Origin of the sequence: Streptomyces sp. 11-1-2 (assembly GCF_003595545.1) — a bacterium.
In the GTDB taxonomy this organism is placed as follows: domain Bacteria; phylum Actinomycetota; class Actinomycetes; order Streptomycetales; family Streptomycetaceae; genus Streptomyces; species Streptomyces hygroscopicus_B.
Genome location: NZ_CP022545.1, coordinates 4420914 through 4536256, shown reverse-complemented (window position 1 = coordinate 4536256; position 115343 = coordinate 4420914). Strand labels below are relative to the sequence as shown.

General features: G+C 72.2%; 62 protein-coding genes and 3 pseudogenes (2 of these 65 cut by a window edge). 39 read left to right on the top strand and 26 right to left on the bottom strand.

Annotated elements, in window-relative coordinates:
* Positions 1 to 152, top strand: the 3' portion of a protein-coding gene (locus CGL27_RS18770) for an EamA family transporter (RefSeq protein WP_119988662.1). 958 nt of this gene lie to the left of the window's left edge; the window shows 152 of its 1110 coding nt (coding positions 959–1110); its start codon lies off the left edge, out of view; the stop codon is at positions 150 to 152.
* Here the strand turns inward: CGL27_RS18770 and CGL27_RS18765 are convergent.
* From CGL27_RS18765 to CGL27_RS18755, 3 genes are all read right to left on the bottom strand, one after another.
* On the bottom strand, positions 126 to 923 hold the full coding sequence (locus CGL27_RS18765) for a sugar phosphate isomerase/epimerase family protein (RefSeq protein ID WP_078641548.1): 798 nt from the start codon (positions 921 to 923) through the stop codon (positions 126 to 128). The genes CGL27_RS18770 and CGL27_RS18765 overlap by 27 nt on opposite strands.
* 756 nt (positions 924 to 1679) lie before the next feature.
* Positions 1680 to 2825 (bottom strand): class I SAM-dependent methyltransferase, encoded by a 1146-nt coding sequence (locus CGL27_RS18760; RefSeq protein ID WP_119994451.1) that lies wholly within the window; start codon positions 2823 to 2825, stop codon positions 1680 to 1682.
* A 179-nt stretch (positions 2826 to 3004) separates the two neighbouring features.
* Entirely contained in the window at positions 3005 to 3568 is a 564-nt protein-coding gene (locus CGL27_RS18755; RefSeq protein ID WP_240450554.1) for an RNA polymerase sigma factor, read from the bottom strand.
* 235 nt (positions 3569 to 3803) lie between these two features.
* On the opposite strand from CGL27_RS18755, the gene CGL27_RS18750 reads away from it, so the two are divergent.
* Positions 3804 to 4673: a hypothetical protein gene (locus CGL27_RS18750; protein WP_162953024.1), complete on the top strand. Its 870-nt coding sequence runs from the start codon at positions 3804 to 3806 to the stop codon at positions 4671 to 4673.
* A 95-nt stretch (positions 4674 to 4768) separates the two neighbouring features.
* Here the strand turns inward: CGL27_RS18750 and CGL27_RS18745 are convergent, their stop codons facing one another.
* Entirely contained in the window at positions 4769 to 5710 is a 942-nt protein-coding gene (locus CGL27_RS18745; RefSeq protein WP_240450553.1) for a helix-turn-helix domain-containing GNAT family N-acetyltransferase, read from the bottom strand.
* A gap of 171 nt (positions 5711 to 5881) precedes the next feature.
* Here CGL27_RS18745 and CGL27_RS18740 point away from each other — a divergent pair, with 171 nt between their 5' ends.
* From CGL27_RS18740 to CGL27_RS51010, 3 genes are all read left to right on the top strand, one after another.
* Positions 5882 to 7198: a helix-turn-helix transcriptional regulator gene (locus CGL27_RS18740; protein WP_162953023.1), complete on the top strand. Its 1317-nt coding sequence runs from the start codon at positions 5882 to 5884 to the stop codon at positions 7196 to 7198.
* 167 nt (positions 7199 to 7365) lie between these two features.
* Positions 7366 to 7959 carry a hypothetical protein gene (locus CGL27_RS18735; protein ID WP_119988656.1) on the top strand — a complete coding sequence of 198 codons (594 nt, stop codon included), beginning with the start codon at positions 7366 to 7368 and terminating at the stop codon, positions 7957 to 7959.
* Positions 7956 to 8246 carry a hypothetical protein gene (locus CGL27_RS51010; protein ID WP_205587715.1) on the top strand — a complete coding sequence of 97 codons (291 nt, stop codon included), beginning with the start codon at positions 7956 to 7958 and terminating at the stop codon, positions 8244 to 8246. The genes CGL27_RS18735 and CGL27_RS51010 overlap by 4 nt, the downstream gene beginning before the upstream one ends.
* A gap of 158 nt (positions 8247 to 8404) precedes the next feature.
* Here CGL27_RS51010 and CGL27_RS18725 read toward each other — a convergent pair whose 3' ends face one another.
* Positions 8405 to 9463, bottom strand: coding sequence for a LacI family DNA-binding transcriptional regulator (locus tag CGL27_RS18725; protein ID WP_119988654.1), 1059 nt, complete (start codon positions 9461 to 9463; stop codon positions 8405 to 8407).
* 183 nt (positions 9464 to 9646) lie between these two features.
* Here CGL27_RS18725 and CGL27_RS18720 point away from each other — a divergent pair, with 183 nt between their 5' ends.
* From CGL27_RS18720 to CGL27_RS18670, 11 genes are all read left to right on the top strand, one after another.
* Positions 9647 to 10804 (top strand): Gfo/Idh/MocA family oxidoreductase, encoded by a 1158-nt coding sequence (locus CGL27_RS18720; protein WP_119988652.1) that lies wholly within the window; start codon positions 9647 to 9649, stop codon positions 10802 to 10804.
* A 7-nt stretch (positions 10805 to 10811) separates the two neighbouring features.
* Positions 10812 to 11768: a PmoA family protein gene (locus CGL27_RS18715; RefSeq protein WP_119988649.1), complete on the top strand. Its 957-nt coding sequence runs from the start codon at positions 10812 to 10814 to the stop codon at positions 11766 to 11768.
* Positions 11769 to 11773: 5 nt separating this feature from the next.
* Positions 11774 to 12532, top strand: a complete 759-nt coding sequence (locus CGL27_RS18710) for a cupin (RefSeq protein ID WP_119994449.1) — start codon at positions 11774 to 11776, stop codon at positions 12530 to 12532.
* Positions 12533 to 12601: 69 nt separating this feature from the next.
* Positions 12602 to 13891: an ABC transporter substrate-binding protein gene (locus CGL27_RS18705; protein WP_119988647.1), complete on the top strand. Its 1290-nt coding sequence runs from the start codon at positions 12602 to 12604 to the stop codon at positions 13889 to 13891.
* A complete protein-coding gene (locus CGL27_RS18700) occupies positions 13888 to 14850 on the top strand; it encodes a sugar ABC transporter permease (RefSeq protein WP_078641540.1) in 963 nt (320 codons plus the stop codon). The genes CGL27_RS18705 and CGL27_RS18700 overlap by 4 nt, the downstream gene beginning before the upstream one ends.
* Positions 14847 to 15728: a carbohydrate ABC transporter permease gene (locus CGL27_RS18695; RefSeq protein WP_078641539.1), complete on the top strand. Its 882-nt coding sequence runs from the start codon at positions 14847 to 14849 to the stop codon at positions 15726 to 15728. The genes CGL27_RS18700 and CGL27_RS18695 overlap by 4 nt, the downstream gene beginning before the upstream one ends.
* A gap of 6 nt (positions 15729 to 15734) precedes the next feature.
* Positions 15735 to 16319 (top strand): hypothetical protein, encoded by a 585-nt coding sequence (locus tag CGL27_RS18690; protein ID WP_119988644.1) that lies wholly within the window; start codon positions 15735 to 15737, stop codon positions 16317 to 16319.
* Positions 16320 to 16338: 19 nt separating this feature from the next.
* The gene (locus tag CGL27_RS18685; protein WP_119988641.1) at positions 16339 to 18135 is read left to right on the top strand and encodes a hypothetical protein; all 1797 of its coding nucleotides are present in this window, start codon (positions 16339 to 16341) and stop codon (positions 18133 to 18135) included.
* 117 nt (positions 18136 to 18252) lie between these two features.
* A complete protein-coding gene (locus CGL27_RS18680) occupies positions 18253 to 19413 on the top strand; it encodes a Gfo/Idh/MocA family oxidoreductase (protein WP_078641536.1) in 1161 nt (386 codons plus the stop codon).
* Complete coding sequence (locus CGL27_RS18675) at positions 19410 to 20579, top strand: dihydrodipicolinate synthase family protein (RefSeq protein ID WP_119988638.1); 1170 nt, start codon at positions 19410 to 19412, stop codon at positions 20577 to 20579. Before CGL27_RS18680 ends, CGL27_RS18675 begins: the two co-directional genes overlap by 4 nt.
* Positions 20576 to 21406, top strand: a complete 831-nt coding sequence (locus tag CGL27_RS18670) for a sugar phosphate isomerase/epimerase family protein (protein ID WP_119988635.1) — start codon at positions 20576 to 20578, stop codon at positions 21404 to 21406. The genes CGL27_RS18675 and CGL27_RS18670 overlap by 4 nt, the downstream gene beginning before the upstream one ends.
* 185 nt (positions 21407 to 21591) lie before the next feature.
* Here the strand turns inward: CGL27_RS18670 and CGL27_RS18665 are convergent, their stop codons facing one another.
* A complete protein-coding gene (locus CGL27_RS18665; protein WP_162953022.1) occupies positions 21592 to 22737 on the bottom strand; it encodes a methyltransferase domain-containing protein in 1146 nt (381 codons plus the stop codon).
* Positions 22734 to 23066: a hypothetical protein gene (locus CGL27_RS50110; protein ID WP_162953021.1), complete on the bottom strand. Its 333-nt coding sequence runs from the start codon at positions 23064 to 23066 to the stop codon at positions 22734 to 22736. The genes CGL27_RS18665 and CGL27_RS50110 overlap by 4 nt, the downstream gene beginning before the upstream one ends.
* 51 nt (positions 23067 to 23117) lie before the next feature.
* On the opposite strand from CGL27_RS50110, the gene CGL27_RS18660 reads away from it, so the two are divergent.
* Both CGL27_RS18660 and CGL27_RS18655 read left to right on the top strand, forming a co-directional pair.
* On the top strand, positions 23118 to 23846 hold the full coding sequence (locus tag CGL27_RS18660; protein ID WP_240450552.1) for a DNA-binding protein: 729 nt from the start codon (positions 23118 to 23120) through the stop codon (positions 23844 to 23846).
* A gap of 18 nt (positions 23847 to 23864) precedes the next feature.
* A complete protein-coding gene (locus CGL27_RS18655; protein ID WP_119988629.1) occupies positions 23865 to 24338 on the top strand; it encodes a hypothetical protein in 474 nt (157 codons plus the stop codon).
* A 199-nt stretch (positions 24339 to 24537) separates the two neighbouring features.
* On the opposite strand, the gene CGL27_RS18650 is transcribed toward CGL27_RS18655, so the two are convergent.
* The 8 genes from CGL27_RS18650 to CGL27_RS18615 form a co-directional block, all read right to left on the bottom strand.
* Positions 24538 to 24897 (bottom strand): hypothetical protein, encoded by a 360-nt coding sequence (locus CGL27_RS18650; protein WP_119988626.1) that lies wholly within the window; start codon positions 24895 to 24897, stop codon positions 24538 to 24540.
* A complete protein-coding gene (locus CGL27_RS18645) occupies positions 24894 to 25526 on the bottom strand; it encodes a SigE family RNA polymerase sigma factor (protein ID WP_119988623.1) in 633 nt (210 codons plus the stop codon). Before CGL27_RS18645 ends, CGL27_RS18650 begins: the two co-directional genes overlap by 4 nt.
* 70 nt (positions 25527 to 25596) lie before the next feature.
* Complete coding sequence (locus CGL27_RS18640) at positions 25597 to 26025, bottom strand: hypothetical protein (protein ID WP_119988620.1); 429 nt, start codon at positions 26023 to 26025, stop codon at positions 25597 to 25599.
* Between the two features lie 420 nt (positions 26026 to 26445).
* The gene (gene rbsD / locus CGL27_RS18635; RefSeq protein WP_119988617.1) at positions 26446 to 26841 is read right to left on the bottom strand and encodes a D-ribose pyranase; all 396 of its coding nucleotides are present in this window, start codon (positions 26839 to 26841) and stop codon (positions 26446 to 26448) included.
* Complete coding sequence (rbsK, locus tag CGL27_RS18630) at positions 26838 to 27764, bottom strand: ribokinase (protein ID WP_119988614.1); 927 nt, start codon at positions 27762 to 27764, stop codon at positions 26838 to 26840. Before rbsK ends, rbsD begins: the two co-directional genes overlap by 4 nt.
* Before the next feature lie 19 nt (positions 27765 to 27783).
* Complete coding sequence (locus CGL27_RS18625) at positions 27784 to 29727, bottom strand: substrate-binding domain-containing protein (RefSeq protein WP_119988611.1); 1944 nt, start codon at positions 29725 to 29727, stop codon at positions 27784 to 27786.
* The gene (locus tag CGL27_RS18620) at positions 29717 to 31285 is read right to left on the bottom strand and encodes a sugar ABC transporter ATP-binding protein (RefSeq protein WP_119988608.1); all 1569 of its coding nucleotides are present in this window, start codon (positions 31283 to 31285) and stop codon (positions 29717 to 29719) included. The genes CGL27_RS18625 and CGL27_RS18620 overlap by 11 nt, the downstream gene beginning before the upstream one ends.
* Positions 31282 to 32298: a LacI family DNA-binding transcriptional regulator gene (locus tag CGL27_RS18615; protein ID WP_119988605.1), complete on the bottom strand. Its 1017-nt coding sequence runs from the start codon at positions 32296 to 32298 to the stop codon at positions 31282 to 31284. The genes CGL27_RS18620 and CGL27_RS18615 overlap by 4 nt, the downstream gene beginning before the upstream one ends.
* Before the next feature lie 197 nt (positions 32299 to 32495).
* Between CGL27_RS18615 and CGL27_RS18610 the strand changes: the two genes are divergently transcribed.
* Complete coding sequence (locus tag CGL27_RS18610; RefSeq protein ID WP_119988602.1) at positions 32496 to 34739, top strand: ATP-dependent RecD-like DNA helicase; 2244 nt, start codon at positions 32496 to 32498, stop codon at positions 34737 to 34739.
* Positions 34740 to 34890: 151 nt separating this feature from the next.
* Positions 34891 to 36180 (top strand): citrate synthase, encoded by a 1290-nt coding sequence (locus CGL27_RS18605; protein ID WP_078641523.1) that lies wholly within the window; start codon positions 34891 to 34893, stop codon positions 36178 to 36180.
* Between the two features lie 632 nt (positions 36181 to 36812).
* On the opposite strand, the gene CGL27_RS18600 is transcribed toward CGL27_RS18605, so the two are convergent.
* The 3 genes from CGL27_RS18600 to CGL27_RS18590 form a co-directional block, all read right to left on the bottom strand.
* Positions 36813 to 39113, bottom strand: a complete 2301-nt coding sequence (locus CGL27_RS18600; RefSeq protein WP_119988599.1) for a heavy metal translocating P-type ATPase — start codon at positions 39111 to 39113, stop codon at positions 36813 to 36815.
* Positions 39114 to 39201: 88 nt separating this feature from the next.
* The gene (locus CGL27_RS18595; RefSeq protein WP_119988596.1) at positions 39202 to 39429 is read right to left on the bottom strand and encodes a heavy-metal-associated domain-containing protein; all 228 of its coding nucleotides are present in this window, start codon (positions 39427 to 39429) and stop codon (positions 39202 to 39204) included.
* Between the two features lie 211 nt (positions 39430 to 39640).
* Positions 39641 to 40300 (bottom strand): TetR/AcrR family transcriptional regulator, encoded by a 660-nt coding sequence (locus tag CGL27_RS18590; RefSeq protein WP_119988593.1) that lies wholly within the window; start codon positions 40298 to 40300, stop codon positions 39641 to 39643.
* Between the two features lie 168 nt (positions 40301 to 40468).
* Here CGL27_RS18590 and CGL27_RS18585 point away from each other — a divergent pair, with 168 nt between their 5' ends.
* A complete protein-coding gene (locus tag CGL27_RS18585; protein ID WP_119988590.1) occupies positions 40469 to 42877 on the top strand; it encodes an MMPL family transporter in 2409 nt (802 codons plus the stop codon).
* A gap of 37 nt (positions 42878 to 42914) precedes the next feature.
* Here the strand turns inward: CGL27_RS18585 and CGL27_RS18580 are convergent, their stop codons facing one another.
* The 6 genes from CGL27_RS18580 to CGL27_RS18555 form a co-directional block, all read right to left on the bottom strand.
* The gene (locus tag CGL27_RS18580) at positions 42915 to 43124 is read right to left on the bottom strand and encodes a MerR family transcriptional regulator (RefSeq protein ID WP_078641518.1); all 210 of its coding nucleotides are present in this window, start codon (positions 43122 to 43124) and stop codon (positions 42915 to 42917) included.
* Between the two features lie 273 nt (positions 43125 to 43397).
* The gene (locus CGL27_RS18575) at positions 43398 to 44417 is read right to left on the bottom strand and encodes a Gfo/Idh/MocA family oxidoreductase (RefSeq protein ID WP_078641517.1); all 1020 of its coding nucleotides are present in this window, start codon (positions 44415 to 44417) and stop codon (positions 43398 to 43400) included.
* Positions 44418 to 44482: 65 nt separating this feature from the next.
* Positions 44483 to 45403, bottom strand: coding sequence for a sugar phosphate isomerase/epimerase (locus CGL27_RS18570; RefSeq protein ID WP_119988587.1), 921 nt, complete (start codon positions 45401 to 45403; stop codon positions 44483 to 44485).
* Positions 45404 to 45566: 163 nt separating this feature from the next.
* Positions 45567 to 46451 (bottom strand): ATP-binding cassette domain-containing protein, encoded by an 885-nt coding sequence (locus CGL27_RS18565; protein WP_119988585.1) that lies wholly within the window; start codon positions 46449 to 46451, stop codon positions 45567 to 45569.
* Between the two features lie 5 nt (positions 46452 to 46456).
* On the bottom strand, positions 46457 to 47527 hold the full coding sequence (locus CGL27_RS18560; protein WP_119988582.1) for an ABC transporter permease: 1071 nt from the start codon (positions 47525 to 47527) through the stop codon (positions 46457 to 46459).
* 7 nt (positions 47528 to 47534) lie between these two features.
* Complete coding sequence (locus CGL27_RS18555; RefSeq protein WP_119994447.1) at positions 47535 to 48545, bottom strand: sugar ABC transporter substrate-binding protein; 1011 nt, start codon at positions 48543 to 48545, stop codon at positions 47535 to 47537.
* Between the two features lie 281 nt (positions 48546 to 48826).
* Here CGL27_RS18555 and iolC point away from each other — a divergent pair, with 281 nt between their 5' ends.
* The 10 genes from iolC (at position 48827) to CGL27_RS18505 (ending at position 64665) form a co-directional block, all read left to right on the top strand.
* Positions 48827 to 49774 (top strand): 5-dehydro-2-deoxygluconokinase, encoded by a 948-nt coding sequence (gene iolC / locus CGL27_RS18550; RefSeq protein WP_119988579.1) that lies wholly within the window; start codon positions 48827 to 48829, stop codon positions 49772 to 49774.
* Positions 49775 to 49861: 87 nt separating this feature from the next.
* Positions 49862 to 50749: a deoxyribose-phosphate aldolase gene (locus CGL27_RS18545; protein WP_078641512.1), complete on the top strand. Its 888-nt coding sequence runs from the start codon at positions 49862 to 49864 to the stop codon at positions 50747 to 50749.
* 85 nt (positions 50750 to 50834) lie between these two features.
* Positions 50835 to 51752 carry a 5-deoxy-glucuronate isomerase gene (iolB, locus tag CGL27_RS18540; RefSeq protein WP_078641511.1) on the top strand — a complete coding sequence of 306 codons (918 nt, stop codon included), beginning with the start codon at positions 50835 to 50837 and terminating at the stop codon, positions 51750 to 51752.
* On the top strand, positions 51749 to 53635 hold the full coding sequence (iolD, locus tag CGL27_RS18535) for a 3D-(3,5/4)-trihydroxycyclohexane-1,2-dione acylhydrolase (decyclizing) (RefSeq protein WP_119988576.1): 1887 nt from the start codon (positions 51749 to 51751) through the stop codon (positions 53633 to 53635). The genes iolB and iolD overlap by 4 nt, the downstream gene beginning before the upstream one ends.
* A gap of 36 nt (positions 53636 to 53671) precedes the next feature.
* Entirely contained in the window at positions 53672 to 55177 is a 1506-nt protein-coding gene (locus CGL27_RS18530; RefSeq protein WP_119988573.1) for a CoA-acylating methylmalonate-semialdehyde dehydrogenase, read from the top strand.
* Between the two features lie 184 nt (positions 55178 to 55361).
* A complete protein-coding gene (locus CGL27_RS18525) occupies positions 55362 to 58094 on the top strand; it encodes a hypothetical protein (protein ID WP_119988571.1) in 2733 nt (910 codons plus the stop codon).
* A gap of 93 nt (positions 58095 to 58187) precedes the next feature.
* On the top strand, positions 58188 to 58652 hold the full coding sequence (locus CGL27_RS18520; RefSeq protein ID WP_203348446.1) for a hypothetical protein: 465 nt from the start codon (positions 58188 to 58190) through the stop codon (positions 58650 to 58652).
* 83 nt (positions 58653 to 58735) lie between these two features.
* Positions 58736 to 60850 (top strand): FUSC family protein, encoded by a 2115-nt coding sequence (locus tag CGL27_RS18515; RefSeq protein ID WP_119988567.1) that lies wholly within the window; start codon positions 58736 to 58738, stop codon positions 60848 to 60850.
* 139 nt (positions 60851 to 60989) lie between these two features.
* Complete coding sequence (locus CGL27_RS18510) at positions 60990 to 61751, top strand: alpha/beta fold hydrolase (protein WP_078641504.1); 762 nt, start codon at positions 60990 to 60992, stop codon at positions 61749 to 61751.
* A 103-nt stretch (positions 61752 to 61854) separates the two neighbouring features.
* Positions 61855 to 64665 carry a LuxR family transcriptional regulator gene (locus CGL27_RS18505; protein ID WP_119988564.1) on the top strand — a complete coding sequence of 937 codons (2811 nt, stop codon included), beginning with the start codon at positions 61855 to 61857 and terminating at the stop codon, positions 64663 to 64665.
* Between the two features lie 99 nt (positions 64666 to 64764).
* Here the strand turns inward: CGL27_RS18505 and CGL27_RS18500 are convergent, their stop codons facing one another.
* Positions 64765 to 65403: a response regulator transcription factor gene (locus CGL27_RS18500; RefSeq protein ID WP_078641502.1), complete on the bottom strand. Its 639-nt coding sequence runs from the start codon at positions 65401 to 65403 to the stop codon at positions 64765 to 64767.
* A gap of 4 nt (positions 65404 to 65407) precedes the next feature.
* Entirely contained in the window at positions 65408 to 66652 is a 1245-nt protein-coding gene (locus CGL27_RS18495) for a sensor histidine kinase (protein WP_119988561.1), read from the bottom strand.
* Between the two features lie 191 nt (positions 66653 to 66843).
* Between CGL27_RS18495 and CGL27_RS18490 the strand changes: the two genes are divergently transcribed.
* From CGL27_RS18490 to CGL27_RS18465, 8 genes and pseudogenes are all read left to right on the top strand, one after another.
* A complete protein-coding gene (locus CGL27_RS18490) occupies positions 66844 to 67389 on the top strand; it encodes a hypothetical protein (protein ID WP_240450551.1) in 546 nt (181 codons plus the stop codon).
* A 76-nt stretch (positions 67390 to 67465) separates the two neighbouring features.
* A pseudogene (locus CGL27_RS18485) lies at positions 67466 to 67965 on the top strand (PH domain-containing protein).
* Entirely contained in the window at positions 67962 to 69509 is a 1548-nt protein-coding gene (locus CGL27_RS18480) for a PH domain-containing protein (protein WP_119988555.1), read from the top strand. Before CGL27_RS18485 ends, CGL27_RS18480 begins: the two are co-directional and overlap by 4 nt.
* 324 nt (positions 69510 to 69833) lie before the next feature.
* Positions 69834 to 74807 (top strand): annotated as a pseudogene (locus CGL27_RS53545) (type I polyketide synthase); the annotation flags it as partial.
* Positions 74805 to 80087, top strand: a pseudogene (locus CGL27_RS53540) (type I polyketide synthase); the annotation flags it as partial. The pseudogenes CGL27_RS53545 and CGL27_RS53540, both read left to right, overlap by 3 nt.
* Entirely contained in the window at positions 80084 to 94498 is a 14415-nt protein-coding gene (locus CGL27_RS50980) for a type I polyketide synthase (RefSeq protein WP_240450550.1), read from the top strand. The pseudogene CGL27_RS53540 and the gene CGL27_RS50980, both read left to right, overlap by 4 nt.
* A 47-nt stretch (positions 94499 to 94545) precedes the next feature.
* Positions 94546 to 104850, top strand: coding sequence for a type I polyketide synthase (locus tag CGL27_RS18470; RefSeq protein WP_119988552.1), 10305 nt, complete (start codon positions 94546 to 94548; stop codon positions 104848 to 104850).
* 25 nt (positions 104851 to 104875) lie between these two features.
* Positions 104876 to 115343, top strand: the 5' portion of a protein-coding gene (locus CGL27_RS18465; RefSeq protein ID WP_240450549.1) for a type I polyketide synthase. The gene runs 6782 nt beyond the window's last position; the window shows 10468 of its 17250 coding nt (coding positions 1–10468); it begins with the start codon at positions 104876 to 104878; its stop codon lies beyond the right edge, outside the window.

The window sequence follows — 115343 nt, the reverse complement described above, 5'->3', positions numbered from 1 at the left end:
GCCCCGAGCCGCTTCTGCCGGAGCCGGGCGGCCCCGAGCTGGGCGGCCCCGAGCCGGACGGCCCGGAGTTGGGCGGGCCGGAGTTGGGCGGGCCGGAGTCGGGGTCTGCCGGAGCCCCGGCGTGGTCAGGCCGCGTCGGTCAGCAGACGTAGGAGGTGCTCCCGGCCCGGGGCCAGCAGCTCCGGGAACTCCCGGGCCTGCGGATACCACCGCTTCTCGTACTCCCAGCACAGCCAGCCGTCCCAGCCCTCACGGCTGAGCAGCTCCACGCACTCGGTCAGCGGCAGCACCCCCTCGCCCAGCGGCAGCGGGGTGGTGTCGTCGGCCGAGGCGATGTCCTTGACCTGGACGTAGCCCAGATGCGGGAAGAGCGCCGGATAGCTGGTGGCCGGGTCCTCACCGCCCAGCCAGGTGTGCATCACATCCCAGAGCGCCCCGACACTGCCATGGCCGACGAGCCCGAGGACCCGGGCCGCGTCCGCGCCAGTGCGATGCGAGTCGTGGGTCTCCAGCAGCAGCCGTACGCCGAGGTCGGCGGCGCGGGGCGCGGCAGCGGCGAGCCGCCGGGCGGCCGTGGCGTCGGCCTCCTCCGGGCTCTGCTCCCCACCGCCGGGGAAGACCCGGACATGGCGGGCGCCCAGGTCGTGGGCGAGCTCCAGCAGCTCCCGCAGCCCGGCCAGCACCGGCTCGTCCGGCCCGGCCTGGGCGGCGCGCACATACCCGGCGACGGTGAGGATCTCGATCCCGGCGTCCCGGAACTCCGCCACCACCCGGGCACGTTCGTCCGCCCCGATCCCCGGGTGCACCGGCTCCTCGGGGTGGGCGCGCAGCTCCACGCCGTGGTACCCGGCCCCGGCGGCGAGCCGGGCGACGTCGGACATGGGCATACCGGGGACGCCGAGAGTGGAGAAGGCGAGCTTCATACGGGCTCCCTTGATGGGGGTCGTGCGGTTCGTGGGGATCTTCCTGCCCTTCATCCCGGACGCTAAGCAGGGCCACGAGTCGGGTCAATCCTGACCTCACGCCTACGGCGTGTCTTGGCGGGTAGCCAGGCCGTGGCCCCACCGCCCGGTTCTGCGGGCGCCCGGTCGGACTGTTGAACTGCGGCGGCCGACCCTCGGCGGGGCGGGGGCAGCGCGGACGGCCTCGGCAGTCGGTCAAGCCGTGGCGGCGCGTTGCGCCGTGGCCGACCGCCCGGTTCTGCGGGCGTCTGGTGCCACCGTGCGGGTGGCCGGGCCCGGCCGGGGCATGGTCGCTCAGCCCACAGCGTCAGGGAGACGCCTGCCTCGGGTGTCCGAGGAGCGTGCGGGGCTGCCTCGGTAGTTGGGGCCAGCCCGTGGCGGTCCGTTACGTCGTGGCCGACCGCCCGGTTCTGCGGGCGCCCGGCCGGGCTGTTGAACTGCGGCTGCCGACCCTCGGCGGGGCGGGGCAGCGCGGACGCCTCGGCAGCCCGGCCAAGCCGTGGCGGCGCGTTGCGCCGTGGCCGACCGCCCGGTTCTGCGGGCGTCTGGTGCCACCGTGCGGGTGGCCGGGCCCGGCCGGGGCGTGGAAGCGTGCGGCCGGGGCGTGGAAGCGTGGTCCCCCCGGCGGAGCCGTGGTCGCTCAGCTCGCGGCGTGTGCGGGCGCCCGGTGCCCCGGGCGAGCGGCCCGGGGCGTCGTGGGCTCGGTGCCGCGCTCGCTCAGTCCGCCTTCAGGCGCCACAGCGATGTGACCTCCGCCGCGCGGGCCGTGTGGAGGGGGTCGGTGGGGTCGACGGCGCGGGGGTGGGTGGGGCGGATGTCCAGGCGGGCCGTGACCGTCAGGCCCGCCGTGGCGAAGGCGGTCAGGAGTTCGGCGCGTGGCCGCAGGCCGAGGTGTTCGGCGAGGTCGGAGAGGATCAGCCAGCCCTCGCCGCCGGGGGTCAGATGCCCGGCCAGCCCGTTCAGGAAGCCGCGCAGCATACGGCTGGACGGGTCGTAGACCGCGTATTCGAGCGGTGAGGAGGGCCGGGCCGGGACCCAGGGCGGGTTGCAGACGACCAGCGGGGCGCGGCCCGGCGGGTAGAGGTCGGCCTCGACCACCTCGACCCGGTCGGTCAGGCCCAGGCGGGCCGCGTTCTCGCGGGCGCATCCCAGCGCCCGCGCGTCCTGGTCGGTGGCCACCACGCGCTGGATGCCGCGCCGGGCGAGGACGGCGGCCAGGACGCCGGTTCCGGTGCCGATGTCGAAGGCCAGCTCATGCGTGGGCAGCGGGGCCTCGGCCACCAGGTCGACGTACTCGCCGCGCACCGGCGAGAAGACCCCGTAGTGCGGATGGACGCGGTCCCCGCCCAGCGCCGGCACCTTGACGCCCTTACGGCGCCACTGATGCGCGCCGATCAGCCCGAGTAGCTCCGGCAGCGAGGTCACCGACGGGCGCTCGCTCGCCGGGCCGTACGCCTCGGCGCACGCCTGCCGTACGTCCGGCGCCCGGCGCAGCGGAATGCCGAAGTCCGGGTCCAGTGGCACCAGCAGCATCCCCAGCAGCCGGGCCCGGCGGGACTGGGCCTGGCGGTGCCGGTGAAACGCTTCGGCCGGTGACGCGGCCGGGGCCCGCCGCTCCTTGGCCCGGCGCGGTCCGCGGTCGATCCGGCGCGCCAGCGCCGTCAGTAGCTGGCGGGCGCCCTGGTAGTCGCCGCGCCACAGCAGCGCGGTGCCCTCACAGGCGAGGCGGTGGGCGGTACCGGCGCGCATCCGGTCGTCCGCCACCTCGATCCGCCGGGGCGGCGGCGTGCCGTTCTCGGAGCGCCAGTGGGCGGTCCGGGTCCGGCCGTCCTCGGTCCACTCGATGACCTGCTGGGTACTCAGGGGGTACACCCTTTGCTCTTGTGCCGTTCCGACGCACTGTACGGGTGCGTCGTGTGGACGTTCCCCGTGCCGTGTCCGCGTGCTGTACGGGCCTGCGTATGCGCCGATCCTTCCCGTACGGGGCCCGTCCGCGCGAGCGGATTTCCGGTCGAGGTGACGCCTCGTCACCTGTGCGACCGTTAAGGGCGCCTGCCGGGCGGACGCCCTTCAGCGGCTTGACGGGCGGCCAGGATCTTTCTCGCACGCGAGAGCCGGGCCCGTACGGTGCCGGTGGCCACGCCCAGGGCCTCGGCCACCGTGGCGGCGTCCAGGCCCTCCCACACACGGAGCGTGAACACCTCGCGCTCCCCACGGCGCATCGTGCGCAACGCCTTCTGCGCGGCGGCCGGCTCCTCGGTGTCGGCCAGGCGCCGGGTCACCTCGTCGGCGAAGTCCGGAACGCGGTCCGGCGGTGGGAGTTCGGCGAGCGCGGCCTGGTGTCTTCGCGCCGCCCGCGTGGTGTTGCGCGTGACGTTCGTCGCGATCCCCAGCAGCCACGGGCGGAGGCCGCCGTCCCCCGGAAGCAGCCGCTCGCGCAGCCGCCATGCCTCCAGGAAGGTGAGCGACACGATGTCGTCGGCCACGCCCCAGTCGCCGGTCAGCCGGACGGCGTGCCGGTAGACCACCGAGGCGCACTCGTCGAAGAGCTGCCCGAAGGCATCCGGATCTCCGGCTCGCACGCGGGTGCGCAGTGAAGTCTCCACACTCCCCCCTGTCCACCGCGCGGACCGCGCGGCAGTGATCCATCTCACACCATGGCTCGGTCAATCGTGTGCCGGTTACGTACCGTAATCACCCTATCGGCCCCTTCGGGCTGCCGCCGGGTGCCGGAGAGGGGAGAGTGGGGCCGTGGCGCGGCCCGCCGAGCGCACAGGCGCCGGCCCTATCCCTGCGGTCATCGGGTCCTTCCCCCGGTCAGCGCAGGTCAGGAGACCGCTCATGGCGGCAGGAGTGAGTAACACCACCGCGAATGACGACTGGGGCAAAGCGAACTTCAACGACATCTACGACTGTCCCGACCCACGCCCGTACTTCGCGACCCTGGGACCCCTCGAGTACCAGATACCCCACCATGGCCAGGCCGTCTTCCGGGCGCTGGCCCATGCCCTGCGCTGCCTGCACCCCGACCGGACGCCATTGAACGTGGTGGATCTGTGCTGTTCCTACGGGATCAACACAGCTCTCCTCAACTACCGTGTCACTCTGGCGGACCTGTCCACCCGCTACACCTCCCACCGCCTCTCCGCCCTGCCGACCCGGCACCTAGCGGCCGAGGACCGGACCTTCTTCGCGGCGCGCCGCCGCCCGGAAGCCGCGACGGCGACAGGCATCGACTCGGCAGCCCGGGCCGTCGGATACGCCCGCGCCGTCGGCCTGCTCGACCACGCCTTCGCGGAGAACCTCGAAGTCACCGAACCGAGCCCCGCCCTGCGCCGCACACTGGCGGGCACGGACCTCATCACCGTCACAGGCGGCGTCGGCTACGTCTTCACCCGGACCTTCACCAGGCTTCTCGACTCCATGCCGACCCCGCCGTGGGTCGCGGCGTTCGTGCTGCGCACCGTGCCCTACCGGCCGATCGCCGATCTGCTCGCCCGCTCGGGCCTGGTGACGGAGAAGCTGCCCACCCGTACCTTCCGGCAGCGCCGCTTCGCCGACAGCGCCGAACGGTACGCGGCGTTCGACGCCCTGGCTGTGAACGGACTGCACGCGGCGGGCAAGGAAGCGGACGGCTTCTACCACACCGACCTGTATGTCTCCCGGCCCGCTCCCGACATCGCGGCGCTGCCTCTCGCACGCCTGCTGTAACCCGAGGCGCGACCCCTCGCTGCGGCGTGCGCGTGTGGCGGCGGCGAGGGACAGATCTGTGGGGACGCCGCGGTGCGGACAGCGGCCCCGGCTTGTCAGGGGCCCTGGAGCGTGAGCCGCCAGTCCTGCCCGACCAGGGGCGAGCCATAGCCGCGGTGCGGCTTCTCGGCGATCAGCTCGAACCCGGCCCCCTCGTAGATCCGGCGGGCGGAGGTCAGGACGTCATTGGTCCACAGCACGAGATCGCGGTAGCCCGCCTCGCGTGCGAAGTCGATACACGTGCCGACCAGCCGCTCGCCGAGCCGCCGCCCCCGCGCCTCCGGTTCGACGAGCAGCAGTCGCAGCCGGGCCGTATCGGGCCGCTCGTCCCGGACGCACATCACCGACCCGACGGGGCGGCCGTCGAGTTCCGCGATCCACGCCCGCTCGCGGGCCGGGTCGTGGCCCGCGCCGAACTCCCCGACGATCCGGGCCACCAGGGCCTCGAACTCGGCGTTCCACCCGAACTCCCGGGCGTACACGGCGCCGTGGCGCTGCACGATCCAGCCCAGGTCGCCCGGTTCCAGCCCGCGCAGCCGCAACTCGGGGTCGGCCGGACCGGTGAGCGTGTGCCGCGCGGTCGCCAGCGCCTCCCGCAGCCGCCCCAGCTCGTTCCAGGGGACCTTGGCCAGCAGCCCGGTCACCGCCTCCCGCGACCGCCGGTCCAGATCCTCCGCCGCCGCCCGGCCCTCGGCGGTGAGCAGCACCTCCTGGAAGCGGGCGTCGCGGTAGTGGCGCTCGCGCGTCACCAGCCCCCGCTCCTCGAACCGGCTCAGCGTCCGGCTCAGATGCGCGGCGGTGACGCCGAGGTGCTCCCGGAGGGCCGAGACGTGGGTGCGCTCCCGCCGCGCCAGCTCGTAGAGGATGCGGGCCTCGCCCAGCGAGTACGGGGTGTTGAGCTGCCCGGGGTAGTCGAGGACGCCGATCAGGCGGGTGTACATCCGGTTGAAGTCGCGGACTTCGTCCACGGCCAGATCGAGATTGTCGCGCGGGCCCATCCGGCACCCCTCCATACGCCTGTGTCGATTTTGCTTGACCTTATAGTTGCGCCAGATCAAGTATTTGGGAAGAGGGGGTCCCGTCCCGGGGGGAGATGTCGGCGGTGGCGACCGCAACGCCAGGGCGCTTCGAGCTTGCCCAGCCTGCGGGCCGGGGGAGGGGGCTCTTTCGTGTGCCCGACGCCTGCTGGGCTCCCACGGCTCCCCTCTCCGGGCGTACCGTGGCCCAAAGACCTTCTGGCGGTGGTGTATCAGATGACTGATCTGTCCGTTGGTAAACGGCTGGCCCGACTTCGCGACATCCGCGACCTCACGCAAGAGCAACTCGCCGACCGCGCGGGCGTGTCCGTCGACACCATCCGCAGGTTGGAGCAGGGCACCCAACGGGGAGCAAGAATCGCCACGTATCAGAAGCTCGCGGGCGCACTCGATATCGAGCTCGCCCGCCTGCTGGGCCAGCCCACCATGACGCAATCCCTCGCGCCCGACGGCGGAGTCATCGCGTTGCGGGCCGCCATCCAGGCCCCGAGCGATCTGCCAGGGCTGGACGTGTGCGGCGCGGACAGTGACGCGCCCGGCCCGGACGATCTCCGCCCGGTCATGGAGCAGGCCCAGAGGCACTATCGGCTCGGCCAGTTCACCGACCTGGTCGGCATGCTGCCCGGGCTCGTCACCGATCTGAAGGCGGCCACCCGTGAGGCCGAGGGCGGTCCCGACCACGACACGGTGTGGTCGATGTCCGCTGCTGCGTACATCATCGTCGCCGACGTGGCCGCGCAGTTGGGGCAGACCGATCTGGCATACACCGCGGTGGAGCGAGCCATGTATGCCACCGCGCGCGCCGGCGACGAGCTGCGGCACGCTCTCGCCGTCTCGACGCTTTCGCTTGTGCTCCTGCGGCAAGGCCGATGGAGCGATGCCCAGCAGGTCGCGACCCGTAGGGCGGCTGAGATCGAGCCCCGGCTCTCCGACCGCAATCCCGAGAAGTTCGCGATGTTCGGGATCCTGCTGCTGTCCGGTGCTGTCTCGGCAGCACGGGCGAACCGCGATGAGTCCGACAGCACAAAGGATGACGCGCTCACCTTCCTCAGGCAGGCGGAGGCGGCGGCCGCGCTGTCCGGAGCGGTACGGGTGCGAGGCACCGCCTTCGGCCCGGCGAGCGTGGGCATGCAGGCCACCACCGTTCAGGTGTCGCTTGGCCATCCGGACAAGGCTTTGGCCACAGCCAGTGGCGTCAATCTGGATGAGCTGCCATGGAAGATCTCGCGCGCCAGGCACCGGCTGGATCTGGCATTCGCCCGCTACCAGACGCATGACGACGAGGGAGCCCGCGATGTGCTGCTCACCCTCGACGAGGAGCATCCTGAGTGGCTGACCCATCAGATGCTCGCCGCCTCCACCGTGGGGGGACTGCTGGAGACTGAGCGGCGTCGCGACCGAGGCCTGCGAAAGCTCGCGGTGCGGCTGGGCGTGGACCCGGCGGCATGAACAAGTGCCGTAGTCCCGCCGAAAACTGAGGCCGGACTACGGCACTTCGTCGCTGGGATGTAATCGCACGCACACCTAGCGTGATCCGCATCGCGGCGGCGTCGACCCTCGCACCCGCCAGGAACCTGGTCGGCGCCGCCCCTCGCAGATCGGCAGGGGAGCCCGACGTGACGACCAGAGCCTTACCGTGGACACCGTCGCCCGCCACGGATGTCCAGGCGTTACCCGCGGGCAAGTGGTGGGATGCCGTAAGGGCCGCGTCGACCGTCGGGGAACGCGCCCTGACGCTCCTCGGCGACGAGAACGGCGCTGTCATCCAGGACAAGTACGGCACCCTGTACTGGCTCGTCGCGGTGGGCTCCGCCACGAGCTGGCATCTGCGGCAGGTGCGGGTCCTGAGCGAGCTGGCGGACGAGTGCAGCTACCTCGGTGTGCCGCCCAACTCCTGGACCACGCCGCCCGGCACCCACTGGCGCGTGCCGCTCTCGGCCGATCACTACCTGACCGACGCCTGGAAGCTGTGGGGAGCGCTGGCCGAGGCCGACCGCGTCGAACTCGGCCCCGTCCCGCAGGGACGCCAGACCTGCTACCGCTGCGAGCTGCCCACCGACGAGCCGGTCATCGTGGACGTCCAGCACGGCGGCAGCGGACCCGGCCGCACGGTGTACGCCTGCCCTCCCCACGCCCATGCCTACCGGCGCGACCCGGTCGCCGAGGCCGCCGCCATGCGCCGCGCCCGCGAACGGGGGCACACCCGGTGACGGAGGACGAGCGCACCGATCGGGAGCGGATAGCGGAACTGCGGACCCCGGGCAGGAAGTGGGTCTTCGGCCAGCTCCAGGGCTGGAACTGCGCCCTGTGCGCGGCACGCCTCTACGCGGACCGGCCGATCTGCACGGTGGAGGTGGACTACGGCAGCGTCACCGAGACGTACCAGCTATACGTCTGTGCCCCCTCGTGCGAGTCGGCCCGCGCCGCACAGCGCCCCGCCCCGCCGGACGGCGACCGCCCGGTGATCCGCGCGCCTCGCCAGCGGACTGGCTCATAGACGGGGTGGGCTACTGGGCTCCGGGCCCCCGCCGGAGTGACGGCGCCGGTGGCCCACCCTCCGTACGGAGCAGACCCGCCCCGCACGGAGGAGGCTCGCCGCACGGAGGAGGCTCGCCGCACGGAGGAGGCTCGCCCCGCACGGACTGCATGCATCGCTCAGCCGCGCGGCGGGGCCGTCGAGGCGCGAGCCATCAGTTCGGCGCGGACCATCGCCACCCCGCCCGGCGGCTGCGGCTCGCGGCCCAGGGCCAGGCGTCCGGCCCGCGCGCCCGCCTCGTACAGGGGCAGCCGCATCGTGGTGAGGGCGGGGACCGCGTCCGCGCTGAACGGAAGGTCGTCGAAGCCCGCGACCGAGACGTCCTCGGGGATCCGCAGGCCCTGGTCGCGCAGGGCGGCGCAGACGCCGAGCGCGATGGTGTCGTTGGCGGCGACTATGGCCGTCAACCCCCGGTCGCGGCGCAGCAGTTCGAGGGTCGCGTCATAGCCGGAGGCGCGGTCGTACAGGCCGTGCACGGTCAGCCGCTCCAGGTCGGCGTCGAGACTGTTCACTTCGGCGGCGCCGAGCGCCGCCCGGTGGCCCTCCAGCCGGTGGCGGGTCGTGGTGCGCTCGGCGGGGCCCGCCACATAGCCGATGCGGCGGTGGCCGAGGGTCAGCAGATGTTCGGTGAGGCGGCGGGCGCCGCCGCGGTTGTCGAAGGTGAGGGTGGTCGCGTCCGCGATCGGCGGGCGCCCGCACAGCACCACCCGGGTGCCGGACGCGGCCAGCCGGGACGCCTTGGTGGCCACGGCGGCGGCGTGGTCGGGGTGCTCGACCGCGCCGCCGGTGAGCACGACGGCGGCGGCGCGCTGCCGCTGCAGCAGGGTGAGGTAGTTCAGCTCGCGCTCGGGCGAACCACCGGTGTTGCAGATGACCGCGAGCTTCTCGCCGCCCCGGCCCGGTTCGCCCGCCGGTGCGCCCATCTCGGCCTGTACGGCGCCCGCGATGATGCCGAAGAAGGGGTCCGCGATGTCGTTGACGAGCACCCCGACCAGATCGGAGGTGGCGGCGGCGAGAGCGCTTGCCGGGCCGTTGACCACGTACTCCAGCTCATCGACGGCGCGCAGCACCCGTGTCCGGGTCGACTCCGCCACGGGGTAGTTGCCGCTCAGGACGCGCGACACGGTGGCCGCCGAGACCCGAGCACGTGCCGCCACATCGGCCAGGGTCACTGCCATGTTTCCTCCGTTGGATGGTCACCCGGTGGTCACCTTCTGGGACACCGCGCGCACTTGTCGGCGCCCCCATGCTCTCACTCCATGAGCGGCGCGATTCTGCCGTCCAGGGGCTTGTCCTGTCATCCGGACCATGCCTAGGGTCCTCTCCAGCAAGCGCTTACCCCCGGCGAGGAGCCTCAGCCCATGGCCGCAGCAGCCACCGCCCGTATCCGTGCCGCAGTGGTCGGCACCGGAGCCATCGTCACCGGCAGCCATTTGACCGCACTACGTGATCACGCCGACCGTGTGGACCTCGTCGCCGCGGTCGACGTGGCCGCCGACCGGCTCGACGCCTTCCGCGCCACGGCGGCCGAGGGCGGCACTTTCGCCGTCACCGGCTACCCCGATGTGGCGGCCATGCTGGAGGCCGAGCGCCCCGATCTGGTCCTCATCGGCACCCCGCCCTCCCTGCACCGCGAGCAGACCGTGGCCGCGCTGAAGGCCGGCGCCTGGGTGCTGTGCGAGAAGCCGCTGTGCCTCACGCTCGCCGAGTACGACGAGATAGCCGCGGCCGAGCGGGAGGCGGGCGGCCCGTACGCCTCGGTGGTCTTCCAGCACCGCTACGGCTCGGGCGCCGTCCACGCCCGCGAGCTGCTGGCCGAGGGCGCCCTGGGGCAGCCGCTGGTGGCCCACTGCCAGACCACCTGGCACCGCGACACCGCCTACTACGCGGTGCCGTGGCGCGGCCGCTGGGAGACCGAGGGCGGCGGCCCCTCGATGGGCCACGGCATCCATCAGATGGATCTGCTGCTCCATCTCCTCGGCGACTGGACCGAGATCCGCGGCATGGCCGGACGGCTGATCCACGAGGTGGAGAGCGAGGACGTGTCCACCGCGCTGGTGCGATTCGCGAACGGAGCCATGGCCACCGTCGTCAACAGCGTGCTCTCGCCCGACGAGGTCAGCCGGATCCGTATCGACTGCGCGGACGCCACCGTCGAGCTGACCCATCTCTACGGCCACCGCAACGACGACTGGGTCTACACCCCCGCCCCGCACGTCCGCGACGAGCCCGCCCGGCAGCAGCGCTGGCGCACCCCGGCCGCCGATCTGCCCAGCTCGCACGGGGCCCAGCTCACCGGGCTGCTGGACGCGATGCGCGACGGCGTACGGCCGCCCGGCAGCGGCCAGGACGCCCGCCGCACCCTCGAGTTCATCGCCGCGCTCTACAAGGCGGCCTTCACCGGACAGCCCGTGCGCGCGGGCGAGATCGTGCCCGGTGACCCGTACTACGACGCCATGCACGGCAACCACCCCGAATGGGCGCCGAAGGCGGCGACCGCCACCACCAAGGAGAGCTGAGGCCGCCATGACCCAGCGCATCACCGTCACCCACACCCACGGCGAACAGATCTCGGTCGCCTCCGGCGGCGTCGAGCTGATGGCCTACGTCTACCGGCCCGACCCGGAAGCCTTCGAGGCCCGTAAGCCCTACGCGCACCCGCTGCGCACCCTCGCCGGGAACCCGGTCTCCGGCTACCGGCCCAGCGACCACCGCTGGCACAAGGGCCTGCAGATGACCTCCAGCCATCTGTCCGGCCAGAACTTCTGGGGCGGCAACTCCTACCTCGGCCCCGAGCAGGGCTATCAGCACGTCGAGGAGCGCGTCGGCTCGATGCGCCACGACGGCTTCGAGGAGTTCGCGGTCGCGGATGACCGGCTGCGCTTCGTGGAGACCCTCACGTGGGTCGAGAACGGTGGCCAGGAGTGGGCGCGTGAGGTGCGCACCATCGAACTCCACTCGGTGGAACCGGAGGAGGGCACCTGGGCCCTGGACTGGTCCATCCGTCTCACCAACATCCGCGGCGAGGCCCTGCACTTCGGCTCCCCGACCACCGCCGGCCGGGAGATGGCCGGGTACACCGGGCTCAACTGGCGCGGCCCGCGCGACTTCACCGGCGGCGACGTGATCGGCCCGGACGGGCGCGGCGGCGAGGGCGAGAAGGGCGCCTCCGACCTGATGGGCACCCCGGCCGCCGAGGCCCCCTGGGTCGCGTTCACCGGTGAGCACGACGGCGTGGACGGGCACTCCACGCTGCTGTTCGCCCACGCGCCGGAAAACCTCGACAACACCGCATCCATCCACGCCTCCCACTGGTTCGTGCGCTCCGAGCCGATCCCCTCGGTCGCCCCCTCCTGGGCGTTCTTCGAGGAGTTCGAGCTTCCGCCGGGGGAGTCCTTCGGCTACCGCTATCGGGTGGTGGTCGCGGACGGCGCCTGGGACCGGGCCCGCGCCGAGGGCTACCTCAAGAACCACGGGTGGTGAGCCGCATGGCCGCGTCGTCCGAGATGTTCGCCCCGCTGCCGGGTGGTGTGGGGATGTCCCACATCAGCGCGTACGAGTGGGAGGCCGCCGACGGGGTGTGCGGCGGCAGCCCCCATCTCCATCTGGCCTGCACCGAGGCATATGTGGTCACCGCGGGACGCGGCGCCGTGCAGACCCTGACCGTCGGGGACGGCTTCACCGAGACCCCGCTGGAGCCGGGCGCGGTGGTGTGGTTCACCCCCGGCACGGTGCACCGGATGGTGCAGGGCGGCGGTCTCAAGGTGACCGTGCTGATGCAGAACAGCGGGCTGCCGGAGGCCGGGGACGCCGTCTTCACCTTCCCGCCCGAGGTGCTGGCCGACCCCGAGCGGTACGCGGCGGCCGCCGCGCTGCCCGCCAAGGAGGGCCCGGAGGCCGATGCGGCGGCCCGGCGCCGCCGGGACCTGGCGATCGAGGGCTATCTGACGCTGCGGGCCGCCGCCGAGAAGGGCGACGAGGGGCCGCTGCGCGCCTTCCACGAGGCGGCGGTGCGGATCGTCGCGCCCAAGGTGAAGGAGTGGGAGCCGCGCTGGCGGGACGGGGCGCTGGCCGCCGCGCGGCGCACCGGTGAGCAGCTCACCGCGCTCGCCGCGGGCGACCCCGCGCATCTGGCGCAGGCGCGGGTCACCGCGACCGGGCCCAGCCGCCGGGGCGGCTACGGCATGTGCGGCCGCCGGGACGAGTACGAACTGCCCGGTGTCACGCTCCCGTACTACGGCGAATAGTCGCCGTAGAACACCACCACGCACGCTCATACGCTCAACGGACAATTCAGGAGGGAGGTCGGCTCCGGTATGCGCAGAAACAGGACAAAGGCGTCCTGCGCCCTGGCTCTCGTGCTCACGCTCGGAGGGACCCTCACGGGCTGCGGCGGCGATGGCGGCGGCGGCTCGGGCGGCAAGGTCAGCCTGCGGTTCACCTGGTGGGGCAACCCCGACCGGGCCGCCCGCACCGACGAGGCCGTCAAGCTCTTCGAGAAGCGCCACCCCGACATCGACATCAGCACGTCCTTCGCGGGCTTCGACACCTACAAGGCGAAGCTGGCCACGCAGGCGGCGGGCGGCGACGCCCCCGATGTGATGCAGCTCGACTACCGGCAGATCAACCAGTACGCCACCTCCGGCATCCTGCTGGACCTCGGGAAACATCCCGAGCTGCGCACGTCGGAGATCGACAAGGGGCTGCTGGCCACCGGAGTGGTGGACGGCGAGCAGTACGCGCTGCCGGTGGCCCGCGGCACCGAGACGGTGGCGTACGACGCCGCGCTGTGGCGCAAGGCGGGCGTCCCCGAACCCACCCTGACCTGGACCTGGGACGACTGGGCCGACGCCATGCGCAAACTCTCGGCGTCCAAGGCGATGCAGGGGCGGGTGGGCTCCACCGACCCGGGCCAGAGCGAGGACGTCTTCGAGATCTGGCTGCGCGGCCAGGGCAAGGCCCTCTACACCAAGGACGAGAAGCTCGGCTTCACCGCCGACGATCTGACCCGGTACTGGGAGTGGTGCACCAAGCTCCGCAAGGAGGGCGCGGTCGTGCCCGCCGAGCAGACCACCCAGATGGACGGGACGGTGGAGAACACTCCGCTGGGCCGGCTCAAGTCCGTCTCCGACTTCAACTGGGACGCGCCCACCAGCGGCTACGCGGCCATCGTCGGCGAGGGGCTGAAGCTGGCACCGTTCCCGGTCGGCGAGGACGGCACCCCCGGGCAGTACTTCAAACCGTCGATGTTCTTCGGCGCCTCGGCCAAGACCGCACACCCCAAGCAGGCGGCCCAGTTCATCGACTTCCTGCTCAACGACAAGAAGGCGGGCGCCATCCTCGGCGCCACCCGCGGCATCCCGGCCAACGACGCCATCCGGCAGGACGTGCTGCCGAAGCTGGAGGGCTTCGACCAGGTCATCTCCACCTATCAGAAGCAGTTCGAGGGCAAGCTCAAGGACCCGCCGCCCGCGCCGCCCAAGGGCGACGCCTCCCTGCAGTCCACCTTCTCGCGCGACTACGACCAGGTCAGCTACGAGCGCATGTCGCCGCGCGAGGCGGCGGAGAACTACATCACCGAGGCGAAGGCGGAGCTGAGGCAATGACCGCGACCGCGACCCGCCCCCAGGACGCCGCGCCACCCGCCACCGGCGGCAAGCGGGCGCCGAAGCGCGAGCGGCAGGGGGCCGCCTGGGTGTTCCTGTCCCCATGGGTGCTCGGCGCCGCCGTGCTGACGCTGCTGCCCATGGCCGTGTCCCTGTATCTGTCGTTCACCGACTACGACATGTTCGACGCGCCCCAGTGGATCGGCTTCCGCAACTACACACAGATGTTCACCGAGGACCCCCGCTACTGGCGGTCGGTCATCACGACCCTGACGTATGTCGTGATCGCGGTGCCGCTGCAGCTCGCCATGGCGCTCGCCGTCGCCATCGCGCTGAAGTCGGTCAAGCGCGGCAAGGGCTTCTACCGCTCGGCGTTCTACGCGCCCTCGCTGCTCGGCGCGTCGATGTCCATCGCCCTGGTCTGGCGGGCGATCTTCAACGACGGCGGCTCGGTGGACAACCTGCTCTCCGGTATGGGCATCGACATCGGCGGCTGGATCAACAGGCCGGGCTGGGCCATCCTGTCGGTCGCGCTGCTGACCATCTGGCAGTTCGGCGCCCCCATGGTGATCTTCCTGGCCGGGCTCCAGCAGATACCCGTCGAGCTGTACGAGGCCGCCGCGGTCGACGGGGCCTCCTGGTGGCGGCAGTTCCGCTCCATCACCATCCCGATGCTCTCCCCGGTGCTCTTCTTCAACCTGGTGCTCCAGATGATCCAGGCGTTCCAGGTCTTCACCCCCGCCTTCGCGGTCAGCGCGGGCAAGGGCGGACCCGCCGACTCCACGCTCGTCTACACGCTCTACCTCTACGACCGCGGCTTCACCGCCTCCCATATGGGCTACGCCTCCGCCATGGCCTGGGCGCTGCTGCTGGCCATCGGGGCCGTCACCGCGGTCCTCTTCCGGACCTCCCGGGCCTGGGTCTTCTACGCCAACGACAACAACGAGGGGGGCCGATGACCACCGCCCCGATCTCCACCGCCCCGGCCACTCCGGCGGCGCGGCGGCGGCCCGTCGGCCGGATCGTGCTGCACGCCTGCCTGATCGCCGTGCTGCTGGTGATGCTCTATCCGCTGGCCTGGCTGCTGGCGACCTCGTTCAAGCCCGCCGACGAGGTCGTCGCCAGCCTCAAGCTGCTGCCCAGCCACTTCGAATGGAGCAACTACTCCACCGCCCTGGACGGGGTGAACGAGGTCAGCGTCGGACGGCTGCTGTGGAACTCGCTGCTCATCGCGTGCGGTGCGGTGCTCGGCAACGTCATCAGCTGCTCGCTCGCCGCGTACGCCTTCGCGCGGCTGCGGTTCAAGATGCGCGGTCCGCTCTTCGCGTTCATGATCGCGACGATCATGCTGCCGCACCACGCCATCCTCATTCCGCAGTACATCATCTTCAACCAGCTCGGCATGGTGAACACCTACTGGCCGATGATCCTGCCGAAGTTCCTGGCCACCGACGCCTTCTTCGTCTTCCTCATCGTGCAGTTCATGCGCGGACTGCCGCGTGAGCTGGAGGAGGCGGCGCGGATCGACGGCTGCGGGCCCTTCCGCTCGTTCTTCAGCGTCATCCTGCCGCTGACCCGGCCCGCGCTGATCACCACCGCGATCTTCACCTTCATCTGGACCTGGAACGACTTCTTCACCCAGCTCATCTACCTCTTCGAGCCGGAGAAGTTCACCCTGACCCTGGCCCTGCGGTCCTTCGTGGACGCCTCCAGCCAGTCGGCCTTCGGCCCGATGTTCGCGATGTCGGTGTTCGCGCTGCTGCCCATCGTGCTCTTCTTCCTCGCGTTCCAGCGGTTCCTGGTCGAGGGCATGGCCAGCTCCGGACTGAAGGGGTGACCGGCCATGGACACCGCCACCAAACGTGAACCCGGCGAGCTGTTCGGCCCGCGCTTCGCGCTCTTCGCCGACGTCCTGGCGGTGGGCCTGGCCACGGCCGCCGCCTCGCTGCCGCTGATCACCGCCCCGGCCGCCATGTCCACGGCCTGCGCCGTCCTGGACCGGCGGGTGCGCCAGGACGCGCCCACCACGGCGGGCGGCTACCTCCGCGCGCTGCGGCAACGGCTGCGCACCGGCGATCTGCTGGCCGGGGCGGGGGCGCTGGCCGGCGGCGTCCTGCTGCTGTTCAACGCGCTCGCGGCGGGCGCGGGGCTGCCGGGCGCGGTGGTCTTCCGGCCCGCGCTGCTCGCCGTGGCCGGACTGCTCGCCGTCGTCTGTCTGCGGGCCTGCGCCCGCCCCGAGTCGGCGACGAGCTGGCGTACCGCGCTGCGCTCGGCGGCGTACGACAGCGTGCGCAAGCCTCGCGCGAGCGGCGTGCTGCTGCTGGCCGTCGCCACCGCCGCCGTCTGCGCCTGGGCCTATCCGCCGCTGCTCTTCCTCGTCCCCGGCCCCCTCGCGATCGCCGCCAGAGCCACGGAGCACCACCTATGAGAGCCACGGAGCACCACCAATGACACCCCTGCCCCGCCGTCACTTCCTCGCCGGGACCGCCGTCGCGGGCGGACTGCTGGCCGTCGGCGCCCCGGGTGCGGCCTCGGCCGCGGGCCGGGTAGACAAGCCGTTCCTGGCCCTGCTCACCGAGGCGGCCGACGCCCGGGTGGCCGAGGTCGTGGACGGGCTCGACGCGGCCCTCGACCAGTTGAACAACCTCGGCCAGGCCCGCCCCGCCGCCCGCAGCCTGCGGCTGCTCACCTCCGTCCACGTGTGGGGCGACGCCGCCCACCACCACGACGGCGCGCTGATCGCGCCGATGACCCGGCTCGTGGACGCCCTGGCCGCCGCCCAGTTCGACGACGGCCTCTACGACCAGGGCGCGGTCCACTCGCCCCCGGACACCGCCTTCTCGATCGTCGATCTGGGCCTGGTGTACGGCCTGCTGGACGCGGACGGCCACAGCGGCACCCGCGCGATCCGCGCCACCTTGAAGACGATCCTGCTCAAGGCGGGCAAGGGTCTGTCCACCGGCGGAGTGCACACCCCCAACCACCGCTGGAAGGTGTGCGCCGCGCTGGCCCGGATCAACTCCTTCTGGCCCGACGCCCGCTACACCCGCCGTATCGACGCCTGGCTGGCCGAGGGCATCGACCAGTACGACAGCGGCCAGTACAGCGAGCGCAGCGCCACCTACGCGCCCATCGTCACCAACCCCTCGCTGCTGACCCTCGCCCGGCTCACCGAGCGTCCGCGGTTCTACGACCACGTGCGCCGCAACCTGGACGCCACCCTTCATCTCCTGGAGCCCAATGGCGAGGTGGAGACGGTGCATTCGCGCCGCCAGGACCAGAAGTCCCTCAAGCATCTGTCCGAGTACTGGCTGCAGTTCCGGGCGCTGGCGCTGCGGGAGCGGGACGGGCGGTTCGCGGCCGTCGCCGCCACCATCCAGCGGCGCGGGGCGGACCAGACCTTCGACGAGACCCCGCTCGGGGACTTCCTGGCCGAGGTGCTGGACCATCCGGAGCTGGCCGCGCCGCTGCCCAAGGCCACCGGGGCGCCGGAGGAGTTCACCTTCCACGACCGGGACTGCGGGCTGGTACGGATCGCGAAGGGGGACACACGGACCACCGTCTTCGGCGGCACCGACTTCCCCGACGTGCACGCGATCTCCTCGGGCCTGTCCACCAACCCGACGTTCTTCAAATGGCGCAAGGGCGCGGCCATCCTGGACTCGCTCCGGCTGTCCCCGCAGTTCTTCTCGCTCGGCCACTTCCGGGCCGAGGACGTGGAGGCCACGGCGGACGGCTGGCGGCTGTGGGCCGAGGTGCGGGCCGGATTCCATCTGCCGCTGCCGCCCCAGCACCGCCGCCCCGACGGGCGGTATCCGCTGACGGACGACGGCCGGTTCTGGTCCGCGATGGACTTTCCGCACCGCCCCAAGGAGTGGCGCACCCTGCGCACCGAGATACGGATCGCGGCGGCCGACGGCGGCTGGAACCTGGACCTCCGGATCGGCGAGTCCGAGGTCCCGCTCGCCCTCGAACTGTGCTTCCGCGGCGGCGGAAAGCTGACCGGGGTCGACCCCGTGCCCGGCCAGAAGGACACGTATCAGCTCGTCAAGGGGTACGGGACGTATACGGCGGGCGACGACGTGATCACCTTCGGGCCCGGCAACGGCAGCGGCCCGCGCCAGCCCGCCGTCGTGGACTCCGGCGAGCGCTATAGCTGGATGGGCGGCGATCTGACCCCGGCGGGCCGGCGGGTCCTGATCACCGGGCGTTCGCCCCTGCGCTATCGGCTGACGCTGCGCTGAAGCGCTGACTGTCCCGCGTTCGCCCCTGTGTTCGCTCTGTACAGGGGCGGGGCGGGGCGGTTAGCGTTAATGCTTAGAAAGCGCTTACTGTTACTCGCGGTGAGGAGAAGAACCCACGTGACACGCAAGACAGTGCGGATCGCCATGAACGGTGTGACCGGCCGGATGGGCTACCGCCAGCACCTCGTCCGCTCTCTCCTCGCCATTCGCGAACAGGGCGGCATGGACCTCGGCGACGGCACCGTGCTGTGGCCCGAGCCGCTGCTCGTCGGCCGCCGGGAGCACGTGCTCAAGGAGATGGCCGAGCGCCATGGCCTCGACCCGGTCGCGGATGTCTCGACCGACCTGGACGCCGTACTCGCGGACGACCGCGTCGACATCTACTTCGACGCCCAGGTCACCGCCGCCCGCGAGGAGGCCATCAAGAAGGCCGTCGCGGCAGGCAAGCACATTTACACCGAGAAGCCCACCGCCACCGGTCTGGCGGGCGCCCTGGAGCTGGCCCGGCTCGCCGAGGCGGCGGGCGTCAAGCACGGGGTCGTCCAGGACAAGATCTTCCTGCCGGGGCTGCTGAAGCTCAAGCGCCTCATCGACAGCGGCTTCTTCGGCAGCATCCTCTCCGTGCGCGGGGAGTTCGGCTACTGGGTCTTCGAGGGCGACTGGCAGAGCGCCCAGCGGCCCTCCTGGAACTACCGGGCCGAGGACGGCGGCGGCATCGTCGTCGACATGTTCCCGCACTGGGAGTACGTGCTGCACGAGCTGTTCGGCGCCGTGCGCACCGTCCAGGCGCAGGCCACCACCCACATCCCGACCCGCTGGGACGAACAGGGCAAGCCGTACGAGGCCACCGCCGACGACGCGGCCTACGGCGTGTTCCAGCTCGAGGGCGGCGCCATCGCCCAGATCAACTCCTCCTGGGCGGTCCGGGTGAACCGCGACGAGCTGGTCGAGTTCCAGGTCGACGGCACCGAGGGCTCGGCCGTCGCGGGCCTGCGCAACTGCCGCGCCCAGCACCGCTCGGCCACCCCCAAGCCGGTCTGGAACCCCGACCTGCCCGCCACCGAGTCCTTCCGCGAGCAGTGGCAGGAGGTGCCGGACAACGAGGAGTTCGACAACGGCTTCAAGGCGCAGTGGGAGCTCTTCCTGCGCCATGTCGCGCTCGACGAGCCCTGGCGCTGGGACCTGCTGGCCGGCGCGCGCGGCGTCCAGCTCGCCGAGCTGGGCCTGAAGTCGTCGGCCGAGGGCCGCCGGCTGGACGTACCGGAGCTGAGCCTGTGACCGTCCACCTCCCCGCGCCGGGCGGTACGACCCGCCCCTACGAACCCCGCACCGAGCCGCTGTCGCTGACCCCCGGGGCCTCCTTCACCTCCCGCGTCGTCTTCTCGGCCGCCCATGTGGTGGCCGCCCCGTACGCCGATGTGACCCCCGACAGCCCGGCCGCCGTCGACTGGGACGCCACCCTGGCCTTCCGCCGCCACCTGTGGTCGCACGGGCTGGGCGTGGCCGAGGCCATGGACACCGCCCAGCGCGGCATGGGCCTGGACTGGGCGGGCGCCGCCGAGCTGATCCGCCGCTCGGCGGCCGAGGCGAAGGCGGTCGGCGGCCGGATCGCCTGCGGCGTCGGCACCGACCAGCTCTCCGCCACCGAGATCGGCTACCCCCACAGCGTGGCCGAGGTCCGGGCCGCCTACGAGGAACAGCTCGCCGTCTGCGAGGAGTCCGGCGCCCAGGCCATCCTGATGGCCTCGCGCGCCCTGTGCGCCGTGGCCAAGGGCCCCGAGGACTATCTCGAGGTCTACGGCCATCTGCTGCGCCAGTCCGCCGAGCCGGTGATCCTGCACTGGCTGGGCCCGATGTTCGACCCGGCCCTGGAGGGCTACTGGGGCAGCACCGACCTGGACGCCGCCACCCGCACCTTCCTCGACGTCATCGCCGCCCACCCCGACAAGGTCGACGGCATCAAGGTCTCCCTGCTGGACGCCCGGCGCGAGATCGACCTGCGGCGCAAACTGCCGGACGGAGTGCGCTGCTACACGGGCGACGACTTCCACTACCCCGAGCTGATCGAGGGCGACGACCGGGGCTTCAGCCACGCCCTGCTCGGCATCTTCGACCCGCTGGGCCCGCTGGCGGCCGAGGCCGTGCGCAGGCTGGACACCGGCGACGCCACCGCCTTCCGGGCCCTGCTGGACCCGACGGTGGAACTCTCCCGCCATCTCTTCCAGACCCCGACCCGCTACTACAAGACGGGCGTGGTGCTGCTGGCCTGGCTGGCGGGCCACCAGTCGCACTTCACGATGGTCGGCGGCCTCCAGTCGGCCCGTTCGCTGCCGCATCTGGCGCGGGCGTACGAACTGGCGGACGGTCTTGGCCTGTTCCCGGACCCGGCGCTGGCGGAATCCCGGATGAAAGACCTGCTGTCCGTGTACGGAGTCGATCGATGAGCGCCGTGTCCCGGCTGAGCCTCAACCAGGAAACGATCAAGCAGTGGTCGCTGCCCGAGCTGGCGGAGGGCTGCGTCAAGGCGGGCGTCACCGGCGTCGGCCTGTGGCGCGAGCCGGTCCAGAAGTACGGCGTGGAAGCCGCCGCCGAGCTGGTGCGGGGCGCGGGCCTGACCGTCACCAGCCTGTGCCGGGGCGGCTTCTTCACCGCGATCGAGCCCGAGGCACGGGCCGCGGCCCTTGCCGACAACCGTAAGGCCATCGACGAGGCCGCGATCCTGGGCACCGACACCCTTGTCCTGGTCTCCGGCGGCCTCCCGCCCGGCAGCCGCGACCTCTTCGCCGCCCGCGAGCGCATCGCCGACGCACTGGGGGAGCTGGCCCCGTACGCCGCGGACCACGGCGTCCGCCTGGCCATCGAGCCCCTGCACCCCATGTACGCCTCCGACCGCTGTGTGGTCTCCACCCTCGCCCAGGCCCTCGACCTGGCCGAGCGCTTCCCGGCTGACCAGGTGGGCGTGATCGTGGACACCTACCACCTGTGGTGGGACGACACCGTGGCCGCCCAGATCGCCCGCGCGGGCGCGGGCGGCCGTATCGCCGCCTTCCAGCTCGCCGACTGGATCACGCCCCTCCCGGAGGGCGTCCTCCTGGGCCGGGGCCAACTCGGCGACGGCTCGGTCGACTTCCGCTGGTTCCGCGAACAGGTCGACGCCACGGGCTACACCGGCCCGATCGAGGTGGAGATCTTCAACCCGGACCTGTGGGCCCGCGACGGCGCGGAGGTCCTGGCGGAGGTCGCCGACCGCTACCGGGCGCTGGTGCTGTAGCGACTGCTTCGGGGTGTGTTGGGCAGGCGTGCGTCCAGGCAGCCGAACGCACCCCGGCGCGGGGAGTCCTGAGACCCGCTGAACCATGTCCGACGCCGCGAGGCGGCGGTGTAGCCGACGGCCGGGAACACCGGGCCCCCTCCCGCCGGGAGGAGGCCCTTTCGTGCTCTGGCTACGCGCCTCACTCAAACAGTTAGCCGCCATGAGGGGCCCCGGGGCGTTTCGTACCAGAGGCGATGCTCTTCGCCCGAGACCGTCAGACCGAAGTGGTCCCATTTCGGCATGTCGTGAGCAGTGAACCACCCCCACCAGCTCTCGACGGTGTCCCAGATGCTGCGCTCGCCCGTCTCGCGGAACTGTGTCTGTTCGCCCGCGAAGATGGCCTCAGCCCACGCCCCGTCAGGCATCACCAGACGGCGCATGGTGCGCTCCTCGTCGTCAGTGCCGTACTGGAGCACTACCCCGGGCAGCGTGGACGCCAGCAGGAAGGTGAAGTGGTAGCTGTCGAAGGCCGTGACCGGTACGCGGGATTCCCCGTGTGTGTCCACCGGTCCCGATGCAAGCGGTAGGGGAGGGGCCGGCACCGCCGTGCGCGCCGCCATAAAGGACCCGCCGCCTGCTTGGAACCGTCCCTCCAGGCTCCCGTCCGGCATGCGGTCGAGGACGGCCAGACCCCCGCTCAGCGGCGGGAAGAGGTTCGCGACGAGTCGTCCCCCGGGAGCGACCGCGGACCTCAATGTCTCGGTGATCCTCGGGAGGGCACACGTAATGATCACCTTGTCGAACGACTCCGGCGGCCAAGCCCAGTCCCTCACGTCCACGGTGAGGATGTTCGGTGTGATGCCGATGCCCTCCAGATTGAGCAGGGCTTCGGATGTCAGGTCCGGATCGATGTCCGCCGTTACGAGCTGGTCAGCGCTCTCCAGGCGGTGAGCGATGAGGGCGGTTTGGTAGCCGGTGCCAGTGCCCCCGTCGAGGACCCGGTCTCCAGGCTGTACGTCAAGGGCCTCCAGCATCCGGGCCGTGAGGCTCGGCTGTGTGCTGGACGACGTGGGGACGCCGGTGAACAGCCCATCCGCGGACTTCGCCGTCTCCGGGTCGAGACGGGTGACGAGTGTGGCGTTGGTGTAGATGGGGTTGAACCAGTCTCCACCGTCCGCGGCGTCGAGCGGCTTCCATCGAGTTGGCGTGCCGCCCTGATTCTGGAAATAGCGCGGGACGAAGATGTGCCGGGGCACCTCTTCGAACGCCTGCTTCCAGTGAGGGGAGACCAGGTCGTCCGAGCCCTCCAGGATGCTTGCCAGATTCTCAGCGAGCGGTTTCCAGTTCACCGGCGACACCAGTTCTCCAGGGTTTGAGCGATCGAAGCGGCTAGGGGGATTTCCGCACTGTTGAGCCATGCCCACTGGCCCGAGGGGTTTGCCTCCAGGAACGTCCACTGACCGTTCGGCTGCACGATGAAGTCCGTGGCAGCGTAGGTGAGGGCCAGTCGAGCCAGGTACCCGCGCACTCCGTTGACGACATCGGCTGGCGTCTCGATCAGCTCGTACTCAAGCGCGTCGTAGTCGGACCGCCAATCCGTGCGAGCGGCCTCGCTGTGCGCCTTGATCCTTCCCGGCAGCTCTCCGAGCCAGTCCTGGCCCACCTGCGGCTCACCCAAGCCATCACCAGTGACGCCGAAACGACCGAGCAGCGAGCCCGCTTGGCCGCAGTGGGCAGTGAAGCCGCCTCCCTCGCCGGTTGGCTGGCCTGGGACATGAACGACATCGGATTGGCCCGCACCTGGTACGGCGCGGCCATCAAAGCCGCGCGTACCTCAGGCGACCGGCTGCTCCTCGCCTACCAACTCGGCAGCCTGGCCGGGTTCGAGGCAGACGCCGGGAACGCCCCCCAGGGTCTCGCCCTCGTCCGCAAAGCCCATCGTCAGCTGGGCGACGCAGCACCGGCCATCGCCACCGCGTGGCTCGGCACGATCGAGGCGCTCGCACACGCGGCCGCGGGGAATCGTCCCGCCGCGGGAAGCGCGCTCGACCAGGCCGCCCGCAGCACCGACGCCGTTCAGGACGAACAGCCGCCACCGTGGCCATGGGTGTTCACCTTCACCCACACCAAGGTCGCTGCGACCCGGCTCACCTGCGGCGCACGGCTCGGCCTCCCTGGATGGGTGGCCGCCTCCCAGGACGCAGCCGCAGCGGCCCTTACATCAAGCCACGAGAAGCAGCGTGCGCTGCTCATGCTCGACCTGGCCGCCGCGCAACTGGGGACGGGTCGACTAGATGGTGCGTTCGCGCTGGCCGGGCGGGCACTCGAGACGGGGGCACGGTATCGGTCAGGCCGGATCATCGAGCGCGCCCGTGCGCTCCGACGGTCCTACACTTCGGCGACTCCACCCAGGGTGGCCCGTGAGTTCGACGACCGACTGCACGGCATCTACCTGTGATCACGAAAGGAGCGGCCCATGCGCCTCGGCATCACCGGCCACCGCGGTCTTCCCCCAGAGACGGAGCGATTGGTCCGCCGGGCCCTTCAAGAGGAACTTACGCGCTACGGTCCTGACCTGATCGGGGTCTCGTGTATCGCCGACGGCCCGGACGCCTGGTTCGCTGAGCTGGTGCTGGGGGCTGGTGGGCGTCTTGAAGTGGTGGTCCCTGCGGAGAAGTACCGCGAGGGCCTGCCGGCGGAGCATCACCAGACCTATGACCGTCTCATCCAACAAGCCGCCGACATCCACCGCGCGGGCATGGTGGAGTCAGATTCCCGGGCGCACATGGCCGGAAGCGAGATTCTGGTGGGCTTGGTGGACGAGCTGGTTGCTGTTTGGGACGGGCAGCCGGCCCGCGGGTACGGCGGCACGGCCGATGTCGTGGCCTACGCCGAGCGCACCGGTGTCCCGTCTCGGGTGATCTGGCCGGAGGGTGCTACCCGGGACTGACCGAGAGCGCGGCTGATCATCCAGCGCGTGGACCCGACAGACTCATCACGCTCCAGCAGGCCGTCATGACCGAGCACGCCAAGGAAGCCGGGCTCAACCGGTTCGCAGTAGGGCCCTCGGGGCGCTGGGGTGCTCGGGGGGCAGGGGCGTCGGAGGGATGGTCCCGGGGCCAGTGGCGGGGGCGTGCGAGGCGACCGCGTCAGGGCTGGGTGGGGACGGAGGTCGAGGTCGGGGCGGCGGGCGGAGAGGTGGGGGAGGGCCGGGTCGGAGTCCCCGTACTGGACGAGGGGGCCGAGGTGGTCGGAGGGGAGGTGCGGGGGTCGCGGGCGGGCGGGGCCGGGCGGTTGTTCTCCGGGGAGCCGGACAGCAGCAGGAAGGCGACGGCCGCCGCCGCTGCCGCCGCCACGGCGACGGCGGATACGACCCGCCGGATCCGCCGGGTGCCCCAGGCCGGGCCGGTGGGCGGCCGGTACGGGGACAGCTCGTGGGCGTCGATGAGCCGCGCACGGGCGTCGAGCGCGGCGCGCAACCGGTCCTCGACGGGTGGGGGAGTGCTCATCGGGCCGCCTCCAGCAGCTTTTCCAGAGTGACGAGCGCACGGCTCGCGGTCGACTTCACGGTGCCTCGGGAGACGCCCAGCGTTTCGGCTATCTGGGCCTCGGTCAGCTCCGACCAGTAGCGCAGCACCAGCACCTCGCGCTGGCGCGCGGTGAGTTCGGCCAGCGCGTCGAGGACCTGCCGGTGTTCCTCGGCGAGCAGCAGCGGCTCGTCCACGGGCGCCCCCGGCCCCTGGTACGGCGGGGTGTAGGCGCGCGCCGTACGCCGTCGGCGCAGCACCGAGCGGGCGGCGTTGACCACGGCGGTGTGCAGATAGGCGTGCGCGTCCTGGAGGCTGTCCAGCCGCGAGCCGTGCCGGCGGCAGACGGCCGCGAAGGCGTCCTGGACGACGTCCTCGGCGGTGTGCAGGTCGTCCACCAGGAAGACCGCCAGCCGGATCATGTCCAGCCGCCGGGCCTGGTACAGATCGGCCAGCGTGAGGCCGGGCTCCCCGTCGCCCCGGCCGCCCACCGGCCTCAGCGCCCGCAGTCGCCGCCCGCCGCGCGCCGTCTCCACCGGCGGCGTCGAGGCGGTCGTCCGGGCGCGGCGGAGCAGCCGGGTCCACCAGGGCAGGACAAGAGTGAGCTGCATCGTCCTCGTTCACCTCATCGGTGGGGCGGGGCCGGCTCCGGAACCGGCCTCGCCCCATCCGTGGTTGCGGCTAGCGACCGGCCTTGGTGGGGGCGGGCTTGGTCGGCTCGGGCACGCTGGTGGGCGGCTCGGTGGGGGCGGGCTTGGTGGGCTCCGGCACGCTGGTGGGCGGCTCGGTGGGGGCGGGCTTGGTCGGCTCGGGCACGCTGGTGGGCGGCTTCGTGGGCGCGGGCTTGCTGGTCGGCGGCTTCGTGGGGGCGGGCTTGGTGGGCTCGGGGACGCTGGTGGGCGGCTTGGTCGGCTCGGGCTTGCTGGTCGGCGGCTTGGTGGGCGCCGGCTTCGAGGTCGCCGACGGGGCCGGCTTGGCCGGGCCGGAGTGGTCGCCGGTGGCCGCCTGGGCGGCGATGCCTCCGCCCACGATCAGGGCGACTCCGGCGGCCGACCCCACGATCCAGGGGCGCAGACGGCGGTTGGGCTTCTTGGCGCGGTCGTGCTGCATACGGAACGACTCCCGAAAGGATTGAGCGAACGCTGAAGGGTGAGGCGTGCGCCGAGGATCCGAGGACCCGTTCCGGAACCTGCCTTCATCCCACCAGACGTGCGGCCCCACCCGAGGTTGTCGCGCCCCGGAAAAATCTTTCGCCGATCGCTGTGCAACCGTTCCGGCCCTTGGCGGGTCGTACCTGGCATTGGGCTTCCTGGGGGGATTCCGGGGGGGATTCGAGAGGAAGCCCTGGGAGGGGAAAACGAGGGGCCCGGACCACGGCCGGGCCCCTCGAAATGTCACACCGCGCCCCCGGACGCCCGCGTCACCCACGCCCCCCCGGACGCCCGCGTCATCCCGCGCTCGGGGACTCCCGCGTCACACCGCGCCCCGGCGCGCGAGGCCGACCCCGGGGACGACCGCGCGTCGCAGGCCTCAGAACGGCACCCCGCACCGCAGCAGCACATTCGCGTACGGCCGCGCCTCCCCCGTACGCACCACCAGCCTCGCCCGTCCCGTCATCGTCTTGAGCTCCTCGTGCGGGACCAGATCCAGCGCGGGCGCCGGGAAGAGGCGGTCGAGCAGGGCGGTCGCCTCGGGGTTGTGGCCGCGTACCTCCCGCGCCGCCGTGGCCCCTTCGACCACCAGCTCGTCCAGCAGCCCGGTGAGCACCCGCTCGAACGACGGCACCCCGGCCGTGAAGGCGAGGTCCACCACGAACGGCCCGTCCGGTATCGGAAGGCCCGCGTCGCACACCATCACCGTGTCGGTGTGGCCCAACAGGGCGATGCCCGCGCTCAGATGGCGGTTGAGAATCCCGGATCGCTTCACAGCGCCGCCACCTCCTCGGCGTTCGGGAAGGACGCCTGCGCCCCGGCCCGTGTCACCGCGGCGGCGCCCACGCGCACCGCGAACCGCACTGCGGTCGGCAGGTCGTCGCCGACGCCGAGGCGCCAGGCGAGCGCGCCGGTGAAGGCGTCCCCGGCGCCCGTGGTGTCCACGGCCGTCACCGCGGGACTGGGCACCAGCACCGTACGGTCGCCGTCGGCGACCAGCGCGCCCTCGGCGCCCAGGGTCACCACGACCGAGCGCGGACCGCGCGACAGCAGGGCGTCGGCCCACTCCTCGGGGTCGTCGGAGGACCCCACCGGGGCGTCGCTCAGCAGGAACCGCGCCTCGTGCTCGTTCACCACCAGCGGATCGCAGGCGGCCAGCACATCGGCGGGCAGCGGCGCGGTCGGCGAGGGGTTGAGCACCACCCGCGGCCCGAGGCGGCCGCCGAAGCCCGCGCCCGCCGCGCGGACCACCTCGGCGACCGTCTCCAGGGGGATCTCCAACTGCAGCGAGACCACTCGCGCCGCGGCCAGCAGGCTCGCCGCGGCCCGGACGTCGCCGGGGGTCAGCCGGGCGTTGGCCCCCTGGGAGACCACGATGCTGTTGTCACCCGAGGGGTCCACCGTGATCAGCGCTACCCCGGTGGGCGCGCCGCCGACGAGGACGCCGACGGTGTCGACCCCGGCCGTCCGCTGCGAATCCAGCAGCAGCCGGCCGTAGCCGTCGTCGCCGACCCGGGCCAGCAGCGCCGTCCGGGCCCCCAGCCGGGCGGCGGCGACGGCCTGGTTGGCCCCCTTGCCGCCCGGGTGGACCGCGAGGTCGGACCCGAGGACGGTCTCGCCGGCCCCGGGGCGGCGGTCGACTCCGATCACCAGATCGGCGTTGGCCGACCCCACGACCAGCAGGTCGTAGTCGTGCATCCGCACGTCCTTTCGTTTGTCACTTCGCAGTGACGACCTTCACCGGCACCTTCACCGTGCCGTCGATCTTCTGCCCCTTGGCCGCCTTGACGGCATTCCGCACCACCATCCGGCCCAACTCCTTCGGCTGCTGGGCGACGGTCGCGGCGAGGCTGCCGTTCTCGACGGCCTTGAGCCCGTCCGGGGTGCCGTCGAAGCCGACGACGTCGACGGACTTGCCCGCCTTGGAGCCGAGCGCCTTGACCGCGCCGAGCGCCATCTCGTCGTTCTCGGCGAAGATCCCGTCGATACCGGGGTGGCCCTGGAGCAGATTGGTGGTCACATCCAGCCCCTTGGCCCGGTCGAAGTCGGCGGTCTGCTTGCCGACGACCTTGATGTCCGGGTACGCCTTGAGGCCCTCCGCGAAGCCCTTTCCGCGTTCACGCGAGGCGGAGGTGCCGGGGGTGCCCTGCAGCACCAGGATCGTGCCCTTCTTCCCGAGCCGCTCGGCGAGCGTCTTGGCAGCCAGCTTGCCGCCCGTGATGTTGTCCGAGGCCACCAGGGTCGCGATCTCGGCCTTGTTGACGCCACGGTCGGCGGCCAGCACCGGGATGCCCGCCTTGTCGGCGGCCCGGACGGACGGGCCCGCGGCATCGGAGTCGACCGGGTTGATGATGATCGACTTCATGTTCTGGCTGGTGAAATTCTGAATCTGATTGGCCTGCTGGGAGGCGTCGTTCTGGGCGTCGGTGACCGTAAGGCTGACCCCGGCGCGCTTGGCCTCTTCCTGGGCGCCCGCCTTCAACTGCACGAAGAAGGGGTTGTTGAGGGTGGAGACCGACAGCCCGACCTTGGTGGACGCGCCCCCGGAGGAGCCGGAGCGCCAGACGGCGGCGCCGACGGCGATGGCGGCGACGACCACGGCGGCGAGCGCGAACTTGCCCGCGTTGACGGCCTTCTTACGGCCGCCACCGGACGATCCGCCCGCCGCGGCCCCGGGCGCGCCCGGGCTTGCCCCGGCGCGTCGGCGCACCGTGTCCAGCAGCACCGCGAGCGCGATGACGACACCGATGACGACCTGCTGCCAGAAGGGGGAGACCTCCAGCAGGTTGAGCCCGTTGCGCAGCACCGCGAGGATCAGCGCGCCGATGAGCGTGCCGGACGCCTTACCGACGCCACCGGACAGACTCGCGCCGCCGATGACGACCGCGGCGATCGCGTCGAGTTCGTAGCCGACGGCCGCCTGCGGCTGCGCGGAGGACAGCCGGGAGGCGAGCACGATGCCCGCGACGGCCGCGAAGCCGCCGGAGAGCGCGTAGATGACCAGCTTCTGGCGCGTCACCCGGATCCCGGAGAGCCGGGCGGCCTCCTCGTTGCCGCCGATCGCGTACATCGCGCGGCCCGCGTACGTGCGGCCCAGCACACCCGCGGTGATCAGCCCCATGCCGATCATCACGAGCACCGGGATGGGCAGCCAGCCGCCGATGGTGTCGCCGAGGCCGGACATCGACTCGGGGATGGCTATCGGGCTGCCCTGGGAGATCACCAGGGCCAGGCCGCGGCCGATCGACAGCATCGCGAGCGTGGCGATGAACGGCGGCAGCTTCCCGAAGGAGACCAGCGCCCCGCTGACCAGACCGCAGGCGACACCGGTGGCGACGGCCAGGAGCGCCGCGAACCACACCGGCAGCCCCTGTGAGGTCGCCGACCAGGCGAGCACGGTGGCGGACAGCGCGGCCACCGAGCCGACCGACAGATCGATCCCCGCGGAGACGATGACGAAGGTGACGCCGAAGGCGAGGATCGCGGTGACCGCCGCCTGGACGCCGACGTTGAGGAGATTGCCGGTGGTGAGGAAGTCGCCGGACAGCAGCGACATGGCCGCCACCAGCAGCACCAGGGCGCTCAGGGCGCCGTTGTCGAGCAGCACGCGGCGCAGCACCGCCGAGCCCCCGGGGTCCTTCGTAAGCGTGTCAGTGGCCACGGGAGCCCTCCTTTTCGTTGCCGCCGACTCCTTCGTCGGCGCCCTTGACGTCCTTCACTGCCAGGGCCATCACGGCGTCCTGGGTCGCTTCCCGCGCGGTCAGCTCGCCCGAGATCCGGCCCTGGGCCATGACCAGGACCCGGTCGCTCATCCCCAGCACCTCGGGCAGATCGCTGGAGATCATCAAAACGGCGTGGCCGGACGCGGTGAGTTCGTTGATGAGCTGGTAGATCTCGACCTTGGCGCCCACGTCGATGCCGCGGGTCGGCTCGTCGAGGATCAGCACCTTGCTGTCGGCGAGCAGCCACTTGCCGATGACGACCTTCTGCTGGTTGCCGCCGGAGAGGGTGCGCACCCGCTGGTCGAGCCCGGCCATCCGGACGGCCAGCCGCTCGGCGACGCCGGCCGCCGCGCTCCGCTGAGCGGCCCGGTCGACGAGCCCCGCGCGGGTGGCGGCGCGCAGCGTGACCAGGCCCAGGTTCTCCTGCACGGTGCCGTCCAGGACCAGGCCCTGGCCCTTACGGTCCTCGGGGACGAGGCCGATCCCGGCCCGCATGGCGGCCACCACGTCATGGCGGGCCAGCGGGCGGCCGAGCACCTCGACGGAGCCGGAGTCGTACGGATCGGCGCCGAAGAGCGCCCGTACGACCTCCGTACGGCCCGCGCCGACCAGCCCGGCCAGGCCCACCACCTCCCCGGCGCGCACGTCGAAGCCGATGTCCTGGAAGCTGCCGTTCCGGGTGAGCCCCCGGACCTTCAGCAGGGGGTCACCGGCGTCCGTGCGCTCCCGTGGGTACTGCTGCTCGATGGAGCGGCCCACCATCAGCCGCACCAGCTCGTCCTGTTCGGTGGTGGCCGGGACCTGGGTGACGCTGCGGCCGTCGCGCAGCACGGTGACGCGGTCGCCCAGGGCGGCGATCTCCTCCAGGTGATGGGTGATGAAGACGACGCCCACCCCGTCCGCGCGCAGCGTGCGCACGATCCGGAAGAGCTTGTCGACCTCCTCGGTGGTGAGCACGGCGGTCGGCTCGTCCATGATCAGGACGCGGGCGTCCAGGCTCAGCGCCTTGGCGATCTCCACCATCTGCAGCCGGGCGATGCCGAGGTCCCGGACGCGGGTCCGGGGCGAGACGTCCACCCCGACGCGGGCCAGCAGCTCGGCGGCGCGCTCGTCCATGGCCTTGCGGTCGATCATGCCGAAGCGGCGCGGCTGGCGGCCCAGGAAGATGTTCTCGGCCACGGTGAGGTCCGGGACGAGGTTGAACTCCTGGTAGATAGTGGCGATTCCGAGCCGCTCGGCGTCCTGCGCGCCGTTGATGCGCACCGGGCCGCCGTCGACCAGGATCCGGCCCCCGTCGGGGCGGTGCGCGCCGGAGAGCATCTTGATCAGCGTGGACTTGCCCGCGCCGTTCTCGCCCAGGAGGACGTGCACTTCGCCCCGGCGCAGATCGAAGTCCACCCCGTCCAGGGCGATCACCCCGGGGAAGGTCTTACGGACGCCCTCCATGCGCAGCAGCTCCGCCCCGGCGGGGGAGGACCGCTCGGACTCGGCACTCATGGCTTGCTCCCTTCGGGCTCGCCGCACGAGCGGCGGGTGACCAGACGGGCGGACAGGGTCACCGATTCGGCGGGCCGCCCCTCGACGAGATCGATCAGCGCGCGTACGGAGGCATGGCCGAGCGCTCCGGTCGGCTGGGCGACGGCGGTGATCGGTGGATCGGTGTGGACGAACCAGGGGATGTCGTCGAACGCGGCGAGCGCCACATCATCCGGCACCCGCAAGCCCCGCGCGCGGATCTCATCCATCGCGCCGAGCGCCATCAGGTTGTCCGCGGCGAAGATCGCGTCCGGGGGGTGCGGCAGATCGAGGAAGCGGGCGGTCACCCGGCGGCCGCTGTCCGCCTGGAAGTCCCCCTGGCCGATGTGGTCCTCGGACAGCGCCAGACCGAACTCGCGCAGCGCGGAGCGGAAGGCGTCCACCCGTTCGCGGCCGGTCGTGGTGGCCGCCGGGCCCGCGATGATCGCGAGCCGGCGGTGCCCCAGGGCGCACAGATGGTCCACCAGATCGCGGATGGCTCCCCGCCCGTCGGTGCGGATCACCGGCACCGCATCCAGGCCCTCGCCCTCGATCCAGCGGTCGACGAAGACCATGGGGGTGCCGGCGCGGGCGGCGGCCAGCATCATCGGGGAGCCGCCGTCGGTGGGGCTGACCAGCAGTCCGTCTATGCGGCGGTCCATCAGGGTGCGCACATGGTGGTCCTGGAGCTCGGGCCGCTCATCGGCGTTACCGATGATCACGCTGTAGTCCAGCTCGCGGGCGGCGTCCTCGACCGAGCGGGCCAGCTCGGTGAAGAAGGGATTCAGCACATCGCTGATGACCAGCCCCAGGGTCCGGGTCTGATCGGTGCGCAGCGAGCGGGCCACCGCGTTGGGGCGATAGCCGAGGTCGGCGACCGCGGCGAGCACCCGTTCACGGGTGTCCATGCGAACGGAGGGGTGGTCATTGAGCACCCGTGAGACCGTCGCGACGGAGACCCCGGCACGCCGCGCCACGTCCTTGATGGCCGGCATCGTCCACCTCCTTGTGGAATCGATTACATGGATTGGAATCGATTACATGGAAGGAGGCAAGGGGTCGGCCGCCGGTGAAACCGGATCGTGATATTCCGCCGCGGGATCCACGGCCCCGTTCTTCCCCGCGGGCGTTGTTCACAGGCGTTGTCCACAGGCCCGAACCGCGTGTCGGCTCCCGGCGGTACGGTCGGGGCATGCTCAAACTCGCGGTGGTCGAAGGGGTCCTGGAGCGGATCACCTACGCCAATGAGGAGAACGGCTATACGGTCGCGCGGGTCGACACCGGCCGGGGCTCCGGCGATCTGCTGACCGTCGTCGGCTCGCTGCTGGGCGCCCAGCCGGGCGAGTCACTGCGGATGGAGGGCCGCTGGGGTTCCCATCCGCAATATGGCAAACAGTTCACCGTCGAGAACTACCAGACCGTCCTCCCCGCCACCGTCCAGGGCATCCGGCGCTATCTCGGCTCGGGGCTGATCAAGGGCATCGGCCCCCGGATCGCCGACCGGATCACCGAGCACTTCGGCGTCGACACCCTCGATGTCATCGAGGAGCGGCCCGAGCGGCTGGTCGAGGTCCCGGGCCTCGGCCCCAAGCGCACCAAGATGATCGCCGCGGCCTGGGAGGAGCAGAAGGCCATCAAGGAGGTGATGGTCTTCCTCCAGGGGGTGGGCGTCTCCACCTCCATCGCGGTGCGGATCTACAAGAAGTACGGCGACGCGTCGATTTCGGTCGTGAAGAACGAGCCGTACCGGCTGGCGGCCGACGTCTGGGGCATCGGCTTCCTCACCGCCGACAAGATCGCCCAGTCGGTGGGCATTCCGCATGACAGCCCCGACCGGGTGAAGGCCGGCCTGCAGTACGCGCTGTCCCAGTCCGCCGACCAGGGCCACTGCTATCTCCCCGAGGAGCAACTCATCGCGGACGCCGTGAAGTTGCTCCAGGTGGACACCGGTCTGGTCATCGACTGCCTGGGGGAGCTCGCGGCCGAGGACGAGGGCGTGGTGCGCGAGCCGGTCCCGGGCCCGGCGGACGGCGAGCCGGTATCCGCCGTCTATCTGGTGCCCTTCCACCGCGCCGAGATCTCCCTCGCCGGCCAGGTGCTGCGGCTGCTGCGCACCCAGGAGGACCGGCTGCCCGCCTTCGGGGACGTGGACTGGGACAAGGCGCTGGACTGGCTGGCGAGCCGCACCGGAGCCGATCTGGCGCCCGAGCAGAGCCAGGCGGTGCGGCTCGCGCTGACCGAGAAGGTCGCGGTGCTCACCGGCGGGCCGGGCTGCGGCAAGTCCTTCACCGTGCGGTCCGTGGTGGAGCTGGCCCGCGCCAAGAAGGCGAAGGTGGTGCTCGCGGCGCCCACCGGCCGGGCCGCCAAGCGGCTGTCCGAGCTGACCGGCGCCGAGGCGTCCACCGTCCACCGGCTGCTGGAGCTCAGGCCCGGCGGGGACGCGGCGTATGACAGGGACCGCCCGCTCGACGCGGATCTGGTGGTGGTCGACGAGGCGTCGATGCTCGATCTGCTGCTGGCCAACAAGCTGGTCAAGGCGGTCCCGCCCGGCGCCCATCTGCTCTTCGTCGGGGATGTGGACCAGCTGCCCAGCGTGGGCGCCGGGGAGGTGCTGCGCGATCTGCTGGCCCCCGGCAGCCCCGTCCCGGCGGTGCGGCTGACCCGGATCTTCCGCCAGGCCCAGCAGTCCGGTGTGGTCACCAACGCCCACCGGATCAACGAGGGGGTGCCGCCGGTCACCCAGGGCCTGTCGGATTTCTTTCTCTTCGTCGAGGACGACACGGAGGAGGCCGGGCGGCTCACGGTCGATGTCGCGGCCCGCCGCATCCCCGCCAAGTTCGGTCTCGACCCCCGCCGTGACGTGCAGGTTCTGGCCCCTATGCACCGCGGCCCGGCGGGCGCGGGCACGCTCAACGGACTGCTTCAGCAGGCCATCACCCCGGCCCGCCCGGACCTCCCGGAGCGCCGTCTCGGAGGCCGGGTCTTCCGGGTCGGCGACAAGGTGACCCAGATCCGTAACAATTATGAGAAAGGGGCCAACGGGGTCTTCAACGGCACGGTTGGCGTCGTCACCTCACTCGACACCGATGAGCAGCGGCTGACCGTGCGGACGGACGAGGACGAGGAGGTACCGTACGACTTCGACGAGCTGGACGAGCTGGCTCATGCCTATGCGGTGACCATCCACCGGTCACAGGGCAGTGAGTACCCGGCCGTCGTGATTCCGGTGACCACCGGGGCCTGGATGATGTTGCAGCGCAACCTCCTGTACACGGCGGTGACCCGTGCCAAGCGCCTTGTGGTGCTGGTCGGCTCGCGCCGCGCGCTGGGGCAGGCGGTGCGCACCGTCTCGGCGGGGAGGCGCTGTACCGCGCTGGATCACCGACTCGGCGGCGATGTGACAGTCGAGCGTGTCAAGAGGGTTTCCGAACGATGACGATCGGGGCAGGATGGCCGTGAAGGCGGCACTGAGTGCCGCCAAAAGGCTCTTCAGCCGACCCCGAGTGCACGTTCTCTACCCGAGTAGGGGAAGGTGGGGGGAGTCAGGGCACCTCGAAGAAGAGAACCAGACGTCGGTGAGGGATGACGTGAGCGACAACTCTGTAGTACTGCGGTACGGGGACGGCGAATACACCTACCCGGTGGTCGACAGCACTGTCGGCGACAAGGGCTTCGATATCGGCAAGCTGCGTGCCCAGACCGGTCTGGTGACCCTGGATTCCGGTTACGGCAACACCGCCGCGTACAAATCCGCGATCACCTATCTGGACGGTGAGCAGGGCATCCTGCGATACCGCGGCTACCCGATCGAGCAGCTGGCGGAGCGCGCCTCCTTCGTGGAGACCGCCTTCCTGCTGATCAACGGGGAGCTGCCGACCGTCGATGAACTGGCGGCCTTCCGTGGGGAGATCACCCGCCACACGCTCCTGCATGAAGACGTCAAGCGGTTCTACGACGGTTTCCCGCGGGACGCCCACCCGATGGCGATGCTGTCCTCCGTGGTCAGCGCGCTGTCGACCTTCTATCAGGACAGCCACAACCCCTTCGACGAGAAGCAGCGCAACCTCTCGACGATCCGGTTGCTGGCCAAGTTGCCGACCATTGCCGCATATGCGTACAAGAAGTCGGTCGGTCACCCCTTTGTGTACCCGCGCAATGACCTGGGCTACGTCGAGAACTTCCTCCGGATGACCTTCTCGGTCCCCGCGCAGGAGTACGACCTCGACCCGACCGTGGTCTCCGCGCTCGACAAGCTGCTGATTCTGCACGCCGACCACGAGCAGAACTGTTCGACCTCCACGGTCCGGCTGGTCGGCTCCTCGCAGGCCAATATGTTCGCCTCCATCTCGGCGGGCATCAACGCGCTGTGGGGCCCCCTGCACGGCGGCGCCAACCAGTCCGTGCTGGAGATGCTCGAGGGCATCCAGGCTTCGGGCGGCGACGTCGACACCTTCATCCGCAAGGTGAAGAACAAGGAAGACGGCGTGAAGCTCATGGGCTTCGGGCACCGCGTCTACAAGAACTTCGACCCCCGGGCGAAGATCATCAAGTCGGCGGCGCACGATGTCCTCTCCGCGCTCGGCAAGTCCGACGAGCTGCTCGACATCGCGCTCAAGCTGGAGGAGCACGCCCTCGCGGACGACTACTTCGTCGAGCGCAAGCTCTACCCGAACGTGGACTTCTACACCGGTCTGATCTACCGGGCGATGGGCTTCCCGACCGAGATGTTCACCGTGCTGTTCGCGCTCGGCCGGCTGCCTGGCTGGATCGCCCAGTGGCACGAGATGATCAAGGAGCCGGGTTCCCGTATCGGCCGCCCGCGCCAGATCTACACGGGCGTCGTCGAGCGCGACTTCGTCCCGGTCGAGGAGCGCTGACCTTCGCTTCTCCGGTGCCCCCGTCCTGATAGGTCGGGGGCACTTGTATTTGAGCCGGGCACCTTCGCGCATCCGCCCCATGGGGTCTTCCGGCAGGGGGCACCTCCCAGCGGTAGCTGGGGGCGAGCCGAAGGGGCGCGCCTGTGTCGAAAGGGAGACGCGCGCAGGGAGCGAGGAACGAGCGACCGAGCACGTCGACCGTCGACACAGGCTTTTGCGCCCCGGAGGCGAACCGAGCCTTAAAAGAAAGCCAGAAGCGCCCCGCTTCCGATCCCCCCACGGGTCGGAGCGGGGCGCTTCCCTTGCCCCGGAGCGGATTCCCCCCACGGGATCCGGCCGGGTGTCTACGGGCCCTTGCGGGCCGTATGGTGACGCGATCCGCCGGGACGCGTACCTACGGGAGGGCCGCTCAAAGCTCCCCGAGTACGTCGTCCCGGCTACGCGTAGCGGGATACGTCCCCCAAGACGAATCCCCACCGTCCCATTAGACTCGCGACCCCCCTCGATGGTTACGTTGGGTTGTATGTGATCTGCGTCTCTTGCCATATGGGCCATAGAAGGGCAAGAGCCTCGATTTGAAGATCGAGGCTCTGCTGTATGGGTGTTGTGCGGCTTATGGGGACTTGGTGAATCTATGTGGACGCTGTGAAGGCCCGCAGTCGCAGACTGTTCGTCACCACGAACACGGACGAGAACGCCATGGCCGCTCCCGCGATCATAGGGTTCAGCAGTCCCGCCGCCGCCAGCGGCAGCGCGGCGACGTTGTAGCCGAAGGCCCAGAAGAGGTTGCCCTTGATGGTGCCGAGCGTCCGGCGCGCCAGCCGGATCGCGTCCGCCGCCACCCGCAGGTCGCCCCGGACCAGTGTCAGATCCCCGGACTCGATGGCCGCGTCCGTGCCCGTGCCCATCGCGAGCCCGAGGTCGGCGGTGGCGAGGGCGGCCGCGTCGTTGACCCCGTCGCCCACCATGGCGACCGTACGGCCCTCGCCCTGCAGCCGCTTCACGACGTCCACCTTGTCCTGGGGCAGCACCTCGGCGATGACGTCGTCGATGCCGACCTCGCGGGCCACCGCCTCGGCGACGAGCCTGTTGTCGCCGGTCAGCAGCACCGGGGTGAGGCCGAGCGCCCGCAACTGGGCGACCGCCTCGGCGCTGGTCTCCTTGACGGCGTCGGCCACCAGGAGGACGCCGCGCGCCTTACCGTCCCAGGCCACCGCGACCGCCGTCTGCCCCTCCGACTCGGCCGCCGCCTTGGCGGTCGCCAGGTCCTCGGGCAGTTCGATGGCCCATGCGCCGAGCAGCTTCTCGCGGCCGACCAGGACCGCGTGACCGTCCACCGTGCCCTGGACGCCGAGGCCGGGCTCGGATCGGAAGTCCGCGGGCGTCGGGAGGTCGCCGATCCGCTCGGCCGCGCCGTCCGCGATGGCGCGCGCGATCGGGTGCTCCGATGCGTGCTCCAGGGCGCCCGCGAACCGCAGCAGCTCCTCCTCGTCCACGCCGGGCGCCGTGACGGCCCCGCGCAGCCGCATCTGTCCGGCCGTCACCGTGCCGGTCTTGTCCAGGACGACGGTGTCCACCCGGCGGGTCGACTCCAGCACCTCGGGCCCCTTGATCAGGATGCCCAGCTGGGCGCCGCGGCCGGTGCCGACCATGAGCGCGGTCGGGGTGGCCAGGCCCAGGGCGCAGGGGCAGGCGATGATCAGGACGGCCACGGCCGCGGTGAAGGCGGCGGCCGTCTCGCCCGTGGTGAGCAGCCAGCCCAGCAGGGTGCCGACGGCGATCAGCAGCACGATCGGGACGAAGATCCCCGAGACCCGGTCGGCGAGCCGCTGCACCTCGGCCTTGCCGTTCTGCGCGTCCTCGACCAGCTTGGCCATGCGCGAGAGCTGGGTGTCCGCGCCCACGCGGGTGGCCTCGACCACGATCCGGCCCGCCGTGTTGACGGTGGCGCCCGCCACCGTGTCGCCCGCCACCACGTCCACCGGCACCGATTCGCCGGTCAGCATCGAGACGTCCACGGCGGAGGAGCCCTCGACCACCGTGCCATCGGTGGCGATCTTCTCGCCGGGACGCACCACGAAGCGGTCGGCCACCGCCAGCTCGCCGACGGGGATCCGCTCCTCCTGTCCCCCGCGCAGTATGGCCACGTCCTTGGCGCCCATCTCCAGCAGCGCGCGCAGCGCGGCGCCCGCCCGCCGCTTGGACTTCGCCTCCAGGAAGCGGCCCAGCAGGATGAGGGTGGTCACCCCGGCGGCCGCCTCCAGATAGATCGCGGACGACCCGTCGGCCCGGGAGACGGTGAGATCGAAGCCGTGGCGCATTCCCGGCATGCCCGCGTGGCCGAAGAACAGTGCCCACAGGGACCAGCCGAGGGCCGCGAGGGTGCCGATGGAGACCAGGGTGTCCATGGTGGCCGCGCCGTGCCGGACGCCCGTCCAGGCGGCCTTGTGGAAGGGCGCGCCGCCCCAGACGACGACCGGCGCGGCGAGGGTGAGTGAGAGCCACTGCCAGTTGTCGAACTGCAGTGACGGCACCATCGCCAGCACCACGACGGGCAGGGACAGGGCGAGGGAGACGAGCATGCGGTGGCGCAGCGGATCCGGTCCGGCCTCGCCGCGCCGGTCGGTCTCCGGTGCGCCGGGGGTGCGGGGCTCGGGCAGGGCGGGGCGCGGTTCCTCGGCGGTGTACCCGGTTTTGACGACGGTGGCGATCAGGTCGGCGACCTCGATCCCCGCGCCGTAGGACACCTTGGCCTTCTCGGTCGCGAAGTTCACCGTGGCGGTGACGCCGTCGAGGCGGTTGAGCTTCTTCTCGATACGCGCGGCGCAGGACGCACAGGTCATGCCGCCGATGGCGAGCTGGACCTGTGAGGGCTCGCCGGCCGTCGCCGTGGTGTCGGTGGCGGCCCCGGCGGGGGGTGCCGTGCTGGTCATGTCTGGTCTCCTGGGAGGAGGGCCGGGCCGTACGGCGACTGTATGAGCAGGGCGGTACGGTCCCGGCGGAGGTTTGGTGGGGGCTCGCTCAGGCCGCCCGGCCGGTGAGCTCGTAGCCCGCCTCGTCCACGGCGGCGCGGACGGTCTCGTCGTCCAGCGGAGCGGCCGAGATCACGGTGACCTGGCCGGTGGACGCCACGGCCTTGACGGAGGTGACGCCGTCCAGGGAGCCGATCTCCGCGGAGACGGCGCCTTCGCAGTGGCCGCAGGTCATACCGGTCACCTGGTAGACGGTGGTGACAGCCTCGGAGCTCATGGGGTTTCTCCTGTGTGGGGTGAGCGTGACGGTCGGTGCGCAGGAGGCACCGGAATGCCTCAGCGCCTCCTGACGATCCCCACTTTATACCCCTAGGGGGTATCGATGGAAGCCGGTGGTGCGCCGGTCCGTGACGGGTGTGCCGCGCCCGCGCGCACTCCTCCCCGGTCCGGAGCGGACGAGGGGTGGGTGGAGAGGGTGCGGCGTGGGGTCAGGGGCGGGCGCTGACTCCCTCGGTGCCGAGCACCGGGGCGAGGTAGCCGTACAGGGCGGTCTTCAACTCCGCGACGTATGCCTCCCGTTCCGTGCCTTCATGGCCGAGGATCAGCGTCAGTCCGGCCTTGAACAGGGCGAACGCCATGGTGGTGGTGTGGGTGCGGCGCTCGGGGGAGAGGTCGGGGTTGCGGACGCCGATCAGCTCGCTGATGCGGTCCTGGATCGCGTCGTGCAGTTCGGCGTGTTCTTCGAGGAGTCGGCCCGGTGCGTCGGAGGACTGGATCAGGGCCAGGAAGGCCGGATTCGCGCAATTGAACTCGATCATCGGGTCGAGGATCGTGTCGAGCAGCTCGCCGAGGGGCAGTGCGACGTTCTCGGGCGTGAAGACCGTTCCGTGGGTCTCCACCATCCGGCGGTTGAGGTGCTCGCCGAGCTCGACGGCGATGGCCTCCTTGTTCGGGAAGAACTGGTACAGCGTGCCGGGGGAGACCCCGGCCTCGCGGGCGATGGCGTTGGTGCTCGCCGAGGTGTAGCCGGTGCGGCAGAAGACATGGGCGGCGGCGTCGAGGAGCTGCTGGATCCGGCGCTCACCGCGCGCCTGTCTGCGGCGCGGCTTCGCCGTTTCGTCGCGCTGATCCACCTTGCTCTCGCTCACCTGTTTTCCCCGGCTCTCCGTGTTCGATTGACAAACGCGAGCGCCCGCTCGCATTCTTGAGAAACGCGAGCGGTCGCTCGTGTTTACCGCCCATGGTAATCAGCGACCCATGCTGCCTACGGACGTGTGGGTGGCGGCATGGGGCACAGATGAAGGGGACACCGCACCATGACCGATGTCAACCGCCCACCCGGGGACCGGATCGGAGGGTGGACGCGCCTGGTCACCGCACGGCCGCGGCTGTCCCTCCTGATCGCTCTGGTCTTCACGGCGCTGGCCGTCGTGGCGGGGAGCGGGGTCGCCGACCGGCTGGGAAGCGGCGGCTGGGAGGACCCGGCGGCCGAGTCCTCGTATGCCACCAAGGCACTGGAGAAGCGCTTCCCCGCCTCCCAGCCCAATCTGATCCTGCTCGTCGACAGCGGCGCCAAGACCGTGGACGATCCGGCCGTCGCGGCCGAGGCCCGGGCCCTCGCCAAGAAGCTCTCGGATGAGCAGGCGATCACCGGTGTCACCTCGTACTGGGCCACCGGCGCGCCCTCGCTGCGGGCCCGTGACCGGGGCGAGGCGATCATCGCCGCGCGGATCGTGGGCGACGAGTCCGCCGCAGGCAAGACGCTGGAGCGCATAGCGCCCCACTACCGGGGCGCCCATGGCCCGGTCGAGGTGTCGGTCGGCGGGATGGTCGCGGTCCGCCATGAGCTGCAGACCACCATCCAGGAGGATCTGCTGCGGGCCGAGATGATCGCCCTGCCCATCACCCTGGTGCTGCTCGTCATGGTCTTCGGCAGCGCCGTGGCCGCCCTGCTTCCGCTCGGCGTCGGCATCATCGCCATCCTCGGCACCGACGCGGTGCTGCGCGGGCTCACCGAGTTCACCGATGTCTCGGTCTTCGCGCAGAATCTGACCACCGCGCTCGGCCTCGGACTCGCCATCGACTACGCCCTGTTCATCGTGCGCCGCTTCCGGGAGGAGCTGGCCCAGGGCGCGGAGAAGCTGCCCGCCGTCGCGACCACGCTGCGCACCGCCGGGCGCACCGTGCTCTTCTCGGCGCTGACCGTCGCCGCCTCGCTCTCCGCCATGCTCGTCTTCCCGCAGTACTTCCTGCGCTCCTTCGCCTATGCGGGGATCGCGGTGGTGCTGATCGCCGCCACCGCCGCCCTGGTGGTCCTGCCCGCGGCGCTCATCCTCCTGGGGGACCGGGTCAACGCACTGGACCTCACCCGGCTGCTGCGCCGTGGCCGCCCGGCCCGCGAGGGTGAGCCCGGAGCGGGCTGGGCGCGGCTCGCCCGGCTGGTGATGCGGCGCGCCCCGCTGTTCGCGCTGGCCACCGTCGCCGGTCTGGTCGCGCTGGGACTGCCGTTCCTGAGGGTGGAGTTCGGCACCGCGGACGACCGTCAGTTGCCGTCGAGCGCCGAGTCCCATGTGGTGCAGCAGCACATCCGGGAGGGGTTCCCCGGCGGTCCCGGGGGCGCGGTGGAGGTCCTCGCCGAGGGCGGGACCGGCACCAAGGCCCTCGCCGACTACAGCGCCAAGGTCTCCGCCCTCCCCCAGGTGCTGCGGGTGGACGGCCCGGCGGGCCGGTTCACGGACGGGCGGCGGGTGGCCGAGCCGGGGCCGGCGGAGGCCGCGCGTCTGGCCGGTGGCTCGGCCGACATCACGGTGCTGCCCAAGAGCGAGGCCGTGGACGCCGCCAGCCAGGACCTGGTGCGGACGATCCGCGCCCAGGAGCCGCCATTCACCACCTCGGTCACCGGCACCGCCGCCGTCCTGGTGGACACCAAGGACTCCATAGGCGACCGGCTGCCCTGGGCCGCCGCCATCATCGTCGCCGTCACCCTGCTGCTGGTCTTCCTGCTCACCGGAAGCGTGCTGATACCGATTCAGGCGGTGCTGCTCAACGCGCTCAGTCTGACCGCGATGTTCGGCGCGGTGGTGTGGGTCTTCCAGGACGGGCATCTGTCCGGTCCGCTCTCCTTCACCACCTCCGGCGATATCGAGACCACGCTGCCCGTCCTGATGTTCTGCGTCGCCTTCGGGCTCTCCATGGACTACGGGGTCTTTCTGCTCTCCCGGATCAAGGAGGAGTACGACCGCACCGGGGACCATCAGGCGGCGGTCGAGTTCGGACTGCGGCGCACCGGCGGCCTGATCACGGCGGCGGCGCTGATCCTCGCCGTGGTGATGGTGGGCATCGGCACCTCGCGGGTCACCAACACCAAGATGCTGGGGCTGGGTATCGCCCTGGCCGTGCTGATGGACGCGATGGTGGTGCGCGGTCTGCTGGTGCCGGCGGTGATGAAGCTGACCGGCCGGGCCACCTGGTGGGCCCCTGGCCCACTCCGTCGGCTGCACACCCGGTTCGGGCTGAGCGAGGGGGAGTCCGCGCCCGCCGGAAGCCGCACGGACGCCGGGGCCGGCACGGATGGCGCCAGTGGCAGCGACGCCGACGGCCGGTGCGGGGTCGAGGGCGGGCCTCGTGGCGAGAAGCGGTCTCACGGTGAGGACAGGTCTCACGGTGAGGACGGGCTGCCCGGAGAGGGGGAGACGGTGCGGGACCGTGTGAGTACGGGCCGCTAGCGGATCACGGGGGTACGGCACCACGGCGCCCGCGCCGCTAATCCCTGGCGTCCCGCCGGGCGCGGCGGTTGCCGGGTCTGCGGGCCACCCAGGAGCGGATCGTATCCGCGTACCAGTACGGCTTGCCGCCCTCCACCAGATCGGGGGGCGGCAGCAGGCCGTGCTTGCGGTAGGACCGCACGGTGTCGGTCTGCACACCGATATGTGCGGCGATCTCCTTGTAGGTCCACAGCCTCCGGTCGGTCATCTCTTATGCCCTTCCGCAGGTCGTCACGGCCACGGCCCAGTGGGGCCGTCGGGGGAGCCGCGGCGCGCCTGCTCACGCTCCATCAGCCTGTGCCCGGGTCAACGACGCTGAGTGACGGACGGCCAGGGGCTGTTGAGCACCTGTGACGTAGACGTGTGGAGATGTGACGGCTGTGACGCAAGAGTGACGCACCGGACGATGGCCCCCTGCCATGGCGACAGCGGACCGGCCGTGGGGAAACGGCCGGTCCGCTGTGGGTCGGTTGGTGGGGCGTCAGCTGTAGAACGCGGGGCGCTCGATCATCTCGACGGCCGTGCGCTCACCCGTGGCCTGGGCCCGGACCCCCGCCTCGCTGACGGCGGTCGCGGCATAGCCGTCCCAGACGCTGGGGCCCTCGACCTCCCCGCGCCGGGTGGCGTTGACCCACGCCTGCACCTCCCGGTCGTACGCCTCCTCGAACCGGGCCACGAAGTCGGGGGCGATCTCCCCGCCCCAGGTGCCGGGCCGGTTGACCAGCATGCCGTGGGCGTCGCCGACGCGGGCGGTGCCCCGTTCGCAGACCGCCTCCGCCTGGACCTGGTAGCCGAAGCCGCAGGTGGCGAAGATCTCCACATTGACGATCGCACCGCCGGTGGTCTCGAAGACCACAAGCTGGGGGTCGCTGAGCGGCTCGGGGGACAGCGAGCTGGGGGTCGGCTTGAGCACGGTGACCGCGGTGATCTCCTGCTCCAGCAGCCAGCGCGACTGGTCCATCTCATGCACCACCGAGTCGGTGATCATCATCTCGTTGGTGAAGTACGAGTGCACCGAGGCGTTGCGGTGGCGGCAGTGCAGCAGCAGCGGGCGGCCCAGCTCACCACCGGCCAGCAGCGCCTTGAGCTTCATGAACTCGGTGTCGTAGCGGCGCATGAAGCCCACCTGGACCCGGCGGTGGCCCAGCTTCTGCTCCGCCTCCAGCACCCGCAGCGCGGAGGCGGAGTCCGGGGTGAGCGGCTTCTCGCACAGCACCGGCAGATCGCGCTCGAACGCGCTGAGCAGCGCGGCCTCGTGCGCGGGTCCCGGCGAGGCGATCAGCACCGCGTCCACGCCGGGTGCGGCCATCGCGGCGGCCGGGTCGGTGAACGCCTGACAGCCGTCGGCGGTGTCGGCGACCGCCTTGGCCCGCGCCTCGTCGATGTCGACCACGGCGGCCACCCGGGCGCCGCTGATCACCTCGTTGATGCGGCGGACATGGTCGGCGCCCATCTTGCCGGTCCCGATGACGGCGACCCCGAGCGTTCCCTGCTGCGTCATAGGCTGATCTCTCTTCTCTCTCTGCTCTCTGGACGGTTCGACGGCCCGTGGGGGCGGAAGGGAGGTCAGGCGCCGCAGGAGCGCAGGAAGCGCCGGGTGCGCTCGGCGATGGGGAAGGGCTGGTCGGGCGGGCAGGGGTACATGTCCTGCTCGACGATGGCGAACAGGTCCACATCCAGCCTCTGGGCCGCGGTCAGGACCGGTCCCAGCTCCGGAACGCCGTTCGGCGGTTCGCACATGACGCCGCGCTGCACGGCGGGGCCGAACGGCACCCCGTTCTTGACCACATCGGCGAGGATCTCCGGGTCGACCTGCTTGAGGTGGAGATAGCCGATGCGCTCGCCGTAGGTCTCGATCAGCTTGACGCTGTCGCCGCCGCAGTAGGCGTAGTGGCCGGTGTCCAGGCAGAGGTTGACCAGGTCGGAGTCGGTGGCGTCCAGGAAGCGGGCCACGTTCTCCTCGGTGTCGATATGGGTGTCGGCATGCGGGTGGACGACGATGTCGAGCCCGAAGCGCTCCCGCACCTCACGGCCGAGCCGCTCCATCCCGGTGGACAGATGGCGCCACTGCTCGGCGGTGAGCGTCGAGGGCTCGATCAGCTCGGCGGTCTTGTCGTCCCGCCAGAAGGAGGGGATGACCACCAGGTGCTTGGCGTTCATCGCCCGGGTCAGCTCGGCCACCTGGGAGACGTGCTCCCAGGTGGCGTCCCAGACCTCGGGGCCCCGGTGCAGCGAGGTGAAGATGGTGCCCGCGGAGACGGTGAGGCCGCGCCGGTCGGTCTCCTCGGTGAGCCGGGCCGGGTCGGTCGGCAGATAGCCGTACGGACCCAGCTCGATCCACTGGTAGCCGGCCTGCGTGACCTCGTCGAGGAAGCGCTGCCAGGGGACCTGCTGGTCGTCGTCGGGGAACCAGACCCCCCAGGAGTCGGGGGCCGAGCCGACCCGGATGCGGTCCAGGGCGGGTGCGGGGGAGGCGTCGGCAGTCATGGCAGAGGGTCTCCTCGGTGTGCTGGGGTGCCCGCGTCGTACTGTTTTGGGCAGCTTCACCGGCCGGGCGGGCGGCCGTCAAGAGTTCGTCAGGACATTCGGACGTCTTGTCAGGAGAATGACATCCGGAGGATGGCGTCCTGTCAGGGGGGAAGGTGCTCGGTCAGGCGGAAGGGGCGGTCACCTCCCCGGGCAGCTCATCCACATCGACCCCGCGGACCTGGGACAGCTCATGCTTGAGGGCGGCCAGTTCGGCGCCCCCGGCCATGTGGTTGGTGAGCTCTTCGAGGCTGACGTCCTCACGTGCGGCGTTCAGCTCCAGGGCGCCGAGCCTCAGCACCGCGAAGTGATCGCCGACCATATAGGCGTGGTGCGGGTTGTGGGTGATGAAGATGACCCCGAGCCCGCGCTCGCGCGCCGCCGCGATGTACTTGAGCACGACACCGGACTGCTTGACGCCGAGCGCCGCCGTCGGCTCGTCCAGGATCAGCACCCGGGCGCCGAAGTGGACCGCCCGGGCGATGGCCACGGACTGCCGCTGGCCGCCGGAGAGGGTGCCGATGGGCTGTTCGAGGTTGTCGAGGTGGATGCCCATGGCGGACAGCTCCTCGTCGGTGATCTTCTTCATCCGCTGGATGTCCAGCCGGCGCACCGGCCAGGGGCCGCGGGTCAGCTCGGAGCCGAGGAAGAAGTTCCGCCAGACCGGCAGCAGGGGCACGGTGGCCAGGTCCTGGTAGACGGTGGCGATGCCCAGGTTGAGGGCGTCGCGCGGGTTGTTCAGCCGCACCGGCTCGCCGTCGACGAGGTACTCGCCCTCGTCGTGCTGGTGCAGCCCCGAGATGATTTTGATCAGGGTGGACTTACCGGCGCCGTTGTCGCCGAGTACGCAGGTCACCCGGCCCGGCCGGACGGCCAGGTCGATGCCCTCCAGGGCGCGCACGTTGCCGTAGAGCTTGCCCACACCCCGCAGCCGGACCACCGGCTCATCGGCCGGTGCGGCGGCCTGCGCTGCGCCGCCGGGGCTGTTCTTGGGTTCGTTCGTTGCCATTACGGTCACCTCCTGGCGGCCTGACGGCGCACCCACAGATTGACGAGGGTCGCGAGCAGCAGCATCACGCCGACGAAGAACTTGAACCAGTCGGGGTTCCAGTTGGCGTAGACGATGCCCTGGTTGACCATGCCGAAGATGAAGGCGCCGAGGACCGCGCCGATCGCCGAGCCATAGCCACCGGTGAGCAGGCAGCCGCCGATCACGGCCGCGATGATGTAGTAGAACTCGTTGCCGACGCCCTCGCCGGCCTGCACGGTGTTGTACTCGAAGAGCAGATGCATGCCGACGAACCAGGCCGCGAAGCCCACCGTCATAAAGAGGGCGATCTTGGTCAGATTCACCGGTACGCCCACGGCCCGTGCGCTCTCCTTCGAACCACCGGCCGCGAAGATCCAGTTGCCGAACTTGGTGCGCAGCAGCACCCAGGTGGCGATGGCGGCGAAGATCAGCCACCACAGCACGGTGATCTTCACGTCGACGCCCAAGATGTCGACCTCGGAGGCGAAGACCGACTTGGCCTGGTCGAAGCCGTCCATGTCGGTGATGGAGTCGGTGGCGACATTGTCGGTCAGCAGCTTGGTGATGGCCAGGTTGGCGCCCTGCAGCATCAGGAAGCTGGCGAGGGAGACCAGGAAGCTGGGCAGCCCGGTCTTGATCAGCAGCAGTCCGTTGATCAGCCCCACGGTGAGCGAGACCAGCAGGGCGACGATCACGCCCACCCACACATTGGTGGTGAGCTGGAAGCTGAACATGCTGGCGGTCAGCGCCGAGGAGGTGACCGCGACCCCGGCCGACAGGTCGAACTCACCGCCGATCATCAGCAGGGAGACGGCGAGCGCCATGATCCCCATGGTGGACGCCTGATACAGGACGGTGGCGAAGGAGTCGGCCTGGCGGAAGGTGGGGGCGGCGACGAAGAAGAAGAGATAGACGCCGATGGCCGCGACCAGCGCCCCGACCTCGGGGCGGGCCAGCGCCCGCCGGGCCAGCGAGCGCTCGACGGTGCGAGTCTTCGGCGGGGCCGCGGGGGAGGCGGGCGGTGTGGCGGCCGCCGGGGTGGCGGTATGGGTCATGGCCGGGTCACCGCGTTCCGTTCTTGGCGAACGTGGCGATGGTGTCCACGTTCTCCTTGGTGACGAACGCGGGCCCGGTGAGCACGGGCTTCTCCCCGCCGCCGCTGAAGTTGCCGTTGTTCTTGAAGAGCCACAGGGAGTCGATGGACAGATAGCCCTGGAGATAGGGCTGCTGGTCGACGGCGAACTGGACATCGCCGCTCTGGACGGCGGAGACGAGGTCCTTGTTGAGGTCGAAGGTGGCGACCTTGGCCTTGCCGCCCGCGTCCTTGGCGGACTGGACGGCGGTCAGGGCGAACGGGGCGCCCAGGGTGACGACATAGTCGATGCTCGAATCCTGCTTGAGCTTCGCGGCGATGGTCGACTTGACGGACGGCATGTCGGTGCCGTTGACGTAGAGGGTGTCCGTCTTGCCCTTGAAGGTCTTCTTCACGCCCGCGCAGCGGGCCTCGAGGGCGACATGGCCCTGTTCCTGGATCACACAGATGTTGTGCTTGGCGCCGATCTCGTTGAGATGCTTGCCGAGTGCCTGGCCCGCGATGCTCTCGTCCTGGCCGAAGTACTCCAGCAGACCCATGTCCTTCCACTGCTCGAGTCCGGCGTTGAAGGCGACGACCGGGATCCCGGCCTTCTTCGCCTTGGCTATCGCGCCCTTCATGGCGTCGGGCTTGGCGAGGGTGACGGCGATGCCGTCGACCTTCTGGTTGATCGCGTTCTGGATCAGGTTGGCCTGGTCGGCTCCGTTGGGGTTGCTGGAGTAGACGAGGTCGACGTTGTCCTTGGCCGCCGCGGACTTGGCGCCCTTGCGCACGGTGTCCCAGAAGGTGTCTCCCGGGGCCGCGTGAGTGATCATCGCGATCTTCAGCCGCGGGGTGTCGGCCTTGCCGGCCGCGATGCCGGAGTCGGCTTCCTGGGCCTTCTTGCCGCCCTGGCTGCTGCAGCCCGCTGCCAGCAGGACGGCGGCGGTGGCGAGTGCGGCGAGGCCCGCTCTGCGGTGTCGATTGAGTCTGAGGTCCATCCGTTCCAGCACCTCTCAAGGCAGGTCCGTCGAGTTGGCACGGCCGTGCAGAACGGGAGCCAACTCCCCGGCGCTGCCCGCTGTCAAGGGTTTGTCATGACAACATTTCATCTGGACGTAACGACGCGATAACATCCGCCAGGGGCTCGAATGGTTACGTCAGTATGTAATGACAAAGCCTTGACAGTGGCTGGGGGACACGTCTAGACCTGAAGGGCCGGGGCACCTCCCGGAGTTCTGTGCACCAGACCCTGAGCTGCGTCTTTCCCGAAGGGGCAGGCATGAGTGAGCCGTACGACCTGATCACGATGGGCCGCATTGGAGTGGACCTGTATCCGCTGCAGACCGGTGTGCCACTGCCGCAGGTCGAATCGTTCGGAAAGTTTCTCGGCGGCTCGGCGACCAATGTCGCGGTCTCCGCGGCCCGCTTCGGCCGCCGCTCCGCGGTGATCAGCCGCACCGGGGCGGATCCGTTCGGCGACTACATCCACCAGGAGCTGCGGGCCTTCGGGGTGGACGACCGCTTCGTCACCCCCGTCGAGCAGTACCCCACCCCGGTCACCTTCTGCGAGATCTTCCCGCCCGACGACTTCCCGCTGTACTTCTACCGCCGCCCCAAGGCACCCGATCTGGAGATCCACTCCGATGAGCTGGACTTCGACGCCATCCGCGCCACCCGGATCTTCTGGATGACCGGCACCGGGCTCAGCGAGGAGCCCAGCCGCACCAGCACCCTCGCCGCGCTCGCCGCCCGGGCCAAGAGCGGCACCACCGTCTTCGACCTCGACTGGCGGCCGATGTTCTGGGCCGACCCGGAGACCGCCCGGCCCTTCTACGCCGAGGCGCTGCGCCATGCGACCGTCGCCGTCGGCAACGTGGACGAATGCGAGATCGCCACCGGTGCGCGCGAGCCCAAGGCGTGCGCGCAGGCGCTGCTGGACGCGGGCGTGGAGCTCGCCGTCGTCAAACAGGGCCCCCGCGGGGTGCTCGCCGTGCACCGCGACGGCACCACCGCGGAGGTCCCGCCCGTCCCGGTCGAGGTGGTCAACGGACTCGGCGCGGGCGACGCGTTCGGCGGCGCCCTGTGCCACGGGCTGCTCTCCGGCCGGCCCCTGGAGCGCGTCATGCGGTACGCCAACGCGGCGGGCGCCATCGTCGCGTCCCGCCTCGCCTGCTCCTCCGCGATGCCCACGGAAGCGGAGGTCGAGGCCCTGCTGGCGGGGGCCTGACCCCGGGCGCCAGGCGCTTCCCTCGTCCGGTCACGCGGTCCCCGCGCTCCGTGTGCCCTTCATGAATCGCGAATGCGAGGAAGAATCTTGAGTATCAGCGTTTCCGACCTCGTGACGGTGCGGAGCCGCCACCCTGAGGCCATCGCCGAGGCGGCCGACCGCCGGGTCCGCCGCCCCCTCATGGGTGACAGTGGCCGTCTGATGATCGTGGCCGCCGATCACCCGGCACGCGGCGCCCTCGCCGTCGGTGGCCACAAGCTGGCCATGGCCAACCGGGTCGATCTGCTGGAGCGGCTGTGCGTGGCGCTGTCCCGTCCCGGCGTCGACGGGGTGCTCGCCACCGCCGACATCCTTGAGGACCTGCTGCTGCTCGGCGCCCTGGAGGGCAAGGTCGTCATGGGCTCGATGAACCGTGGCGGCCTCGCCGGGGCCTCGTTCGAGCTCGACGACCGGTTCACCGGACACCGCCCCCAGGACCTGACCCGGCTGCGCTTCGACGCCGGCAAGCTGCTGCTGCGCATCGACTACGACGACGCCGGTTCGCTGACCACCATGGTCACCACGGCCCGCGCCATCGACGAGATGGCCGAGCGGCGGCTGCCCGTCTTCGTCGAGCCGTTCATCTCCCGGCGCACCGGCGGAAAGGTCGTCAACGACCTGAGCGCCGAGGCCGTCACCAAGTCCATAGCCATCGCCTCCGGCCTCGCCGGAACCTCCGCCTACACCTGGCTGAAGGTGCCGGTCACCCACGACGCCGACGAGATGGCGGCGGTGATGGAGACGAGCACCCTGCCGGCGGTGTTGCTCGGCGGCGACGTGGGCAAGTCTCCGCAGGACCAGGAGGAGGCGTACGAGAAGTGGCGCAAGGCGCTGGGTCTGCCCACCGTGCAGGGGCTGGTCGTCGGGCGCTCCCTGCTCTATCCGGCGGAGGGCAGCGTCGAGACCGCCGTGGACACCGCCGTCGGCCTGTTGTGACGCTACGCAACGTGAGCTACGCAACGTGAGCTACGAGACGTGACGCTACGAGACGTGACGCTACGGAAGGCAGAGACTTCACGCCATGACCACCACTGATCCGTTCCCCGGCTTCCATGTGCAGGCCGGCAAGGCGGCCGACGGCCCCTACGCCGTGGACATCACCCCCGAGCGGGCCGGCTGGGGCTACTCCAGCCTGCGGGTTCTCGAGCTGCCGCCCGGCGGTTCGCACTCCCTGGCCACCGGTGACAGCGAGTGGATCGTGCTGCCGCTGAGCGGCGGCTGCACCGTGATCGCCGAGGGCGAGACCTTTGAACTGCACGGCCGGGAGAGCGTGTTCAGCGGGGTGAGCGACTTCGTCTATCTGCCGCGCGACTCCCACGCCCAGATCGCCAGCGGTGCGGGCGGCCGCTTCGCGCTCACCGGCGCCCGCTGCGAGCGGCGGCTTCCCGCGCGCTACGGACCGGCCTCCGCCGTCCCCGTCGAGCTGCGCGGCAGCGGCAACTGCTCGCGCCAGGTGAACAACTTCGGCGCCGCCGGCGTCTTCGAATGCGACAAGCTCATCGCCGTCGAGGTGCTCACCCCGGGCGGCAACTGGTCCTCGTACCCGCCGCACAAGCACGACCAGTGCCGCCCCGGCGAGGAGAGCGAGCTGGAGGAGATCTACTACTTCGAGATCGCCGAGGCCCACGGCAACGAGGGCATCGGCTATCAGCGGGTCTCCCCGTCGGGCCACGGCCGCGGCACCGACGTCCTCGCCGAGGTCCGCTCCGGGGACACCGTCCTGATCCCCGACGGCTGGCACGGCCCCTCCATCGCCGCCCCCGGCCATGACATGTACTACCTCAACGTCATGGCGGGCCCGGAGGAGGAGCGCGCCTGGCTCATCTGCGACCACCCCGACCACGGCTGGATCCGCTCCACCTGGCCGGACCAGCCCGTCGACCCCCGTCTGCCCCTCTATCAAGCACCCGATCAAGCATCCGCTGGAGACCCACGATGACCGCTTCGGCAGTGCGCCGCCTGACCGTCGCCCAGGCGCTGGTGGAGTTCCTCGCCCACCAGTACACCGAGCGGGACGGGCGCCGGCATCGCCTGATCAACGCCACCTGGGGCATCTTCGGCCACGGCAATGTGGCCGGGCTCGGCCAGGCGCTGCTGGAGTCCGGGCCGGACACCATGCCGTATCTCCAGGGCCGTAACGAACAGGCGATGGTGCACGCCGCGGTCGGCTACGCCCGCCAGCACAACCGGCTCGCCGCCCAGGCCGTCACCACCTCCATCGGCCCCGGCGCCACCAACCTCGTCACCGGCGCGGCGCTCGCCACCGTCAACCGGCTGCCGGTGCTGCTGCTGCCCGGCGACATCTTCGCCACCCGGCCCGCCGACCCGGTGCTGCAGCAGCTCGAAGTCCCGTACGCGGGCGACATCTCGGTGAACGACGCGCTGCGCCCGGTCTCCCGCTACTTCGACCGGGTGATGCGCCCCGAGGCGCTGATCCCGGCCGCGCTGCAGGCGATGCGGGTGCTGGCCGACCCGGCCGAGACCGGCGCCGTTACCCTGGCCCTTCCGCAGGACGTCCAGGCCGAGGCGTTCGACTGGCCCGAGGAGTTCTTCGCCGACCGGGTCTGGCATGTCCGCCGCCCCGCCCCCGAAGCGGCGGAGGTGGCCGCCGCCGCGCGGGCGGTCCGCGCCGCCCGCCGGCCGCTGATCGTCGCGGGCGGCGGGGTCCACCACAGCGAGGCCGAGGACGCGCTGCGCGCGCTCGTCGACGCGACCGGCATCCCGGTGGCCTCCACCCAGGCGGGCAAGGGCTCGCTGCGCTACGACCACCCCGCCGACATCGGCGGGATCGGCCACACCGGCACCGCCGTCGCCGACGACCTCGCCCGCACCGCCGACCTGGTCATCGGCGTGGGCACCCGCTACAGCGACTTCACCACCGCCTCCGCGACCCTGTTCGCGGACCCGGCCGTGCGCTTCCTCAACCTCAACATCACGCCGTTCGACGCCCACAAGCTGGGCGCCACCACCGTGGTCGCCGACGCCCGCGCCGCGCTCGAAGCGCTCACCGCCGAGCTGGCAGGCCATCGGGTCGACGAGACGTACGAGGCCGAGTACCGCACCGGCAAGGCCGCGTGGGAGCGCCGGGTGGACGCCGCGTACGCCGCGGAGGACGAGACCGCCCGCCCGTCCCAGACCCAGGTGCTGGGCGCGCTGGACGCGGTCGTCGGCGACGAGGACGTGGTGATCAACGCGGCGGGCTCGCTGCCGGGCGACCTCCACAAGCTGTGGCGGGCCCGCTCCCCGCGCCAGTACCACCTGGAGTACGGCTACTCCTGCATGGGCTACGAGATCCCCGGCGCCATCGGCGTACGGCTCGCGGCGCCCGCCACCCCGGTCTGGGCGCTGGTCGGCGACGGTACGTATCTGATGATGCCCACCGAGATCGTCACCGCGGTCCAGGAGGGCATCAACATCAACATCGTGCTGCTCCAGAACCACGGCTACGCCTCGATCGGCGGTCTTTCGGAGACCACCGGCGCCGAGCGCTTCGGCACCGCCTACCGCTACCGGGCGGCCGACGGGCAGTACACCGGCGATCCGCTCCCGGTCGATCTGGCCGCCAACGCCGCCTCGCTGGGCATGGACGTGCTGCGCGCGAAGAGCGTGGGCGAGCTGCGCGAGGCGCTGGCCGCGGCGCGCGCCTCGGACCGGCCCACATGTGTCTATGTGGAGACCGAAACGGCCGACACAGTGTCCGGCGCACCCGAGGCACAGGCGTGGTGGGATGTGCCTGTCGCCCAGACCGCGACCCGTCCGGCCGCCGTGAAGGCCCGCGAGGACTACGACCGGCAGGCCGCCGCACGCCGCCGCCACCTCTGACGTTCTGACGTTTTTCGAGAGAAAGGCTCCGCACCCATGAAGACCGTCAACCACTGGATCGGCGGAAAGACCGCCGAGGGCGCGACCGGCGCGTACGGACCGGTCTACAACCCCGCCACCGGCGCCCAGGACACCCAGGTCGCCCTGGCCTCCGTGGAAGAGGTCGACACGGCCGTTGCCGTGGCCAAGGAGGCGTTCCGCTCCTGGGGCACGGTGTCCCTGTCCAAGCGCACCGCGATCCTCTACAAGTACCGCGAGCTGCTGGACGCCCACCGTGACGAGATCGCCGAGCTGATCACCGCCGAGCACGGCAAGGTCCACTCGGACGCGCTCGGCGAGGTAGCCCGTGGTCTGGAGATCGTGGAGCTGGCCTGCGGGATCGCCGAGAAGCTGAAGGGCGAACTGTCCACCCAGGTCTCCACCGGGGTCGATGTGTCCTCGATCCGCCAGCCGCTCGGGGTGGTCGCGGGCATCACGCCGTTCAACTTCCCGGCGATGGTGCCGATGTGGATGTTCCCGGTGGCCATCGCCTGCGGTAACACCTTCGTCCTCAAGCCCAGCGAGAAGGACCCCTCGGCCTCCCGCCGGCTGGCCGAGCTGGCCACCGAGGCGGGGCTGCCGGACGGGGTGCTCAATGTCGTCAACGGCGACAAGGTGGCCGTCGACCGGCTGCTGGAGCACCCGGACATCGCGGCCGTCAGCTTCGTCGGCTCCACGCCGATCGCGAAGTACATCCAGTCCCGGGCCATCGAGCACGGCAAGCGGGTGCAGGCGCTCGGCGGCGCCAAGAACCACATGCTGGTGCTGCCCGACGCGGACCTGGACTTCGCCGCGGACAACGCCATCAACGCGGCCTACGGCTCAGCCGGTGAGCGCTGCATGGCGGTCTCCGTCGTCGTCGCGGTCGGCGACATCGGCGACGACCTGGTGAAGAAGATCGCCGACCGGGCCGCCCGCCTGCGCATCGGCCCCGGGAACGACCCGGCCTCCGAGATGGGCCCGCTCATCACCAAGGAGCACCGCGACAAGGTCGCCGGTTATGTGCACGGGGCCGCGGCCCAGGGCGCCGAGGTGGTCGTGGACGGCACGGGGTACAGCGTCGAGGACCACCCTGAATGTGCTGATGGCTTCTTCATCGGCGTCTCGCTGCTGGACAAGGTCCCGCCGACGGCCGACGCCTACCGTGACGAGATCTTCGGCCCGGTGCTGTGCGTGGTGCGCGCCGAGACCTACGACGAGGCCATCGAGCTGATCAACAGCTCCAACTGGGGCAACGGCACGGCCATCTTCACTCGCGACGGCGGCGCCGCCCGCCGCTTCCAGCTCGAGGTGGAGGCGGGCATGGTCGGCGTCAATGTGCCGATCCCGGTGCCGGTGGGCTACCACTCCTTCGGCGGCTGGAAGGACTCGCTCTTCGGCGACCACCACATCTACGGCAACGACGGGGTGCACTTCTACACCCGCGGCAAGGTCGTCACCACCCGCTGGCCGGAGCCGTCGGAGGAGGTCGGCATCAACCTCGGGTTCCCGAAGAACCACTGAGGCGTAGGCGACGAACCACAGAGGTGTAGGTGACGAACCTCTGAGGCGTATGTGACGTGTGATTCGCACGTTTGAGTGGTTTCCCCCGCCCCCTGCCGGACCCGGTCCGGCAGGGGGTTTCGCCGTCTCGGGGGCCGGGGATCCCAGGCCCACGGAGAAAACGGGGGAAAGCGGGGGTGGCGGCATGCCTGGGTTCACGGAGGGAGAAGGGGCCGAGGAGTTCATCGAGGCGCTCAAGGGCGCCGTGGTGCCCCGGGACCGGAAGGCCAAGGGGCGGGATCTGCTGCCGCCCGTGCTGCTGCTCGCCGACGGCGAGCGGGCGGCGGCCCACGCCCATCAGGCGATGCGGGGGCTGCGCCGGATGCTCTATCCCGACGGCGCCAAGCGGGTGCCGTACGCGGCGCTCGGCCCCGATGAGATCCGCGCCGCCGCCGGGCGCCGGCCCCTGACGCTCGACCTCGGCCGCGAGCTGTGCGTCGATGTGCCCCGCCGCACCGGCCGCCTGCGGCTCACCGACTTCTTCCTGACGCGGGACATCGTCGAGCAGGCGCTGGACCCGCGGGCTCCCGAGCCGGATGGCCGCGCACTGCGCGACCACTGCTACGCACAGCGGATCGCCCGAGGGCCGCTGCTGCGGGCGTTATGGACGCTCGGCGGCGACAGCGCTGAGGGCGGCACGGCGGGGCCGGGGTGGGTCGCGGAGCTGCGCCGGCTGCTGATGCGCCCCCTCTTCCAACTGCTGCCGCGCTGGTGGTGGGGGCGGCGCCGCACCCGCCTGCTGCTGCGCTCCACCCGGCGCGGCTGGTACGCGGACTGGCGGCGCATCAGCCATGGCCGCACCGCCGAGGACTTCTTCGAGAACGCCGCGCGGCTGCTGCGCGCCGAGCGCGGACGCGACCCGGAGGCGGCGGTCGGCCGGTGGGAGGAGCTGCTGCTGCACGCGCTGCTGGCGGATCTGCGGCGCGCGGCCCGGCCGGGCCGGATCTCGCCCTGGCGGCGCCGGCGGCGCACCCGGTGTGTCTTTCTGCTGGAGCTGCCGGAGGGCGCCGTCGGCGCGGCGGCCGGGGAGCGCTTCCTGGAGCGGTACGCGGAGGCCGCCAGGGACACCCGGTGCGCGGCGGTCGTGGTGGTGGCCGCGTCCCCGGCGGGCGCGGTGGGCGTATCCCGGGCGGACGGGGCGGCCTCGTCCCCGGCGGACGGGGCGACCGCGGGGGAGAGCGGCGGCCTGGGCCGCGCGGCCGCCAGGCTGCGCGGCGCGAGCGGGATGCCGTCGCGTGCGCCCCGGCCGCTGCGGGCCGCGCTGCCCGCACCCGTGCCGGAGTCGGAGGGGCTGGACCTCGACCCCGTCTCGCCGCGCACCTTCCGGCTCGGCCCGGCCGCCGAGCTGGCCCTGACCGGGGTGGTGGTGGCGGCTCTGCTGAGCGCCCCGGGTCTGTGGCTGCTGGACCGGGTCACGGACGAGCCGGACCGCGGCTGTCTGGGCGGCGCGTCCAGCGAGGTCGTCGCGGGCCGGCCCGAGTTGAGCGCGGACTCGCCCCGGAAGCAGTACGAGGACGCCCGGCGGCTGATCCGCGAGGAGAACGCACGGGTGGACCGCGAGGTCGGGGACGGCGACGGCACCGCCCGTACGGTGGTGCACATCGGCTCGGACGTGGCCGCCGACCAGGAGGGCCAGCGGTACAACGCGGCCGTGCCCGAGCTGCGCGGTATCGCACTGGCCCAGCGCGCGCTGAACGACGAGGCGCGCAACGACTCCCAGAAGGTGTGGCTGCGCATCGACAGCCGTAACGCGGGGGACGACTTCGCCAACGCGCCGCGTATCGCCCGCCAGGTCGCCGAGGACGCCCGGAAGAAGGGCTCGCGGATCATCGGGGTGGTGGGCTTCTCCAAGAGCCTGAAGCAGACCCAGGAGGCCGTGCGGATCCTGGGCGGTGCCCGGATCCCCGTAGTGGGCACCACGGCCACGGCGGATCTGATGCAGGTGGACGGGTACTACCGCAGGGTGGCGCCCACCGACAGCCGTGAGGCCGCGATCGAGGCCGACTTCGCCCGCCGGGGCAACATCATGGACGACGCCACCGGGAGCTGCTCCCCGGCCCGCGCCGCCGTGGTCGTCAAGGACCCCCGGGATCTGTACAGCGATGAGATAGGGACGCTGTTCGCCGAGCGGTTCGGCGCCCGGCCGTTCACCCTGGAGTACACCCCCGGCGGCCGGTCCGGCGGTATCGCCCAGGGGCCGGGGCAGGACGGTGTCGCCCGTAAGGACAGCATCGGCGAGCTGGCCGACGCGGTGTGCGAGCGCGTCATCGCCAACCCCCGTACGGTCGTCTACTGGGCCTCCCGCGCCCTCCAGTTCAGCGCGTTCCTCGACGACTTCGGGGACAACACCGCGTGCGAGGGCAGAAAGCTGACGGTGCTCGGCGGCAATGACCTCACCACCGCCGCCCTCGCCGGTGAGTACGCGGACCGGCCCTGGCTGCGGCTGTACCACACCGTCCATGTGCTGCCCGCGGGCCATCCGCGGCTGAGCGATATCGCCAAGAAGTTCAACGCCGACTACGCCAGGGACTTCGGATCCCATGACCTGTGGCGCGACGACGGGCGGGCCGCCCTGGCGTACGACGCGATGCAGTTGATGGCCGAGGCGGCCAACCGGGCCTTCCGCAGCACCGACAACGTGGAGCGCTCCAATGTGCAGATCGGCCTCGACAACGGCATCCGGAAACAGGGCGCCAGCGGCTATCTGGACGTCGGGCGGGGCCGCTCGGTGCCCCGGGACAAGCCGCTGGTGATCCTGCACCACACCGACCGGGGCTCGGAGCCGGTGCTCTACTGCGGCGCCTTCACCCAGAATCCGGCCGGGCGGGCGACGCACTGGGGGCCGCAGGGGAAGTTCTCATGTCCCAGGGACAGTTGAGGCAACCATTGGCGGGGCTGAAGGGTCTTCTTGTGTGCTCGCCCGAATAAGGGGCGAATCATCAAAGCAAGACCGTATACAGGGGGATTTGTCATGTCTGTTGTGATGCGCTCACTTCGCTCCCGTGCCGCGGTGGCCGGCGGCTGTGTGGCCGCGCTCGGCCTCGGATTCGCGCTGGCCGCCGGGTCGCCCGCCTCGGCCGCCGCGCAGACCGATCCGAACGGCCGCTACACCGCCGAGGAGATCCACCACTTCCTGGAGGGCTTCTACGGGAACCACGGCCCGCGCGCCTGGGAGCGGGAGAACCTGGTCTCGGATCAGCTCAAGGAGCAGGCCGCCCAGACGCCCGACTTCGACCTGCTGCTGTGCGCGCAGAACCAGCCGGAGGACATCGAGGTCGGCGAGGTGACCACGGCCCAGTCCGCGCGGGTCGGCTGGGCGACCATCACCACCCGCTGGGGCCAGGAGCCGGAGACCCGCACCTTCACCGCCTATGTGGACCTCGACGGCAGCCGGCCGCTCCAGCTCCTCAAGGTGGACTGCGAGCCCGGGGACTGATCCCCGCCAGGGGCCGGCCCCGGGGGAAAGCAGAGCGGAACGGTTGGTTCAGTTCTCCCGGGGTCACCCCGTAGTCTCGCCGCATGACCTGGTCGCACGCGTTGAAGGAGACCGCCCGGACCGGCCTTGCGATCGAGCGCACCAGGACGGAGCCGCTGGTCGCGCTCCGCGGTGCGTGCGGGGTCGCGCTCGTCATTGGGATGGCGTTGTGGCTCGGCTCGCCGACGCTCGCCGTCTCGGCGGCCTTCGGCGCCTTCTCCGCCGGGGTTGCCACCTTCCAGCGCAGTTGGCGCCCCCGCCCCTGGCTGGCGCTGGCCGCCGCGGCCGGTCTCGCGGTGAGCACCTTCCTCGGCTATCTGGCCGCCACCCACACCTTCACCTTCGTCATCATGCTCGCCGTATGGACGCTGATGACGGGCATGTCATGGGCGGTCGGCCCGGTCTCCGGGCTGGTCTCCACCCAGATGGTGGCCGTCATGCTGATCACGGTCACTCTCCCGACCTCGACCCTGGGCGCCCTGGGGCACGCCCTGCTGGTCGGGCTCGGCGGCGTGGTGCAGGCCGCGCTGATCGTGCTCTTTCCGGTACGCCCGTGGGGCGTGCAGCGCGACGCCCTCGCGGACGCGCTGGCCGCCGTCGCGGACTACGCCCGCAAGCTGCGCTACGAGCCGGTGGCGCACTTCGACCCCAAGCCGCTGATGGAGGCCCGCAGCGCCGCCGCCCTGACCCCGCGTCAGGCCCGGCGGCGGCCTAGGCAGCTGCGCGGCTACCGGCTGCTGGCCGAGCGGATCCGTCCGGTGCTCGCCTCGCTCGCCGACCCGGTGGTCGGCGCCCCCGAGGAGGGGCCCGAGCGCGACCGGGTGCGGGAACTGCTGGCAGCCACGGGCACCGTGCTGGACGCGGTGGCCCACGCCATCCGCCACGGCACACCGGTGCGGGTGCCCTCCGACGCCATGTCCGTCCTGCGGATGCCGGAGGACGGGCCGAAGCTGAGCGGGGCCGCCCGCCGGGCCGCGCTGCGGCTCTTCTCGCTGGTGGCGGACGTGGTGGAGGCGTCCGATGAGCCGGTGGAGGAGGTGTCCGCCGAAGGCCGGACGGTCCACCGCTTCCTGCCCCGCCCCGGTATCCCGGGCACCGTGACCATGGCGCTGCGCTCCATCCGCCGCGAGGCCCGCTGGTCCTCGCCGGTACTGCGCCACGCGGTGCGCCTGTGCGCGGTCGACGTCAGCGGCTATCTGCTGAGCGCGGCCCTGCCGCTGGGGCACTCCTACTGGGCGCCGCTGACCTCCACAATGGTGCTGCGGCCGGACTTCGCCCAGACGTACTCCCGCGGCGTCGCCCGCTTCCTGGGCACTCTGGTGGGTGTGCTGGTCGGCGGCGGGGTGGTGGCACTGGTCCACCCCGGCTCCTACCTGAGCGCCGGGCTGGCCCTGGTGTGCGTCCTGGCGATGTACCTGCTGCTGCGCACCGGTTTCATCGTGACCTCGGCGTGCGTGAGCGCGTATGTGGTCTTCCTGCTCAGCATCGCGGGCGAGGCATGGGGCCAGACCGTGCAGGCGCGGGTGGCGCTGACCCTGCTCGGCGGGGTGCTGGCGATGGTCGCGTACGCGGTCTTCCCCGCCTGGGAGACACCGCGGCTGCGGGACCGGCTCGCGGACTGGCTGACCGCCAACGGCTCCTTCGCCACCGCCGTCTTCGACGCCTACGCCCGCCCCGCCGACCGCCGCCCCCGCCAGGTGCGGGACGCCCTGCTGGACGCCCGCGCTGCGCGGGCGGCCTGGGAGCAGAGCGAGTCACAGGCACACCGGGAACCGGTGCGCCACCGCGGACTGTCGCGGCGGGCGGCGCGCGCGGCGCAGACGGCGCTGTCCACGATGGGACGAGTCGTCATGCTGCTGGAGGCGCATCTGCCGGAGCGCGACGCGGCGCCGTCCGAAGGGGCCGGGGACTTCGCCGCGGCACTGCGGCAGGCGATGCCGAAGGCGACCGAGGCGGTACGGCAGCGGCGGCCGCTGAACTGGCAGGCGGTGCACCAGTCGCTGGAGCGGTGGCGGCAGAAGGCGGGGGACCGTCCGGGGGTGGCGCTGCGCGACGCCGAGCAACTCGTGCACGCCCTGGACGATCTGGCGGAGGCGCTCAGCCGGAGTGCACGACAGTCGCACACGCCCCGGGGTCCCAGTCAAGGAGAATCCCCCTAGACTAGGGGTGCCCCCTACATCAATGGGCGTGTTAATCATGGAGGGGCAGTGCTGTGCCGAGGTGCCCTGGATGCGCGCCCGGTAGGCTCTGCCGTCTGTCCGCACGGATTGCCTGACGAGTGAAAGAACTTCCCTACGCATGGGTGCACAGCGAGAAGACAGCGTCTGGATACGACGATTCCATCCGGCGCCCGAGAGTCGCGCCCGTCTGATTTGTCTGCCGCACGCCGGTGGTTCGGCGTCGTTCTTCTTCCCGATGTCCCAAACGCTTTCGTCGTCCGCGGATGTCCTGTGCGTGCAGTATCCGGGGCGTCAGGACCGGCGGCAGGACCCGCTGATCGAGAACATCGATGAGTACGCGGACGCCATCGCCGCGGAGTTGAAGCCGTGGCTCGATCTCCCGGTCGTCTTCTTCGGCCACAGCATGGGCGCCGTTCTCGCGTTCGAGGTGACCCGGCGGCTGGAGGAGGCCGACGCGGAGTTCTCCGCGCTCGCCCTCTTCGCGTCGGGCCGCCGGGCGCCCTCCCGTTACCGCGATGAGAATGTGCACCGGCGCGATGACGATGGCGTGGTACGCGAGATGAAGCTGCTGAGCGGCACCGATTCCCGCGTCCTCGGAAATGAGGAGATTCTGCGCATGGCGATGCCGGCGATCCGCGGTGACTACAAGGCGATCGAGACCTACCGTTCCGCGCCCGGTGCCGCCCTCCGCTCGCCGATCACCGTGCTGACCGGCGACAACGACCCCAGGACCAGCCTCGAAGAGGCGGAGGCATGGCGGTCGCACACCACCGGCGCGTTCGACATCCAGGTGTTCCCCGGTGGTCACTTCTTCTTGGCCGGGCATCAAGAGCCGATTATGAGTCTCGTCGCGGAGCGGCTTTCGGGGTCGAGACCCTGACCCGGGCGCTTCAGGGACCTGGCCGACGTACTGGAAAACACCACTCGTCACGCATGTTGCCCCCGGCGGTCCGTTGGGGGTATCAGGTGGCGTTCATCGGGGGATGAATTCTTTGCCTGCGAACCTCTTCGAATGGGAGAACCACCTCTCCGCCCTGCGCGAAATGCTGCGCGGCGCGACCCAGGGCAGGGGTCGGCTGGCTCTGGTCAGCGGCGCGGTGGCCAGTGGGAAGACCACGCTGCTGAACACCTTTGCCGAACAGGCCATCGAAAGCGGCGCGTTGCTCCTGGAAGCGACCGGTTCGAGAGCCGAGAGGGATCTTCCGTTCGGGATTCTCCGGAAGATTTTCGACAACGGCGCGATGCCCTCCGAAGTGCGATCCGAAGTGATCGCACTGCTTGACGGAAACGGGCTGGAAACCACCGCCGCGGGACGCATGCACGTGATGTCCCAGATTTCCTCGGTACTGCTGCGGATGGTCGACGATCGCACTCTTGTCGTCCTCGTCGACGATGTGCACTGCGGCGACGATCAGTCCCTGCAATTCCTGCTCCACCTGGCCCGCCGGGTGCGTCAGGCGAAGGTTCTCATCGTCCTCACCGAATCCCCCCGGCTTCGTCAGGAACAGTTCACCTTCCACGCCGAACTGCTCCGCCAGCCCAACTGCGTCCGCATGCGGCTGCACATGCTCACCGAGTCGGGCGTCGCCGAGGCGCTGTCCGGCTCCCTGTCCGCCACCGTCGCCGCCCGCCTCGCCCCCGAGTGCCACCGCGTCTCCGGTGGCAACCCGATGCTGCTGCGCGCCCTGCTCGAGGACTGGCGGACCGTTGGTGAGCACGGCGAGGCCCAGCAACGCCCCGCGCCCGGCGAGGCGTTCGCCCACGCCGTCCTCGGCTGTCTGCACCGGGGCGAGCCCGAGGTGCTGGAGGTCGCCCGCGGGGTCGCCGTCCTCGGCGACGCCCGCTCCCCACGGCTGCTCGGCCAGCTCCTCGACCTGAGCGTCAGCACGGTCCAGCAGGGCGTCCAGGACCTGCACCAGTGCGCCGTCCTGGAGCACAACGCCTTCCGCGACGAGGTGGCCCGCACCGCGGTGCTCGACGCGACCCCCGCGACCGCCCGCGGCGCCCTGCACGCCCGCGCCGCCCGGCTGCTGCACGCCGACGGCGCCTCCGCCCTCGACGTCGCCCGCCAACTGGTCTCCGCCCGGCAGGACGGCGAGCGCTGGACCGTCCCCGTCCTGCGCGAGGCCGCCGAATTCGCCCTGGTCGAAGAGGAGTTGGAGTTCGCGCTCCGCTGCCTGGAGCACGCCCACCACGCCTGCGGGCCCGGCCCCGAGCGCACCGCGCTCAAGGCCCGGCTGGTCAGCATCGCCTGGCGGATCGGCCCGGCCGCCGCCGAGAGCCATCTGCCGGAGCTCATCGAGGACGCCGAGCGGGGCCGGCTCGCCCCGCGCGACGTCGCCCCGATCACCTCCTACCTCGTCTGGTCGGGACGGCTGGACGCGGCGGCCGACGCCGTCGCCGCGCTGGCCCGCTCGGCCGGTACCGGCGAGGACCCCGCGATGACCGCCGCCGTCTCCGCCTCCGCCCAGTGGCTGACGATGCTCAGCCCCCCGCTGCGCGACCGCCTCCCCACCGTCGGGACCGGCGTCACGGCGGCCACCGGCGCCCCCCGCGACATGGCCTACCTGGCCTACGCCCATGCCGCCGCCACCATGTCCGCCGCGCTCACCGAGGGCCAGTCCGACCGGGCCGTCATCGAGGCGGAGCGGGTCCTGCAGCGCCACCACCTGAGCGACAGCACCCTCCAGCCGCTGGTCATCGCGCTGCTGGCGCTGGTCCTGGCCGGCCGGCTCGACCTCGCCCTGTCCTGGTGCGAGCGGCTGCTGGGCGAATGCTCCGCCCGCCGCGTCCCCACCTGGCAGGCGCTGCTGTCCGCCGTACGGGCCGAGATCGCGCTGCGCCAGGGCGATCTGCAGGTCGCCGCGCACCAGGCGCGCACCGCGATGTCGCGGATCTCGGTCCAGGGCTGGGGCGTGGGCATCGGGCTGCTGCTGTCCACCCTGATCCAGGCCGAGACCGGGATGGGCCACTACGACGAGGCCATGGCGCTGCTCGAACAGCCCCTGCCCGACGAGCTCTTCCAGACCCTCCCCGGGCTGTTCTACCTGCGGGCGAGGGGCCGCTGCCATCTGGCCACCGGCCGCTACCACGCCGCGCTCGGCGACTTCACGGCCGCCGGGGAGCTGATGGACGCCTGGCGGATGGACATGCCCCTGCTGACCCCCTGGCGGGTGGACGCCGCCGAGACCTGGCTGGCCCTCGGTGACCCCAAGCGTGCCCGCGCGCTGGCCGAGGAGCAGTTGCGGCTGGGCCCGGAGGACGCCCGGCTGCGCGGCGCCCTGCTGGTCGTCCTGGCCCGCACCGACGAGCTCAAGCGCCGGGTGCCCCGGCTCAAGGAGGCCGTCGAGATCCTGGAGGGCGGCGACGACCGCATCCAGCTCGCCATCGCCCTCGGTGAACTCGGCCGCGCCTACCGCTCGCTGGGCGACTTCAACCGGGGCCGGGTGTTCGTCCGCAAGGCGTGGCATGTGGCCAAGACCTGCGGCGCCGATCCGTTGTGCCGTGAGCTGATGCCCCGGCACGCGGACGCCGGTGAGTTCGCGGCGGCCGCCGCCCAGCCGGGCCAGGGCGCCGAGCAGCAGCGCGATGTGGAGGCGCTGACCGAGGCGGAGGTGCGGATCGCGGTGCTGGCCGCGCACGGCAACACCAACCGGGAGATCGCGTCCAAGCTGTTCGTCACCGTCAGCACGGTGGAGCAGCACCTGACCCGCATCTACCGCAAGCTGAACGTCAAGCGGCGCCGTGACCTGCCCGCCAAGCTCTCGGACAGCAGCCTGACGGGGACGGTGTAGCGGGCTTCAGCCTGACGGGGACGGTGTGCGGGCTTCAGCCTGACGGGGACGGTGTGCGGGCTTCGGGCTACCCGCCGCCGTCACCCCGTCACGGCCGCGCTAGCTCAAGAACCCGCGCTCCATCGCCTTCATCACCGCGGCCGTGCGGTCGGAGACGCCGAGCTTCTTGAACGACCGGAGCAGATGCGTCTTGACCGTCGCCTCGCTGACGAACAGCTCGGCGCCGATCTCGGCGTTGGTCAGCCCCCGGCCGACCAGCCGCAGCACCTCGCGCTCACGGCCGGAGAGCGGGGACGGCTCGACCGTCCGGGAGCGGAAGAGCTTGCCCGCCAGCGACGGGGTGAGCACCGTTTCGCCACGCGCCGCGGTCTGCACCGCGTCGATCAGCTCCTGGCGTGAACTGCCCTTCAGCAGATAGCCCGCGGCGCCCGCCTCCACCGCGCGCAGGATGTCGGAGTCGTCCTCGTACGTGGTCACGATGACCACCTTGCAGCCCGGCACCTGCCGCAGGATCTGCCCGGTGGCCTCGACCCCGTCCATCCCGCCCATGCGCAGATCCAGCAGGGTGATGTCCGGCCGCAGCGCGACCGCCTGGACCACCGCCTCCTCACCGGAACCGGCCTGCCCGACCACCGTGATCCCCTCGGCGGACTCCAGCATGGCGCTCAGCCCCTCCCGCACCACGGGATGGTCATCGGCCAGCAGGACCCTGATGGGGCCACTCGGATTGCCCGGCATACCCTCAGCCACTCACTGCCTCCCCGCTCAGCGCCGTCACCGGCACGCTCACCTCCACGGTGGTGCCCCGTCCGGGGCTGCTGGTCACGGACGCCACCCCGTCGATTTCCTCCACCCGGGCCTGCATGCCGCGCAGCCCGTAGCCTTCCTGGGTGCCGTCCGGGGTGAAACCCTCGCCGTCGTCGCGGACCAGCAGCCGGACGCCGCCCTGGTCGAAGACCACGATCACATCCACCGTACGGGCCCGATGGGCGTGCTTGCGCACATTGGCGATGGCCTCCTGCACCGTGCGCAGCAGCACCACACTCACCGCCATCGGCAGCGACTTCTCCTCGCCCATCACCGAACACCGCACCTCCAGGCCGGTCTCGGCGATCAGCCCCTCCGCCTGCCGCCGCACCGCCTGGGAGAGCGAACCGCCGCGCAGCGCGGGCGGGGTGAGGGCGGCCACGAAGTCACGGGCCTCGGCGAGCGACTCCTTGGCCACCCGCCCGGCCAGCGACAGATGGTTCACCGCCTGGTCCGGGGCGTCGCGCACCTCCGACTCGGCCGCCTGCACCAGGCTGATGATGCTGGTCAGGCCCTGCGCCAGGGTGTCGTGGATCTCCCGGGCCAGCCGCTCGCGTTCGGCCGAGATGCCGGCCTCGTGGGAGAGCCGCGCCACCCGCTCCCGGCTGCGCTGCAACTCCTCGATGAGCTGCCCGCGCCCCTTGCTCTGCCGCACCACCCGCTTGATCCACAGCCCCAGCAGCATCGACAGCGCGATGCTCAGCAGCGAGATGGGCAGGACGCCCAGAACGCTCAGCCCCAGGTCCTCCCCGATGAACGCCACCACCAGCACGGGGCAGAGATTGGCCACCGTGGCCAGCGCCACCGCCGAGACCATCGGCAGGCTCATGATCAGCATCGGGATGACGGCGAACAGCGCGAACGCGCCGATGAGGTTGAACGCCGTGGTGACGCAGAACAGCGCCACCATGCCCGCCGCGAACACCAGGTTCCGCGGGCCGTAGGTGTCCTCGATCATCAGCGTCCGGCCCACCGCCGCGTACCACGGCACGCACAGCGTCAGCGCGGCGATCGGGATGGAGTGGCTTGCCTGGGAGCCGCTGGAGAGGAAGAGCAGGATCGCGGTGACGAGATAGGAGACGGCGAAGAAGCCGTCCCACAGGCCGAACCAGCGGGTGCCGGACTCGGGACCGTAGTACGCCCCGGTCTGCGAGCCCTCCCCCGGAGAGTGATTGCGCACGGGCTCAGTACTACCACGCGTGTCCACCGTGTCCACCGGACGGTTGACAGCCAGAACCCACCGTTCAGTCGTCTCGCGGCGGCCGGTCCGCTTCTAGCGTTGAGTCAGGTGGGACGGAGAGTCGTCACACCGCCTGCACATCACCCTTTTTGGCTTGGAGAACGTCCCGTATGCCACAGATGAGCCAGTTCATGTCCGCACTGATCGCCAGTGGCACGATCCTGATCATCATCCTGGCGACCGACATCGGCCGCCGCCGCATCACCACGATGCGGATGGTGCGCTCGGTCATCGCCGTGGCCGTCGTCATCGCGATCTTCGTCGATTCCTTCCCGACCAAGGGCAACGACCTCTCCCTGCAGCTCGTGGGCGTCGGTACCGGTGTCATCTGCGGTCTGATCGCCGGAGTGCTGCTGCCCGCCTACAAGGACGCCACGTCCGGTGACCTCTACACCATCGGTGGCATCGGCTACGCCCTGGTGTGGATCGTCCTCTCCAGCGGACGCATCCTCTTCGCCTACGGCGCCGAGCACTGGTTCACCATGGACCTGGTCAAGTTCTCCATCGACTACAAGATCAGCGGTCAGGACACCTACGCCAACGCCTTCGTCTTCATGTCGCTGGCCATGGTGCTGACCCGTACCGCCGTGCTGCTGGCCAAGATGCGCAAGCTGAAGGGCCAGGACGCCGCGAGCGGCCCGCTGCCGCAGCAGACCACCACCGGTGCGTCGGTCTGAACGGCCTGATTTCATAGTCCACCAACCCCGCCGGGCCCGCCCCGGCACCCGCCAGACGCAAGAGCAGGGTGAAGCAGTGGAACGCCATGACAACCTGAGGCTCCGACCGCCTCGGCACCGGGTCGACCGCCGTGCGATCGGCTGGTGGACCGTGCAGTCCGCGGTCTTCGCCCTGCCTCTGCCGCTCGTCTTCGGGATCCTGTGGGCCTCCATCCCCCCACGCGTGAGTTCTTCATGTGGGCCACGCTGATCTCGCTGGTCCCCGGGCTGCTCTACATGGCCGTCATGCCGGCCTGGCGCTACCGGGTCCACCGCTGGGAGGCCACCGGCGAGGCGGTCTACGCGGCCTCCGGCTGGCTCTGGCAGCAGTGGCGGGTCGTTCCGCTCTCCCGGGTCCAGACCGTGGACACCCTGCGCGGCCCGATCCAGCAGATGTTCGGGCTCTCCGGCGTCACCGTGACCACCGCCTCCGCCGCGGGCGCGGTGAAGATCAAGGGCATCGACCACAAGATGGCGGCGGACCTGGTCGAGTACCTGGCCAAGTCCACCCAGGCCGTCCCGGGAGACGCCACATGACGTCGGACACCACCGTGCGGCCGTCCTCTCACGAGGCCGGCCATGACTGGGGGCGGCTCAACAGCCGGCTGCTCCTGGTCAACCTGTCCATCCTCGCCGCACCGGTGGCCATGTTCCTGGTCAGCCTCGCGGTCACCGGCGGCGACACCAACCTCCAGGTCATCATCACCCTCGGCTCGCTGTTCGTGACCTTCCTGGTCATCAGCGGCATCGGGCTGATGCGGCTGTTCACCACCCGCTACCGGCTCACCGAGGACCGCTTCGAGCTCCACACCGGTCTGCTCTTCCGCAGCGAGCGCTCGGTCCCGATCGGCCGCATCCGCGGTGTCGACCTCACCGCCAACCCGGTCCACCGGATCTTCGGCCTCACCACGCTGCGGATCGACAGCGGGGACCAGAGCGACGCCGCCGCGCGCAGGCTCGCCCTCGACGGCATCACCAAGGCCGAGGCCCTGGAACTGCGCGGCCGGATCATCGCCCTGCGCGACGCCGGCCAGGCCCGGCCGGTGGCCGACAGCGACGGTGTGCTCAGCCGGCTGGACTGGTCCTGGCTGCGCTACGGCCCGCTGACCCTGTGGGGCGTGGGCGGTGTCTTCATCGCCGTGGCCAGTGCGTACCGCACCCTGAGCGAGCTCCAGGTCGACCCGCTCGACCTCGGCATCATCAAGGACCTCGAGAACCGCTTTGGCACCATTCCGCTCTGGTACGGAGCCCTGCTGGCCGCCGTCCTCATCGTCGTCCTCGGCATGATCGGCTCGACCGCCACCTTCATCGAGAACTGGGCCGGTTACGAGCTGCGCCGCGAGGACGGCGGGATCTTCCGCATCCGCCGCGGACTGCTGGCCACCCGCTCCGTGAGCATCGAGGAACGCCATCTGCGCGGCCTCGAACTCGTCGAGCCCATCCCGCTGCGCTGGGCCAAGGGCGCCAAGCTCAACGCCGTCGCCAGCGGCCTGGGCAACCAGGAGGACAACCGCAGGCGCCGCGCCCTGACCCCGCCCACCCCGCGCGGCGAGGCCCTGCGGGTCGCCGCCGAGGCGCTGCCGACCGGCCCCGGCCTGATCGAGCGCAAGGGTCTTCTCCCGCACCCCCGGGCGGCCCTGCGGCGCCGGATCAACCGCGCCCTCATCTGGTCGGTCCTGATCGCGGCCGTCCCGGTGGGCCTGGGCCTGTGGCTCGGCTCCTGGCTCGTCATCACCGGCGTGATCACCGGTGTGGTGCTGGTGCCGGTCCTGGTGGCGTTCGCCTTCAACGCCTACCACAGCCTCGGCCATCTCCTGCGCGGCCGCTTCCTGGTGATGTGCTCCGGGGCGTTCGCCCGCCGCACCGTCGCCCATCAGCGTGAGGCGATCATCGGCTGGAAGTTCTCCCGGACGCCGTTCCAGCGCCGGGTCGGGCTGATCACCCTCGGCGCCACCACCGCCGCCGGTGAAGGCGTCTACCACGTGCACGACCTGACCGAAGGCCAGGGAGTCGCCCTCGCAGAGACCGCGGTACCGGGGCTGCTCGCTCCGTTCATCGAGAGAGCCCCCGACCGCGGCTGACACCACCCGAGACCAACTGGCGATCCCCCGAGAGGTGGAGGGGCGGACCGAAAGGCCGCCCCTCCACCTCTGAACCTCCTCCGCCGCTGAAGCCCCTCCTCCTCTGAACCCCTCCTCCTCTGAAAAAAGTGAATACTGGGCGCATTATTTGCTCGAGATCCTTGTCGCCACCGGAATTCTCATGCACTCTGGTGAATTAAGCGTGGCCATTGCCCGATGCCCCCCGGATACGGGACTCCAAAGGGATGATAGGGGTCCATAGGGGGTTTGAAGGGGTTTCTAGCCGCCCTGCCCTGTGTAAAGCTGACGTACGGTCTTGGTGTTATGTCTGCGAGGGTAATGGGGCGCGCGATGGTGAGTGAGTCCGTGGATTTCACGCCCGAGCACACCGAAATGGGGGGCGCGAGCCCCGAGGAAGCGCCCCCGTGGCGGGACCGGCTCGCCCAGATCCCCGAGGCCGAGCGCGCCGAGGCCCTCACCGCCTGGGTCGGCGAGATCGTCGAGCAGGCCCTCAAGGACAAGGCGCCGGACCTCCTCGACCCCGAGCGCCCCTTCCTCGACCTGGGCTTCGACTCCCTCGCCGCGGTCGATCTGCACGCCCGGCTGACCGCCGCCACCGGACTGCGACTGCCGGTCACCCTCGCCTTCGACCACCCCACCCCCGCCGACCTCGCCCGCCATGTGCGCGCCGAACTGCTCGGTGAGAACGACGGTTCCGACGTGTCCTCGGCCGACGCCACAATGGGCCCGATCGCCGCCGACGAGCCCATCGCCATTGTCGGAATGAGCTGCCGATTCCCCGGTTCGGTCGGCTCTCCCGAAGAACTGTGGGAAATCGTCGCGGGCGGAAAAGACGTCATCTCCGAATTCCCGGTGACCCGGGGCTGGGATCTCGCCGGGCTTTACGACCCCGACCCGGACAAGGCAGGCAGCAGCTATACCCGCGAAGGCGGATTCCTGCACGACGCCGATGAGTTCGATCCGGCGTTCTTCGGCATTTCGCCGCGCGAGGCCCTCGCGATGGATCCGCAGCAGCGGCTGCTGATGGAGACCTCCTGGGAGGTCTTCGAACGCGCCGGTATCGACCCCGCGACCCTCCGGGGCGGCCGGGCCGGTGTGTTCGTCGGCGCCGAGACCCAGGACTACGGCCCCCGGCTGCACGAGGCCGAACAGGGCTTCGAGGGCTATCTGGTCACCGGCAACGCCGCCAGCGTCGCCTCCGGCCGGATCGCCTACACCTTCGGCTTCGAAGGCCCCACCGTCACCGTCGACACCGCGTGCTCCTCCTCCCTGGTCGCGCTCCACCTGGCCGTCCAGGCGCTGCGCGCGGGCGAGTGCACCATGGCGCTCGCAGGTGGCGCGGCCGTCATGGCCAACCCCGGCTCGTTCATCGCCTTCAGCCGCCAGCGCGGCCTCGCCGCCGACGGACGCTGCAAGCCGTTCGCCGCCGCCGCCGACGGCACCGCCTGGGGCGAGGGCGTCGGCATGCTGCTCGTCGAACGGCTCTCGGACGCCCAGAAGAACGGTCACCGGGTCCTCGCCGTCGTTCGCTCCACCGCCATCAACCAGGACGGCGCCAGCAACGGCCTCACCGCCCCCAGCGGCCCCGCCCAGCAGCGCGTCATCCGCCAGGCACTCGCCAACGCCGGGCTGTCGTCCGGTGAGGTCGACGCGGTGGAGGCCCACGGCACCGGTACGACGCTGGGCGACCCCATCGAGGCCCAGGCGCTGCTCGCCACCTACGGCCAGGAGCGCGCGGCGGACCGGCCGCTGTGGCTCGGCTCGCTCAAGTCCAACATCGGCCACACCCAGTCCGCGGCCGGTGTCGGCGGCATCATCAAGATGGTCATGGCGATGCGCCACGGCGTCCTGCCGCGCAGCCTGCACATCGACGAGCCGACCCCGCATGTCGACTGGACCGCGGGTGACATCGAGCTGCTGACCGAGGCGCGGCCCTGGCCGGAGAGCGACCGCCCGCGCCGCGCGGGCGTCTCCTCGTTCGGCATGAGCGGCACCAACGCCCACGCCATCATCGAACAGCCCCCGGCCGACGGCGAGGAGCGGAACGAAGCCGAGGACCCCGATGGCGATGGCTCCGCGGAACCCGCCGTCCTGCCCTGGACCCTGTCCGCGAAGACCACCGACGCGCTCCGCGGCCAGGCCGAACGGCTGCACACGCTGCTGGAGGCCGATCCCGGGCTCGCCCTCACCGACATCGGCCACTCCCTGGCCGCCACCCGCGCCACCTTCGAACAGCGCGCCGTGCTCCTCGCCGGCGACCGCGACGGCTTCCTCGCCGCCCTGCGCACCCTCGCCGAGGACGGCGACGCACCGACCGTCGTACGCGGCACCCCCGCCGCCGGAAAGCTCGCCCTGCTCTTCACCGGACAGGGGAGCCAGCGCCTCGACATGGGCCGCGAGCTCTACGACGCCTACCCCGCCTTCGCCGAAGCCCTCGACGATGCCTGCTGGTACCTCGAGGAACAGCTCGAACACCCCCTCCTCGACGTGCTCTTCGCCGAGGAGGGCAGTCCCGAAGCCGCCCTCCTCGACCGCACCGACTACACCCAGCCGGCCCTGTTCGCCGTCGAGGTCGCGCTCTACCGCCTCGTCGAGTCCTGGGGACTGCGCCCCGAACTGCTCGCCGGACACTCCATCGGCGAGTTCGCCGCCGCCCATGTGGCGGGTGTGCTGTCCCTGGAGGACGCCGCCGCGCTGGTGGCGGCCCGTGGCCGGTTGATGCAGGAGCTTCCGGCCGGTGGCGCGATGATCGCGGTGCAGGCGTCGGAGGACGAGGTACTGCCGCTGCTCGCCGGACGCGAGGACCGGATCGGCATCGCCGCCGTCAACGGCCCCCACTCCGTCGTCGTCTCGGGCGACGAGGACGTGGCGCTGGAGATCGCGGCGTCCTTCGAGGAGCGGGGCCGCAAGACCAAGCGGCTCACCGTCAGCCACGCGTTCCACTCCCCGCTCATGGACGGCATGCTCGCCGAATTCCGGCGCGTCGCCCAGGTGCTGGACTACGCACCGCCGCGCATCCCCGTGGTCTCCACCGTCACCGGGCGCGTCGCCACCGCCGAGGAGCTGTGCTCGCCCGAGTACTGGGTGCGCCATGTCCGGGAGGCCGTCCGCTTCCTGGACGGTGTGCGGACGCTGGCCGACAAGGGCGCCACCACCTTCCTGGAGCTCGGCCCCGACGCCGTGCTCACCGCCATGGCCCAGGACTGTCTGCCCGACGCCGCCGGCACCGCGTACGCCGCCACGCTGCGCGGCGGGCGCCCCGAGGCCGAAACCCTGACCGCGGCCGTGGCACTGGCGTACGTCCGGGGCAAGAAGGCCGACTGGGCCGCCCCGTACGCCACCACCGGCGCCCGCACGATCGACCTGCCCACCTACGCCTTCCAGCGCCAGCGGTACTGGCTCAACGCCCCGGCCCCGGCCCTGGCCGGATCGGCGGAGGCCGCCGCGCCGGGCTCGGTGGTCGATGGGCGGTTCTGGGATGTGGTGGAGCGCGGGGATGTGGCCGCGTTGGCTGCGGAGTTGGCGGTGGATCCGGGGGTTTCGCTGGGTGAGGTGTTGCCTGCGTTGTCGTCGTGGCGGCGGCAGGAGTCGGTGCGTTCGGCGGTGGATGGTTGGCGTTATCGGGTGTCGTGGAGGCCGGTGACGGAGCGGTCGGCGGCCGGGGTGCTGGGTGGCTGCTGGGTCGTGGTCGTCCCGGTGGAGGGGGCCGAGGGTGTGTGGGCCTCGGGTGTGGTGCGGTTGCTGGCCGGGCGTGGTGTGGATGTGCGCGTGGTCGAGTCGGCTGTGGTGGATCGCGCCGGGATGGCGGATGAGCTGCGTACGGCCGTCGTGGGCGGTTCGGTGGCGGGGGTGTTCTCCCTGCTGGCGGTGGGCGAGGGTGAGTCGGGTCTGCTGCGGACGGCTGCGTTGGTGCAGGCGTTGGGTGATGCGGGTGTGGGTGCGCCGTTGTGGGTGGCGACGCGGGGTGCGGTGGCGGTGGGGCGTTCGGATGGTGGGGTGAATCCGGATCAGGCTCTGGTGTGGGGTCTGGGCCGGGTGGCGGCGTTGGAGCTGCCGGAGCGGTGGGGCGGTCTGGTCGATCTGCCGGAGTCGGTGGATGAGCGTGCGCTCGGGCGGTTGGCGGATGTGCTGGCCGGGGCCGGTGGCGAGGATCAGGTCGCGGTACGTGGCTCGGGCGTCTTCGGGCGCCGGCTGGTGCGGGCGGCTGCGGCGGGGTCGACCTCCGAGGGCTCGTGGACACCGGGTGCCGGGTCGGTGCTGGTCACGGGTGGTACGGGCGCGTTGGGTGCGCATCTGGCTCGCTGGCTGGTGGAGAACGGTGCCGAGCATGTGGTGCTCACCAGCCGCCGGGGGCTGGACGCTCCGGGTGCGGTGGAGCTGCGGGATGAGCTGGCCGCGTCGGGTGCTCGGGTGACCGTTGCCGCGTGTGATGTGGCGGACCGGGGCGCGCTCGCGGAGCTGCTGGCCGGGCTTCCGGCGGAGCTTCCGCTGACCGCCGTCGTCCATGCGGCCGGTGTGCTCGACGACGGTGTATTGGACTCGCTCACGCCCGAGCGGTTCGCCTCGGTGCTCCGGGCGAAGGCCGACGCCGCGCGCCATCTGGACGAGCTGACGCGCGACCTGGACCTTACGGCGTTCGTCCTCTTCTCCTCGATCACCGGGTCGGTGGGCGCCGCCGGGCAGGGCAATTACGCTGCGGCCAACGCCTACTTGGACGCGCTGGCCGAGCGGCGGCGCGCCCAGGGCTTGCCCGCCACCTCGATCGCCTGGGGCCCGTGGGCCGACTCCGGCATGGCCGGTGACGACGCCATGGAACGGCGGATGCGCCGCGAGGGCATGCCGCCGATGGCGCCCGAATCCGCCGTTGCCGCCCTGCGGCAGGCGCTGGACCTCGATGACACCGCCGTGACGGTCGCGGACATCGACTGGGAGAACTTCGCCCGCACTTTGACCGCCGTACGGCCGAGCCCGCTGATCGCCGAGCTGGCGGCGGAGGCCGGGCCGCGCGCCGCGACCGGCGCGGACGCCGGACAGGTCGTCACCGACGCCGACTCCGCCACTCCGCTCGGCGAGCGCCTGCGCGGTGTTCCGAAGGCCGAACAGGACCGTGCGCTGCTGGAGTTGGTGCGTGCGCAGGTCGCGTCGGTGCTGGGGCACGGTGGGGCCGAGGCGGTCGAGGCCGGACGTGCCTTCAAGGAGCTGGGCTTCGACTCGCTGGCCGCGATCGAGCTGCGCAACCGGCTGAACGCGGCGACGGGCCTGCGGCTGGCCGCCATGCTCATCTACGACTACCCGACCGCCACCGCCCTCGCGGACCATCTGCGGACGGAGCTGCTGGGCGCGGACGCCGCGGTGAGTGGTGGCCTGGCCGCGCCTGCGGTCGCGGTGGCCGATGATCCGATTGCGATCGTGGCGATGAGCTGCCGTTTCCCGGGTGGGGTGCGGTCGCCGGAGGAGCTGTGGGAGCTGCTGACGGCGGGCGGGGATGCGATTGCGGAGTTCCCGGCCGATCGTGGCTGGGATCTGGCGGGGCTGTACGACCCGGACCCGGATCGTCAGGGGACGTCGTACGCGCGTGAGGGTGGATTCCTTTACGACGCCGGGGACTTCGACGCGTCGTTCTTCGGGATCTCGCCGCGTGAGGCCCTCGCGATGGACCCGCAGCAGCGGTTGCTGCTGGAGACGTCGTGGGAGGCGTTCGAGCGTGCGGGCATCGACCCGACCACGCTGCGCGGCAGCCGTACCGGTGTCTTCGCGGGCACCAACGGACAGGATTACGCCGACCTCGTCTCCACCGCGCCCGAGGGTCTGGAGGGCCATCTGGGCACGGGCAACGCGGCGAGCGTGGTGTCGGGGCGGGTGGCGTACTCCTTCGGTCTCGAGGGCCCGGCGGTGACGGTGGACACGGCGTGTTCGTCGTCGCTGGTGGCCCTGCACATGGCCGTTCAGGCGCTGCGCGGCGGCGAGTGCACGATGGCGCTCGCGGGTGGCGTCACGGTGATGTCCACGCCGGAGGCGTTCGTCGACTTCAGCCGTCAGCGCGGGCTGGCGGAGGATGGTCGGATCAAGGCGTTCGCGGCCGGTGCGGATGGCACCGGCTGGGGCGAGGGCGTCGGCATGCTGCTGGTCGAGCGGCTGTCGGACGCGGAGAAGAACGGGCACCCGGTGCTCGCGGTCGTGCGGGGCAGCGCGATCAATCAGGACGGTGCGTCGAACGGTCTGACGGCGCCCAACGGTCCGTCGCAGCAGCGTGTCATCCGGCAGGCGCTGGCCGGTGCGGGGCTGTCGGCCGGTGATGTGGATGTCGTTGAGGCGCACGGTACGGGTACGACGCTGGGTGACCCGATCGAGGCGCAGGCGCTGCTGGCCACGTACGGGCAGCAGCGGGATGGGGACCGGCCGCTGTGGCTGGGCTCCATCAAGTCCAACATCGGTCATACGCAGGCCGCCGCCGGTGTCGCGGGCATCATCAAGATGGTGCTGGCGATGCGGCATGGTGTGTTGCCGCAGACGTTGCATGTGGACGCGCCGTCGCCGCATGTGGACTGGTCGGCGGGCGCGGTCTCGCTGCTGACGGAGCAGGTGGAATGGCCGGAGACGGGCCGCCCGCGCCGCGCGGGCGTGTCGTCCTTCGGGCTCAGTGGCACCAACGCGCACACCATCATCGAGCAGGCCCCGGCCCTTCCGGCTGCGGTCGTGGAGCCCGCGCCGCGTGATCTGCCCGCGCTGCCGTGGCTGCTGTCGGCGAAGGACTGCCAGGCGCTGCACGCCCAGGCCGCACAACTGGCCACCCACCTCCGCACCCACCCCGAACTGAGCGCGACCGACCTCGCCTTCTCGCTCGCCACCAGCCGCACCGCGCTGGAACAGCGCGCGGCGCTCATCACCACTGACCGCGAGACATTCCTCGCGGGCCTGGACGCGGTGGCTCGGGGTGAGTCCGCTGCCTCGAGTGTGGTCGAGGGGGCGGTTGCTGAGGGCAAGGTGGCGTTCCTGTTCACGGGGCAGGGGAGCCAGCGGCTCGGCATGGGGCGTGAGTTGTATGACGCCTATCCGGTGTTCGCGGATGCGTTGGATGAGGTGTGTGCGCATCTGGATCTGTATCTGGAGCGGCCGCTGCGGGATGTGCTCTTCGGGGATGACGCGGAGGCGCTGGACCAGACCGGTTTCACTCAGCCTGCGTTGTTCGCGGTTGAGGTGGCGTTGTTCCGGCTGGTGGAGGGGTGGGGTCTGCGTGCGGACTTCCTGTCGGGTCATTCGATTGGTGAGTTGGCCGCCGCGCATGTGGCGGGTGTGTTGTCGCTGGCGGATGCGGCGAAGTTGGTGGCGGCGCGTGGGCGGTTGATGCAGGAGCTTCCGGCGGGTGGCGCGATGGTCGCGGTGCAGGCGTCGGAGGACGAGGTGCTGCCGCTGCTGACCGAGCGGGTCAGCATCGCCGCGCTCAACGGGCCGACGTCGGTCGTGATCGCCGGTGATGAGGACGCGGCGCTGGAGATTGCGGCCTCGTTCGAGGCGCAGGGTCGGAAGACCAAGCGGCTCACGGTCAGCCATGCGTTCCATTCGCCGCGTATGGACGGGATGCTGGAGGCGTTCCGCGAGGTTGCGGAGGGGCTGAAGTACGAGGCCCCGCGGATCCCGATCGTCTCCAATCTCACCGGTTCCGTCGTCACCGCCGAGGAGATCGCGACCGCCGACTTCTGGGTGCGCCATGTCCGCGAGGCCGTCCGCTTCCTCGATGGTGTGCGGACGTTGGAAGCCCAGGGCGTCACCAACTTGGTCGAGTTGGGCCCCGACGGCGTCCTCACCGCGATGGCGCAGGAGTGCGTGACCGGCGACGAGGCCGCGTTCGCCGCCACGCTGCGGAAGGGGCGTGCGGAGGCCGAGTCGGTGACCGCCGCCCTCGCCCTGCTGCATGTCCGGGGCCAGTCCCTGGACTGGGGCGGCTACTTCGAGGGCACCGGTGCCCGGCGGGTCGAGCTGCCGACGTACGCCTTCCAGCGCACGCGGTACTGGTGGGAGGAGGCCCCGGCGGCGGAGGCTGCCGCATCGGGCAGTGCCGTTGATGGGCGGTTCTGGGATGTGGTGGAGCGCGGGGATGTGGCCGCGTTGGCTGCGGAGTTGGCGGTGGATCCGGGGGTTTCGCTGGGTGAGGTGTTGCCTGCGTTGTCGTCGTGGCGGCGGCAGGAGTCGGTGCGTTCGGCGGTGGATGGTTGGCGTTATCGGGTGTCGTGGAGGCCGGTGACGGAGCGGTCGGCGGCCGGGGTGCTGGGTGGCTGCTGGGTCGTGGTCGTCCCGGTGGAGGGGGCCGAGGGTGTGTGGGCCTCGGGTGTGGTGCGGTTGCTGGCCGGGCGTGGTGTGGATGTGCGCGTGGTCGAGTCGGCTGTGGTGGATCGCGCCGGGATGGCGGATGAGCTGCGTACGGCCGTCGTGGGCGGTTCGGTGGCGGGGGTGTTCTCCCTGCTGGCGGTGGGCGAGGGTGAGTCGGGTCTGCTGCGGACGGCTGCGTTGGTGCAGGCGTTGGGTGATGCGGGTGTGGGTGCGCCGTTGTGGGTGGCGACGCGGGGTGCGGTGGCGGTGGGGCGTTCGGATGGTGGGGTGAGCCCGGATCAGGCTCTGGTGTGGGGTCTGGGCCGGGTGGCGGCGTTGGAGCTGCCGGAGCGGTGGGGCGGTCTGGTCGATCTGCCGGAGTCGGTGGATGAGCGTGCGCTCGGGCGGTTGGCGGATGTGCTGGCCGGGGCCGGTGGCGAGGATCAGGTCGCGGTACGTGGCTCGGGCGTCTTCGGACGTCGGCTGACCGAGGCTTCCGGGACCCGGACGTTGGACGACGAGGGCTGGCGGCCCTCGGGTTCGGTGCTGGTGACCGGCGGTACGGGCGCGCTGGGTGCGCATCTGGCCCGCTGGCTGGTGCAGAACGGTGCTGAACACGTGGTGCTCACCAGCCGCCGGGGGCTCGACGCCCCGGGCGCGGTGGAGCTGCGGGATGAGCTGGCCGCGTCGGGCGCTCGGGTGACCGTCGCCGCGTGTGATGTGGCGGACCGGGACGCGCTCGCGGAGCTGCTGGCGTCCATACCGGCCGAGTTCCCGCTGACCGCCGTCGTGCACGCGGCCGGTGTGCTGGACGACGGCCTTGTGGACACGCTGGACGCCGAGCGCCTGGAGCGTGTGGTGCGCGCCAAGGCCACCTCCGCGCAGAACCTCCATGAGCTGACGCGCGACCTGAACCTTTCGGCGTTCGTCCTCTTCTCCTCGTTCGCCGGGTCGGTGGGCGCCGCCGGGCAGGGCAATTACGCTGCGGCCAACGCCTACTTGGACGCGCTGGCGGAGCTGCGCCGCGCCCAGGGCTTGCCCGCCACCTCGATCGCCTGGGGCCCGTGGGCCGAGGGCGGCATGGCCGCCGACGAGGCGCTGGAGCGGCGGATGCGCCGCGATGGCGTGCCGCCCATGGCGCCCGAGTCGGCGCTCACCGCGCTGCGGCAGGCGCTGGACCTCGATGACACCGCCGTGACGGTCGCGGACATCGACTGGGACCGGTTCCTGGCCGAGTTCACCGCCGTACGGCCGAGCGCGCTGTTCGGCGAGGTACGGGCCGCGCGTCCGGCGCCGGCCGCCGAGGGCGCGCCGCGCGTGGCCGCCACCGCCGGGACCGGCACATTGGCGGAGCGGCTGTCCGGTCTGACGGACAACGAGCGCGCACAGACGCTGCTGGAGTTGGTGCGTACGCAGGTCGCGTCGGTGCTGGGGCACGGCGGTGCCGAGGCGGTCGAGGCCGGGCGTGCCTTCAAGGAGCTGGGCTTCGACTCGCTCACCGCCGTCGAACTCCGCAACCGGCTGAACGCGGCGACCGCCCTGCGGCTGCCCGCCACGCTCATCTACGACTACCCGAACGCCACCGCCCTCGCGGACCACCTGCGCACGGAGCTGCTGGGCGCGGACGCCGCGGTGACCGGTGGCGTGGCCGCGCCGACGGTCGCGGTGGCCGGCGATCCGATCGCGATCGTGGCGATGAGCTGCCGTTTCCCGGGTGGGGTGCGGTCGCCGGAAGAGCTGTGGAAGTTGCTGACGGCCGGTGGGGACGCGATTGCGGAGTTCCCGTCCGACCGTGGCTGGGACCTGGCGGGGCTGTACGACCCGGACCCGGACCGTCCGGGCACGTCGTACGCACGCGAGGGCGGTTTCCTCTACGACGCCGGGGACTTCGACGCGTCGTTCTTCGGGATCTCGCCGCGTGAAGCCCTCGCGATGGACCCGCAGCAGCGGCTGCTGCTGGAGACGTCGTGGGAGGCGTTCGAGCGTGCGGGCATCGACCCGACCACGCTGCGCGGTCAGCAGATCGGTGTCTTCGCCGGGACCAACGGCCAGGACTATCTGTCGCTGCTGATGCAGGCGCCCGAGGGCCTGGAGGGCCATCTGGGCACGGGCAACGCGGCGAGCGTGGTGTCCGGTCGGGTGGCGTACACCTTCGGCCTTGAGGGCCCGGCCGTCACGGTCGACACGGCCTGCTCGTCGTCGCTGGTGGCGCTGCATCTGGCGGTGCAGGCGCTGCGGCAGGGCGAGTGCACGATGGCGCTCGCGGGCGGCGTCACAGTGATGTCCACCCCGAGAACTTCATCGACTTCAGCCGTCAGCGCGGACTGGCCGCCGACGGCCGGATCAAGGCGTTCGCGGCCGGGGCCGATGGCACCGGCTGGGGCGAGGGCGCGGGCATGCTGCTCGTGGAGCGGCTGTCGGACGCGCGGCGTAACGGTCACCCGGTGCTGGCGGTGGTCCGGGGCTCCGCGATCAACCAGGACGGTGCGTCGAATGGTCTGACGGCGCCGAACGGTCCGTCGCAGCAGCGCGTCATCCGGCAGGCGCTGACCAGCGCCGGGCTGACGACCGGCGATGTGGACGTGGTCGAGGCGCACGGTACGGGTACGACGCTGGGTGACCCGATCGAGGCGCAGGCGCTGCTGGCCACGTACGGGCAGCAGCGGGACGCGGAGCGGCCGTTGTGGCTGGGCTCCATCAAGTCCAACATCGGTCATACGCAGGCCGCCGCCGGTGTCGCGGGCATCATCAAGATGCTGCTGGCGATGCGGCATGGTGTGTTGCCGCAGACGTTGCATGTGGACGCGCCGTCGCCGCATGTGGACTGGTCGGCGGGTGCGGTCTCGCTGCTGACGGAGCAGGTGGAGTGGCCGGAGGTCGGCCGTCCGCGCCGTGCCGGTATCTCCTCGTTCGGCATCAGTGGCACCAACGCGCACACCATCATCGAGCAGGCCCCGGCCCCGACCCTTCCGGCCGCCCCGGCCGAGGCGCCCGAGCGGAACGGTCTCGGCGGCCTCCTGCCGTTCGTCCTGTCCGCCAAGAACGCCGAAGCGCTGCGGGAGCAGGCCGCGCGGCTGCACACCCACCTCGCGTCGCGACCGGAGTCGGCGCCGCTCGACGTCGCCCACGCCCTGGCCGTCGGCCGGGCCGCCCTGGAGCGGCGTGCGGTGCTGACTGTTGGCGACCGGGACGAACTGCTGCGGTCGCTCGGTGCCCTGGGCCGGGGCGAGTCCGCCCCGTCCGTGGTCGAGGGGGCGGTCGCTGAGGGCAAGGTGGCGTTCCTGTTCACGGGGCAGGGGAGTCAGCGGCTGGGGATGGGGCGTGAGTTGTATGACGCCTATCCGGTGTTCGCGGATGCGTTGGATGAGGTGTGTGCGCATCTGGATCTGTATCTGGATCGGCCGCTGCGGGATGTGCTCTTCGGGGATGACGCGGCCGTACTGGATCGGACGGGGTTCACTCAGCCTGCGTTGTTCGCGGTTGAGGTGGCGTTGTTCCGGCTGGTCGAGGCGTGGGGTCTGACGCCGGACTTCCTCTCGGGTCACTCCATCGGTGAGCTGGCCGCCGCCCATGTGGCGGGTGTGTTGTCGCTTGCCGATGCGGCGCAGTTGGTGGCGGCGCGTGGTCGTCTGATGCAGGGGCTTCCGGCCGGTGGCGCGATGGTCGCGGTGCAGGCGTCGGAGGACGAGGTGCTGCCGCTGCTGACCGAGCGGGTCAGCATCGCCGCACTCAACGGGCCGACGTCGGTCGTGATCGCCGGTGATGAGGACGCGGCTCTGGAGATCGCGGCGGGCTTCGAGGCGCAGGGCCGTAAGACCAAGCGCCTCACGGTCAGCCATGCGTTCCACTCCCCGCGTATGGACGGCATGCTGGACGCCTTCCGCGAGGTGGCCGAGGGCCTGACCTACGAGGCCCCGCGCATCCCGATCGTCTCCAACCTCACCGGGAACGTCGTCTCCACCGAGGAGATCACCAGCCCCGGCTTCTGGGTGCGCCACGTCCGCGAGGCCGTCCGCTTCCTCGATGGTGTGCGGACGTTGGAAGCCCAAGGCGTCACCACCTTCGTGGAGTTGGGCCCCGATGGCGTTCTCTCCGCGATGGCGCAGGAGTGCGTGACCGGCGAGGACACCGCCTTCGCCGCCGCGCTGCGCAAGGACCGCCCGGAGGCCGAGGCGCTGCTCTCGGCCGTCGCGCGAGCGCACGTCCGTGGGGTGACGCCCGACTGGGCGGCCGTCTTCACCGGTGCGGGCGCCGCCCCGGTGGACCCGGCCGAGCTACCCACCTACGCCTTCCAGCGCCAGCGTTACTGGCCCAGCGCCGCCGCCCTCGCGGCGGGCGACCCCGAGTCGATCGGACTGGGCGACATCGACCATCCGCTCCTCGGCGCCGCCGTCGCGCTCGCGGACGCCGATGGGCTCCTGCTCACGGGTGTGCTCTCCATCCGCACGCACCCCTGGCTGGCCGACCACGCGGTCATGGACACCGTGCTGCTGCCCGGTACGGCCTTCGTCGAGCTGGCCGGCGCCGCAGGCGCCCAGGTCGGCTGCGAGCGGCTGGACGAACTGACCCTGGAAGCCCCGCTCGTGCTGCCCGAGCACACCGGGGTGCGGGTGCAGCTCGTCGTGGACGGGCCGGACGAGTCCGGCCGCCGTTCCTTCAGCCTGCATTCGCGTCGGCAGGACGCGCTCGGGACCGAGCCGTGGACGCGCCACGCCACCGGTGTGCTCGCGCCCGGCGCCCGGATCTCCGAGTCCGGCGAGCCCGATGAGCTCGCCGTATGGCCGCCGCGGGGCGCGACGCCGATCGCGGTCGAGGGGCTGTACGAGGAGCTGGCCGGGGCGGGTCTCGGCTACGGGCCGGTGTTCCAGGGGCTCAAGGGCGCCTGGCGGCTCGGCGAGAACCTCTACGCCGAGGTGGGCTTCCCCGAGGACGCGCCGCTGACGTCGGGCGCCGAGGCCGAGCGGTTCGGCCTGCACCCGGCCCTGCTCGACGCCGCGCTGCACGTCATCGGCCTCGACAGCGCCGACCGCGATACGGCGCTGGCCGAGGGCGCGCTGCTGCCGTTCGCGTGGAACGGCGTTCAGCTGCACGCGGCCGGGGCCGGTGCGCTCCGGGTGCGGCTGTCCGAGCGGCCGTCGAACGCGGTCTCGCTGCTGGTGGCCGACGGCACGGGCCGCCCGGTGGCCACGGTCGAGTCGGTGGCGCTGCGGGCGGCCTCCGCCGACCAGGTCCGCGCGGCGCGTGGCGGACTGCACGAGTCGCTGTTCCGGCTGGACTGGACGGCGGTTCCGGCGCCCGCGACGGGCGCGGCCACGGGCGACTGGGCGGTGCTCGGCGCGGATGCCGGTCAACTGGCCGTGCTGGAGGGCGCGTTCGGGTCCGGGATCCGGCTCGCCGCGTATCGCGATCTGTCGGTGCTGCGGACGGCCGTGGCGGCCGGGGCACCCGCGCCCGACACCGTCCTGCTGGCCGGTGCCGGTGCCGGTGCCGGTGTCGGTCTCAGTGACGGCAACGGCGACGGCACCGACGCGGCGACCGTGTACGAGGCCACGCAGACCACCCTCGCCCTGCTCCAGGAGTGGCTGGCCGATGAGCGGTTCGCCGCCTCGCGGCTGGTGCTGCTGACCCGGGGCGCGGTGGAGACCGAGCCGGGGGCGGGCGTGGCGGATCTGCCGTACGCCGCCGTGCGCGGTCTGTTCCGCTCCGCGCAGTCGGAGAACCCCGGCCGTCTGGTGCTGCTGGACGTGGACGGCGAGGAGGACTCGTACCGTACGGTGCCCGCCGCGCTCGGCGTGGACGAGGCGGAGCTGGCGCTGCGCGCGGGCGCGGCGCTCGCGCCCCGGCTGGCCCGGGTGCCGGTCACCGAGAACACCGCTGACACCGCTGACACCGACGCCACCGACGCCATCGACGCTCACGAGGCATCCGGCGCGGACGCCGACGCGGATACCGCCACCGCCCCGTCGTACGACCCCAACGGCACCGTACTGATCACCGGCGCCGGCGGAACCCTCGGCGGCCTCTTCGCCCGCCACCTCGTCTCCGCCCATGGCGTACGGCGACTGCTGCTGGTCAGCCGCCGTGGCGCCGACGCCGACGGCGCCGAGGAGCTGGGCGCCGACCTCACGGCGGCCGGTGCCACCGTGACCTGGGCGGCCTGCGACGTGGCCGACCGCGACGCGCTCGCCGTGACCCTGGCCGCCATCCCGGCCGAGCATCCGCTGACCGCCGTGGTGCACACGGCGGGTGTCCTGGACGACGGCATCCTCGGCTCGTTGACGCCCGAGCGGGTGGCGCGGGTGCTGCGTCCCAAGGTGGACGCGGCGCTCAACCTGCACGAGCTGACCCGCGGCCACGAGCTGTCCGCGTTTGTGCTGTTCTCCGGTGCCGCCGCCGTGTTCGGCGCGCCCGGACAGGCGAGCTACGCCGCCGCCAACTCCTTCCTGGAGGCGCTGGCCCAGCACCGCGTGGCCCAGGGGCTCCCGGCCACCGCGCTGGCCTGGGGCCTGTGGGGCGGTGCGGGCATGGGCAGCGGCCTTGACGAGGTCGATCTGCGGCGCATCGCGCGTGGCGGGGTCGCCCCGATCGCCGCCGACGAGGGGCTCGCGCTCTTCGACGCGGCCCGCGCCGACGGTGCCGCCGTGCTGTTCCCGATGCGGCTCGACTACGCGGGGCTGCGCACCGAGGCCACGGCGACCGGCACCGTCCCGGCGCTGTTCCGCGGCCTGGTGCGGACCCCGGTCCGGCGGGCCGCCGCCGCGGCCGGCACCGCCGACGGCTCCTCGCTCGCCCAGCGGCTGGCCGGGCTCGCCCGGCCCGAACAGGACCGTGAGCTGCTGGAGTTGGTGTGCGGCCGGGTCGCCGCGGTGCTCGGTTACGCGGGCCCGGAGGCGGTCGAGGCCGGGCGGGCGTTCAAGGAGCTGGGCTTCGACTCGCTCACCGCCGTCGAACTCCGCAACGACCTCAAGACCGTCACCGGGCTGCGGCTCCCGGCGACGCTCGTCTTCGACTACCCGACCCCCACCGCCCTGGCCGGTCATCTGCGCGAGGAGCTGCTGGGCGCCGAGGAGACCACGGCGCCGCTCGTCCCCGTACGGACGGGCGCGGCCCCGGCGGTCGACGACGACCCGATCGTCATCGTCGGCATGAGCTGCCGCTTCCCGGGCGGGGTGCGCACCCCCGAGGAGCTGTGGGAGCTCGTCGCCACCGGCGGCGACGGCATCTCCGGCTTCCCCGTGGACCGTGGCTGGGATCTCGACGGTCTGTACCACCCGGACCCCGACCACGCGGGCACCTCGTACACCCGCGAGGGCGGCTTCCTGCACGACGCCGCCGACTTCGACCCGGACTTCTTCGGGATCTCGCCGCGTGAGGCGCTCGCGATGGATCCGCAGCAGCGGCTGCTGCTGGAGACCTCGTGGGAGGCGTTCGAGCGCGCGGGCATCGACCCGGCGACCGTGCGCGGCAGCAGGACCGGCGTGTTCGCGGGCGTCATGTACCACGACTACGTGACCGGGCTCGACGGCATCCCCGACGGTGTCGAGGGCTACATCGGCACCGGCAACGCGGGCTCCATCGCGTCGGGCCGGGTGGCGTACACCTTCGGTCTTGAGGGCCCGGCGGTCACCGTCGACACGGCCTGCTCGTCCTCGCTGGTGGCGCTGCACTGGGCGATCCAGGCGCTGCGCGCCGGCGAGTGCACCATGGCGCTGGCCGGTGGTGTCGCGGTCATGGCCACCCCCGAGACGTTCATCGACTTCAGCCGTCAGCGCGGACTGGCCACGGACGGCCGGTGCAAGTCCTTCGCGGCGTCGGCGGACGGCACGGGCTGGGCCGAGGGCGCGGGCATGCTGCTCGTGGAGCGGCTGTCGGACGCGCGGCGTAACGGTCACCCGGTGCTTGCGGTCGTGCGGGGCTCCGCGATCAACCAGGACGGTGCGTCGAACGGTCTGACGGCGCCGAACGGTCCGTCGCAGCAGCGCGTCATCCGGCAGGCGCTGGCCGCCGCCGGGCTGTCGGCGGGCGATGTGGACGTGGTCGAGGCGCACGGTACGGGTACGACGCTGGGTGACCCGATCGAGGCGCAGGCGCTGCTGGCCACGTACGGGCAGCAGCGGGACGCGGAGCGGCCGTTGTGGCTGGGCTCCATCAAGTCCAACATCGGTCATACGCAGGCCGCCGCCGGTGTCGCGGGCATCATCAAGATGGTGTTGGCGATGCGGCACGGGGTGCTGCCGCAGACGCTGCACGTGGACGCGCCCTCGACCAACGTCGACTGGGAGGACGGCGCGGTCTCGCTGCTGACGGAGCGGATGGAGTGGCCGGAGACCGGCCGTCCGCGCCGCGCCGGTGTGTCGTCGTTCGGCATCAGCGGCACCAACGCGCACACCATCATCGAGCAGCCGCCGGCCGCCGAGGACCACGAGGACGGGACTGCGCGGCCCACCGCCGTACCGCCGGTGCTGCCGTGGCCGCTGTCGGCCGTGAGCCGGGACGCGCTGCGCGACCAGGCCCGCCACCTGCGCGACCGGCTGCGCGCCGATTCCGCTGACGAGGACGTGGACCTGGCCGCCATCGGCTACACCCTGGCCGCCGGGCGCACCACCTTCGAAGACCGCGCGGTGCTGGTGGCCGACGGCCGCGACGGGTTCCTGCGCGCTCTGGAGGCGCTGGCCTCCGGCGAACCGGCCACGGGCCTGGTGCAGGGCTCGCCGGTGGCCGGGAAGCTGGCCTTCCTGTTCACGGGGCAGGGGAGCCAGCGGCTGGGGATGGGGCGTGAGCTGTACGACGCCTATCCGGTGTTCGCGCAGGCGCTGGACGAGGTGTGTGCTCACCTGGACGCGCATCTCGAACGGCCCCTGCGGGAGGTGCTGTTCGGGGACGACGCCACGACTCTGGACCGGACCGGCTTCACCCAGCCCGCGCTGTTCGCGGTCGAGGTGGCGCTGTTCCGGCTGGTCGAGGCGTGGGGGCCGCGGCCGGACTTCCTCTCCGGGCATTCGATCGGTGAGCTGGCCGCCGCCCATGTGGCGGGTGTGCTGTCGCTGGCGGACGCGTCGAAGCTGGTGGCCGCGCGTGGCCGTCTGATGCAGGAACTGCCTGCCGGTGGCGCGATGATCGCCGTCCAGGCTTCGGAGGACGAGGTCACGCCGCTGCTCAGCGAGCGCGTCTCGATCGCCGCGCTCAACGGGCCCACTTCGGTCGTCATCGCGGGTGACGAGGATGCGGCTGTCTCGATCGCGGCGACCTTCGAGGCACAGGGACGCAAGACCAAGCGGCTCACCGTAAGCCACGCGTTCCATTCGCCTCGCATGGACGGCATGTTGGACGCGTTCCGCGAGGTGGCGCAAGGGCTGACCTACGAGGCCCCGCGCATCCCGATCGTCTCCAACCTCACCGGTTCCGTCGTCTCCGCCGAGGAGATCACGACAGCCGACTTCTGGGTGCGCCACGTCCGAGAGGCCGTCCGCTTCCTCGACGGCGTCCGGACGATGGAAGCCCACGGTGTCACCACCTACCTCGAACTCGGCCCCGACGGTGTGCTGTCCGCCATGGGCCAGGACTGCCTTGCCGAGGGCGACGCGGCGGTGGCCTTCGTCGCCGCCCTGCGCGGTGGCCGCCCCGAGGCCGAGACCGTCACCTCCGCCCTCGCCGCGCTGCAGGTCCGGGGCGTGGCCCTGGACTGGGAGGCGTTCTACGCCGGAACCGGCGCGCGGCGCGTGGAGTTGCCTACGTACGCGTTCCAGCGGCGGCGCTACTGGCTGGACGTGCGGACCGCCACCGCCACCCCCGAAGCCACGGCTCAGGACGCGGTCGACGCCCGCTTCTGGGAGGCCGTCGAGCGTGCGGACCTGGCCTCGCTCGCCGAGACCCTGAACCTCGGCACCGAGGACAACGGCGCGCTGGAGGCCCTGCTGCCCTCGCTGTCGTCGTGGCGGCGGCAGCAGTCGGAGCGTTCGACGGTGGACGGCTGGCGCTACCGGGTGTCGTGGAAGCCGGTCACCGACCGCTCCGCCACGTCCCTGGGCGGCCGTTGGCTCGTGGTGGTACCGGCCGGGGCGGCCGAGGACGCCTGGGTGGCGGGTGCCGTACGGCTGCTGAACGAGCGCGGTGCCGACGTACGCCGCGTCGAGCTGACCGCCGCCGACGACGACCGCGCCGCGGTGGCCGAGCGGCTGGCCGGGGTCGTCGGCGACGAGCCCGTGACCGGTGGCGTGCTGTCCCTGCTGGGCCTCGCGGACGGTCTGGTCCCCGCGAACGGTCCGGCACACGCGGACGGGTTGGCTTCCGCGGACGGCGACGCGCTGCTGCGGACGGCCGCGCTGACGCAGGCCCTGGGCGACGCGGGCATCGGCGCGCCGCTGTGGGTGGCCACGCGGGGCGCGGTGGCCGTGGGCCGTTCGGACGGAGCGGTCAGCCCGGAGGGGGCGCGGCTGTGGGGTCTGGGCCGGGTGGCGGCGCTGGAGCTGCCCGAGCGCTGGGGCGGTCTGGTCGACCTCCCGGCGACGGCCGATGAGCGTGCGCTGGGGCGGCTGGCCGAGGTGCTGGCCGGTGCCGGTGCCGGTGGCGAGGACCAGGTCGCGGTGCGGGCGTCGGGCGTGTTCGGACGTCGGCTCGTACGGGCCGCCGCGTCCTCCGGCGACACGTGGACGCCGGGCGCCGGTACGACCCTGGTCACCGGCGGTACGGGCGCGCTGGGCGCGCAGGTGGCCCGCTGGCTGGTCGCGGGCGGCGCCGAGCATGTGGTGCTCACCAGCCGCCGGGGCATCGACGCCCCTGGTGCCGTCGAGCTGCGTGACGAACTCGCCGCCTCCGGTGCCCGGGTGACCGTCGCCGCCTGCGACGTGTCCGACCGGGACGCGCTCGCGCGGCTCCTCGCCGGTCTTCCCGCCGAGCTGCCGCTGACCGCCGTGGTGCACACGGCGGGGGTGCTGGACGACGGCGTACTGGACTCGCTCACTCCCGAGCGCTTCACGTCCGTACTGCGCGCCAAGGCAGCCGCCGCGGCCCATCTCGACGAGCTGACGCGCGACCGGGAGCTGTCGGCCTTCGTGCTGTTCTCCTCGATCAGCGGCACGTTCGGCGCCGCGGGCCAGGGCAACTACGCCGCCGCCAACGCCTATCTGGACGCGCTGGCCGAGCGGCGCCGCGCCCAGGGCTTGCCCGCCACCTCGATCGCCTGGGGCCCGTGGGCCGAGGGTGGCATGGCCACGGACGGGGCGCTGGAGCAGCGGCTGCGCCGGGGCGGACTGCCGCCGATGGACGCCGAGTTGGCGATCGGCGCGCTCCAGCGGGCGCTCGACCTCGATGACACCGTGGTCACCGTCGCGGACATCGACTGGGACCGGTTCGCACCGGACTTCACCGCCGCCCGGCCCAGCCGCCTGCTCGCGGACCTCCCGGAGACCCGCGCGGCGGCGGAGAACACCGCCACCGAGACCGCGGCCGACGGCTCCTCGCTCGCCGCCCGGCTGGCCGGACTGGGCGAGGCGGAGCGGGACCGGCTGCTGCTGGACCTGGTCCGTACGCAGGTGGCCGCGGTGCTCGGACACGACGGCTCGGAGTCCATCGCCGCCGACCGGGCCTTCGGCGAGCTGGGCTTCGACTCGCTGACCGCCGTCGAGCTGCGCAACCGGCTCGGTGCCGCCAGCGGTGTCCAACTGCCCGCGACCCTGGTCTTCGACTACCCGACGGCCGCCGCCCTCGCGGGCTATCTGCGCGGCGAACTCATGGGGGCGGACACCGTCGCCGCCGGGGCCTCGCAGCCCGCGGCCGTGACGGCGGCGGTCGATGACGACCCCATCGCGATCGTCGCGATGAGCTGCCGCTTCCCGGGCGGGGTGCGTACGCCCGAGGAGCTGTGGCAACTGCTCACCGCGGGCGGGGACGCGATCGCCGAGTTCCCGGCCGACCGCGGCTGGGACCTGGACGCGCTCTACGACCCGGACCCCGACCGGCGGGGCACCTTCTACGCACGCGAGGGCGGTTTCCTCTACGACGCGGGCCACTTCGACGCCCCGTTCTTCGGGATCTCGCCGCGTGAGGCCCTCGCGATGGACCCGCAGCAGCGGCTGCTGCTGGAGACCTCCTGGGAGGCGTTCGAGCGCGCGGGCATCGACCCGGCCACGCTGCGCGGCACCTCCGCCGGGGTCTTCGTAGGCTCCAACGGACAGGACTACGACGCCTCGCTGCACACCGTCCCCGAGGAGGTCGAGGGCTACCTGGGCACGGGCAACGCGGCCAGCGTGGTCTCCGGCCGGCTCGCGTACACCTTCGGCCTTGAGGGCCCGGCGGTCACCGTCGACACGGCGTGCTCGTCGTCGCTGGTGGCGCTGCACTGGGCGATCCAGGCGCTGCGCCAGGGCGAGTGCTCGCTCGCGCTCGCGGGCGGTGTGACGGTCATGTCCAGCCCCGGCGCGTACATCGAGTTCAGCCGCCAGCGCGGACTGGCTCCGGACGGCCGCTGCAAGGCGTTCGCGGCGGGTGCGGACGGCACCGGCTGGGGCGAGGGCGTGGGCATGCTGCTCGTGGAGCGGCTGTCGGACGCCCGCCGCAACGGCCACCCGGTGCTGGCGATCGTCCGTGGCTCGGCCATCAACCAGGACGGCGCCTCCAACGGTCTGACCGCGCCCAACGGCCCCGCCCAGCAGCGCGTCATCCGCCAGGCGCTGGCCGGTGCGGGCCTGTCCGCCGCCGAGGTGGACGCGGTCGAGGCCCATGGCACCGGCACCCGGCTCGGCGACCCGATCGAGGCGCAGGCGCTGCTGGCCACCTACGGCCAGGAGCGGGACGCGGACCGGCCGCTGTGGCTGGGCGCCATCAAGTCCAACATCGGTCATACGCAGGCCGCCGCCGGTGTCGCGGGCATCATCAAGATGGTGCTGGCCATGCGCCACGGTGTGCTGCCGCGCACCCTGCACGTGGACGATCCGTCGCCGCATGTGGACTGGTCGGCGGGCGCGGTGTCGCTGCTCACCGAGCAGGTGGAGTGGCCGGAGACCGGCCGTCCGCGCCGCGCGGGCGTCTCCTCGTTCGGCTTCAGCGGCACCAACGCCCATACGGTCCTGGAGCAGGCCCCGGTCCACGACGAGCCGGTCGACAGCACACCGCAGAGCCCCCTCGTACGGCCCGATGTGGTGGCCTGGCCGCTGTCGGCCAAGGGCGAGGACGCGCTGCGGGCCCAGGCCGAGCGGCTGCGCGCCCACCTCGAGGCCGACACCGGGCTCGGCGCCGTGGACGTGGCGTACTCCCTGGCCACCACCAGGTCCGCCCTGGAGCACCGCGCGGTGGTCCTCGGCCCGGACCGGGACCGGCTGCTCGTGGGCCTCACCGCCCTCGCGCGCGGCGAGTCCGCCGCCCAGCTGGTCCGGGGCGTGCCCGCCGAGGGTCGTACGGCCGTGCTCTTCACCGGGCAGGGCAGCCAGCGGCTCGGCATGGGCCGTGAGCTGTACGAGGCCAGCCCCGTCTTCGCGGAGGCGCTGGACGCGGTCTGCGCCGAGCTGGACCGGCACCTCGAATGGCCGCTGTACGACGTGCTGTTCGGGGACGACAAGGAGTCGCTGGACCGGACCGGCTTCACCCAGCCCGCGCTGTTCGCGATCGAGGTGGCGCTGTTCCGGCTGGCCGAGGCCGCCGGGCTGCGGCCGGACGTCCTGGCCGGGCACTCCATCGGCGAGCTGGCCGCGGCGCATGTGTCCGGGGTGCTGTCGCTGGAGGACGCCGCCACGCTGGTGGCCGCCCGCGGCCGGCTGATGCAGCAACTGCCCGCCCGTGGCGCGATGGTCGCGCTGCAGGCGGCGGAGGACGAGGTCGAGCCGCTGCTCACCGAGCGCGTCGGCATCGCCGCGCTCAACGGGCCCACCTCGGTGGTCATCGCGGGCGACGAGGACGTGGCGCTGGAGATCGCGGCGTCGTTCGAGGCGCGGGGCCGCAAGACCAAGCGGCTCACCGTGAGCCACGCCTTCCACTCCCCGCTGATGGACGGCATGCTCGCCGACTTCCGCAAGGTCGCCGAGCGGCTGACGTATCGCGCGCCGCGCATCCCGATCGTCTCCACGGTCACCGGGCAGCCGGTCGCCGACGAGCTGGGCATGGCCGCCGACTACTGGGTGCGCCACGTCCGCCACGCCGTCCGCTTCCTCGACGCTGTCCGCGCCCTGGAGGCCCAAGGCGTCACCACCTACGTCGAACTCGGCCCGGACGGGGTGCTGTCCGCCATGGTGCAGGACTGCGTCACCGCCGGAGGCGACGGTGCCGAAGAGGTGGCCTTCGTGCCCGTACTGCGCGCCGGGCGCCCCGAGACGGAGACGCTGACCGGCGCCCTCGCCACGCTGCACGTGCGGGGCGCGGCCGTGGACTGGGAGGCGCTGTTCGCCGGGACCGGCGCCCACCGCGTCGAGCTGCCCACGTACGCCTTCCAGCGCCGGCGCTATTGGCTGGACGGCACCCCGCGCCACACGTCCGGCGAGGTGGCCACGGCCGTCGACGCGGCCGGTGCCCGGTTCTGGGAGGCCGTCGAGAGCGACGATCTCGCCTCGCTGTCGGACGCGGTGGGCATCGACGTGGACCAGCCGCTCAGCGCGCTGCTCCCGGCGCTGTCCGCGTGGCGGCGCCGCGAACGTGAGCAGTCCGCGCTCGACGCCTGGCGCTACCGCGTGACCTGGAAGCCGCTGGAGGAGCCGCGGCTCGCCGCCGCCCCCGGCGTCTGGCTGGTCGCCGAACCGGCCGCGGGCCACGCCGAGACCGTGCGGCGCGTCGTGGCCGCGCTGGCCGACCGGGGCGCCGACATCCGGCGCATCGGCATCACCCCGGCCGACGGCGGGGACCTCGACCGGGACGCCCTGGCCGACCGGATCCGCCGGGCGGCGGCCGAGGAGCCCGTGCACGGTGTGCTGTCGCTGCTCGCGCTGGACGAGCGCCCGCACCCCGACCACCCCGCCGTGCCCACCGGGCTGCTGCGCACCGGAGTGCTGGTGCAGGCGCTCGGGGACGTGGGCCTGGACGCGCCGCTGTGGTGCGCCACCACCGGCGCCGTCTCCACCGCCGCCTCGGAACCGACCGGCAGCGCCGCACAGGCGCAGCTCTGGGGCCTGGGCCGGGTGGTCGCGCTGGAGCACCCGGAGCGCTGGGGCGGTCTGATCGACCTGCCCGCGACGCTCGACGAACGGGCCGCCGACCGCCTGGCCGGTGTGCTCGGGGGACACGGCGACGACCACGAGGACCAGTTGGCGATCCGTACGGCCGGAATCCTGGCCCGCCGCCTCGCCCACGCCGAGTCCACCCCGGCCACCGGTGCGCCCTGGCGGCCGCGTGGCACGGTCCTGGTCACCGGCGGCACCGGCGCGCTGGGCGCCCACGTGGCCCGCTGGCTGGCGGAGAACGGCGCCGAGCATCTGGTGCTCACCAGCCGCCGGGGCCCCGGCGCCCCCGGCGCCGACGTACTCGCGGCCGAACTGATCGCGAGGGGCGCCCAGGTGACCGTCGCCGCCTGCGACGTCACCGACCGGGACGCGGTCGCCGGGCTGCTGGCCCGGATCCGCGACGAACAGCCAGGGCACCCGCTCACCGCCGTCGTGCACACGGCGGGCGCCGGGCAGTTCGCACCGCTCGCGGAGACCACCCCGGCCGAGGTGGCCGATGTGGTCGCCGCCAAGGTCGCGGGCGCGGCCCATCTGGACGCGCTGCTCGGCGACACCGAGCTGGACGCCTTCGTGCTCTTCTCCTCGATCGCCGCGGTGTGGGGCAGCGGTGGCCAAGGCGCCTACGCGGCCGGAAACGCCTTCCTCGACGCGCTGGCCGAACAGCGCCGGGCCCGTGGCCGGACCGCCACCTCCGTGGCCTGGGGCCCGTGGGCGGACGGCGGACTCGTCGCCGACGACGAGGCGGCCGAGCAACTGCGCCGCCGCGGCCTGCCGGTGATGGCCCCGCACTCCGCCATCGCCGCCCTTCAGCAGGCGCTGGACCGGAACGAGACCGTGGTGACGGTGGCCGACGTCGACTGGGACCGCTTCGCCCCCACCTTCACGGCGGCCCGCCCCCGCCCGCTCATCGCCGATCTGCCCGAGGTCCGCGCCGCCCTGGCACCGGACCCGGCGGAGGGAGCGGACGGCGGCACGGCCGAGGCATCGGCGGAGTCCCTGCGGCAGCGGCTCGCCGGGCTCACCGGGTCCGAGGCGGACAAGGTCCTGCTCGACCTCGTCCGTACGGAGGTCGCCGCCGTCCTCGGACACGACGACATCACGGCCGTCCAGGCGGGCCGGGCCTTCAAGGAGCTGGGCTTCGACTCCCTCACCGCCGTCGAACTCCGCAACCGGCTGAATGCGGCCACCGGGCTCCAGCTCACCGCCACCCTGGTCTTCGACCATCCGACGCCCGGCGCGCTGGCCGATGTGCTGCGCGCCGACCTCCTCGGCGAGGACACCACACCCGAACTCCCGGCCCTCGCCGAAATCGACAAGCTGGAATTCACCCTTTCCCACGTCTCCGACGACGCGACGGAACGCGAACGGGTCACGGCCCGCCTCGAAGCGCTGCTGCGGACATGGAACGAGACCGAGAGCGCGGCGGGCGCCGACGGCGGCGAGGACGATGAACTCGCCCTCGACGCCGCCTCCGCCGAAGACATCTTCGACATCATCAACAATGAATTCGGAAGGTCCTGACGTGATGACCGCCCTCAATTCAACTGACCTCAGGAGGTGACGTTTCCGTGGCTAGCGCGAACGAAGAGAAGCTTCTCGACAATCTGAAGTGGATGACCACTGAGCTGCGCCGGGCCCGTCGCCGCCTGACCGAGGTGGAGGCGGACGCGCAGGAACCGATCGCGATCACCGCGATGAGCTGCCGGTTCCCCGGTGGCGTCGGTTCGCCCGAGGATCTGTGGCAATTGGTCGCGGAGGGCGGTGACGCCATTTCCGGATTCCCCGCCGACCGCGGCTGGGACATCGAGGGGCTGGCCGATCCGGACCCCGACCGCAAGGGCACCTTCTACAACAGCGGCGGCGGATTCCTCGACGGCGCCGCCGAATTCGATCCCGGATTCTTCGGCATTTCGCCGCGCGAGGCCCTCGCTATGGACCCGCAGCAGCGGCTGCTGCTGGAAACCTCCTGGGAGGTTTTCGAGCGCGCGGGAATCGACCCGACCTCCGTCAAGGGCAGCCGCACCGGCGTTTATGTGGGCGCCTCGGCCATGGGCTATGGCTCGGATGTTTCGGGCGCGCCGGAGGAGCTGGAGGGCCTGCTGCTCACCGGCGGCGCCACCAGCGTGCTGTCCGGCCGTATCGCCTACACCTTCGGACTCGAAGGCCCGGCCGCCACCATCGACACGGCCTGCTCGTCGTCGCTGGTCGCCCTGCACTGGGCGGCCCAGGCGCTGCGGCAGCGCGAATGCTCGCTCGCCCTCGTCGGCGGCGTCACCGTGATGCCCAACCCGGACGTCTTCGTGGAGTTCAGCCGCCAGCGCGGCCTCGCCCCCGACGGCCGCTGCAAGTCCTTCGCCGCCTCGGCGGACGGCACCGGCTGGTCCGAGGGCGTCGGCGTGCTGCTCGTCGAGCGGCTGTCGGACGCCCGCAGGAACGGCCACCCGGTACTCGCCGTGGTGCGCGGCAGCGCGGTGAACCAGGACGGCGCGTCCAACGGCCTGACCGCGCCGAACGGCCCCTCGCAGCGGCGCGTCATCCGCCAGGCCCTGGAGAACGCCCGACTGTCTGCCGCCGAGATCGACGTCGTCGAGGCGCATGGCACGGGCACCACGCTGGGCGACCCGATCGAGGCGCAGGCGCTGCTGGCCACCTACGGCCAGGAGCGGCCCGAGGGCCGTCCGCTGTGGCTGGGCTCGCTCAAGTCCAACCTGGGCCACGCCCAGGCGGCGGCGGGTGTCGCGGGCATCATCAAGATGGTCATGGCGATACGCCACGGCATCCTGCCCAAGACCCTTCACGTCGACCAGCCGTCCCCGACCGTCGACTGGTCGGCGGGTGAGGTGTCCCTGCTGACCGAGGCCCGCCCCTGGGACGAGACCGGCAGGCCGCGCCGGGCCGGTGTCTCGGCCTTCGGCGTGAGCGGCACCAACGCCCACACCATCCTGGAGCAGGCCCCCGAGCCGGAGGCCGAGGAGCCGTCGGCCACGGACGAGGACGCCACGCCAGTCGCGGCGGTCACCGCCACCGTGCTGCCGTGGCCCCTGTCCGCCGGGAACGCGGCGGCGCTGCGCGACAACGCCCGCCGCCTCGCCTCCCACCTCGACCGCGAACCCGCCCTCGGCACCACCGATGTGGCCTACTCGCTGGCCACCGGCCGGGCGGCGCTGGAGCGCCGCGCGGTGGTCGTGGGCGAGGACCGCGCCGGGCTGGCGACGGGCCTGGAGGCGCTGGCGCGGGGGGAGTCCGCGCCGGGGCTGGTCGAGGGCGTGGTTGCCGAGGGTGAGCTGGCGTTCCTGTTCACGGGGCAGGGGAGCCAGCGGCTGGGGATGGGGCGTGAGCTGTATGACGCCTATCCGGTGTTCGCCGAGGCGCTGGACGCGGTGTGTGCGGAGCTGGACCGGCATCTTGAGCGGCCTTTGAAGCATGTGCTGTTCGGGGATGACGCTGAGGCGCTGGATCAGACCGGTTTCACCCAGCCCGCGTTGTTCGCGGTTGAGGTGGCGCTGTTCCGACTCGTTGAGGCGTGGGGTCTGCGGCCCGACTATCTGTCGGGGCATTCGATTGGTGAGCTGGCCGCTGCGCATGTGGCGGGTGTGTTGTCGCTGGCGGACGCGGCGAAGTTGGTGGCGGCTCGTGGCCGTTTGATGCAGGAGCTTCCGGCGGGTGGCGCGATGATCGCGGTGCAGGCGTCGGAGGACGAGGTGCTGCCGCTGTTGACCGAGCGGGTCAGTATCGCCGCGCTCAACGGGCCGACGTCGGTGGTCATCGCGGGTGATGAGGACGAGGTTGTCGCGATTGTGGCGGGCTTCGAGGCGCAGGGTCGGAAGACCAAGCGGCTCATGGTCAGCCACGCGTTCCACTCGCCGCGTATGGACGGCATGTTGGACGCGTTCCGGCAGGTGGCGCAGGGGCTGTCGTACGAGGCTCCGAAGATCCCGATCGTGTCGAATCTGACCGGTGGCGTGGTGTCCGCCGAGGAGATCACGGCGGCCGACTTCTGGGTGCGCCATGTCCGCGAGGCCGTCCGCTTCCTCGACGGGGTTCGGACCCTTGAGGCCAAGGGTGTCACCACGTTCGTCGAGCTGGGCCCGGACGGTGTGCTCACCGCGATGGCTCAGGAGTGTGTGACCGACTCCGCGTCGGACGCCGCGTTCATCTCCGCGCTGCGCAAGGACCGTCCCGAGGCCGAGGCGCTGACCAGGGCCGTCGCACGGGCGCATGTGCGCGGTGTGGCCGTGGACTGGGCCGGGTTCTTCGCCGGTAGGGGCGCGGATCAGGTGGATCTGCCGACGTACGCCTTCCAGCATGAGCGGTTCTGGCTGGAGCCGGGTGCCGGGTCCGTCGGTGATGTGGCCTCCGTCGGGCTGGAGTTGGCCGGGCATCCGCTGCTCGGCGCCGCGGTGCCGCTGGCGGAGACCGATGGGCTGGTCTTCACGGGACGGCTGGGTGTGGATACGCATCCGTGGCTGGCCGACCATGTGGTACGGGACACGGTGGTGCTGCCCGGCACCGCGTTCGTGGAGCTTGCCGTGCGCGCCGGTGACCAGGTCGGCTGTGACCTGCTCGACGAGCTGACCCTGCACGCCCCGCTGGTGCTGCCCGCCCGCGGTGGCATCCGGCTGCAGCTCACGGTCGGCGCGCCCGACGGCGCCGGACGGCGGTCCCTGACCGTGCTGTCCCGCGCGGAGGACGCCCCGGCCGAGGAGCCGTGGACGCGACACGCCGACGGTGTGCTCGCCTCGGGCGCGCCCCGGCCGTCGTTCGCGCTGACCGCGTGGCCGCCGCAGGGCGCCGAGGCGGCCCGTACCGAGGAGCTGTACGCGGCCCTCGCGGACGGCGGGCTGCGCTACGGCCCGGTGTTCCAGGGGCTAACGGCCGCCTGGCGGCGCGGGGACGAACTCTTCGCCGAGGTGCGGCTGGACGAGTCCGCCGCCTCCGACGCGCAGGCGTACGGACTGCACCCGGCGCTGCTCGACTCGGCGCTGCACGCGCTCGGCATGGACGGCCTGGGCGACGGCGAGAGCCAGGGCGGGCGGCTGCCGTTCGCCTGGAGCGGTGTGTCGCTGTACGCGAGCGGCGCCTCGGCGCTGCGGGTGCGGCTGGTGCTACGGGGCACGGACGGGGTCCGGCTGGAGATCGCGGACTCGGCCGGTGCGCCGGTCGCCGCCGTGGACTCGCTGGTCCTGCGCGCCGTGTCGGCGGAGCAGGTGCGGGCCGCGCGGGCGGCGTACCACGAGTCGCTGTTCCGCGTGGAGTGGACCGAACTCCCGGCCGGAGCGGGCGCCGGCGCGCCCGGCGGCAGCCGGTGGGCGGTGCTCGGCGCGGACACCCTCGGGCTCGTGGCCGCCGGGGCCGGTGCGTATGCGGACTTCACGGCGCTGGGCGAGGCCGTGGCGTCCGGGGCGGCCGTACCGGAGTACGTGTTCGTGACGCCGTCCACGCAGGGCGGCGACGAGGTGCCGGGCGGGGTGCCCGGCACGGTGCGCCGGGCCACGGCCGAGGCGCTGGGCCTGGCCCAGGCGTGGCTGGCCGATGAGCGGTTCGCCACCTCGCGGCTGGTGTTCCTGACCCTCGGCGAGGGCGAGCCGGTGCGTGATCCGGCGCAGTCCGCGGTGTGGGGTCTGCTGCGCACGGCACAGGCCGAGAACCCGGACCGCTTCCTCCTGCTGGACATCGACGGCCAGGAAGCGTCGCTCGCGGCGCTTCCGGCCGCGCTGGCGGCGGGCGAGGAGCAACTCGCCGTCCGTACGGGCGTCGCCCGTATCCCGCGCCTGGCCAGGGTGCCGGTCGCGGACGAGACGGCGGCCACCGAGGGTGCCTTCGACTCCGAGGGCACGGTGCTGGTCACCGGCGCCTCCGGTTCGCTGGGCGGGCTGGTGGCCCGGCATCTGGTGGCCGAGCGTGGCGTACGGCAGCTCCTGCTGGTGAGCCGTCGTGGGCAGCAGGCCCCGGGTGCGGCCGAACTCACCGCTGAGCTGGGCGAGTTGGGTGCGAGCGTGCGCTGGGCAGCGTGTGATGTGGCGGACCGGGACGCGCTCGCCGCGACCCTCGCCACCGTCCCCGCCGAGCATCCGCTCACGGCGGTCGTCCACACGGCCGGTGTGCTGGACGACGGTGTGATCGGCTCGCTCACCCCCGAGCGCGTCGAAAACGTCATGCGTCCGAAGGTGGACGCGGCATGGAATCTGCACGAGCTGACCCGCGACCTGGACCTGACGGCCTTCGTGCTGTTCTCCTCCGCCTCGGGCGTGTTCGGCACTCCCGGCCAGGGCAACTACGCGGCCGCCAACGCCTTCCTGGACGCCCTCGCCGCACACCGCCGCGCCGAGAGCCTCCCCGCCGTCTCGCTGGCCTGGGGCCCCTGGGCGGGCGCCGGTATGGCCGGTGGTCTGGACGAGGCCGACATCAGCCGGATGCGGCGCGCCGGACTGCCGCCGCTGTCCCCGGCGGAGGGCCTGACGCTCCTGGACGCCGCGCTCACCACGGACGAGGCGGTGCCGGTCCCGATGCGCGTGGACGCCGTGGCGCTGCGCGCCCAGGCCGCGGCGGGCGCGCTCGCGCCGCTGCTGCGCGGGCTGGTGCGGGTCCCGGTGCGCCGCGCGGTGGACACCGCCGCGGGCGGCGGCTCCGCGCTTGCGGAGCGGCTGGCCGGGCTGAGCGCGGCCGAGCAGGACCGGCTGCTGCTGGACCTGGTCCGTACGCAGGTGGCGGCCGTCCTCGGCTATGCGGGTCCGCAGGCCGTCGAGGAGGGCCGGGCCTTCAAGGACCTGGGCTTCGACTCCCTGACCGCCGTCGAACTGCGCAATCTGCTGCGCGAGGCGACCGGGCTGCGGCTGCCGCCCACGCTCGTCTTCGACTACCCCACCTCGACCAGCCTGGCGGGCCATCTGCGCGAGGAGATCGTCGGGGACGCGGCCGACGCGATCGTGCCCGACCGGGTGATCAGCGCGGTGGACCGCGACGACCCGATCGCGATCGTCGCGATGAGCTGCCGCTTCCCCGGCGGTGTGCGGTCGCCCGAGGAGCTGTGGCAACTGCTGGTCGCCGGTGACGACGCCATCACCCCGTTCCCCGCCGACCGCGGCTGGGACCTCGCCACCCTCTACAGCGAGGACCCCGACCTCGAGGGCACCAGCTACACCCGCGAGGGCGGCTTCCTGCACGACGTGGCCGACTTCGACGCGTCGTTCTTCGGTATCTCGCCGCGCGAGGCCCTTGCCATGGACCCGCAGCAGCGGCTGCTGCTGGAGACCACCTGGGAGGCGTTCGAGCGGGCCGGGGTCGACCCCGCGTCCCTGCGCGGCAGCCGTACGGGTGTCTACATCGGCTCCAACGACCAGGACTATCTGACGCTGTGGCTGAACGAGCCGCAGGGCCTCGAAGGCCACCTCGGCACCGGCAACTCCTCCAGCGTGGCCTCCGGCCGGCTCTCGTACGCCTTCGGGCTCGAAGGCCCGGCGGTCACCATCGACACGGCCTGCTCGTCGTCGGTGGTGGCGCTGCACCTGGCCGCGCAGGCGCTGCGCAACGGCGAATGCTCGCTCGCGCTGGCCGGAGCCGTCACGGTCATGTCGACCCCGGGCGCCTTCCTGGAGTTCAGCCGTCAGCGCGGACTGGCCGCCGACGGCCGGATCAAGGCGTTCTCCGGTGACGCGGACGGCACCAACTGGGCCGAAGGCGTGGGCCTCTTCCTGGTGGAGCGGCTCTCCGACGCGCGCAAGAACGGCCATCCGGTGCTCGCCGTCCTGCGCTCCACCGCCATCAACCAGGACGGCGCGTCGAACGGCCTGACCGCGCCCAACGGCCCGTCCCAGCAGCGCGTCATCCGGCAGGCCCTGGCCAACGCCGGTCTTTCGGCCACGGACATCGACGTCGTGGAGGCCCACGGCACCGGTACGACGCTGGGCGACCCGATCGAGGCGCAGGCGCTGCTCGCCACCTACGGCCAGGACCGGCCGGAGGACCGGCCGCTGTGGCTGGGCTCGGTGAAGTCCAACATCGGCCACACCCAGGCCGTGGCGGGCGCCGCCGGCATCATGAAGATGGTCATGGCGATGCGGCACGGTGTGCTGCCGCGGACCCTCCACGTCAGCGAGCCGACCCCGCACGTCGACTGGACAGCGGGCGACATCGAGCTGCTGACCGAGGCCCGGCCCTGGCCGGAGACCGGCCGTCCGCGCCGCGCGGGTGTGTCGTCGTTCGGCTTCAGCGGCACCAATTCGCACGCGATCATCGAGCAGGCGCCGGCCATGGACGCGGTCTCCGCGCCCGCTCCGGAGCGGGCCCTGCCCGTCCTCGCCTGGCCGGTTTCGGGCCGTACCGAGGACGCGCTACGGGCCCAGGCCGCGCGGCTGCGCCCCTCCGTGGACGCCTTCGCGGACGCCTCCGTGGACGGCGGCGCCGATGGGCCGCGCCCGCTCGACCTCGCCTACTCCCTGGCCACCTCCCGTGCCGCCCTGGAACACCGGGCCGTGGCGCTCGGCCGGGACGGCGGCCTCCTCGGCGAGCAGCTCGCGGCGCTGGCCGACGGGCGCGGTGCCACGGGGCTCGTCGAGGGCTCGGTGACCGGCGGCAAGCTGGCGTTCCTCTTCACCGGGCAGGGCAGCCAGCGGCTGGGGATGGGGCGTGAGCTGTACGACGCCTACCCGGCGTTCGCCGAAGCGCTGGACGCGATCTGCGCGGAGCTGGACGCCCATCTGGAACGGCCGCTGAAGGACGTCCTGTTCGGGGACGACACCGAGGCGCTCGACCGGACCGGACTCACCCAGCCCGCGCTGTTCGCGGTCGAGGTGGCGCTGTTCCGGCTGGTGGAGGCATGGGGTCTGAAGGCGGACTTCCTCTCCGGCCACTCGATCGGTGAGCTGGCCGCCGCGCATGCGGCCGGTGTGCTGTCCCTCGCGGACGCGTGCACGCTGGTGGCCGCGCGGGGCCGGCTGATGCAGGAGCTGCCCGCCGGTGGCGCGATGATCGCTATCGAGGCGTCGGAGGACGAGGTGACGCCGCTGCTCACCGAGCGCGTCTCGATCGCCGCGCTGAACGGCCCGACGTCGGTGGTCATCGCGGGTGATGAGGACGCGGCGGCGGAGATCGCCGGGTCGTTCGAGGCGCAGGGTCGGAAGACCAAGCGGCTCACCGTCAGCCACGCGTTCCACTCGCCCCGCATGGACGGGATGCTGGAGGCGTTCCGGCAGGTGGCCGAGGGGCTGACGTACGAGGCCCCGCGCATCCCGATCGTCTCCAACCTCACCGGCGCCATCGCCTCCGCCGAGGAGATCACGACGGCCGACTTCTGGGTGCGCCACGTCCGCGAGGCCGTCCGCTTCCTCGACGGCGTACGGGCGTTGGAAGCCCAAGGCGTCACCACCTTCGTGGAGCTGGGCCCCGACGGCGTCCTGACCGCCATGGCCCAGGAGTGCGTCACCGACGCCGACGTGGCGGGCTTCGCGGCCGGGCTGCGCAAGGACCGCCCCGAGGCCGAGACCCTCACCACCGCGCTCGCCCAGGCGTATGTCCGGGGCGCCGAGGTGGACTGGGCCGGGTACTTCGCCGGGACCGGCGCCCACCGCGTCGACCTGCCGACGTACGCGTTCCAGCGCCGCCGCTTCTGGCCCGAGTTCGCCCTGGAGACCGGGACCTCGGCCGAGGGCGCCGTGGACGCGGTGGACGCGCGGTTCTGGGAGACCGTGGAGCGCGAGGACTGGGAGTCGCTCGCCACCGAGCTGCGGGTCGAGGGCGACCAGCCGCTCAGCGCGGTGCTCCCCGCCCTGTCGACGTGGCGCCGCGCCCAGCGCGAGCGGTCCGCCGCCGACGGCCACCTCTACAACGTGGTGTGGAAGCCGCGTCCGCAGGGCCCGTCGGGCTCCCCGGCCCCGGCCGGCACCTGGCTGACCCTCGTTCCCGCGCACCACGCCGACGACCCGCGGATCACCGCCGTGGCCGACGACCTGACGCGGCGCGGGGTGCGGGTCGTCCGCGTCGAACTGGACGCCGCGGACACCGACCCCGCGGCCGTGGCCGACCGCCTCGCCCAGGCGACGGCCGACGGCCCGGTGGCCGGAGTGCTGTCCCTGCTGGCGCTGGACGAGCGGCCGCATCCGGCGCATCCGGCGGTGCCGGTCGGCCTCGCGCTGACCGGTGCGCTGGCCGAGGCGCTGGCGCGGCCCGAGGGGCTGGCCCTGCGGGGCGACGACGCCCCGGCGCGGCTGTGGTGTGCCACCCGGGGCGCGGTCGCGACCGGTGGCGCCGACCGGCTGGACAGCGCCACCCAGGCCCAGGTCTGGGGCTACGGCCGGGTCGTCGCCCTGGAGCAGCCCGAGCGCTGGGGCGGTCTGGTCGACCTGCCGGAGACCGTGGACGAGCGGGCGCTGGACCGGCTCGCGGCCGTGCTCGCCGGGGCCGACGACGAGGACCAGGTGGCGATCCGCGCCACCGGGGTCTTCGTACGCCGCCTCGTCCCGGCCCCGCGCGACGCGGCGACCGCCGCCGCCGAGCCCTGGACGCCGCGCGGCACCGTGCTGGTGACCGGTGGCACGGGCGCCCTGGGGCGGCATGTCGCCCGCTGGCTGGCCCACAACGGCGCGGAGCGGCTGGTGCTGCTCAGCCGCCGTGGCCCCGACGCGCCGGGCGCGGCCGAGATCGTGGCCGAACTGTCCGGCACCGAGACCGCCGTGACCGTCGAGGCATGCGATGTGGCCGACCGCGACGCGCTCGCGGCGCTCGTGGAGAAGCTGGCCGCCAACGGCACCCCGGTACGTGCCGTGGTGCACTCGGCCGGGATCTCGCAGGAGCCCGGCACCGGCACCGAACTCCCCGAGTTCGCCGGGATCGTGGCGGCCAAGACGACCGGGGCGGTCCACCTCGACGCCCTCTTCGGCGAGGACGCCGAGCTGGACGCCTTCGTGCTCTTCTCCTCGATCGCCGGGGTGTGGGGCAGTGGCGGCCAGGGGGCGTACGCGGCCGGAAACGCCTTCCTCGACGCGCTGGCCGAACAGCGCCGGGCCCGCGGTCTCACCGCCACCTCCGTGGCCTGGGGGCCGTGGGCGGAGGGCGGTATGGCCGCCGAGGGCGACGCGGAGGAGCAGTTGCGCCGCCGTGGACTGCCGCCGATGGCGCCGGAGCTGAACATGGTCGCCTTCCAGCGGGTGCTCTCCCGCCAGGAGACCGCCGTGACGGTGGCCGATGTCGACTGGGAGCGGTTCGCCCCGGCCTTCACCGCCGCCCGCCCCCGCCCGCTGATCGACGATCTGCCGCAGGTCGCCAAGGCCCTGCGGGGCGGCGGCGAGGGCGAATCGGCGGACACGGCGGCGGCCGACGGCGCCTCCGCGCTGCGCGAGCGGCTCGCCCAACTGGCCGTGGCCGACCGTAAGGACGCGGTGCTGGAGGTGGTCCGCACCCATGTGGCCAGCGCCCTCGGCCATGCCTCAGCCGACGAGGTCGAGGCCGGACGCGCCTTCAGCGAGCTGGGCTTCGACTCGCTCACCGCGGTCGAACTGCGCACCCGGCTCGGCGCGACCACCGGCCTCAAACTGCCCGCGAGCCTGGTCTACGACTACCCGACACCGGCCGCGCTCGCCGAGCATCTGCTGACCGAGCTGATCCCGGACGGACCGGGCCACGGCCCCGGCCACGCCCCCGCCCATGTGGACACCGATCCGCAGGACGCCGAGCTGCGCCGCACCCTGGCCACCATCCCGATGGGCCGGATCCGGGAGGCGGGGCTGCTGGACACGCTGCTCCGGCTGGCCGATCCACAAGCAGCCACTTCCGATCCCAGCCGCGTCGAGGACGAGGCGGAGTCCATCGACGAGATGGACGTCCAGCACCTCATCGACATGGCGCTCGACCTCGACAGCCTCGACGGCAACGATTCCTGACGCGGGCCCAAGCACGGAGTACACGATGACAACCCCCAACGAAAAGCTCGTTGACGCGCTGCGGGCCTCGCTGAAGGAAACCGAGCGGCTGCGGAAGCAGAACCAGCAGCTCACCGACGCGTCCCGGGAACCGATCGCGATCGTCGGCATGAGCTGCCGGTTCCCCGGCGGCGTCGGCAGCCCCGAGGAGCTGTGGCGGCTCGTCGTGGACGGCCAGGACGCCATCTCCGGCTTCCCCACCGACCGCGGCTGGGACATCGAGTCGCTGTACGACCCGGACCCGGAGCGCGAGGGCACGTTCTACGCCCGCGGGGGCGGCTTCCTGTACGACGCGAGCCGGTTCGACCCGGGCTTCTTCGGGATCTCGCCGCGTGAGGCGCTCGCGATGGACCCGCAGCAGCGGCTGCTGCTGGAGACGTCCTGGGAGGCGTTCGAGCGGGCCGGGATCGACCCGGACACGATGCGGGGCTCGCGCACCGGCGTGTTCGTCGGCGCGTCCACGCAGGCGTACGGGGCGGGGGAGTACGACCTCCCGGAGGGTGTCGAGGGCCATCTGCTCACCGGCACCGCCTCCAGCGTCGCGTCCGGGCGGCTCTCGTACGCCTTCGGCCTGGAGGGTCCGGCGGCCACCATCGACACCGCCTGCTCGTCCTCCTCGGTCGCGCTGCACCTGGCGGTCCAGGCGCTGCGGCAGAGCGAGTGCTCGCTCGCGCTGGCGGCGGGCGCGACCGTGCTGTCCTCCCCGGATGTGTTCGTGGAGTTCAGCCGTCAGCGCGGACTCTCCGCCGACGGCCGCTGCAAGTCCTTCGCCGCCTCGGCGGACGGCACCGGCTGGTCCGAGGGTGTCGCGGTGCTGCTGGTCGAGCGGCTGTCCGACGCGCGGCGCAACGGGCACCCGGTGCTCGCGGTGGTGCGCGGCAGCGCGGTGAACCAGGACGGCGCGTCCAACGGCCTGACCGCGCCGAACGGCCCCTCGCAGCGGCGCGTCATCCGGCAGGCCCTGGAGAACGCCCGCCTCACCCCCGCCGACGTGGACGCGGTGGAGGCCCATGGCACGGGCACCACGCTGGGCGACCCCATCGAGGCACAGGCCCTCCTGTCCACCTACGGCAAGGAACGGCCGGACGGGCGCCCGCTGTGGCTCGGCTCGCTGAAGTCGAACATCGGCCACACGCAGAACGTCGCCGGTATCGGCGGCGTCATGAAGATGGTCATGGCGATGCGGCACGGGGTGCTGCCGCAGACGCTGCACGTGGACGAGCCCACCCCGCACGTCGACTGGTCGGCGGGAGAGGTGTCCCTGCTGACCGAGGCGCGGCCGTGGCCCGAGACCGGCCGGCCGCGCCGGGCGGGCGTCTCGTCCTTCGGTGTGAGCGGGACCAACGTCCACACCATCATCGAGCAGGCGCCGGAGGCCGAAGCGGCGGAGGCTGCTTCGGCTCCCGTGGCGGCTCCGGCTGTGGTGCCGTGGGTGCTCTCGGGGCGGGGTGTGGCCGCGCTGCGGGACCAGGCCGAGCGGCTGGTCGCGCATGTGGAGGCGCGTGGCGAGCTGCGGCCGGTGGATGTGGGGTTCTCGCTGGCGACCGGGCGGTCCGCCTTTGAACACCGTGCGGTGGTGGTGGCCGAGGACCGGGACGGGCTGCTGGCTGGTCTGGGTGCGCTGGCCGAGGGCCGTGGCGCGCCGGGTGTGGTCGAGGGTTCGGTGGCCGGTGGCAAGGTGGCGTTCCTGTTCACGGGGCAGGGCAGCCAGCGGCTGGGGATGGGGCGTGAGCTGTATGACGCCTATCCGGTGTTCGCCGAGGCGCTGGATGCGGTATGTGCGGAGCTGGACGCGCATCTGGAGCGGCCGCTGCGGGATGTGTTGTTCGGGGATGACGCGGAGGCGCTGGATCGGACGGGGTTCACTCAGCCCGCTTTGTTCGCGGTTGAGGTGGCGCTGTTCCGTCTCGTTGAGGCGTGGGGTCTGAAGCCGGACTTCCTGTCGGGTCACTCGATCGGTGAACTGGCTGCCGCGCATGTGGCGGGTGTGCTGTCGCTGGCGGACGCGGCGAAGCTGGTGGCGGCGCGTGGCCGTCTGATGCAGGAGCTGCCTGCCGGTGGCGCGATGATCGCCGTCCAGGCGGCCGAGGACGAGGTCACGCCGCTGCTGACCGAGCGGGTGTCGATCGCCGCGCTCAACGGGCCCACCTCCGTCGTTATCGCGGGTGATGAGGATGCGGCTGTCGCGATTGCGGCGGGCTTTGAGGCGCAGGGTCGTAAGACCAAGCGGCTCACGGTCAGCCACGCCTTCCACTCGCCGCGTATGGACGGCATGTTGGACGCGTTCCGGCAGGTGGCGCAGGGGCTGACGTACGAGGCCCCGCGTATCCCGATCGTCTCCAACCTCACCGGTTCCGTCATCTCCGCCGAGGAGATCACGACCGCCGACTTCTGGGTGCGCCACGTCCGCGAGGCCGTCCGCTTCCTCGATGGCATACGGACGCTCGAGGCGCAGAACGTCTCCACCTTCGTCGAGCTGGGCCCCGACGGTGTCCTCACCGCCATGGCCCAGGACTGCGCGACCGGCGAGGACGCCGCGTTCATCTCCGCGCTGCGCAAGGACCGTCCCGAGGCCGAGGCGCTCACCACGGCCATCGCGCGGGCCCACGCCCGTGGCGTGGCGCCGGACTGGGCCGCGTACTTCGCCGGGACCGGCGCGGTTCGCGTCGACCTGCCGACGTACGCCTTCCAGCATGAGCGGTTCTGGCTGGAGCCGGGTGCGGCGTCCGTGGGTGATGTGGCCTCTGTCGGGCTGGAGTTGGCCGGACACCCACTGCTGGGTGCGGCGGTGCCGCTGGCGGAGTCCGATGGACTCGTCTTCACGGGACGACTTGGCCTCGACACCCATCCGTGGCTGGCCGATCACACGGTCCGGGATGCGGTGGTGGTCCCGGGCCCGGCGTTCGTGGAGCTTGCCGTCCGGGCCGGTGACCAGGTCGGTTGCGACCTGCTCGACGAGCTGACCCTGCACACCCCGCTGGTGCTGCCCGCCCGCGGTGGCGTCCGGCTGCAGGTCACCGCCGGTGCGCCGGACGACGCCGGGCGTCGCTCGTTCACCGTCTCCTCCCGTCCGGAGGACGCCGCCGCCGACACGGCGTGGGTGCGGAACGCGAGCGGTGTGCTCGCCTCCGGCGCCCCCAGCCCGTCGTTCGACCTGGCCGAGTGGCCGCCGACCGCCGCCGAGGCGATCGAGCCCGACGCGCTCTACGCCCGGCTGGCCGAGGCCGGGTTGCGGCACGGCCCGGGATTCCAGGGGCTCACAGCCGCCTGGCGGCGCGGGGACGAACTCTTCGCCGAGGTCCGGCTGGACGACGACGTCAAGCCCGGCGCCGGAGAGTTCGCCGTACACCCGGCGCTGCTGGACGCCGCCCTGCACGCCCTCCACGGCCGCGAGGGCGCCCAACTGACCGATGTCTGGCAGGGCGTCCGGCTGTACGCGGCGGGCGCGTCCGCGCTGCGCGTACGGATCGCGCCCGCCGGAGCCGACACCGTGACCCTGGCGCTCGCCGACGCCACGGGCGAGCCGGTCGCCGCCGTTGACGGTCTGCGCTGCCGTGCGCTCCCCGACGACCTCACCGGCGACGGGGACGTGGCGCGGCAGAGCCTGTTCCGGCTCGACTGGGTGGCCCCGCAGACCACCTCCGCCGGTCCGGATGCCGCCGCCCGCCGTATCGTCCTGGGCGAGGACCCGTTCGGGCTGGTCCCGGCCGGAGTGGCCGCCGCCTCCGCCCCCGATCTGGCCGCGCTGGGCGCGTCCGTCGAGGCGGGCGACACCGCCGCCCCGGAGCTGGTCCTCGCGTCCTTCGCGCCCGCACCCGGCGGCCCGGACGAGGACGTGGCCGAGGCCGCGCACCGGGAGGCGCGGCGCGCGCTGACCCTGGTGCAGGGCTGGCTGGCCGATGAGCGGTTCGCCGACGCGCGCCTGGTGGTCGTCACCCGGGGCGCGATGGCCGCCGACGCCGAGGAGGGCGTCACCGACCTGGTGCACGCGCCCCTGTGGGGTCTGGTGCGCTCCGCCGAGACCGAGAACCCCGGCCGCTTCGTCCTCGTAGACGTAGACGTAGACGAGGCTGCCGAGGCCGCCGGGAAGGCTGAAGCCGCCGGGACTGCCGAGGCCGCTGGGTCCGGCGGGGCCGCTGGGGCCGCTGGCGCCGCCGAGGTCGCCGACACCTTCGCCGACACGCTCTCCGACGCCCTGGCCACCGGCGAGCCTGAACTCGCCCTGCGCGCGGGCCGGGCCCTCGCGCCCCGACTGGCCCGCGCCACTGCCCCGGGCCTGGCCCCGGGCTCGGGTTCGAGTTCGGCCCTGGGCTCGACCTCGGGCTCGGGCTCGGGTTCGGCCCTGGCCCCGGCCTCGGCCCCGGACAGCGACTCCGACGCCACCCCGGCGTTCGATGCCGACGGCACCGTGCTCATCACCGGCGGCACCGGCGCCCTGGGCCGGCTGCTCGCCCGCCACCTGGTCGCCGAGCACGGCGTACGCCACCTCCTGCTGACCAGCCGCCGTGGCGCGGACGCCGACGGCGCCCCCGAGCTGGCCGCCGAACTCCGTGAGCGCGGCGCCGAGGTCACCCTCGCCGCCTGCGATGCCGCGGACCGCGACGCCCTCGCCGCGACCCTGGCCGCCGTCCCGGCCGAGCATCCGCTGACGGCCGTCGTGCACACCGCCGGTGTGCTGGACGACGGCACGGCCGCCGCCCTGACGCCCGAGCAGTTGGAGCGGGTGCTGCGTCCGAAGGTGGACGCGGCCTGGAACCTGCACGAGCTGACCCGCGACCTCGACCTGTCCGCGTTCGTGCTGTTCTCCGCGATCGCGGGCACGCTGGGCGGCGCGGGCCAGGCCAACTACGCCGCGGCCAACGTCTTCCTCGACGCGCTCGCCGCCCACCGCCACGCGGCGGGCCTGCCCGCCACCTCGCTGGTGTGGGGCCTGTGGGCCCAGTCCGGCGGTATCACCGGCGAGCTGACCGAGACCGATCTGCTGCGGCTGGCCCGCAGCGGCATGGGCGCCCTCACCGACGACGAGGGCATGGCGCTCTTCGACGCCGCCCGCCGCACCGGCCGGACCCTGCTGATCCCGGCCCGGCTCGACCTCGCGGCGCTGCGTTCCGCCGCCGGATCCGGCCCGGTCCCGGCGCTGCTGCGCGGGCTGATCCGCACGACCGGCCGGCGCACCGCCGCGGGCGCGCTCGCCGCCGGTTCGTCGCTGGCCCAGCGGCTGCGCGCGCTCTCCCCGAACGAGCGCCGCCGGACGCTGCTCGACCTCGTCCGCGGCCATGTGGCCACGGCTCTCGGCCACGCCTCCGCCGACGCCATCGAGGCCCGCCGCGCCTTCAAGGAGCTGGGCTTCGACTCGCTCACCGCCGTCGAACTGCGTAACCGGCTCTCCGCAGCCACCGGGCTCAAGCTGCCCACCACGATCGTCTTCGACCACCCGAACCCCACCGTCCTCGCCGACCATCTGCGCGCCGAACTCCTCGGCCCGGACGACGACGGGGCCGAGGCCGAGGCCGAGCAGGCGGACCCGGCACTCGCCGCCACCGCCGCCTCCCTCGCGGACGACCCGATCGCCATCGTCGCGATGGGCTGCCGCTACCCCGGCGACGTCCGCTCGCCCGAGGACCTGTGGCAGCTCGTGGCCACCGGCTCCGACGCCATCACCGGATTCCCCGTCAACCGCAACTGGGAGAGCCAGTGGGCGGCGGACGGCGACGAGGCCGACGCGGCCCCGTCCGACTACGCCCGCGCCGGTGGCTTCCTGCACGACGCGGACCTCTTCGACGCCTCGTTCTTCGGCATCTCGCCGCGTGAGGCCCTGGCCATGGACCCGCAGCAGCGGCTGCTGCTGGAGACGTCCTGGGAGGTGTTCGAGCGCGCCGGGATCGACCCGGACTCGCTCCGTGGCCGCTCCGTCGGCGTGTTCGTGGGCGCGGCCTACAGCGGCTACGACGCGGGCCTGGAGCAGGCCGGCGCGGAGGTCGCGGGCCATGTGATGACGGGCAACGCGGGCAGCGTCATGTCCGGCCGTATCGCCTACGCCCTCGGACTTGAGGGCCCGGCGGTCACCGTCGACACGGCGTGTTCGTCGTCGCTGGTGGCGCTGCACTGGGCGATCCAGGCGCTGCGCCAGGGCGAGTGCACGATGGCGCTCGCGGGCGGTGTCACCGTGATGACGACGCCCGGCCACTTCACCGAGTTCGGCCGCCAGGGCGGCCTGGCCGCCGACGGCCGCTGCAAGGCGTTCGCGGCCGGTGCGGACGGCACCGGCTGGGGCGAGGGCGTCGGCATGCTGCTCGTGGAGCGGCTGTCCGACGCGCGGCGCCACGGCCACCAGGTGCTGGCCGTCGTGCGCGGCTCGGCAGTCAACCAGGACGGTGCGAGCAACGGCCTGACGGCGCCGAACGGCCCGTCCCAGCAGCGCGTCATCCGCAAGGCGCTGACCAGCGCCGGGCTGACCAGCGGCGATGTGGACGCCGTCGAGGCGCACGGCACGGGAACCACGCTGGGCGACCCGATCGAGGCACAGGCGCTGCTGGCCACCTACGGCCAGGAGCGCGACGCGGAGCGGCCGTTGTGGCTGGGCTCCATCAAGTCCAACATCGGCCACTCCCAGGCGGCGGCCGGTGTCGCGGGCATCATCAAGATGGTGATGGCGATGCGGCACGGTGTGCTGCCGCAGACGCTGCACGTGGACGAGCCGTCGCCGCATGTCGACTGGACGGCCGGTGACATCGCGCTGCTGACGCAGGCGCGGGAGTGGCCGGAGACCGGCCGCGCGCGCCGCGCCGCGGTGTCCTCGTTCGGCATCAGCGGCACCAACGCCCACACCATCATCGAGCAGGCCCCGGCCGGCACGGCCGAACCGGTGGAGGAGGAGCCCGAGCGAGGCGGCTCCGACGTGCTGCCGTACGCGCTCTCCGCCAAGGGCACCGACGCTCTGCGGGCCCAGGCCGAGCGGCTCTACGCCCATCTGACCGCGCACCCCGACCTCGCACCGGCCGACGTCGCCCACACCCTGGTCACCGGCCGCGCCGCGCTCGACCACCGCGCGGTGCTGGTCGCGGACGGCAGGGACGATCTGCTGCGCGGCCTCGACGCGCTGGCGCGGGGGGAGTCCGCGCCGGGGCTGGTCGAGGGCGTGGTTGCCGAGGGTGAGCTGGCGTTCCTGTTCACGGGGCAGGGGAGCCAGCGGCTGGGGATGGGGCGTGAGCTCTACCAGGCGTATCCGGTGTTCGCGGAGGCGCTGGACGCGGTCTGCGATGAGCTGGACGCGCATCTCGAACGGCCGTTGAAGACAGTGCTGTTCGGCGAGGACGCCGAGGCGCTGGATCAGACCGGTTTCACCCAGCCTGCGCTGTTCGCGGTCGAGGTGGCGTTGTTCCGGCTGGTGGACGCGTGGGGGCTGCGGCCCGACTATCTGTCGGGGCATTCGATTGGTGAGTTGGCTGCGGCGCATGTGGCGGGTGTGTTGTCGCTGGCGGATGCGGCGAAGTTGGTGGCGGCGCGTGGCCGTCTGATGCAGGAGCTTCCGGCCGGTGGCGCGATGATCGCGGTGCAGGCGTCGGAGGACGAGGTGCTGCCGCTGCTCACCGAGCGGGTGTCGATCGCCGCGCTCAACGGGCCGACGTCGGTGGTCATCGCGGGTGATGAGGACGCGGCTGTCGCGATTGCGGCGGGCTTCGAGGCCCAGGGTCGGAAGACCAAGCGCCTCACCGTCAGCCACGCCTTCCACTCGCCCCGCATGGACGGCATGTTGGACGCGTTCCGCGAGGTCGCGGAGGGCCTGTCGTACGAGGCCCCGCGCATCCCGATCGTCTCCAACCTCACCGGGACCGTCGCCTCCACCGAGGAGGTCACGGCCCCCGACTTCTGGGTGCGCCACGTCCGCGAAGCCGTCCGCTTCCTCGATGGTGTGCGGACGTTGGAAGCCCAAGGCGTCACCACCTTCGTGGAGTTGGGTCCCGAGGGCGTCCTGACCGCGATGGCGCAGGAGTGTGTGACCGGTGGCGGCGCCGCGTTCGTCTCCGTGCTGCGCAAGGACCGTCCCGAGGCCGAGGCGCTGACCACGGCCGTCGCCCGCGCGTATGTGCGGGGCGTGGCGCCGGACTGGGCCGCGTACTTCGCCGGGACCGGTGCCCACCGCGTCGACCTGCCGACCTACGCCTTCCAGCACCGCCGCTACTGGCCCGAGGAGCCGGTGGCGAGCCTGGCCGCCGCGGGTGTCGACGGCTGGCGGTACCAGGTGGCGTGGAAGCCGCTGTCGCTGGGCTCCGCGGCCCGGCTGTCCGGGGTGTGGCTCGTCGCCGCCCCCGCCGACGATGCCGCCGCCGACGCGTGGACGGACGGTGTCGTCCGGACGCTGACCGAGCGGGGCGCCGAGGTGCGGCGGCTCGACCTGGCCGCCGAGGACCGCGCGGGCATCGCCGAGCGGCTGCGCACGGCGGCCGACGGCGGCGCCGTGGCCGGTGTGCTCTCGCTGCTGGCCACCGGGGACGCCGACGCCCTGCTGCCCACGGCCGCCCTCGTGCAGGCCATGGGTGACGCCGCGATCGACGCGCGGCTGTGGTGTGCCACCCGGGGCGCGGTCTCGACGGGGCGTCAGGGCGAGCTGGTGGACCCGGCCCGCGCCCAGGTGTGGGGCCTTGGCCGAGTGGCGGCCCTGGAGCTGCCCGACCGCTGGGGCGGTCTCATCGACCTCCCCGAGACCCTGACCGACCGGGTGCTGTCGCGGCTCGCGGTGGTGCTCGCCGGGGCCGGGGACGAGGACCAGATCGCCGTCCGCGCCTCCGGGGTGTTCGGCCGCCGGCTGGCGCGGGCGACCGCACGGCAGGTGGCGGAGGCCGAGGGCTGGAGCGCCCGCGGCACGGTGCTGGTGACGGGCGGTACGGGCGCGCTGGGCGGCCAGGTGGCCCGTTGGCTGATCGACAAGGGCGCCGAACACGTGGTGCTCACGAGCCGCCGTGGCCTCGACGCCCCGGGCGCGGACGGGCTGCGCGATGAACTCGCCGCCTCCGGCGCCCGGATCACCGTCGCCGCCTGCGATGTGGCCGACCGGGAGGCCCTGGCCGGGCTGCTGGCCGACCTCCCCGCCGAGCTGCCGCTGACGGCCGTGGTGCACGCGGCCGGGGTGCTGGACGACGGCATTCTGGAGTCGCTGACCCCCGAGCGCTTCGCCTCCGTGCTGCGTGCGAAGGCCGACGCCGCGCTCGCCCTGGACGAGCTGACGCGCGATCTTGACCTGTCCGCGTTCGTGCTGTTCTCCTCGACCAGCGGCACCGTGGGCGCCGCGGGCCAGGCCAACTACGCCGCCGCGAACGCCTTCCTGGACGCGCTCGCCCAGCGGCGGCGCGCCGAGGGCCTGCCCGCCACCTCGATCGCCTGGGGCCCGTGGGCCGCGGGCGGCATGGCCGCCGACGAGGCGCTGGAGCAGCGGATGCGCCGCGCCGGGATGCCGCCCATGGACGCCGATCTCGCGATCGACGCCCTGCAGCGCGCCCTCGACCTGGGCGACGCGGCCGTGACCGTGGCGGATGTCGACTGGGACCGGTTCGCCCCGGGCTTCACCGCAGGCCGACCCAGCCCCCTGCTGGCCGACCTGCCCGAGGTGCGCCAGGCCGCCACGCGCGCCGCCGCCACCGCTACCGGCGAGGCCGCGCCCGTCGAGACGGCCTCCGCGCTCGCGCGGCGGCTCCTCGGCCTGCCCGAGGCGGAGCGCCACCGGGCGCTGCTGGATCTCGTACGGACCCATGTGGCGGAGGTCCTCGGCCACGCCGATGTGTCCGACATCAGCGCCGAACGGGCCTTCCGTGAGATCGGCTTCGACTCCCTCACCGCCGTCGAACTGCGCAACGGCCTCAACGCCGCCACCGATCTGCGGCTCCCCGCCACCCTCATCTACGACTACCCGACGCCGCTCGCCCTCGCCGACCACCTCTTCGCCGAACTGCTCGGCGGGCAGGTGGCGGTCACGGGCGGAGTGTCGCCGGTGGCGGGCGCGGCTGCCGACGACGATCCGATCGCGATCGTCGCGATGAGCTGCCGCTTCCCGGGCGGTGTCCGCACCCCCGAGGAGCTGTGGCATCTGCTGGTGTCCGGCACGGACGCCATCGTGGACATGCCCGCCGACCGCGGCTGGGACCTGCGGACGCTCTACAACCCGGACCCGGACGTCGAGGGCACCTCGTACGCCCGCGAGGGCGGCTTCCTGCGCGACGCCGCCGACTTCGACCCGGCGTTCTTCGGCATCTCGCCGCGCGAGGCCCTTGCCATGGACCCGCAGCAGCGGCTGCTGCTGGAGACCTCCTGGGAGGCGTTCGAGCGGGCCGGGATCGACCCCGCGTCCCTGCGCGGCTCCACCGCCGGTGTCTTCGTCGGCACCAACGGCCAGGACTATCTGTCCCTGCTGCTGAGCGACTCGCAGGGCCTCGAAGGCCATATGGGCACGGGCAACGCGG

Coding starts and splice junctions, on each gene's coding strand:
- CGL27_RS18765 (WP_078641548.1), bottom strand. CDS start 923: ATGAAGCTCGCCTTCTCCACTCTCGGCGTCCCCGGTATGCCCATGTCC.
- CGL27_RS18750 (WP_162953024.1), top strand. CDS start 3,804: ATGGCGGCAGGAGTGAGTAACACCACCGCGAATGACGACTGGGGCAAA.
- CGL27_RS18745 (WP_240450553.1), bottom strand. CDS start 5,710: ATGGGCCCGCGCGACAATCTCGATCTGGCCGTGGACGAAGTCCGCGAC.
- CGL27_RS18725 (WP_119988654.1), bottom strand. CDS start 9,463: ATGGCAGTGACCCTGGCCGATGTGGCGGCACGTGCTCGGGTCTCGGCG.
- CGL27_RS18720 (WP_119988652.1), top strand. CDS start 9,647: ATGGCCGCAGCAGCCACCGCCCGTATCCGTGCCGCAGTGGTCGGCACC.
- CGL27_RS18715 (WP_119988649.1), top strand. CDS start 10,812: ATGACCCAGCGCATCACCGTCACCCACACCCACGGCGAACAGATCTCG.
- CGL27_RS18710 (WP_119994449.1), top strand. CDS start 11,774: ATGGCCGCGTCGTCCGAGATGTTCGCCCCGCTGCCGGGTGGTGTGGGG.
- CGL27_RS18705 (WP_119988647.1), top strand. CDS start 12,602: ATGCGCAGAAACAGGACAAAGGCGTCCTGCGCCCTGGCTCTCGTGCTC.
- CGL27_RS18700 (WP_078641540.1), top strand. CDS start 13,888: ATGACCGCGACCGCGACCCGCCCCCAGGACGCCGCGCCACCCGCCACC.
- CGL27_RS18695 (WP_078641539.1), top strand. CDS start 14,847: ATGACCACCGCCCCGATCTCCACCGCCCCGGCCACTCCGGCGGCGCGG.
- CGL27_RS18690 (WP_119988644.1), top strand. CDS start 15,735: ATGGACACCGCCACCAAACGTGAACCCGGCGAGCTGTTCGGCCCGCGC.
- CGL27_RS18685 (WP_119988641.1), top strand. CDS start 16,339: ATGACACCCCTGCCCCGCCGTCACTTCCTCGCCGGGACCGCCGTCGCG.
- CGL27_RS18670 (WP_119988635.1), top strand. CDS start 20,576: ATGAGCGCCGTGTCCCGGCTGAGCCTCAACCAGGAAACGATCAAGCAG.
- CGL27_RS18655 (WP_119988629.1), top strand. CDS start 23,865: ATGCGCCTCGGCATCACCGGCCACCGCGGTCTTCCCCCAGAGACGGAG.
- CGL27_RS18650 (WP_119988626.1), bottom strand. CDS start 24,897: ATGAGCACTCCCCCACCCGTCGAGGACCGGTTGCGCGCCGCGCTCGAC.
- CGL27_RS18645 (WP_119988623.1), bottom strand. CDS start 25,526: ATGCAGCTCACTCTTGTCCTGCCCTGGTGGACCCGGCTGCTCCGCCGC.
- CGL27_RS18640 (WP_119988620.1), bottom strand. CDS start 26,025: ATGCAGCACGACCGCGCCAAGAAGCCCAACCGCCGTCTGCGCCCCTGG.
- rbsK (WP_119988614.1), bottom strand. CDS start 27,764: ATGCACGACTACGACCTGCTGGTCGTGGGGTCGGCCAACGCCGATCTG.
- CGL27_RS18620 (WP_119988608.1), bottom strand. CDS start 31,285: ATGAGTGCCGAGTCCGAGCGGTCCTCCCCCGCCGGGGCGGAGCTGCTG.
- CGL27_RS18615 (WP_119988605.1), bottom strand. CDS start 32,298: ATGCCGGCCATCAAGGACGTGGCGCGGCGTGCCGGGGTCTCCGTCGCG.
- CGL27_RS18610 (WP_119988602.1), top strand. CDS start 32,496: ATGCTCAAACTCGCGGTGGTCGAAGGGGTCCTGGAGCGGATCACCTAC.
- CGL27_RS18600 (WP_119988599.1), bottom strand. CDS start 39,113: ATGACCAGCACGGCACCCCCCGCCGGGGCCGCCACCGACACCACGGCG.
- CGL27_RS18595 (WP_119988596.1), bottom strand. CDS start 39,429: ATGAGCTCCGAGGCTGTCACCACCGTCTACCAGGTGACCGGTATGACC.
- CGL27_RS18585 (WP_119988590.1), top strand. CDS start 40,469: ATGACCGATGTCAACCGCCCACCCGGGGACCGGATCGGAGGGTGGACG.
- CGL27_RS18580 (WP_078641518.1), bottom strand. CDS start 43,124: ATGACCGACCGGAGGCTGTGGACCTACAAGGAGATCGCCGCACATATC.
- CGL27_RS18575 (WP_078641517.1), bottom strand. CDS start 44,417: ATGACGCAGCAGGGAACGCTCGGGGTCGCCGTCATCGGGACCGGCAAG.
- CGL27_RS18570 (WP_119988587.1), bottom strand. CDS start 45,403: ATGACTGCCGACGCCTCCCCCGCACCCGCCCTGGACCGCATCCGGGTC.
- CGL27_RS18565 (WP_119988585.1), bottom strand. CDS start 46,451: ATGGCAACGAACGAACCCAAGAACAGCCCCGGCGGCGCAGCGCAGGCC.
- CGL27_RS18560 (WP_119988582.1), bottom strand. CDS start 47,527: ATGACCCATACCGCCACCCCGGCGGCCGCCACACCGCCCGCCTCCCCC.
- CGL27_RS18555 (WP_119994447.1), bottom strand. CDS start 48,545: ATGGACCTCAGACTCAATCGACACCGCAGAGCGGGCCTCGCCGCACTC.
- iolC (WP_119988579.1), top strand. CDS start 48,827: ATGAGTGAGCCGTACGACCTGATCACGATGGGCCGCATTGGAGTGGAC.
- iolB (WP_078641511.1), top strand. CDS start 50,835: ATGACCACCACTGATCCGTTCCCCGGCTTCCATGTGCAGGCCGGCAAG.
- iolD (WP_119988576.1), top strand. CDS start 51,749: ATGACCGCTTCGGCAGTGCGCCGCCTGACCGTCGCCCAGGCGCTGGTG.
- CGL27_RS18530 (WP_119988573.1), top strand. CDS start 53,672: ATGAAGACCGTCAACCACTGGATCGGCGGAAAGACCGCCGAGGGCGCG.
- CGL27_RS18525 (WP_119988571.1), top strand. CDS start 55,362: ATGCCTGGGTTCACGGAGGGAGAAGGGGCCGAGGAGTTCATCGAGGCG.
- CGL27_RS18520 (WP_203348446.1), top strand. CDS start 58,188: ATGTCTGTTGTGATGCGCTCACTTCGCTCCCGTGCCGCGGTGGCCGGC.
- CGL27_RS18515 (WP_119988567.1), top strand. CDS start 58,736: ATGACCTGGTCGCACGCGTTGAAGGAGACCGCCCGGACCGGCCTTGCG.
- CGL27_RS18510 (WP_078641504.1), top strand. CDS start 60,990: ATGGGTGCACAGCGAGAAGACAGCGTCTGGATACGACGATTCCATCCG.
- CGL27_RS18505 (WP_119988564.1), top strand. CDS start 61,855: ATGAATTCTTTGCCTGCGAACCTCTTCGAATGGGAGAACCACCTCTCC.
- CGL27_RS18500 (WP_078641502.1), bottom strand. CDS start 65,403: ATGCCGGGCAATCCGAGTGGCCCCATCAGGGTCCTGCTGGCCGATGAC.
- CGL27_RS18490 (WP_240450551.1), top strand. CDS start 66,844: ATGTCCGCACTGATCGCCAGTGGCACGATCCTGATCATCATCCTGGCG.
- CGL27_RS18480 (WP_119988555.1), top strand. CDS start 67,962: ATGACGTCGGACACCACCGTGCGGCCGTCCTCTCACGAGGCCGGCCAT.